This window comes from Variovorax ureilyticus, assembly GCF_037889935.1.
Lineage (GTDB): Bacteria > Pseudomonadota > Gammaproteobacteria > Burkholderiales > Burkholderiaceae_C > Variovorax > Variovorax ureilyticus.
Window position 1 is genome coordinate 167510 of sequence record NZ_JBBKZU010000006.1, and the last position, 111685, is coordinate 279194.

A 111685-nucleotide genomic window follows, 5' to 3' on the forward strand; every position below is an offset into this window, starting at 1 on the left:
GGGCAGGATTCCCAGGATCAGGATCAGCGCGCCGTTGACGGTCAGCACGGCCCGGACATCGGGCGGTGCCGCCACGGTCGTCGCGGTCAGCGGCGCATCGAAGTACATGACCTTGACCACGCGCAGGTAGTAGAACGCGCCGATCAGCGACATCACCACCGCGAAAACGGCCAACGCGATGTGCATCGCCTGACCGGACGCGATCAGGGCCTGGAGCACCGCGAACTTGGCGTAGAAACCGACCAGCGGCGGCACGCCTGCCAGCGAGAACATGGCGATCGCCATCACGCCGGCGTACAGCGGGCTGCGCTGGTTGAGGCCTGCCAGGTCGGTGATTTCCTCGCTCTCGAAGCCCTCGCGCGCCAGCAGCAGGATGATCCCGAAGCTCGCGAGCGTGGTGAGCACATAGGTCACGATGTAGAACATCGCGGCGCTGTAGGCGAACTGCGCGTTGTACGTGTTGCCGTTCACCACGCCGGCGACCAGACCGAGCAGCATGAAGCCCATCTGCGCGATGGTCGAATAGGCCAGCATCCGCTTGAGGTTCGTCTGCGCGATGGCCGCGAGATTGCCGACCAGCAGCGACGCGATCGCCAACAGGGTCAGCATCTGCTGCCAGTCGATGGCGAGCGGAAGCAGTCCTTCCACCAGCAGGCGGATGATGATCGCGAAGGCCGCGAGTTCGGGGGCTGCGCCGATCAGCAAGGTGATCGCCGTCGGGGCGCCCTGGTAGACGTCCGGCACCCACATGTGGAACGGCGCCGCACCGACCTTGAACGCGAGGCCGGCGACGATGAAGACCAGGCCGAACACCAGCACCTGATGATTGACCTGGCGGCTCGCGATGGCCTTGAAGACTTCGTTGATGTCGAGCGAGCCGGTCGCACCGTACATCATCGAGAGGCCGTAGAGCAGGAAGCCGCTGGCCATCGCGCCGAGGACGAAATACTTCATCGCCGCTTCGCTCGCCAGGGCGTTGTCGCGGCGCAGCGCGACCAGCGCGTAGCTCGACAGCGTCAGCAGCTCGAGCCCGAGGTAGAGCACCAGGAAGTTGCTGCCCGACATCATCACGAACATACCGAGCAGGGCCAGCATGCTCATGGTGAACATCTCACCGCCCCGCAGCATCCCGCGATCGGCGGCGTAAGGCCGGCCATAGACCAGCGTGACCATCAGCGCCAGCGTGGCGAAGCACTTGAGCCAGTTGCCCATCGGATCGCTCACGACCATCCCGCCGAAGCCGTAGATGGTCTTGCCGGCGGCCGCATTGAATCCGGTGAGCACCGCGATCACGGCCAGCGTCAGCAGCGTCAGCACATAGGTGGCCGTACGGCGGGGACTGGTGGTGGACAGATCCAACAGCGCGATCACGCATGCCATGATGAGCAGCGCCGCCTCTGGGTAGATCGCCATCCAGCTGAGTTTGTCAATCATCTCGTTCTCTTGTTCAGCGTGGATTTAGGGCAGCTTGGAAACCGCCACATGGCGCAGCAACTCGGCCACGGACGTGTTCATCACATCGGTGAAAGGCTTGGGATAGATGCCCATCCAGAGCACCGCGATCGCCAGCAACGCCAGCATGAGGAATTCGCGCGAGCCGATGTCGCTCAGTTCCTTCACGTGGTCGTTGCCGGGCGCGCCGAGGTAGACGCGCTTGTACATCCACAGCGTGTAGGCAGCACCGAAGATCAGCGCGGTCGCAGCGCCAAGGCCGAGCCAGAAGTTCGACTTGACCGCGCCGATGATCACCATCCACTCGCCGACGAAGCCGGCCGTTCCGGGCAGGCCGCAGTTGGCCATCGCGAACAGCAGCGCGAACGCGGCGAACTTGGGCATCGTGTTGACCACGCCGCCGTAATCGGCGATCTCGCGGGAATGCACGCGGTCGTACAGCACGCCGATGCAAAGGAACATCGCGCCCGACACGAATCCGTGGGAAATCATCTGGACGATGCCGCCCGAGACACCGAGCTCGTTGAAGATGAAGAAGCCGAGCGTCACGAAGCCCATGTGGGCCACCGAAGAATAGGCGACCAGCTTCTTCATGTCCTGCTGGACCAGCGCGACCAGACCCACGTAGATCACGGCGATCAGCGACAACGCGATCATGAGCCAGGCCCACTCGTGAGAGGCATCGGGCGCGATCGGCATCGAGAAACGCAGGAAGCCGTAAGCACCGAGCTTCAGCATGATCGCCGCCAGCACCGCGGAACCACCCGTCGGCGCCTCGACGTGCACGTCCGGCAACCACGTGTGGACCGGCCACATCGGAACCTTCACCGCGAAGGCCGCGAGGAAGGCGAAGAACAGGAAGCTCTGCGTACTCCGCTCCAGGGGCAACTTGTGCCAGGTCAGGATGTCGAAGCTGCCACCGGACTTGTTGTACAGGTAGATCAGCGCGACCAGCGTCAGCAGCGAGCCGAGCAGCGTGTAGATGAAGAACTTGAAGGCCGCATAGATCTTGTTCGGACCGCCCCAGATACCGATGATCAGGTACATCGGGATCAGCGTGGCTTCGAAGAAGGTGTAGAAGAGGATCCCGTCGAGCGCGGAGAACGTGCCGATCATGAGGCCGGACAGGATCAGGAACGCGCCCATGTACTGGTTGACGCGCTCGGTGATCACCTCCCACGCCGAGATCACCACGACGACCGTGATGAACGCCGTCAGCAGCACCAGCCAGAACGAGATGCCGTCGAGGCCGATGTGGTAGTTGATGTTGAAGCGTTCGATCCAGCTCGTCTTCTCGACGAACTGCATTGCGGCGGTGCCGGTATCGAAGCGCGCGTAGAGCGGCAGCGTGACCAGGAAGCTCGCAATCGAACCGACGAGTGCGATCCAGCGCACCATCGGCGCCTGACTGTCACGACCGAAGGCCAGTAGCACGGCACCGATGATGATCGGCATCCAGATGGCAAGGCTCAACAGACCCATTTTTGTTTTTCTCCAGCGAGAGCCGCTTACCGTTTAAACCAGACGAAGTACGACATCAGCACGAAGATGCCCAGCAGCATCGCGAATGCGTAGTGATAGATGTAGCCCGACTGGACCCAGCGCACGGCACCGGCGATGCGGCCGACGAGCTTCCACGAGCCATTGACGATGGCACCGTCGATGAGGCCCTGGTCACCACCCTTCCAGAGACCGGTGCCCAAGGCACGGGTGGCGCGGGCGATGACGTTCTCGTTGAACCAGTCCATGTAGTACTTGTTGTCGAGCAGGCGGTAGATCGGGCCGCAGGCACGCTTGATCGCCGCCGGCAGGGCCGGGTTGACGAGATACATGTACCAGGACAACACCACGCCAGCGAGCGCGAGCCAGAACGGCGCGGCTGTCAGGCCGTGGATTGCCATTGCCACCGGGCCGTGGAATCCCTCGGCCAGCTCCTTCATGGCCTCGTGCTTGGCCTCGTCGATGAAGATCGCGCCGCTGAAGAAGTCGCCATACAGCATCGGCTGGATCGTCATGAAGCCGATGACGACAGACGGAATGGCCAGCAGCACCAGCGGCAGCCACACCACCCACGGAGATTCGTGCGGCGTGGAATGATCGTCGTGATGGCCGTGATCCGGCTCTGCATCGGCGGCGTGATGATGGGCGTCCGGGTTCTGGTCGAAGCGCTCCTTGCCGTGGAACACCAGGAAGTACATGCGGAACGAGTAGAAGGCCGTGACGAACACACCGGCGAGGACCGCGAAATACGCAAAGCCGGAGCCCCACAGGTGGCTTTCGTGGACCGCCTCGATGATGGTGTCCTTGGAATAGAAGCCCGCGAACAATGGCGTGCCGATCAGGGCAAGCGAACCGACGAGCGACGTGATCCAGGTGATCGGCATGTACTTGCGCACGCCGCCCATCCAACGGATGTCCTGGTTGTGATGCATGCCGATGATCACCGAGCCCGCACCGAGGAAGAGCAGCGCCTTGAAGAAGGCGTGCGTCATCAGATGGAACACGGCGGCGGAGTAGGCCGACGCGCCGAGCGCGACCGTCATGTATCCGAGCTGCGAGAGCGTCGAATAGGCCACCACGCGCTTGATGTCGTTCTGGATGATGCCGAGGAAGCCCATGAACAGCGCCGTGATCGCGCCGATCACGAGGATGAAGCTCAAGGCCGTGTCGCTCAGTTCGAACAGCGGCGACATCCGCGCCACCATGAAGATGCCGGCGGTCACCATCGTCGCCGCGTGAATCAGCGCGGAGATCGGGGTCGGGCCTTCCATCGAATCGGGCAGCCAGACGTGCAACGGGAACTGCGCGCTCTTGCCCATGGCGCCGATGAACAGGCAGATGCAGATCACCGTGATGAGCATCCACTCGGTCCCCGGGAAGGCGAGCTTCGCCAGTTCGTCGGCTTTGGCGAAGGTTTCGCCATAGTTCAGCGTTCCGGCATACGCGGCCAGCAGGCCGATGCCGAGGATGAAGCCGAAGTCGCCCACGCGGTTGACCAGGAAGGCCTTCATGTTCGCGAAGATCGCCGTCGGCCTGTTGAACCAGAACCCGATCAGCAGGTAGGACACCAGGCCCACCGCTTCCCACCCGAAGAAGAGCTGGAGCATGTTGTTGCTCATCACGAGCATCAACATCGAAAAGGTGAAGAGCGAAATGTAGGCGAAGAAGCGGTTGTAGCCTTCGTCCTCCTCCATGTAGCCGATGGTGTAGATGTGAACCATCAGCGACACGAAGGTCACGACGCACATCATCATGGCGGTGAGTCCGTCGATCAGGAAACCGATCTCCATCTTCAGGCCGCCGACCGTCATCCACTCGTAGATCGTCTCGTTGAAGCGGGCGCCGTCGGCGACCACGCTCTTGAGGGTCATTGCGGAGATGACGAAGGCCACCAGCACGCCGAGGATGGTCAGCGAATGCGTGACGCGGCGGCCGATATGGTTGCCGCCGAACTTCGTGCCGAAAAGGCCCGCGACGACGGCGCCAACCAGAGGAGCCAGCGGGACGGCCAGCAGCGAGGATGCAGAAAGTGTTGCGCTCATGATGATCCTTAACCCTTGAGCGCGTTGAGTTCGTCGACGTTGATGTTCGACCTGTTGCGGAACAGGAGGACGAGCAGCGCCAGACCGATCGCGGATTCGGCCGCGGCGACCGTCAGGATGAAGAACACGAAGATCTGGCCGTGCATGTCGCCGAGGAAATACGAGAAGGCGACGAAGTTCATGTTGACGGCCAGGAGCATGAGCTCGATGCACATCAGCAGAACAATGAGGTTCTTCCGGTTGAGGAAGATGCCGATCACGGAAAGCGCGAACAGCATCGCGCCCAGCGAGAGGAAGTGTCCGAGCGTGAGCGTCATGCCTTGGTCTCCGCAGCTGCCGCTTGTTCTTCGGCGACGGGTTGTGCGGCACGGGTCGCCGGCATCTGGACGATACGGACCCGGTCGCGCGCCTTCACCCGGACCTGGTCGGCCGGGTTGACGTACTTGCTGTCCTTGCGGGCGCGCAGCGTCAGCGCGATGGCCGCAAACATGGCGACGAGCAGGATGACCGCCGCGATTTCCAGCGGATAGAGGTAGTCTGTGTAGAGGAGCTTGCCGAGCTCGAGGGTGTTGGAGGTGTTGGGACCGGTCGCCAGGGGATTCTTGGGCGCAGCCAACCGGAAGCCGCCCATGAGGACTGCCGCCATTTCGAGGGCGATGAGCGCACCGACGCCGGCAGCCAGCGGGAAGTGTCGCCAGAAGCCCTCTCGGAGACTGTCGACGTTGATGTCCAGCATCATCACGACGAACAGGAACAGCACCATCACGGCGCCGACATAGACGAGCACGAGCGAGATCGCAAGGAACTCGGCACGCAGCAGCAGCCAGATCGCCGAGGCCTGGAAGAAGGCCAGCACCAGATAGAGCGCGGCATACACGGGGTTGCGCGCGGTGATCACGCGGAAGCCTGCGAACAGCAGCACCGCGGAAAACAGATAGAACAGACCGGTCTTGACGTCCATGGGTCGAATTCGTTGCGAGGTTCGGGCCAGACCGCTTAGCGGTACTTGGCGTCTGCCGCCTTGTTGGCAGCGATTTCTTTTTCGTAGCGGTCGCCCACGGCCAGGAGCATGTCCTTGGTGAAGTAGAGGTCGCCGCGCTTTTCCCCGTGGTATTCGAAGATGTGCGTTTCCACGATCGAGTCGACCGGGCAGCTTTCTTCACAGAAGCCGCAGAAGATGCACTTGGTCAGGTCGATGTCGTAGCGGGTGGTGCGGCGGGAGCCGTCGTCACGCACGTCGGATTCGATCGTGATGGCCAGCGCGGGGCACACGGCCTCGCACAGCTTGCAGGCGATGCAGCGCTCTTCGCCGTTTTCGTAGCGGCGAAGTGCGTGCAGCCCGCGAAAGCGCGGCGAAAGCGGCGTCTTCTCTTCCGGGAACTGGATAGTGATCTTCCGGCTGAAAGCGTACTTTCCGGTGATCGCCAAGCCCTTGAACAATTCGAACAGCATGAAGCTGCGCAGAAAGTCCTTGAGCGAGAACGGCTGCGCCGTCGTCGATGATGAGCGCGCAAGCGCGCTGGTGGTGTGCGCAGACATGGCGGTTACTTCCAGATGTTGAACGGGGTCTGCATCCACGCGCCGACCACCACCAGCCACACGAGCGTGACCGGAATGAAGATCTTCCAGCCCAGACGCATGATCTGGTCGTAGCGGAAGCGCGGGAAAGTCGAACGAACCCACAGGAACATCGTGACCACGCAGAAGGTCTTGATGCCCAGCCAGATCCACCCCGGGATGAACGAGAGGAACTCGAACGGCGGCAGCCAGCCTCCCAGGAACAGGACCACGCAAAGGATCGAGACCAGCCACATGTTGGCGTACTCGGCCAGGAAGAACATCGCGAAGCTCATGCCCGAGTACTCGATCATGTGGCCCGCGACGATCTCGGACTCGCCTTCGACAACGTCGAAGGGATGGCGGTTCGTCTCGGCCAGACCCGAGATGAAGTAGACGACGAAGATCGGCAGCAACGGCAGCCAGTTCCACGAGAGGAAACCGACGCCCATCGACGCGAAGTGGCCCTTGCCCTGCCCCATCACGATGTCGGTCATGTTGAGGCTGGCCGACACCATCAGCACCACAACGAAGCAGAAGCCCATCGCGATTTCGTAGCTGACCATCTGGGCCGAAGCACGCAGCGCGCCGAGGAAGGCGTACTTCGAATTCGACGCCCATCCCGCGATGATCACGCCGTAGACCTCGAGCGAGGTGATCGCCATGACGAAAAGCAGACCGGCGTTGATGTCGGCCAGCGCCACTTCGGGGCCGAACGGGATCACGGCCCATGCGGCCAGCGCCGGCATGATGGTCATGATCGGGCCCAGCAGGAACAGGCCCTTGTTCGCGACCGTCGGAAGAATGATTTCCTTCGTCAGCAGCTTGAGCGCGTCGGCGATGGGTTGCAGCAGGCCCAGGGGCCCGATCCGGTTGGGGCCGATGCGGATCTGCGTGAAGCCGATGGCCTTGCGTTCCCACAGCGTCAGATAGGCGACCGCACCCATCAGCGGCGCGACGACCACGACGATCTTGATCAGCGTCCAGATGATGGGCCAGAGGAGGCCGGTCCACCATCCGGCGGACACGAGCCCGGCGCCGAAGCCGTGCAGTGCGTCGATCATGCGAGCACCTCCTCTGCAACGGCAGCCTGTGCGAGCCGAGCGTCAGCCGTGAGCTGAAGCGACGGCGCACGACGGACGATCGAATCGAGTTGGTAGATGCTTGCCACCACAGGCGCGGCCTGCGTTGCCGCACCGGCCGTTACCGACGCCGGAGCGGCATTGCTCAGCTTGCCCACAATTGCTTCGGCAGACGCGCCGATGTCGGCAAGGACATCCGCCGACGATTCGAATGCAAATCCGGGCAAACCGAGCAGGTTGCCCAGGACGCGCAGGACCTTCCAGGCCGGACGTGCCTCGCCCAACGGCTTCACCACCGCGTGGAAGCTTTGCGCGCGCCCTTCGGCATTCACGAAGGTGCCCGCCGTTTCGGTGAACGGAGCGATCGGCAGCAGCACGTCGCTGAATTCGAGATTGGCCTTGAACGGGCTCAGCGTCACGACCATCTGTGCGTGAGCAAGACCTTCGACAGCGGACTCTCCCGCTGCCGAGTCGAACACCGGCTCGTTGTTGAGCAGCAGTGCGGCCTTGAGTCCGCCGGCCAGCATCTGGCCCGCATTCAGTCCGCCCGCCTTGGGCAGCGCGCCCACGACCTGCGCACCGACCGTGTTGGCCGCCTCGGTCAGGAATCCGACCGTTGCGCCGGTTTGCGCGCCGATCCAGTTCGCCAGCGACAGCAAGGTGCTTGCCTGTGCGTGGTGGGCTGCCGCGTTGCCCAGCAGGATGGCCTTGCGTTCGCCATCGAGCAGGGAAGCAGCGATGGCCTTTGCGGCATCGCTCGGAGAACCGTTTGCAGCGACGGGTGCGCCGGCACCCTTGGTTTCGGCGATGGCGGCGGCGACCTGCGCCAGCACATCGACCCAGCGATCGGACGGCACGCGAACAGCGTTGCCAACCGCCATCGCCCAAGCTTCATCGTCAGCAAAAAGCGCCTGCGACGTGACCGCGCTCAGGACGCCGCCCTTGCGAACCGCCTGGCGGATCCGCTGGGCGAACAACGGGTGATCCTTGCGAAGGTTGGAGCCGATCACGAGTGCGCGCTGCAGTTGCGACAGCGAGGCGATCGAGGTTCCGAGCCAGCGGACGCCTTCGGCGGCCGAGAACTCGGCATTGCGCAGGCGGTAGTCGATGTTGTCGCTGCCGAGGCCGTTCGTGAGCAGCTTGGCCAGATGCAGTTCCTCGAGCGTGCTGTGCGGGCTGACCAGCGTACCGATGGCCTGCGCGCCGTGATCGGCCTTGATCTGCTTGAGGCCGTTGGCGACGTATTCCAGTGCCGTCTGCCAGTCCACCTGCTGCCATTGGCCGCCCTGCTTCAGCATCGGCTGCGTCAGACGCTCGGGGCCGTTCAGTGCCTCATAGGAGAAGCGATCGCGGTCGGCGATCCAGCACTCGTTCACGTCTTCGTTTTCGAGCGGGACGACACGCATCACGCGGTTGTTCTTGACCTGGACGATGAGGTTGGCACCCGTCGAATCGTGCGGGCTCACCGACTTGCGGCGCGACAGCTCCCAGGTGCGGGCGCTGTAGCGGAAGGGCTTGCTCGTGAGCGCGCCCACCGGGCAGATGTCGATCATGTTGCCCGACAGCTCGGAATCCACCGAATCTCCGAGGAAGGTCTCGATCTCGGAGTGCTCGCCGCGATTCGACATGCCCAGTTCCATCACGCCGGCGACTTCCTGGCCGAAGCGGACGCAGCGCGTGCAGTGGATGCAGCGGCTCATTTCTTCCATGCTGATCAGCGGGCCGACGTCCTTATGGAAGACGACGCGCTTTTCTTCCTCGTAGCGCGAAGAAGAACCGCCATAGCCGACGGCGAGATCCTGCAGCTGGCACTCGCCGCCCTGGTCGCAGATCGGGCAATCCAGCGGGTGGTTGATGAGCAGGAATTCCATCACCGACTGCTGGGCCTTGATCGCCTTGTCGCTCTTGGTGCGGACGATCATGCCCTGCGTCACCGGCGTGGCGCAGGCGGGCATCGGCTTCGGCGCCTTCTCGACGTCGACCAGGCACATCCGGCAGTTGGCGGCGATGCTGAGCTTCTTGTGGTAGCAGAAGTGCGGGATGTAGGTGCCCGCCTTTTCGGCCGCATGCATGACCATGCTGCCTTCGGTCACTTCGACCTTCTTGCCGTCAAGTTCGATTTCAACCATATGTGTTGTGTTCTTCTTGCGCTCAGGCCTTGGCGGGAGCCTTCGGGACGTAGCCCGGAACCAGGGCTTCGAACTCGTGGCGGAAGTGCTTGATCATGGCCCGCACCGGCATGGCCGCTGCGTCGCCCAGCGCGCAGATGGTGCGGCCCTGGATGTTGTCGGCGACGGAATTCAGCAGGTCCATGTCGGTCGGCTTTCCGCGACCGTTGTGGATGCGATCCACCACGCGCCAAAGCCAGCCGGTGCCTTCGCGGCACGGCGTGCACTGGCCGCAGGACTCGTGCATGTAGAAGTACGAGAGGCGCTTGAGCGACTCGACCATCGAGCGGCTGTCGTCCATCACGATGACCGCGCCGGAACCGAGCATCGAGCCCGCCTTGGCGATCGAGTCGTAGTCCATCGTGCATTCCATCATGATGGAAGCCGGCAGCACGGGCGCCGAAGATCCGCCGGGGATCACCGCCTTGAGCTGGCGGCCCTTGCGGACACCGCCCGCAAGTTCAAGCAGCTTGGAGAACGGCGTGCCCATCGGCACTTCGTAGTTGCCCGGCAGTTCGACGTCGCCGCTGACCGAGTAGATCTTGGTGCCGCCGTTGTTCGGCTTGCCGCATTCGAGGTAGGCAACACCGCCGTTGTTGATGATCCACGGCACTGCCGCGAAGGTCTCGGTGTTGTTGATCGTGGTCGGCTTGCCGTAGAGGCCGAAGCTCGCCGGGAATGGCGGCTTGAAGCGGGGTTGACCTTTCTTGCCTTCGAGCGACTCCAGCAGCGCAGTCTCTTCGCCGCAGATGTAGGCGCCGAAGCCATGCGCAGCGTGCAGCTGGAAGTTGTAGGTGCTGCCCATGATCCCGTCGCCGAGATAGCCTGCCGCGCGCGCCTCTTCCAGTGCTTCCTCGAAGCGCTCGTAGGTCTGGAAGATCTCGCCGTGGATGTAGTTGTAGCCCACGCTGATGCCCATCGCGTAAGCGGCAATGGCCATGCCCTCGATCACGATGTGCGGATTGAATTGCAGGATGTCCCGGTCCTTGCACGTCCCGGGCTCGCCCTCGTCGGAGTTGCAGACGAGGTACTTCTGGCCCGGGAACTGCCGGGGCATGAAGCTCCACTTGAGGCCGGTCGGGAAGCCGGCGCCGCCGCGTCCGCGAAGGCCGGACGCCTTGACTTCGGCGATTACCTGGTCGGGCGTCATGCCTTCGGTGAGGATCTTGCGCAGTGCCTTGTAGCCACCGCGCGCCTCGTAGTCGGCCAGGCGCCAGTTGGTGCCATCCAGGCCGGCATAGATCTGCGGCGAGATGTGACGATCGTGGAAACAGGTCTGGACGCCAGTCGCCTGGAACTGCGACAGCACTTGTTCGGGCGACATCACTTCGCTCCCTTCGCAGAATTGCGCAGCCCGTCGATCAGCTGGTCGAGCTTCTCGTTGCTCATAAAGCTGCACATCGTGCGGTCGTTGACCAACATGACGGGGGAATCGGCGCAGGCGCCGAGGCATTCGCTCTGCTGCAGCGTGAACATGCCGTCGGGCGTCGTCTCGCCCATCTGGATGCCCAGCTTCTTCTCGAGATGCGCGAGCGCGACCGCGCCGTCTCGCAATTGGCAAGGCAGATTGGTGCAGACGTTGAGCTTGAACGCGCCCACCGGCCGCTGGTTGTACATGTTGTAGAAGGTGGTGACTTCGTGGACCGCAATCGGCGCCATGCCGAGGTAGTCCGCGATCTCACGCTCGCGCAATTCGCTGATGTAGCCGTCGTCCTGCTGCACGATCGCCAGGCAGGCCATCACGGCCGACTGCTTGCCGGCGGGCGGGTACTTGGCGACCTCGCGTGCAAAGCGGGCAAGCGTCGCTTCGGACAGCGGTGCCTGTTCGCGGTGGGTGGTGTCGGAAGTCATGAGTTCGCTTACCTGTCAATCTCGCCGAACACGATGTCCATCGTGCCGATCACGGCGACGGCGTCGGCAATCATGTGACCACGAGACATTTCGTCGAGTGCCGCCAGGTGCGGGAAGCCCGGGGCACGAATCTTGAGTCGATAGGGCTTGTTCGCGCCGTCGCTCACGAGATAGATGCCGAACTCGCCCTTCGGGTGCTCGACAGCGGCATACGCCTCGCCTTCCGGCACATGGAAACCTTCCGTGAAGAGCTTGAAATGGTGGATCAGCTCCTCCATGTTCGCTTTCATCGATTCGCGCGCCGGCGCGGCCACCTTGTGGTTGTCGGTGATCACCGGGCCCGGATTCGCCCGCAGCCATGCGGAACACTGCTGGATGATCCGGTTGGCCTGTCGCATCTCCTCGACGCGCACGAGGTAGCGGTCGTAGCAGTCGCCGGTGCGGCCGACGGGCACGTCGAATTCCATGCGGTCGTACACGTCGTACGGCTGCTTCTTGCGCAGATCCCATTCGACGCCCGAGCCGCGCAGCATCGGCCCCGTGAAGCCGAGATTGAGCGCACGCTCCGGGGAGACGACCCCGATGCCGACGGTGCGCTGCTTCCAGATCCGGTTGTCGGTGAGCAGCGTCTCGTACTCGTCGACCATCTTGGGAAAGCGCTTGCAGAAGTCGTCGACGAAATCGAGCATCGAGCCCTGACGGTTCTCGTTGAGCTTCTCGATCGCCTTCGCGTTCTTGATCTTGCTGGCCTTGTACTGCGGCATCGAATCCGGCAGATCGCGATAGACGCCGCCCGGACGGAAGTACGCCGCGTGCATGCGCGCACCGGACACCGCTTCGTACAGGTCGAACAGGTCTTCGCGCTCGCGGAAGCAGTAGATGAGCATGTTCATCGCACCGCAATCCAGACCGTGCGCGCCCAGCCACAGCAGGTGGTTCAGCAGGCGCGTGATTTCCGCAAACATGACGCGGATGTATTGCGCACGGATCGGCACCTCGAGGCCGAGCATCCGCTCGATCGCAAGGCAGTACGCATGCTCGTTGCTCATCATCGACACGTAGTCGAGACGATCCATGTAGGGCAGCGACTGGATGAAGGTTCGCGTTTCGGCAAGCTTTTCGGTTGCGCGGTGCAGAAGACCGATGTGGGGATCGGCACGCTGGATGACTTCGCCGTCCAGCTCGAGCACGAGGCGCAGCACACCATGGGCCGCTGGGTGCTGAGGCCCGAAGTTGAGCGTGTAGTTCTTGATTTCGGCCATCAGTGCAGTCCGCCGTAGTTGTCTTCGCGAATGACCCGCGGCGTGATCTCACGCGGCTCGATGGTCACCGGCTGGTAGATCACGCGCTTCTGCTCCGCGTCGTAGCGCATCTCGACGTGGCCGGAGACCGGGAAGTCCTTGCGGAACGGATGGCCGATGAACCCATAGTCCGTCAGGAGGCGGCGGAGGTCGTCATGCCCCTCGAAGACAATGCCGTAGAGATCAAAGGCCTCGCGCTCGAACCAGCCCGCACTGTTCCAGATGCCGGTGAGCGAATCGACGACCGGGAGATCCTCGTTGGGCACGAATACCTTGAGGCGCACGCGCTGGTTGAGGCTCACGGACAGCAGATGCGATACGACGCAGAAGCGCTCGCCATCCCATTCGCCGTCACGGTAGCTGGAGTAGTCCATGCCGCACAGGTCGATGAGCTGCTCGAAACGGCAGCCCGGGGCATCACGCAGCAACGCGGCCGCGGCAAGGTAGTCAGACGCTCCAACAACCACCGTCACCTCGCCGAGCGAGACCGTGACGCTTTTCGCCTTGGAGCCAAGCGTTTCGGTGATCTGGGTCTGGAGCGCCTCTGGAGAAATGGCAAAGTCGGTCATCGTCTTGCTCTTCAGGCGCGCGCGATCGTATTGGTGCGCCGGATCTTCTGCTGGAGCTGGATCACCCCATACAGAAGGGCTTCGGCGGTCGGCGGGCAGCCCGGCACATAGACATCAACCGGCACGATGCGATCGCATCCGCGCACGACCGAATAGCTGTAGTGGTAGTAGCCACCACCATTGGCGCACGAGCCCATCGAGAGGACCCAGCGCGGCTCCGGCATCTGGTCGTACACCTTGCGCAGCGCCGGCGCCATCTTGTTGCACAGCGTGCCAGCCACGATCATCAGGTCGGACTGCCGTGGACTCGGCCGGAACAGCATGCCGAAGCGATCGATGTCGTAGCGGGCCGCACCCGCGTGCATCATTTCCACCGCGCAGCACGCCAGACCAAAGGTCATGGGCCACAGAGATCCGGTCTTGGCCCAATTCACCACCGAGTCGTAGGTCGTGGTGACGAAGCCTTCCTTCATGACGCCTTCAATGGCCATTTTTGGAATTCCTTGTCATTCCCAGTCGAGCGCGCCCTTTTTCCACTCGTAGACAAAGCCCACGACGAGGATGGCGAGAAAAATCATCATCGCCCAGAAGCCGACAGCACCAATCTCCTTGAGCGCGATCGCCCACGGGAAGAGAAAAGCGATTTCGAGATCGAAGAGGATGAAGAGGATGGCGACGAGGTAGTACCGGACGTCGAACTTCATCCGAGCGTCTTCGAAGGCCTCGAAGCCGCATTCGTAGGGGGAATTCTTTTGGGAATCAGGCCGATTGGGGCCGAGGATGTAACCCAGAACCTGAGGCGCGACACCGACGCCGACACCGACCAAGATGAACAACAGGACGGGGAGGTAGGAATCGAGGTTCATCAGGAGGCTCTATCACCGCTTGACACCGGCAGGAAGCGGGATTCCTGCCGGTGAGATTTGGTGCGGTCGGCGAGACTCGAACTCGCACAGCTTTCGCCACTACCCCCTCAAGATAGCGTGTCTACCAATTTCACCACGACCGCGGTTTTTTGCTGCCCGGATGGCATGAGGAACCTTCAGCAGGTTTTTGGCTTTCCGGAGCAGCTTTAGAGTTTACCCTGAAATACTGCCGTTTTCACTCGGCAAGCATAGTTTCGTCAGATTACTTGTTCGGAATCTGGTTGGCACCCCCGGCAGGCGCGGCTGGGGCCGGCGCGGGTGCGCTCGTGGCAGGAGCCGAAGGCGCGCTGCCCGCAGGAATTTCTGCAGAGCCGGCCGGAGCCGGACCCGTCGCAGGCGCAGGCACAGGCGCCCCCACCGCGGCGCGCTCCAGCAGGGTGCCGCCGCCCTGAGGACGGGCATGCCCGAAATAAGCCAATACCAGGGTGCAGGCAAAGAACACGACGGCGAGAACTGCCGTCGAGCGGGAAAGAAAATTCGCACTGCCGCTGGCGCCGAACAGGCTGCCCGCGCTGCCGCTGCCGAAGGCCGCGCCCATGTCGGCGCCCTTGCCGTGCTGGACCAGGATCAGGCCGATCATGGCAAGCGCGGCAAGCATCTGCACGCCGACCAGGATGTTGAGGACCAAGTTCATTCGTTCTAACTCCTAATTTGTCGACCGCGGCTCGTCAGCGAGCGGCGGCAATGATCTGCAGAAAGTCGGGGGCCTTCAGCGAAGCGCCGCCGATGAGCCCCCCATCGATATCGGGCTGGGCAAGCAACTCGGCCGCGTTGGACGCGTTCATGCTGCCGCCATACAGGATCCGGATGCCCGCCGCGTGCTCGTTGGCCGCGTGATGGAGCTGCGCCCTCAGCAAGGCATGCACGGCCTGCGCTTGATCCGGCGCGGCGGTCTTGCCAGTGCCGATGGCCCAGACGGGCTCGTAGGCCACGACGATCTCGCTGATGCAATGGCCGTTGACATGAATGACCGCGGCCAGCTGGCGCTTGACCACCTCCTCCGTCTGCCCGGCCTCGCGCTGCGCCAGGGTTTCGCCGATGCAGACGATCGGCGTCAGGCCGTTGGCGAGCGCCGCGGCGGTTTTCGCGGCGACCAGTTCATCGGTCTCGCCGTGGTATTGCCGGCGCTCCGAGTGCCCGACGATCACGTAGCGCACGCCGAAGTCCTTCAGCATGGCGGCCGACTGCTCGCCAGTGAAGGCACCCTGAGGTTGCGCAGAAACGTCTTGAGCGCCCACGGCGATCGACGTGCCGTCGACGAGCGACTGCACCTGCGCCAGGTAAGGCGCCGGAACGCACACCGCGACATCGCACGCGGGCGCCCCGATCCCCTGCAGCAACGCCTGGAGCAGCGCCTCGTTGGCCACGAGGCTGCCGTTCATCTTCCAGTTGCCTGCAATCAGTTTTTTCTTTTTCATTTCCGTCGTGTTCACCATGTCAGCACGATCTTCCCGATGTGCTGATTCGATTCCATCAGGGCATGCGCCTGCGCCGCGCCGCTGGGCTCCCCACCCGCAGCGAAGCTGTTGTGGATCACCGGCTTGACGGCACCGCTTTCGAGCAACGGCCAGACCTTCTCGCGAAGCGCCTTCGCGATCGCGCCCTTGAACTCGACGGGACGAGGACGCAGCGTCGAGCCGGTGATCGTCAGCCGCCGGCGCAGCACGAGACCCGCGTTGAATTCGCTCTTGACGCCGCCTTGCACCGCGATGATCACGAGGCGTCCGTCTTCGGCGAGGCATTCGATCTCTCGAGCCACATAGCCGCCGGCCACCATGTCGAGCACCGCATCCACCCCCTTGCCGCCGGTGAGGCGCTTGGCCTCTTCGACGAAATCGGCGGTCTTGTAGTTGATCGCATGGTCGGCACCGAGCTTGATGCAGGCGTTGCACTTCTCGTCGCTTCCGGCCGTCACGATCACCGTAGCGCCCAGCGCCTTGCCGAGCTGGATCGCCGTCACGCCGATGCCGCTCGAGCCGCCCTGGACTAGAAGGGTTTCACCCTTCTGCAGCCGGCCGCGTTCGAAGACATTGCTCCACACGGTGAAGAAGGTTTCGGGCAGCGTCGCAGCTTCGAGGTCGCTCCAGCCCTTGGGGACCGGCAGGCACTGTGCGACCGGCGCCACGCAGAGCTCCGCGTAGCCGCCACCGGCGATCAGCGCGCAAACGTGATCCCCGATCTTCAGGCCTGCCGCGGCGAGCGCCTTGTCGTCGCCGGCAACGATCTCGCCGGCCACCTCGAGCCCCGGCAGGTCCGAAGCGCCCGGAGGCACCGGGTAGTGGCCCATGCGCTGAAGCACGTCGGGACGATTCACGCCGCTCGCGGACACGCGGATCAGCAGTTCGCCCTCCCCCGCGACGGGCGCGGGGCGCTCCACCAAGCGCAGTACCTCGGGGGCACCGTACGATGAAATCTCAATGGCTTTCATGGACTTTCCGACTGGATTTGAAATGCGTGCCCTTCGGCAGATTCGCAATATCCGGAAGGACGGCGGCGTCGCCGCCGCCCTTCTTTCGATCAGGGCTGCTGATCGCCGCGGTTCGACTCTTGAAGCGGCAGTTGCTCCGCCACCTGCTCGGCAGGCTCGCCGCGTTCGGCGCTTTCAGCGCGCGGGGCGCGCTCGCCACGGGGCGGACGCTCGCGGCGCTCACCACGCTCTTCGCGCGGCGGGCGGTCGTTGCCTTCCATGCCGGCCGGGCGCTCGGCCAGCGCCTTCATCGACAGCTTCACGCGGCCCTTGTCGTCCGTCTCGAGCACCTTGACCTTCACGATCTGGCCTTCGCTCAGATAGTCGGTCACCTTCTCGACGCGCTCGTGCGCAATCTGGCTGATGTGCAGCAGGCCGTCCTTGCCGGGCAGCAGGTTGATGAGCGCGCCGAAGTCCAGGATCTTGGTGACCGGGCCTTCGTACACCTTGCCGATCTCGACTTCCGCCGTGATCTGCTCGATGCGCTTCTTGGCCTCTTCGGCCTTGGCCGGATCGGTCGATGCGATCGTGATGGTGCCGTCTTCGTCGATGTTGATCTGCGTGCCGGTTTCCTCGGTCAGCGCGCGGATCACCGAGCCGCCCTTGCCGATCACGTCGCGAATCTTCTCGGGGTTGATCTTCATCGTGAACAGGCGCGGCGCGAAGCTCGACACCTCGGACTTGGCCTCGCCCATCGCTTCCTGCATCTTGCCAAGGATGTGCATGCGCGCTTCCTTGGCCTGCGCCAGCGCGACCTGCATGATTTCCTTGGTGATGCCCTGGATCTTGATGTCCATCTGCAGCGCGGTGATGCCGTTCGTCGTGCCCGCGACCTTGAAGTCCATGTCGCCGAGATGGTCCTCGTCGCCCAGGATGTCGGTCAGCACCGCGAAGCGGTTGCCTTCCTTGATGAGGCCCATCGCGATACCCGCCACGTGCGCCTTCATCGGCACGCCGGCGTCCATCATCGAGAGGCAGCCGCCACAGACCGAGGCCATCGAGGAGGAACCGTTCGACTCGGTGATTTCCGAGACGACACGGATGGTGTAGGGGAATTCTTCCTTGCTCGGCAGGCAGGCAACCAGCGCGCGCTTGGCGAGGCGGCCGTGGCCGACTTCGCGGCGCTTGGTCGAGCCCATGCGGCCGACTTCGCCGGTCGCGAAGGGAGGCATGTTGTAGTGGAACAGGAAGCGGTCCTCGAACTCGCCGGCCAGCGCGTCGATGCGCTGTGCGTCGCGCTCGGTGCCCAGCGTGGTCACGACCAGCGCCTGCGTTTCGCCGCGGGTGAACAGCGCCGAGCCGTGGGTGCGCGGCAGCACGCTGTTGCGGATCTCGATCGGACGCACGGTGCGCGTGTCACGGCCGTCGATGCGGGGCTCGCCCGCGAGGATCTGGCTGCGCACGATCTGCGACTCGATCGAGAACAGCAGGTCGCCGACCTTGGCCGCGTCGAAAGGCTCGCCGCCTTCCTTGAGCGCTTCCATCACGCTCGCGTTGGCTTCGCGCAGGGCTTGCGTGCGCGCCTGCTTGCTGCGGATCTGGTAGACGGCGCGCAGCTTTTCTTCGGCCAGGCCCTTGACCTTGGCGACGAAAGCCTCGTCCTCGGCAGGCGCCTGCCAGTCCCACACCGGCTTGCCGGCGTCACGCACGAGTTCATGGATCGCGTTGATCGCGATATTGGACTGCTCGTGGCCGAACACCACGCCGCCGAGCATGATTTCCTCGCTCAGCTGCAGGGCCTCGGACTCGACCATCAGCACGGCCGCCTCGGTGCCGGCGACGACGAGATCCATTTGCGAATCCTTGCGCTCGCTCTGGCCGGGGTTCAACACGTACTGCCCGTTGATGTAGCCGACGCGCGCAGCGCCGATCGGGCCGCTGAACGGAATGCCCGAAACCGCCAGCGCGGCGCTGGTCGCGATCATGGCGGCGATGTCGGCATCGACTTCAGGGTTCAGCGACAGCGTGTGGATGACCACGTGCACTTCGTTCAGGAAGCCTTCGGGGAAGAGCGGACGGATCGGGCGGTCGATCAGGCGCGAGGTCAGCGTTTCGAGTTCGCTCGGCTTGGCTTCGCGCTTGAAGAAGCTACCGGGGATCTTGCCGGCGGCGTAGGTCTTCTCGATGTAGTCGACGGTCAGCGGGAAGAAGTCCTGGCCGGGCTTGGCCGACTTGGACGCCACCACGGTCGCGAGCACGACGGTGCCCTCGATATCGACGAGCACGGCACCGGTGGCCTGGCGCGCGATTTCGCCGGTTTCCATGACGACGGTCTTGCCGCCCCACTGGAAGGTCTTGGTGACTTTGTTGAAGAGGCTCATGTTTAGCTCCTGTTTTTGTTGACGACCCGGCTTGCGCTCATGGGTCGACGGGTAGCGGAGCGCTTGTCAGAACACGATGCCATTCCAGAGAAGCTCGATCACCGAACTTCGTTGGAATGACACAGCTTCGCTCTGTTCGGCACTCCAGAATCGATTCGCGAAGTAAAAAACGCCTGAGCTAGCGGACTAACCCAGGCGTTCTTGCATTGCGATTCGGTTTACTTGCGCAGACCCAGCTTGGCGATCAGCGCGGTGTAGCGGTCAGCGTCCTTGGACTTGAGGTAGTCCAGCAGCTTGCGACGGCGGCTCACGAGGCGCAGCAGACCGCGACGGCCGTGGTGATCCTTGGCGTGCGTCTTGAAGTGCGGGGTGAGTTCGTTGATGCGGGCGGTCAGCAGTGCGACTTGCACTTCGGGGCTGCCGGTGTCGTTGGCGGAGCGAGCGTTGTCCTTGACAACTTCGGCCTTGATGGAGGCTGCGATCATTTGATGTTTCCTGTTCCGGGATGTTTGACTTGCGATTGCGCGATGGAACTGCGCGCATCGTGTGCTTTGCGGGTGCAAAACCATGGGATTATAGCTGGAACCTGGCTCGCCCCCAGGCTGCGCGCACTTCGTGTCGCTCCGCCAACCCCCTTCCGGGGGCAACACCGGCGGACCGGCAAAGCCGGATCCGCGGTATTTCTGGCGTTTATTGCGCCGCCAGCCAGCGCTTCAGGCGATTGACGCCTTCTATCAGGCGCTGCTTGTCCTTGGAGGCGAAGCACCAGCGAAGCCAGCCCTGGGCTTCGGGGGCGAAGGCGTTGCCGGGGGCCAGGCCGAGGCCGGCTTCGGCGACCAGGCGCTTGGCGACCGCCAGCGAATCGTCGAAGCCGTCGAGCTTGAAGAAGGCGTACATGCCGCCCCGCGCCGGCGCGACCTGCACGCCGGGGATGTCGGCGAGCAAGGGCACGAGGGTGTCCCGACAGGACTTCAGGTGCGCGACGATGCGCGGCGTGATTTCCTCGGTGTGGGCCAGCGCCGCGATGCCGGCACGCTGCGTGAACACGCTCGCGCACGAAGTGTTGAACTCGATCAGCTTGCCCATGCCGTCCATCAGCGCGGGCGGAAGCACCAGCCAGCCGAGCCGCCAGCCGGTCATCAGGAAGCTCTTGGAGAAGCTGTGAGCGACCACCAACCGGTCGTCGGGGGTCGCCACGTCGAGGAAGCTGGGCGCACAGCGGTTGGGCGTGGGTTCGTAATAGAGCCGCTCGTAGACCTCGTCGGCGAGGATCCAGGTGCCCGTCCTGCGGCAATGGTCGAGGATGGCCTGCTGCTCGTCGCGCGTGAGCGTCCAGCCGGTCGGATTGTTGGGCGCGTTGACGATGAGCAGCTTGGTCTTCGAGGTCACCGCAGCGCGCAGGGCGTCGATGTCGAGCGTCCACTGCCCGCCCTGCGGCACCAGCGACACGCACCGCACGTCGGCGCCGAGGATCGCCGGCTGGGCCGTCAGGTTCGGCCAGACCGGCGTGACGGCCACGACCTCGTCGCCCGCATCCACCAGCGCCTGCACCGCGAGCATCAGCGCACTGACGCCGCCGGAGGTGATCGCGATCCGGGAGGCATCGACTTTCGGATGCAGGCCGCTCATGTAGGCCGCCACGGCTTCGCGGAGTTCGGGCAGGCCCAGGTTGTGCGCATAGAAGGTTTCGCCGCGCTGCAGCGAGTCGATGGCGGCCTCGCGAATGACGTCCGGGGTGACTTCGTCGCTTTCGCCGAACCAGAACGCGAGCACGTCGGAACGGCCGAGCCCGGCATTGGCGACCTCGCGGATCTTGGAGGCTTCGAGGTTGTGGATGGCTTCGCGCATCAAATTCTTTCTCATGGAACTCAGGGGCGCTGCATTCTGCAACTGGTCGGCATTTGTGCGCGCTCGGCGGGAATGGTCTTCACCACGCGGAAGCCGTAGCCCGAGCCCTCGACGTCGAACTTCACGCCGGGCGAGCCCTGCTTGTCCATGACGCCGACCACCAGCGTCTGCTGGAACTGGTGATCCTCTGCGCGCATGCGCCCTCGCTGGCCCGCGAGCATGACATCCGCCTGCTCGAGCGCGCGCGCGACGGCCACCGTATCGACGGCGCCCGCCTTTTCGATCGCCTGCGCGAGCGCCTCTACGAGCAACTGCATGCGCATGTGCACGTAGTCGTCGGAAGGCTTCGGAAAGCGCGCGCGGAATGATTGGTAGAAGGCCTCGGACTCCGGCGTCTGCACGTTGGGCAGCCAGTCGGCGACCGCGATGACACGGCCGATGCCCGCGTCGCCGATGGCCGCCGGCGCACCGAGCGCGTTGCCATAGAAGGTATAGAAGCTGCCATTGAACCCCGCCTCCCGCGCCGCCTTCACGAGCAGCGTGAGATCGTTGCCCCAGTTGCCGGTGACCACCGCCTGCGCGCCGCTGGCCATGATCTTGGTCGCATACGGCGAGAAGTCCTTCACGCGGCCCATCGGATGCAGTTCCTCGCCGACGATCTGGACGTCCGGGCGCAGTTCGGCCAACTGCCGCTTCGATTCGCGCAGCACCGACTGGCCGAAGCTGTAGTCCTGCCCGATGAGGTAGACGCGCTTGAGCGACTTGTCGCCCTTCATCATCTCCATGAGCGCGGCGACCCGCATGTCGGCATGCGCATCGAAGCGGAAGTGCCAGAAGCTGCAGCGCTCGTTGGTCAGGATCGGATCGACCGCCGAGTAGTTGAGGAACAGGACACGCCTTGCAGGATCGCGCTCGTTGTTCTTGTCGATCGCATCGATCAGGGCCGCAGCGGTCGCGGACGAATTGCCCTGCAGGACGATGCGTGCGCCGTCGTCCATCGCGGCGCGCAGCGCGGAGAGCGCCTCTTCGTTCTGCCCCTTGCTGTCGTAGCGGTCGAGCTGCAGGAAGCGCGCACCGCCCGGCAGCTTCACGCCGCCGCGGGCGTTGACCCGCTCGACGGCCCACAGCAGATTGCGGAAGACGGCTTCGCCGGTATTGGCGAACGGGCCGCTCATGCTTTCGATCAGCGCGAGCCGGATTGGCTTCGAGTCCTCTGCCTGCAGCGGCGCAATCGCACCCGCGCATAGCGCCAGAGCCGCGAATTTCAAGGCCCTGCGTCGCCAAATAAAGCTGGAAGCCATTCTCTTGAAACGCATTGCGCAATGCCTAGATGTGGAGGCATGCGGCACTTGTCTTGTTGAAACGCCGCGCAGTGTACGGGACACACATTCTTGTCCTTTTCATCACACCGAGGAGTTCTCACATGTTTTTCGCACCCGCCATCCGCACCGCCCGTTTCGCCCCGCGTTCGTTCGACCGCAGTCTGGAGCGCTTCTTCGACGAGGCCTTCACCGGCGCGCAACGCTCGGTCAACGTCGAGCAGGACGAGAAGACCTGGACCTTGACGCTCGACGTGCCAGGGCTCGCGCGCGACGACCTGACGATCGGCATCGAAGGCGCAGTGGTTCGCATCGAGAGCAAGGCGGAAGCCAAGCGCCAGATCAAGGCCGCGTACGAGTTGCCGCAGGAAATCGACGCTGCCGCCAGCGAAGCCAGGCTCGAAAACGGCGTTCTGACGCTGAAGCTGGGCAAGCGGGTGCCGGTCAGCAACGTCGCGCAACTTACCATCAACTGATGCGACAAAGCCCTCTTCGGCGGGCTTCAGGCGAGCAGGCTCGGGCAAATCAGGTGCCCGGACAGTTGTAAAACCCCCTCAAAACACGGGCCGGTAACTTTTGGTTGCCGGCCTTTTTCATTTCTAACTCACAATTCGTGCGACTTAAGTCACGTTCTGTGACGAGTTTTTCAAAGCTTTGTACCACCCCGTGCTCCGGGCGCGGCGAACTGCCGAAAGAGGCGACGCACCAGGAGCAATCGCACGAGCCCTCATGAAGACGCATTTGAAGCTTGCAGACGCCGGTACCCGCTCGGACACCCTGCTGGTGTTCCTCCCCGGAGCATTCCTGAAGCCTGAAGAATTCGAACGCGAGGGATTCATCGGTGCAGTGCACGAGCGCGAGTTCGCGGCCGACGCCCTGCTCGTCGATGCCGACGTTTCCTACTTCTACGACCAGACCTTCGTCGAACGGCTGCACGAAGACGTGATCGAGCCCCAGCGCGCGGCGGGTTACAGGAAACTCTGGCTCGTGGGCATTTCGATCGGCGGGTTCGGGGCGCTCATCCACGAACTGGCCAAGCCCGGCACGATCGACGGCATCGTGACGCTGGCGCCCTATCTCGGCCGCCGCCCGGTCGCTGCCGAGATCCAGAAGGCTGGCGGCCTTCGCACCTGGAAGGTGCCGGAGGGCCCGCCGCCGGACCAGGAAGTCGATCGCAAACTCTGGCCGTGGCTGCAGCAATACACCTCGCCGGAACGGGCTGCAAGCCTTCCCCCGCTCTATCTGGGCTACGGCCTCGCCGATCGCTTCGCGGCCAATCACCAATTGCTGGCGGATGCCCTGCCCGCCAGGCATGTGTTCACCACCGAAGGCGGTCATGACTGGCCGCAGTGGTCCCAGCTCTGGCGGCAGATGCTCGACGTGCTGCCGCTGCCGAAGAAGCCTGCCAAACGCCCCGTCAGGCCGGCTCCGGCTCTGCATTCAGCGAGGCCAGTGGCCATCGCGGCTTGACGTCGAAGGCATAGCGCTCGGTCGGGCGCTGGATGCCGGACTGCAGGCGCATTGCGCCGGCCATCGCGATCATGGCGCCGTTGTCGGTGCACAGGTGGAGTTCAGGATAGTGCACGCGCACCCCGCGCCTGGCGCAGGCAGCATCGAGCTGTTCGCGCAGCGACCGGTTCGCGCCGACGCCGCCGGCAACGACCAGCCGGTCCAACCCGGTCTGTTCGATCGCCCCGATCGATTTCTTCAGCAGCACTTCGACGATGGCGGCCTGGGTCGAGGCCGCCAGGTCGGACTTGCGTGATGCCAGTTCGTCGCCGAGCTTCTTCGCCTGGGTCAGCACAGCCGTCTTGAGGCCGGCGAAGGAAAAATCCAGGTCGCCGCTGTGCAGCAGCGGCCGCGGCAGCTTGAAGGCGGCGGGATCGCCCGCTTCCGCCAGCTTGGCGAGCCACGGGCCGCCCGGGTAAGGCAGGCCCAGCAGCTTGGCACTCTTGTCGAAGGCCTCGCCGGCCGCGTCGTCGATGGTTTCGCCGAGCAGTTCGTACCTGCCCACGCCATCGACCCGCATGAGCTGCGTGTGCCCCCCGGAGACCAGGAGCGCCACGAACGGGAACTCGGGCGGATCGGCACTCAGGAAGGGCGACAGCAGGTGCCCTTCGAGGTGGTGCACCCCGAGCACCGGCCTGCCCAGCGCGGCGCCCAGCGCGCAGGCCACCCCGGCACCCACGAGCAGCGCGCCCGCAAGCCCCGGCCCACGTGTGTAGGCGACCACGTCCACGTCGGAAAGCCGCTGCCCGGCCTGCGCGAAGACGGATTCGGCCAGCGGCAGGACGCGACGGATGTGGTCACGGCTCGCCAGTTCGGGCACGACGCCGCCATAGGCCTGGTGCATCGCGATCTGGCTGTGCAGCGCGTGCGCCGCCAGCCGTGGCAAGCCGCGTTCGCCGGCCTCCACCAGGGCGACGCCGGTTTCGTCGCAGGACGACTCGATTCCCAATACAAACATCCCGCGAGTGTAGGTGGCGGCCCGAATCGGGGCACGGTTGTTGCTGCAAGTCCCTCGAGATGAACGCGCACCCCCGATGAAATCAGGTCTCGGTTTTCTGATTGCCGCCCTGCGCTGCGAAATCGAAGGGCTGGAGCAGCTCGATCGCACCAGCGAGCTGGTCGGCACGATCGGGCGGCTGGTGCACGCGCTTCAGCGCGAGCGCGGGCTCTCCAACGTGCTGCTGGCTTCGCACGGCGCGCGCTTTGCCGAACAGCGCCGCGAGCAGATCGCGGAATGCCTGCGCATGGAAGCCGCCGTGCGCCAGAGCTTCGAAGAGCTGGCGGCTCAGCGCCGGATCGGCAACGGGGCGCGCCTTTTCAGCCGCATCGCCTGGGTGTTGCCGGGGCTCGACGCGCTGCCGGAACTGCGGCACAGCGTCGGCGCGCTGAAGATCGACGCGGCCGAGTCGACCGCCGCCTTCGTCAAGCTGATCGCCGGATTGCTCGCGGTCGTCTTCGAGGCGGCCGACGGCGCGACGGACCCCGAGATCTCGCGCGTGCTGGTGGCCCTGTTCAACTTCATGCAGGGCAAGGAATTCGCAGGCCAGGAACGTGCCTGCGGCGCCGCTGCCTTCGCCTCGGGCCGCAACGACGGCGCGCGCCAGCAGCAATGGCTGCACCTGATCGATTCGCAGGAGCGCTGCTTCAAGGTCTTCGTGAGCTTTTCGAGCGCCGCTCTCGCCGAGGTTTGGCGCACGAACCAGCCGCCCGGGCAGATCGCCGAACTCGAGCGCCTGCGCCGCATCGCGTGCGCCGCACCCGCCGGCGTATCGCTGGACCCCGAGCTGAGCCCGGTGTGGTTCGACTGCTGCACGCATCGCATCGACGCGATGCAAGCGGTCGAGGAGCAACTGGCCGCGCAACTGCGCAGCATCTGCAAGCAGAAGACGACCGAGGTGCGCGACGAACTCGCGGCGCACGAGGCACTGCTGCTGACGTTGGCGGACGCGTCCGAACCGCCCGGAGCAGCGTTCTTCGAGTCCCACGGCCTGGCGCAGCCGGCCGGCGACGCCGCGCCCTATGGGCGGCAACTCGAACGCTCGATTCTCGACATGGTCCAGGAACAGTCGCACCGCCTGCAGGCGATGAGCGACGAGCTCGACACCGTCCGCACCGCGCTGAACGAGCGCAAGGTGGTCGAGCGCGCCAAGGGACTCCTGATGGCCCATCGCCGCATCAGCGAACAGGAGGCGCACAAGATGCTGCGCCAGACCGCGATGAACCAGGGCCGCAGGCTGACCGAAGTCGCCGAATCGGTGCTCGCCATGGCCGAGCTTCTGCCCCGGAATGCGGCTCCTTGAGGCGCCGGCGATCCGGATTGGTGCAGCGCACAACGGCGGCGGGTCGAATGACTCGGCAAGTCGACTCCCCCTGAGTACCCAATTCCTCCGGCGCTTTGATGCTCTCTTCTCCATAGCGGCGAGCGCGCGCGAAGGGCTGGCACGCCGCTTGCAATCACCTTTCGCGTAGACCGACGAAGGTCTCAGGCGGGCGGCATCCAACGGCGGATGCGGCCCACCCACCGGACAAAGGCGTCCCCATCCGCAAGGGCTCGTTCTCGAGCAGCCCCTGCGCGGTGTGGACGCCTTTTTGTTTTTGCGTTTTGACCTTGCTGACTGGAGTTCGCCCCATGACCGATTCGCTCACCCACAAACTCAGTCGCCGCCGAGTGCTGCAGGCCGCGGCCGCCGGCGCGATCGGGCTGGACCCTGCCCTGCGCGCCGCCGTCTGGGCGCAGGGCTCGGACAAGCCCGAGAAGGAGGAAGTGAAGATCGGCTTCATCCCCCTCACCGATTGCGCCAGCGTCGTGATGGCCTCGGTGCTCGGCATCGACAAGAAGTACGGCGTGAAGATCGTGCCGAGCAAGGAAGCGAGCTGGGCCGGCGTGCGCGACAAGCTGGTCAACGGCGAACTGGACTTCGCCCATGTGCTCTACGGGCTGGTCTACGGGGTGCACCTCGGCATCGGCGGCCCGAAGAAGGACATGGCCGTGCTGATGACGCTCAACAACAACGGGCAGGCGATCACGCTGTCGAAGAAGCTTGCCGACAAGGGCGCGGTGGACGGCGCGTCGCTGGCCAAGGTCATGGCCGCTCACAAGGACGAATACACCTTCGCGCAGACCTTCCCGACCGGCACGCACGCCATGTGGCTCTACTACTGGATGGCGGCCAACGGCATCAATCCGCTCAAGGACGCGAAGGTCATCACCGTTCCGCCGCCGCAGATGGTCGCGAACATGCGCGTGGGCAACATGGACGGCTACTGCGTCGGCGAGCCCTGGGGCCAGCGAGCGATCATGGACGGCATCGGCATCACCGCCGTCACGACGCAGGACATCTGGAAGGACCACCCTGAGAAGGTGCTCGGCACCACCGGCGACTTCGTGAAGAAGTACCCCAACACCGCGCGCGCGGTGACCGCCGCGATCCTCGAAGCCGGCCAGTGGATCGACGCCGGCCTGCAGAACAAGAACAAGATGGCCGAGACCATCGCGGACAAGAGCTACGTCAACACCAGCGTCGATGCGATCAACCAGCGCATCCTGGGCCGCTACACCAATGGCCTCGGCAAGAACTGGGACGACCCCAACTACATGAAGTTCTACGGCGATGGGGCGGTGAACTTCCCCTACCTGTCGGACGGCATGTGGTTCCTCACGCAGCACAAGCGCTGGGGTCTGCTCAAGGACCATCCGGACTACCTGCAGGTGGCCACGCAGATCAACCGGATCGACATCTACAAGCAGGCCGCGGCCGCGACGAAGACCGCCGTGCCGAAGGACGCCATGCGCACCAGCAAGCTGATCGACGGCGTGGTGTGGGACGGCAAGAACCCGAAGCAGTACGCCGATTCGTTCAAGGTCCACGCCTGAGGAGCACGCCATGGTCAGTGCCGTCTTTCACTCCCCCATCGAGGCGATGCCTCCGGCGCAGAAGAGCGCGCCGCTCGCCGCGCCGAAGCCCGCACAGGAGCCCGCGCCCGTGGTTGCGAAGCCAGCGCCCCGCGCGCCGCGCGACTCCAGCGGCCTCTGGCTGCGCGTGCTTCCGCCGGTGCTCGGCATCGCGCTGCTGATCCTCGTCTGGGAACTGGTCGCGATAAGAAGCACCACCGGCTTCCCGACGCCGCTCGCCACCTGGCAGCAGGCGGTGCAGGTGTTCAGCGATCCCTTCTACAGCAAGGGGCCGAACGACCAGGGCGTGGGTTGGAACGTGCTCTCGTCGCTGCGGCGCGTGGCACTGGGCTTCGGCCTCGCGGCGCTGGTGGGCATTCCGGCGGGCTTCGCGATCGGGCGCTTCGAGTTCCTCTCGCGCATGTTCAACCCGTTGATCAGCCTGCTGCGTCCGGTCTCGCCGCTGGCGTGGCTGCCGATCGGCCTGCTGATCTTCAAGGGCGCGAACCCGGCGGCCATCTGGACCATCTTCATCTGCTCGATCTGGCCGATGATCATCAACACCGCAGTCGGCGTGCAGCGCGTGCCGAGCGACTACATGAACGTCGCCCGCGTGCTCAACCTGAGCGAATGGAAGATCTTCACCAAGATCCTCTTCCCCGCCGTGCTGCCCTACATGCTGACCGGCGTGCGCCTCGCGGTCGGCACCGCATGGCTCGTGATCGTCGCGGCCGAGATGCTGACCGGCGGCGTCGGCATCGGCTTCTGGGTGTGGGACGAGTGGAACAACCTCAACGTCGCCAACATCATCATCGCGATCTTCGTCATCGGCATCGTCGGCCTCGTGCTCGAGTTCGCGCTCGTCAAGGTGGCCACCGCATTCACGTTCGAAGAGGTGAAATCATGAATGACGACCGCAAGTACATCGACATCCACGGCGTCGAGCAACGCTTCAAGACACCGAAGGGCAGCTTCCTCGCGCTGCGCGACATCCACCTGCAGGTAGCCAAGGGCGAGTTCATCACGCTGATCGGGCATTCGGGCTGCGGCAAGTCGACGCTGTTGAACCTGATCGCCGGGCTCACCACGCCCACCCAGGGCGCGCTCCTGTGCGCCAACCGCGAGATCAAGGGTCCCGGCCCGGAACGGGCGGTGGTGTTCCAGAATCATTCGCTCTTGCCGTGGCTCACCTGCTACGAGAACGTGCATCTGGCGGTCGAGCGCGTCTTCGCGTCGACCGAAAACAGGGCGCAACTGAAGGCACGCACCGAAGCGGCGCTTGCGCTGGTCGGCCTCACCGCCGCCGCGCAGAAGCGTCCCGGCGAAATCTCCGGCGGCATGAAGCAGCGCGTGGGCATCGCACGCGCGCTGTCGATGGAACCCAAGGTGCTGCTCATGGACGAGCCTTTCGGCGCGCTCGACGCACTCACCCGCGCCAAGCTGCAGGACGAGCTGCTCGCGATCGTGCAGAAGACGCACAGCACGGTGGTGATGGTCACGCACGACGTGGACGAGGCAGTGCTGCTCTCCGACCGCATCGTGATGCTCACCAACGGGCCCGCCGCGACCATCGGCGAAGTGCTGTCGGTCGACCTTCCCCGTCCGCGCAACCGCGTGGAACTCGCGGAGGACCCGGTCTACGTGCATGCGCGCAAGGCGGTGATCGACTTCCTGTACACCCGCCAGGCGCACGTGGAGAAAGTCGCCGCCTGAGCGGACTCGCCGGAGGTCAGGACATGAGGACCTGCAGACTGTGCTCGTACGAGGCAGTGAGCTGGTCGAAGGTCTCGACCAGCGCATCGCTGGAACGCACCAGCGCGGCGCGTCCTTCGGCGCTGTCGATCTCGCGCACGCCGCGCACCAGCCGCAGCCACTCGTCGCGCGCGGAAGCGAGCGCGGCGCGGATGTCGGGCGAGCTGAGCGGCGCCTGTTCCAGTTCGAGCAGGGCGGATTCGAATTCGCCCATGGTCGGTGCAAGGCGCTCGCGCGAGGCGCTGGATGAAAGCGTCGAAGCCAGCAGCGCATCCTTCGCGAGCCGCTGTGCGCGCATGCGCTGGCGCCCGCAGATGTTGACGATGCGCAGCGCCCGACGTGCGCCCGAAATCTCCAGTGCGCCGGTCAGCGCTTCTGCGGCGAGCAGCAATGCATCCGCGCGCCCGTCGATCTCCGCCAGTGCCGGCGGCGCGATCCGCGCCCCGAGCGCCACGTCGAGCGCGTTCCATGCCGCTCGTGCCTCGGCCAGCGCGTGGGAGCCCGCCTCGTCGAGTTCGAGGGCAGCCAGATGAACGAAGTTGTCCTGCACGCGCTCGGTCGACTGGGTGCGAAGCACACGCGCGCGCTTGGCGTCGATGCCCGCCAGCGCCTGCGCCGAAAGCCGGACGAGCCGCTGCGAGAGCATGCGCAACTGCCCCGCACGGTTGATGGCATCCGCCCAACGCGAGGCCTCGACCACCGAGCGCGAGACCTCGCCGAGACGCAGGTTCGCGTGCATCGCCGCGCCGCGCAGCAGGCCGAAAGCCTCGTCTTCGCCGATGCCGCGCGCCGCCATCAGCAGGCCCTTCGCGCGATCGATCCACTTGCGTTCGTCGAAGCGGGTGCGCAGCGCGTCCAGTTCGGTGCGCAACGCCGATTCGCGCGCCCAGCGTGCGCGCGCACGGCTGAGCAGTGCCTCGAACGAAGGTGCATCCAGCGATTCGATCGGCATCCACGCATGGACGCCGAGCGCCGCCAGCTTCTCGTGGACATCGCGCTCCAGCGGGTCAGAGACGACGCTGAGCGGGCTCGACAGCACGCCGCCGCCTGCTTCCAGTGCATCGAGAAGGTCCTGCACGCCATCCTGCATAAAGGCAACGATCTCGCACGAGCCGAGCGCTGCGGCCTGCGACAGCATGGTCTCCGGCGTGGCGCGCGCAATGACCGAAAAATCAACGCCGTCGCCCAATACTCGTTGCAGGGCATCGGGCAGTCCGGCGGACTCGGAAGAAAGAACGACGAGCAAGGGGTTCACGGCAAACATCGAGATACGGATGGAAGCATAGGCCACGCCAGCACGCGTGGACTGGCATGCCTCTTGCGTGAAGGTGGGCACGGTGTAACGAAGCACCGCTTTGGTGAAGCTGCAGGGTCCTGCACGCCGAACCTCCATCACGCCGCCAGCGCCCGCTGCCGGCACTCCACGCCAACCCCGCCCGACGACACGGCCCGCCAACGGCCGCGCCGCGGCGTTTCGCATTGAAAGCCCATGTCCAGCTTCAAGTCCTTCTTGCGCGCAGGCCACGGCCCGACGTTGTTCGCGGCCTTCCTGTACTTCGCTTTCTCGTGCTGCATCTGGGTGCTCAATGGCGCGATGGCGCCGTTCATCGGCGAGACCTTCAACCTGTCGCCGGCGCAGAAGGGGCTGATGCTCTCGGTGCCGATCATTGCGGGCGCGCTGATGCGCTTTCCGCTCGGCGTGCTCGCGCAGTACATCGGCCGCAAGAAGGCCACGCTGGTCGAGATGGGCCTGATCGCGGTGGCGATGCTGTTCGGTTTCTTCATGGTGCACAGCTTCAACGACCTGCTCGCGATGGGCGTGTTGCTGGGCATCGCGGGTGCGAGCTTCGGCGTCGCGCTCTCGCTGGGCTCGGGCTGGTTCCCGCCGCAGCACAAGGGCCTCGCGATGGGACTCGTCGGCGCCGGCAACGTCGGCACCGCGGTGTCGGTGCTGGTCGCGCCGCCGCTGGCGCAATGGCTGGGCTGGCAGAGCGTCTACGGCATTGCGGCGGTCGCGATTCTGGTGCCTATGATCGTGATGATCGTCTACGCGAAGGAGCCGCCGGACGTCGACAGCCACGCAAGCTTCCGCGAGCACATCGCCTGCCTGTTCGAGAAGGACGGCTGGGTGTTCAGCCTGATCTACGGCGTGACCTTCGGCGGCTTCATCGGCCTCACGACCTTCCTGCCGTCCTACTACTACGACCAGTTCGGCGTGAGCAAGGTGCAGGCGGGCCAGCTCACGATGTTGGCGGCGTTCATGGGTGCGGCAGTGCGCGTGATCGGCGGCTGGATCTCCGATCGCTGGGGCGGCGTCAACACGCTCACGCTGGTGCTGCTGGTGGTGGCGGTGGGGCTGGTGCTGGTCGGCTTCTCGTCGGGCTCGCTCGCGATCACCACGCTGCTGCTGATCGTCTGCTTCGCGGCACTCGGCGCGGGCAACGGCGCCCTGTTCCAACTGGTGCCGCTGCGCTGGCCCGCGACCACCGCGGTGGCCGGCTCGATGATCGGCGAGATCGGCGCACTCGGCGGCGGCCTGGTGCCGAACGCGATGGGCCTGTCGAAGCAGTACCTCGGCAGCTACACCTGGGGTTTCGTCTTCTTCGCCGTGCTCTCGCTGGTGATGCTGGGCGTGATGCGCGTCATGCAGATCCGCTGGACGCGCACCTGGGCAGAGAAAGGCGGACGCGCCCGCGCTTCGGCGCATGCGGCCGCCCCCGCGCACGCCCCCAAGCGCGCTCCCAAGGCACGCAGCGCATGAACACCACGAATGTCACACCAGGGATACCGCGGAACCGGCTGCGCCGGGCCGCTGGTATCGCCCCCGGCAAGGGGGTGGAGAGCGACACGAAGTGCGCGAGCCTGGGGGTGAGCTCATTAGCGCGGCAGGAAGAGCAGCCAGAAGGCAAGCAAGGCGTTGAGCACGACCGAGATGGCGAGCGCGATCTTGTAGAGCGCAGCCGGGTCGCGGTGGATCAGCGGCGTCGCGCTGGGGGCGCTGACCGGTCTCGCGGCGCCTCGCTCCAGCGCGAGCAGCATCTCCTCGGCCGTCTCGAAGCGCTGCCGGGGATCGCGCGCGACCGCCTTGCAGACCAGATGGTCGAGCCAGATCGGCACATCGGGACGGATGCGCGACAAGGCGACCGGATCGCGCCGGTAGCGCGCGGACTGGTAGGGCTCGATTTCCCCGTACGGCAGGCGCCCGGCGAGCCACTGATAGAGCGTGACGCCGAGCGCGAACAGGTCGCTCGCTTCATCGGCGACCTGCCCCTCCCACTGCTCGGGGTTGATGTAGCTCGGCGTCCCGGCATGGAGTTCGCGCTGCGCCCCGCCTTCGCGACCGGAAAGCGCCACGCCCAGATCGAGGATGCGCCAACGCCCGTCGTCCCCCAGGTGCAGGTTGCCGGGCTTGATGTCGCGATGCACGACGCCATGACGGTGCAGGCGGCCCAACGCGCGGGCGACCTCGATGGCCGCGGCGACGACGTCGGCGACCGCGCCGCGCGGCTGCGCCTTGCGGATCTGCTCCAGCGTGCGCCCGCCGTGCCAGTCGAAGACGGTGTAGAGCGCACTCGCACCGGGCGCGCGTTCGTGCACCCGCACGAAGCCGCTGTCGGCCCGCGTGCTGACGCGCAGGCCCAGCCACGCTTCGTGCGCGAGCATCGCGCGCTCCTGCGGGTCGCCGGCGCGAGCGGGGTGCAGGGTCTTGAGCGCGACCAGCTTGCGCGTCCCCTGGTCGCGCGCCTGGTAGAGCAGATGAACACCGGTGTCGGCCACCACCGCGGTGACGACGTAGCCATCGATGACGTCGCCCACCTTCAGCACGGGCGGCGGAGCGAGCCGGCGAACGTCGCCGAGTTCGTCATCGAGCTGGCGCGCGTCCAGCCCGGTGACGCGGATCACCAGCGCGGTCGCGTTGTCGCGCGCACCGGCAGACAGCGCGGCGCGCACCAGCGCCTCGCTCGCCTCGGCCGCACTGCCCTGCAGTGCCAGCGCGGCGAGATGCCGGGGCTTGAGCGCGCCATGCACGCCGTCGGAACTCAGCACGAAGCAGTCGCCGACGCGGACATCTCCCTGCACGTAGTCGACGCGCACCTGATCGTCCAGGCCGATCGCGCGCGTCAGCCGGCTGCGCAGATCGGGATGGTCGAAGGCATGGTCCTGCGTCAGCGGCGCAGCGGGTTCGCCGTCCTGCCGTACACGCCATGCACGGGTATCGCCGACATGCGCCAGTGTGTAGCTCTGCCCGTGCAGCACCAAAGCGGTGAGCGTGGTGAGCGCGGCGCCGCCGCCGTGGCGACGGCGGTTGTGATCGGCCAGCCAGGCGTTCTGCGCACCGATCAGGCGGTCCAGCGCGGCAGTCGGTTCCCAGGTTTCGGGCGTCGCGAAGTAGTCGCCCAGAAGGCCCATCACCGTGGTCTGCGCGGCTTCCAGGCCCCGGCCACCGGTGGACACGCCGTCCGCAATGGCGGCGATCAGCCCGCGTGCCTCCTCGCCCTTCGGCGCGCGCACCGCGCCCGCGAAGTCCTCGTTGACGTCGCGCGGTCCGCGCTCGCTGCTGTAGCCGATGTCCACCTCGAAACTCATGGCGCGATTCTCCACGCGCGCCATGGGCTCCCGATTGCTTGATTTCAGGAAAGGTTGAGCCCCATGAAGAAGATGAAACTCGTGATGATCGGCAACGGCATGGCCGGCGTGCGCACGATCGAAGAGCTGCTCAAGATCGAGCCCGAGCTCTACGACATCACCGTGTTCGGCGCGGAGCCGCATCCCAACTACAACCGCATCCTGCTGTCCCCTGTGCTCGCCGGCGAGCAGACGATCGACGAGATCGTCCTCAACAGCTGGGAGTGGTACGCCGAGAACAACATCACCCTGCATGCCGGCAAGAAGGTGGTCGAGATCGATCGCGTGAAACGCATCGTGCGCGCCGATGACGGCACCGAGGCCACTTACGACCGCCTGCTGATGTGCACCGGCTCCAACCCTTTCATGCTGCCGGTACCGGGCAAGGACCTGAAGGGCGTGATCGCCTATCGCGACATCGCCGACACCGACTACATGATCGAGACCGCGCGCACGCACAAGAATGCGGTGGTCATCGGAGGCGGCCTGCTGGGCCTGGAAGCGGCCAACGGCCTGATGCTGCGCGGGATGAATGTCACGGTCGTGCACGTCATGCCCTGGCTGATGGAGCGCCAGCTCGATGACGTCGCCGGCAAGATGCTGCAGAAGTCGCTCGAAGACCGCGGCCTCAAGTTCCTGATCGGCGCGCAGACGCAGGAACTGGTCGGCGGCGACGACGGCCGCGTGAAAGCCATCCGCTTCAAGGACGGCACCGAGGTCGCAGCCGATCTCGTGGTGATGGCGGTCGGCATCCGCCCCAACACCGAGCTGGCCGAGAAGATCCACCTGCACGTCAACCGCGGCATCGTGGTCACCGACACGATGCAGACCGTGACCGACCCGCGCATCTATTCGGTCGGCGAATGCGCGGCGCATCGCGGCATCGCCTATGGGCTGGTCGCGCCGCTGTTCGAGCAGGCGAAGGTCGCGGCGAACCACCTCGCCCATTTCGGCATCGGCCGCTACCAGGGCTCGCTGACCTCCACCAAGCTCAAGGTCACCGGCATCGACCTGTTCTCGGCCGGCGAGTTCATGGGCGGCGAAGGATGCGAGGAGATCGTGATGAGCGACCCCTTCGGCGGCGTCTACAAGAAGCTGGTGATCAAGGACGACAAGCTGGTCGGTGCCTGCCTCTACGGCGACACGGTGGACGGCAGCTGGTACTTCAAGCTGCTGCGCGACGGCCGCAGCGTGCACGACCTGCGCGACAAGCTCATGTTCGGCGAATCGAACATCGGCGACACCGGCCATGAAGGCCACAACAAGGCCGCGTCGATGCCCGACGAAGCGGAGGTCTGCGGCTGCAACGGCGTGAATAAAGGCGCCATCTGCAAGGCGATCAAGGAAAAGGGCCTCTTCACGCTCGAAGAGGTGAAGAAGCACACCAAAGCCAGCGCCTCGTGCGGCTCGTGCACGGGGCTCGTCGAACAGATCCTGATGTTCACCGCCGGCGGCGACTATTCGGCCGCGCCGAAGAAGAAGGCGATCTGCGGCTGCACCGACGTGAGCCACCAGGACGTGCGCGACGCGATCCGCAAGGAGCACTACCTCACGCACGACGAGGTCTATCGCAACCTCGGCTGGCGCACGCCCAACGGCTGCTCGAGCTGCCGGCCGGCCATCAACTACTACCTGATCTCGACCTGGCCCAAGGAGGCGAAGGACGATCCACAAAGCCGTTTCATCAACGAGCGCAGCCACGCCAACATCCAGAAGGACGGCACCTATTCGGTGATCCCGCGCATGTGGGGCGGCCACACCACGCCCGACGAGCTGCGCCGCATCGCCGATGCGGCGGACAAGTACAACATCCCGACGGTCAAGGTCACGGGCGGCCAGCGCATCGACCTGCTCGGCGTGAAGAAGGAAGACCTGGAGAACGTCTGGCGCGACATCGGCATGCCCTCGGGCTTTGCCTACGCCAAGTCGCTGCGCACGGTGAAGACCTGCGTGGGCAGCGAGTGGTGCCGCTTCGGCACGCAGGATTCCACGCAGATGGGCAAGGACCTGGAGCGCGCGCTGTGGGCGATGTACTCGCCGCACAAGGTCAAGCTCGCGGTGTCGGGCTGCCCGCGCAACTGCGCCGAATCGGGGATCAAGGATGTCGGCGTGATCGGCGTCGACTCGGGCTGGGAGATCTATGTCGGAGGCAACGGCGGCATCAAGACCGAGGTGGCGCACTTCCTGGTCAAGGCGAAAAGCTCCGAGGAGGTGATGGAGTACGCCGGCGCCTTCCTGCAGCTCTACCGCGAGGAAGGCTGGTACCTGGAGCGCACGGTGCACTACATCGGACGCGTCGGCCTCGACTACGTGAAGAAGAAGATCCTCGAAGACGCGGAAGGCCGCAAGGCGCTCTGGGAGCGGCTCCAGTTCGCGCTCGATGGCGAGCCGGATCCGTGGTTCGCGTCGGCGGAGGCTTCAGTCGACGTGCGGCAGTTCAAGCCCGTGGCCGTGATCCATCCCGCCGCACAACCCGCCTGAAGCGGCCTGAAAGGAACCACGATGAGTGAATGGAAACCGATCTGCCGCGTCGACGACATCCCGGTGCTCGGGGCGCGGCGCGTGAACCGCCCAGTGGGCGCGGACGTGGCGGTATTCCGCAATTCCGAGAACGAGGTCTTCGCGCTGCTCGACCGCTGCCCGCACAAGGGCGGCCCGCTGAGCCAGGGCATCGTCTTCGGCACCAGCGTCGCGTGCCCGCTGCACAACTGGTCGATCGGCCTCGACGACGGCTGCGCGAAGGCACCCGACGAAGGGTGTACGCCGCGCTTCGCGGTGAAGGTGGAGGGCGATGTGGTGCACCTCGACGCGCACGAACTCGAATCGCACGCGATCGATCTGCCGAAGCCGGTCGCCGGCCCGAAACGCATCATCGAAGTCTGAGGGCCGACCCATGAAGCAAACACGCTCGACCTGCCCTTACTGCGGCGTGGGCTGTGGCGTGATCATCGAATCCGATGGCGCGCAGATCACCGGCGTGCGCGGAGATCCCGAGCATCCCGCCAACTTCGGCCGGCTGTGCACCAAGGGATCGACGCTGCACCTCACCGCCAGCGCCGCGGTCACGATGCAGACGCGCCTGCTGCGACCCATGCAGCGCGCCACGCGCGGCTCGATGCCGGAGCCGATCAGCTGGGACGGCGCGCTGGACCTCGCAGTCGAGAAGTTCGCACAGGTCATCCGCGACCACGGGCCGGACGCGGTCGGCTTCTATGTGTCCGGCCAGCTGCTGACCGAGGACTACTACGTCTTCAACAAGCTCGCCAAGGGCCTCGTCGGCACCAACAACATCGACACCAACTCGCGCCTGTGCATGAGCAGCGCGGTCGCGGGCTACAAGAAGACGTTGGGCGCCGATGCGCCGCCCGCCTGCTACGACGACCTGAAGCACGCGCAGTGCCTCTTCATCGTGGGGAGCAACACCGCATGGGCGCACCCGATCCTGTTCCGCCGCATCGAGGATGCGAAGGCGGCGAATCCGGCGATGAAGATCGTCGTGGCCGATCCGCGCCGCACCGACACGGTGGAGATCGCCGACCTGTTCCTGCCGATCCAGCCCGGCACCGACGTGATGCTCTTCAACGGCATGCTGCACCTGATGCTGTGGGAAGGCTGGACCGATGCGCGCTACATCGCCGAGCACACCAGCGGCTTCGATGCGCTCAAGGCCACGGTGCGGGACTGCACGCCGGACCGCGTCGCGCAGGTCTGCGGCATCTCGAAGGAGGACCTGCTCGAAGCGGCGCGCCTCTTCGCGACGTCGCCCGCGACGCTGAGCCTCTACTGCCAGGGCCTCAACCAGTCGTCGTCGGGCACGATCAAGAACGCGGCGCTGATCAACCTGCACCTGGCGACCGCGCAGATCGGCAAGCCCGGCGCGGGTCCGTTCTCGCTCACCGGTCAGCCCAACGCGATGGGCGGGCGCGAAGTGGGCGGGCTCGCGAACCTGCTGTCGGCGCATCGCGATCTCGCGGATCCGCAGCATCGCGCCGAAGTCGCGGCGCTCTGGGGCATCGCCGATGTACCGCAGAAGCCCGGCAAGACCGCCGTCGAGATGTTCCAGGCGGCGGCCGACGGCGAGATCCGCGCGCTGTGGATCGCCTGCACCAATCCGGCCCAATCGATGCCCGACCAGGCGACCGTGCGCCGCGCGCTCGAACGTTGCGAGTTCGTGGTGGTTCAGGAAGCCTTCTCGACCACCGCGACCTGCGCCTTCGCCGACCTGCTGCTCCCGGCCACCACCTGGGGCGAGAAGGACGGCACCGTCACCAACAGCGAGCGGCGCATCTCGCGCGTGCGGTCGGCCGTCTCCGCGCCCGGCGAAGCGCGCAACGACTGGGCGATCGGCGTGGACTTCGCGCGCCGGCTGGAAGATCGCCTGGGCCGCACGCAGACACTGTTCCCCTACGACACGCCCGAATCGGTGTGGAACGAGCACCGCGAATCCACCCAGGGCCGCGACCTCGACATCACCGGCATGAGCTACACGATGCTTGAAGCCGCGCCGCAGCAATGGCCGCTGCGCAAGGGCGAGGCCACGGGCCGCGCCCGGCTCTACGAAGACAGCATCTTCCCGACGCCGGACGGCCGCGCCCGCTTCGTCGACACGCCCTACAAGCCCGTGGCCGAGGCACGCGAGGCGCGCTACCCGTTCTCGCTGAACACCGGGCGCCTGCGCGACCAGTGGCACGGCATGAGCCGCACCGGCACGCTGGGCCGCCTCTTCGGCCATGCGGCGGAACCCACCCTGCAGATGCATCCGCAGGACATGGCACGCCGCCAGATCGCCGAGGGCGATCTCGTCCACGTCACCTCGCGGCGCGGCTCGATCGTGGTGCCGGTCGCCGGCAGCACCGAGGTCGGGCTGAGCCAGGCGTTCATCGCGATGCACTGGGGCGGCGAGTACCTGAGCGGGTCGTCGAGCACCGGCACACCGCTCGCGGGCGTGAACGCGCTGACCACGTCGACTTACTGCCCCGATTCGAAGCAGCCGGAGCTCAAGCACGCGGCGGTGAAGATCCTCAAGGCCGAGCTGCCATGGTCGCTGCTCGCGGCCGCGTGGCTGCCGCAGGGAACGGCGCTGGAGGTGGCGGCCGCGCTGCGCGAGCTGATGCGGTCTTTCCCCTTTGCGAGCTGCGTGCCCTTCGGCACCGGCGCGGCGCTCGGCGGCGATGGCCAGGAGCGCGCCGGCGTGCTTTTCCGGGCAGCGGCGTACGAGGCGCCGCCGGATGCGCTGCTCGCGCAGACTGAAGCGCTGTTGTCCCTGAACGGCGCGGAAACGCTCCGCTACGCCGACGCACGACGCGGCCAGCGCCGCGCGGTCCGGCTGGTGCGCAGCGGTGCCGATGCGTACCTGGAAGGATTCCTGCTCGGCGGCGACACGCGGGCCGAAGCGTGGATCAAGGCCCTCCTGCAGGACCGCCTGCCGGCACAGGCCTATGGCCGCCAGCTCCTGCGCCCCGGCGCGGCGGCACCGGGCAATGTGGCCTCCAAGGGCAAGATCATCTGCAGTTGCTTCGGCGTGACGGAGAAGGCGATTGCAGGGCAGCTCGCCGCATCGGGCGGATCGGAGGACGAGCGCTTGGCCGCGCTCCAGGGGTCGCTCAAGTGCGGCACCAACTGCGGTTCGTGCGTGCCCGAACTCAAGCGAATGGTCCGCGCCGGCGCGTCGCCGGCCGTCGCGGTGGCGCCATGAACAGTCCCGCCGCGCTCGCGGACGCAGACCTTCCTGCGCAGCGGGGCATAAGGACGCCCGCTTTGCGGCATAAGCCTTGCGGGACAATCGGCACTCCCATGGGAATCAGCCACTACATCAAGGAAATCGGCCGCGGCGCGCGCGGTGCCAAGCCGCTCGAGCGCGAGCAGGCACGCGACCTGTTCGGCCAGGTGCTGGACGGCACGGTGACCGACCTCGAGGTCGGCGCCTTCTGCCTCGCGATGCGCATCAAGGGCGAGACGCCGGAGGAACTCGCGGGCTTTCTCGATGCGACGCATGCACGGCTGAACCGCTTTCCCGCCACACATCGACCGCTGGTCGTGCTGCCCAGCTACAACGGCGCGCGACGCCTGCCCGTGCTGACGCCGCTTCTGGCCCTGCTGCTGGCGCGCGAAGGGCTGCCGGTGCTGGTGCATGGCACGGCCACCGAATCGACGCGCGTGCTGGCGTCCAACGTGCTTGCGGGGCTCGGTGTGCCGGCCCTCAAGGCGATTCGCGCGATCGACGATGGCGAAGTCGTCTTCGCGCCGACCGAACTGCTCTTGCCCGGACTCAAGCGCCTGCTCGACGTGCGGCGCGTGGTCGGCCTGCGCAACCCGGGCCACAGCGTGGTCAAGCTGATGCAGCCGAGCGCCGGCGAATCCGTGGTGATCGGCAGCTACACCCACCCCGAATACGCCAGGTCGATGGCCGCCACCTTCGAACTGATGGGCATGACCGCCCTGCTCTCGCGCGGGCTCGAAGGCGAGAGCGCCGCCGATCCGCGTCGGACTGCGCAGACCGATGGCTTCGTGCACGGACGGCACGTTCCCCTGCAGGAACAGCAGCCGGGCACGCAGAGCGACGTGCCAGGGCTTCCGAAGGACATCGACGTCGACACCACGGTGGACTACACGCGCCGCGTGCTGGCCGGCGAGACACCCGCGCCCGATGCCATCGCGCAGCAGGTCGCGCAGATCGTCCAGCTCGCCAACCTCGCCCAACAGACCCAGCCGCAAGAGACGGAGACCCGATGAACACCACCTCCCCCCAAGGCACCTGCACCCTGGTCGGCGCCGGGCCCGGCGATCCTGAACTGCTGACGATCAAGGCCGTCAAGGCGATCCAGGCGGCCACTGTGCTGCTGGTCGACGACCTGGTCAACGACGAGATCCTCGCCTACGCGCGGCCGGACGCACGCGTCATCCACGTGGGCAAGCGCGGCGGCTGCCGCAGCACGCCGCAGGCCTTCATCGAGCGGCTCATGATCACCGCGGTGCAGGAAGGCGAGACCGTGGTTCGCCTGAAGGGCGGCGACCCGTTCATCTTCGGCCGCGGCGGCGAGGAGGTCGAGCACCTGCGCGAAGCCGGCATCGAATGCACCGTGGTCAACGGCATCACCGCCGGGCTCGCCGCGGTCACCGCGCTGGGCGTGCCGCTGACGCATCGCGACCATGCGCAGGGCGTGGTGTTCGTCACCGGCCACGCCAAGACCGGGCACTCGGCCGCCGAGAACCCCACCGACTGGCAGCAGCTCGCCGCGACGGCGCGCGATGCGCGGCTGACGCTGGTGATCTACATGGGCGTATCGGGCGTCGCGCACATCCAGAACCAACTGCTGCGCGGGCTGCCCGGCGATACGCCGGTGGCCGTGATCCAGCATGCGAGTCTGCCCCACCAGCGGCATATCACGAGCACGCTCGCGTGCCTGCGCACGGACCTCACCGCTGCCGGACTCGGAAGCCCGTCGGTGATCGTCGTGGGCGACGTTCTGCAAGGGCTGGCGGCTGCGGGCGTATCGGTCACCCGTTTCGGCACCTGATGTCGGACGGTCAGAAGTCGTTCGACGCCATCGTCATCGGCGCAGGCGCCGCAGGGCTCTTCTGCGCCGCGCAGGCGGGGCAGCGCGGCGTGAAGGTGCTGCTGGTCGACCACAACGAGCGCATCGCCGAGAAGATCCGGATTTCCGGCGGCGGACGCGCCAATTTCACCAATCGCGACCTGGACGTGCGCGCGCCGCAGCGGCACTTCATCGGCGACAACCCGCACTTCTGCCGCTCGGCGCTGTCGCGCTATGCGCCGCAGCAGTTCATCGACATGGTGCAGCGGCACGGCATCGCCTACCACGAGAAGCACAAGGGGCAGCTTTTCTGCGACGGCTCGTCGCAGCAGATCATCGACATGCTGCTGGCCGAATGCCGGGCCGGCGGCGTCGAGCACTGGCAGCCTTGCAGCGTGGGCGCGATCGGCTGGTCGGACGGCGGCGGCTATCGGGTCGAGACCCCCCGCGGTGCGGTCCGCGCTCCCCAACTGGTGATTGCCACCGGTGGTCTTTCGATCCCCCAGATCGGCGCGAGCGACTTCGGCTACCGGATGGCCGAGCAGTTCGGGCTGCGCGTGGTCACGCCGCGCCCGGCGCTGGTGCCGCTGACCTTCGGCGGCGAGGGCTGGGCCCCGTATGCCGGGTTGGCGGGCCTTTCGCTGCCGGTGCAGATCGAAACCGGCAGCAAGAAGGAGCGGATGCACTTTCTCGAAGACCTGCTCTTCACGCATCGGGGGCTGTCCGGCCCGGCGGTACTGCAGATTTCGACCTACTGGCGGCCCGGCGCGCCGCTCACCATCGACTTCGCCCCCGGCACGGACGTCGCCGAAGCGCTCGGCGAGGCCAAGCGGCAGTCCCGCAAACGCATCGCCAACGAACTGGCCGCGCTGGTGCCGTCGCGGCTCGCCGATGCCTGGGCGGGCGAGGATGCGGCGCTGCAGCGGCCGATCAACGAAGCCGCCGATCGTGCACTGGCCGCCCTGGCGGAGCGGATCGCCCGGTGGCAGATCACGCCGAGCGGCACCGAGGGCTACAAGAAGGCCGAGGTGACCGCGGGTGGCGTCGATACGCGCGACCTGTCCTCGCAGACGATGGAATCGAAGCAGCCGGGCCTCTATTTCATCGGCGAGGTGGTCGACGTCACCGGCTGGCTCGGCGGTTACAACTTCCAGTGGGCGTGGGCGAGCGCACATGCTTGTGCGGAGGCGCTGTCGCTCAAGAGCAAAGCTCAGGCTATAATGCCGGGCTAACTTTGGCCTCCCCTCAACGGCCGCACCCCTTTTTTCAGTTGAGGAACCCCGGCTTGGGTGCCGATCTTGCCCGCGCCAAATTCAACCGATTCAATCAATGACCACCATCCGCGTAAAAGAAAACGAGCCCTTCGACGTCGCACTGCGCCGTTTCAAGCGCACCATCGAAAAGCTCGGCCTGCTGACCGACCTGCGTGCCCGCGAGTTCTACGAAAAGCCGACCGCCGAGCGCAAGCGCAAGAAGGCAGCTGCCGTCAAGCGTCATTACAAGCGCGTGCGCAGCATGCAGCTCCCCAAGAAGCTGTACTGATCGCCCGCTGCGCTGGCCCGGCGCCAGTGCCCGGTTCAGCTTCAGCTCCTTCCCAGAGCCGCGCCAGGACTTCCCTGCCGCGGCTTTTTGTTTTCCGCCAGACAGAAAGCCCGCCATGAGCCTCAAGGACCAGATCAACGAAGACATGAAGACCGCGATGCGCGCCAAGGACTCCGAGCGCCTGGGCACCATCCGCCTGCTGCTCGCCGCCATGAAGCAGAAGGAAGTCGACGAGCGTGTGGTGCTGGACGACGCCATGATCGTTGCGATCGTCGACAAGCTGGTGAAGCAGCGCAAGGACTCGGTCGCCGCGTTCACGCAGGGCGGCCGCATGGATCTCGCGGACAAGGAAGCCGCCGAGATCAAGGTGCTGGAGGTCTACCTGCCGCAGCGCATGAGCGCCGACGAAGTCGCTGTCGAGGTGAAAGCCATCGTGGCCGAGCTCGGCGCCAAGGGCCCCGGCGACATGGGCAAGGTCATGGGCGTCGTGAAGACGCGCCTCGCCGGCAAGGCCGACATGGGCCAGGTCAGCGCCGCGGTCAAGGCGGCGCTGTCGGGCGCCTCGGCATGACGAAGCGCCCGGTCCTCAAGGCCTGCGCCTGCCTGGTGGACGATCGGGGCCGCCTCCTGGTCTTCCATCACCCCGAGGACCGGGGCATGCAGTTGCCGAAGGGCACCATCGAGCCCGGCGAAGCCCCGGAAGATGCGGTGCGCCGCGAGCTGCTGGAGGAATCCGGCATCGACTACACCGGCGAACTCGTGCCCCTGGGCACCATGGATCGCTATTGCGAAGCCGGCGTGGAAGGCAACATGCACCGGCACCCGCAGCTCTGGCACCTGTTCCTGATGCGCTCGCCAACGACGGTGCCCGAGACCTTCGACCACGTCGCGATGGGCAGCCCCGAAGAGGACGGCCTCGTCTTCAGCTTCAGCTGGCTGACGCACGACGCGCCGCTCGACGCGTTCGCGGAGCCCTATGTGCGGGTGATCACCCGGGTGCGGCAGCTTCTGCGGGCCGAACCGCCACCCGCCTGGACGTGACAACGGGCCCTTGGCACGGCGCGCACGTCGTCTTCGACCAGCTCGAAGGTGCCTGGGACCTCGACCGGAACATCGAGAACCAGGCCACGATGACCGGCACCGCCGTGTTCGAGCGGCGGCAGCCCGATGTGATGGCCTACCGCGAAGAAGGCCGTGTCCGGCTGGCCGGCGGCAAGGAGCTCGACGCGTTCCGCGAGTACCGCTTCGAGCGCGCCCCCCGCGGCTTCACGGTGTTCTTCAACGAAGCGCCGCCCCGCGTCTTCCACCACATCGAACTCGAGCGCGACGGCGATGCGTTCGCCGGCCTGGCCACGCACCTGTGCTCGCCCGACGTCTACGACAGCAGCTACCGCTTTCTGGCCGACGGGACTTTCGTCGTCTGTCACACCGTGCGCGGCCCGCGCAAGGACTACGTTTCAGCGACGCTGTTCAAGCGCCGCAAGGCGCGCTAGCCGCGCCGATCGATTCAGTCGCGGCCGAGTCGCCAGCTGGGCAGGCCGCGCATCACGGTCTGCACGACCACGGCGCAGATGCCGCACTTGACGAGGTCGCCTGGAATGAAGATCAGCATGGCGAGCGCAGCCTGCGACAGCGACATGTGGGCCACGAGCGACAGCCCGGCGATCCCGAACGCATAGACGACCACGATCCCGCCGACCACCGAAGAAACGAAACTGGTCGCCAGCAACCCCTTGCCCGTGGTGTCGCCGAGGCGAGGCACCAGCAGCCGCATCAGCAGGCCGCAGGCGAAGGCGCCGAACATCCAGCCGAACAGGAAGCCCGAGGTCGCGCCGACGAACACACCGAGTCCGCCGCGCCCGCCGGACAGCAAAGGCAGGCCCAGCGCCACCGCGAGCAGAAAGAGCGCGATCGCGAGAAAGCCACGGCGCGGCCCCAGCAGGCAGCCCGCCAGCATCACGCCGAGCGATTGCAGCGTGATGGGCACACCGAAGGGCAGGTCGATCTTGGGAATCAGTCCAAGCACCGCCATCAACGCCGCGAACAGCGCGATGTGAGCGAGAGACTGTGAAGACGAGGCGCCGGCAGGAGGGTTTGCGGACATGGGAGCAGCATTCAAGGAAGGGGTTGAAGAAGTCATCGGCCGAGCCGTGCAGCCAGTGCGTCGGCCACACGGTCGGCGGTCTGAAGGGTACGGATCGTCATCGGCGCCAGCAGTCGCATTCCGCCGCCCCGGCCCGCGCGCGCCCGGTACGCGTCGTCGAGGCGATTCCATTGCGCATGGAAGTTCTCAGCGAAGCGCAGCATGAGGCCCAGTGCGAGCGCAACGCGCCCCGTCGGCACGCCGATGCGCTGCAAGGGACGCATGACGGCTTCGAGCACGGCCAGCAGGTCTTCGAAGCGGGTGGTCAGTGTGAGCATCAGCGCGAGCGTTGCCGCGCTCCCGAGCCGCAAGGCGCTCGCGACGCCTTGCACGGTGGTGCCCATCACCCAGTGAAAGAGGACGATCAGCCCGCCCGCGATGGCCACCCCGCCCAGCATCCGGATGCTGCGCCATGCGGGTGCGCCCAGCGACATGAAGATCGACAGCGCCAGAACGCACGCAGCGATCAGGTACGCAGGCCGCTCGACCCACAGCAGGACCGTGCCGCAGACCGACAACAACGCGAGCTTGATCCAGGCCGGAACGCCGTGCATCCATGTTGGCTGCGCCGAATAGAGACTACGCATAACCACCTCGTCCTGCCTCTGCCCGCGCGCGCTCGCGCACGTCGTCGGCATAGGCTCCGCAGACCGTGCGGCCCGGGCCGTCGGCCCGCACACGGCCCTCGTCCAGCCACAACACGCGCTCGAAGTCATGCACGTGGTCGAGCAGATGGGTCGACAGGATGATCTGCTGCCCGGACGCATCGATCTGAGCGGCGAGCCGGGCCTGGCTCGGCAGATCGAGGCTCGCGTAGGGTTCGTCGAGAAGCAGCGTCTGAGGCTCGCTGATCTGCAGCGCCATCAGGCAGACCTGCTGGCGCTGGCCCTGGCTCAATTCGCCGACGGAGCGGCCAGCCCAGGCGGACAAGCCGCGCCCGGCCAGGAAGTCGAGCGCCCGCTCCTGCGCGGCCTGGCGCGCCTCGCCACGGGCCGTGAGGCTGAAGACCAACTCCTCGGCCACGGTCGGGAAAATGATCTGGTCGTCGGGGTTCTGGAACATCAGCCCGACGCCGGAAGCGATGACACGACCCTGCTGCGGCTTGTCGAGCCCGCAGATCAGGCGGAACAGGCTGCTCTTGCCCGCGCCGTTGTCGCCGATCAGCCCGATCCTCGATTCCGAGAGGTGCAGCGTCAGTCCCTCGAAGATTCGCTGGTGGCCCCGCACCAGCGTGACGTCCTCGAGGCGGACACCGGTGCCGGCGTCATCCTCCCGCGGAATGGGTTGCCGCGCCGGCCAGGCGCCGCCGCGCGCCAAGCTCAGCTCCCCGCGACCTTCATCCGGTTCACGAGCAGGGAACCCGTCGTCTTCGCGCCATAGTTGTAGGCATCGGCGCCCACGGCCTCGATGCCCAGCAGCATGTCCTTGAGATTGCCGGCGATGGTGATCTCCTGCACCGGATAGGCGATCTTCCCGTTCTCGACCCAGAAGCCGCTCGCGCCGCGCGAATAGTCGCCAGTCACGTAGTTCACGCCCTGCCCCATCAGCTCGATCACGAACAGGCCCGTGCCGAGCTTGGCCAGCATCGCGTCCAGGTCGTCGCCCGGCTGCGTGAGGCGCGACGTGAGCGTCAGGTTGTGCGAGCCGCCGGCATTGCCGGTGGTCTTCATCCCGAGCTTGCGCGCCGAATAAGTGCTCAGGAAATACCCTTCGAGCCGGCCGCCGTCCACCAGCTTGCGCTTGCGCGTGACCACGCCCTCGTCGTCGAAGGGCGAGCTGCCCTTGCCGCGGCGCAGGTGCGGGTCCTCCGTCACGTCGACATGCGAGGGCAGCACCTGCTTGCCGAGCGAGTCGAGCAGGAAGGTGCTGCGGCGATAGAGCGCCCCGCCGCTGGTCGCCTGCACCAGCCCGCCCAGCAGGCCGGCCGCGAGCGGCGATTCGAACAGCACCGGGCATTCCGTGGTCTTGATCTTGCGGGACTTCAGCCGGCTCAGCGCGCGCTCGGCCGCATAGCGCCCGACGGCCTGCGGACTCGCGAGCTCATCGGCGGAACGCATCGAGCTGTACCACGCATCGCGCTGCATGTCGTCGCCCTTGCCGGCGATCGGCGCCACCGAGATCGAATGGCGCGAACTCGCGTAGCCACCGCGGAAGCCGCGCGTGTGGGCGCTGAAGAAGTGGCTCTGCTGGGCCGAGACGCCCGCGCCTTCGCTGTTGGTGATTCGCTTATCCGTGGACATCGCGGCGGACTCGCACGCCAGCGCGAGCTCGGCCGCCTGCTCGCTGGTGATGTCCCAGGGATGGAAGAGATCGAGATCCGGGTGGTCCTTCGCGATGTCTTCCTCGTCGGGCAGGCCGCTGACCGGATCCTCGGCCGTGAAGCGCGCGATGTCGTAGGCCGCCTGCACGGTCTGCGCGACCGCCGCTTCCGAGAAATCGGAAGTGCTCGCGTTGCCGCGCCGATGGCCGATGTAGACCGTCACGCCCAGCGACTTGTCGCGATTGCGTTCGACGTTCTCGAGCTCGCCCTTGCGCACCGACACGCTCAGGCCGCAGCCTTCGGACGCCTCGGCGCCCACGTCGGTGGCGCCGAGCTTCCTGGCATGGGCCAAGGCTGAGTCGACCAGGTTTTCGAAGAAGGAACGGCTGTAGGCGAAGCCGGATTCGGCGCGCGAGGATGGTGTGCTCATGTGGTTGACTATGATACTTGCCCCTCCTTGTGCGACACGCCCGGTGCGCCCGGAGGGGTCTACGATTGTCTCTATGTCCCGCAAACCCAAAAAAGGCTACTTCGTCCGCGGCCAATTCGTCGCCGAAGGCAGCGAACTCGACCTCGAGCTCAAGCGCGAGCTCAAGGGCACCGACGCGGCGAGCAAGACCGATCTCAAGCGCGAGAGCGCGGAGCTGCAGGCGCTCGGCGAAGCCCTGCTGACGCTCAGGCCTGGTCTCTTCGACAAACTCGACCTCGGCGACAAGTTGCGCGAAGCCATCGCCGACGCCCGGCGCATCACCAACTTCGAAGGCAAGCGCCGGCAGATGCAGTTCGTCGGCAAGCTGATGCGCGGGCTGGATGAATCGGTCGTCGAGACGGTGCGCGTCGCATTGGCCGAACAGAACCGAGGACCGGCCCAGGAAGCGGCCGCGCTGCACGAGGCGGAGCGCTGGCGCGACCGCCTCATCGCCGACGACGACGCGCTCGGCGGCTGGATCGAAACCCACCCCGGCACCGATGCCCAGCAGCTGCGCGCACTGGTGCGCCAGGCGCGCAGGGACATGAAGTCCGGGCCGCCCGGCGAAGCGCCGCGCCAGGGCAAGGCGTATCGCGAAGTGTTCCAGCTCGTGCGCGAGCAGTTGCGCGTGCATGGCACCGAAGATCACGCGGCCGAGGCCGCAGAGCAATCCCGCGAGGACGACGCATGACAGACATTGCCTTCGATGCCATCCGCATCGGCATCGTCTCCATCAGCGACCGCGCATCGAGCGGCGTCTACGAAGACAAGGGCCTGCCGGCCCTGCAGGAATGGCTGCAGCGTGCGTTGCGCAATCCGATCACCTTCGCTTCGCGGTTGATCCCCGATGACAAGGAAGGCATCAGCGCCGCGCTGATCGAACTGGTCGACGCCGGCTGTTCGCTGGTGCTGACCACCGGCGGCACGGGCCCGGCACTGCGCGACGTGACCCCTGAAGCCACGCTGGCCGTGGCCCACAAGGAAATGCCGGGTTTCGGCGAGCAGATGCGGCAGATCAGCCTGCGCTTCGTGCCGACCGCGATCCTGTCGCGTCAGGTGGCGGTGATCCGCAACAAGAGCCTCATCATCAATCTTCCCGGCCAACCCAAGTCGATCGCCGAGACGCTCGAAGGGCTGAAGAACCCGGACGGCACGCAGGTCGTGCCGGGCATCTTCGCCGCGGTGCCCTATTGCATCGACCTGATCGGCGGGCCGTACCTCGAGACCGACGATTCGGTCTGCAAGGCGTTCCGGCCCAAGTCGGCGATCCGCGCGCCGAAATAGGCCGGGGTTCGGGCCGTCAGGCCAGCGTGTAGGCGGTCTTCACCGTGGTGAAGAACTCCTGCGCATAGCGGCCCTGCTCGCGCGGCCCGTAGCTCGATCCCTTGCGGCCGCCGAAGGGCACGTGGTAATCCACGCCGGCGGTCGGCAGGTTCACCATCACCATGCCGGCCTGGCTGTGGCGCTTGAAGTGCGTGGCGTACTTCAGGCTGGTCGTGGCGATGCCGGCCGACAGGCCGAACTCGGTGTCGTTCGCGGTCGCGAGCGCTTCCTCGTAGTTCTTCACCCGGATGACGCTGGCCACCGGCCCGAAGATCTCTTCCTTGTTGATGCGCATCGCCGCCACCGATTCGCTGAAGAGCGCCGGCGACATGTAGAAGCCGTCCGTGTCGAGCTTGAGCCGCTCGCCGCCCGCGGCCAGCGTCGCGCCTTCCTTCTTGCCGATCTCCACGTATTCCAGGTCCTGCTGAAGCTGGCTGCCGCTGGAGACCGGACCGACGTCGGTGCCCTGCGCGAGCGCATCGCCGACCTTGATCTTGGCCATGCGGGCCTTCATCGCCTCGATGAACTTCGGATAGATGCCTTCAGTGACGATCAGCCGGCTCGATGCGGTGCAGCGCTGGCCGGTCGAATAGAACGCGCTCTGCACGCTCAGCTCCACGGCCTGATTGAGATCGGCATCGTCCAGCACCACCTGCGGGTTCTTGCCGCCCATCTCCAGCTGCACCTTCTTGCCGCGGGTGGCGCACTGCACCGCGATGTCGCGGCCCACGCCCACCGAGCCTGTGAAGCTCACCGCATGGATGCCCGGGTGCTGGACCATTGCATTGCCGATCACGCTGCCGCGGCCCATCACGAGGTTGAAGACGCCCGCGGGAATGCCCGAGCGGCTGATGATTTCAGCCAATGCCCAGGCGCAGCCGGGCACCAGGTCCGCGGGCTTCAGGACCACGCAGTTGCCGAAGGCCAGTGCCGGCGCGATCTTCCAGGCGGGGATCGCGATGGGGAAGTTCCACGGCGTGATCAGGCCCACGACGCCCACGGGCTCGCGCGTGATCTCGACGCCGATGCCGGGGCGAACCGAGGGGAGAACCTCGCCCGACAGGCGCAGGCATTCGCCGGCGAAGAACTTGAAGATCTGGCCGGCGCGCGTGGCTTCGCCGATGCCTTCGGCCTTCGTCTTGCCCTCTTCGCGAGCGAGCAGCGTGCCCAGCTCTTCCTTGCGCGCAAGGATCTCGTTGCCGATCTTGTCCAGCGCCTCGGAGCGCGCCTGCACGCCGCCGGTGGCCCAGGCGGGGAACGCGGCCGTGGCGGCTGCGACAGCGGCATCGACCTGCGTCGCGTCGCCCTGGGCGTATTCGCCCAGCACGTCCGCGAGGTTGCTCGGATTGGTGTTCGCGCTATAGCTGGCGCCGGCGATCCATTCGCCGTTGATGAGGTTGTCAAATTTCTGCATGGCGGTGTCCTTGGGAATCGATCAAGAAGAAAAAGGCGGCCCGGCTCAGAAGGAGCCGGCCGCCGCCCTGGCTGACAGACGGGTCTGGCAGCTTACTGCGGACCGAGCTTTGCGATCAGCGTCGCAAGCGCTTCGTATTCGTCGCCCTTGAGGTCTGTCAGCGGCGTGCGCACCGGGCCCGCGTCGTGGCCGACGATCTTGGCGCCGGCCTTCACGATGCTCACCGCGTAGCCCTGCCCCTGGTTGCGGATCGCAAGGTAGGGCATGAAGAAGTCCCTGAGCAGGCGGTGCTGCGTGGCGGTGTCGTCGGTGGCGACGGCGCGGTAAAACTCCATCGCGGTCTTCGGGATGAAGTTGAAGACGGCCGACGAATACACCGGCGTGCCGAGCGCCTTGTAGGCCGCGGCATAGACCTCCGCGGTCGGCAGGCCGCCGAGGTAGGCGAAGCGGTCGCCCATCTTCAGGTAGATGGAACTCATCAGTTCGATATCGCCGATGCCATCCTTGAAGCCGACGAGGTTCGGGCAGCGCTCGGCCAGCTTGGCGAGCGTTTCGGGATAGAGCTTGCTCTGGCCGCGGTTGTAGACGATGACGCCGAACTTCACGCTCTTGCACACCGCTTCGACGTGCGCAGCGAGGCCTTCCTGGCCCGCTTCGGTGAGGTAGTGCGGCAGCAGCAGGATGCCGTGCGCGCCGGCCTTCTCGGCCGCTTGCGCGCACTGAATCGCGAAGCGGGTCGGCCCGCCGGCGCCCGCGATGATCGGCACCTTGCCGCGGCAGGTCTCGACCGCGGTCTGGATGATCTCGGGGTACTCGTCGCCGGTCAGCGAGAAGAACTCACCCGTGCCACCTGCCGCGAACAGTGCGCTCGCGCCATAGGGTGCCAGCCATTCGAGGCGCTCGATGTAGCCCTTCTTGTTGAAGTCGCCGTTCGCGTCAAAGTCGGTCAGCGGGAACGACAGCAGGCCGGAGCCCATGATGGATTTGAGTTCTTGAGGATTCATGGTCAGCAGTGATATGTAGTGGTCAGTGGAAAAAAACGGGTGCAGCCCAACCGAGGAATCCCGCGGAGCCGGCTTTGCCGCGCCGCCGGGATGGCCCCCTCGAGGGGACGCACAGCCACACGAAGTGGGCGAGGCTGGGGGTCAGTCCAGCTTGATTTGCGCGGCGGAGACGACCTTCGCCCAGCGGGCGCGTTCCTTCTCGAAGAACTGGTCCTGCTCGGGCGGCGTCATCGTCACGACTTCGGCGCCCTGCCCGGCGAGGCGCGAACGCACATCGGCCGAGCGGATGATCGCGATCAGCTCCTTGTTCAGGCGCTGCACCAGCGCCTCGGGCGTGCCGCGCGGCACCAGCACGCCTTGCCAGGTGCCGGACTCGAAGCCAGCCACGCCCTGCTCCGCAATGGTCGGCACCTCGCCGAGCAGCGGCATGCGCGTCGGCTTGGAAACGCCGAGCACCTTGAGCTTGCCGCTCTGCACGTGGGGCCAGGTCGCGAGCATGCCGTTCATGAGCACCTGGGTCTGGCCGGCGACGGTGTCCTGCACCGCCTGCACGCCGCCCTTGTAGGGCACGTACTGCCAGCGCGCGCCGCTTGCGCGTTCGAGTGCAACGCCGGCGAGATGCGGTGCGCTGCCGGTGGCGGTCACCGCGAAATTGAGATCGGACTTCTTCGACAGCGCGATCAGTTCCTTGAGATTGCCGGCCTGCACCGACGGGTGCACCACCAGCAGGTGCGGCGAATAGGCCAGCATGGTCACGCCGCGCAGATCCTTCGACGGATCGAACGAGAGCTTGGTGTAGACCGAGGGGCTGATCGCCAGCGCGCCCACGTCGCACAGGAGCACCGTGTAGCCGTCGGCCGGCGCCTTCGCCACGTAGTCGGCCCCGAGATTGCCGTTGGCGCCCGCCTTGTTCTCGACGATTACCGACTGCTTGAGCGCTTCCGACAACTGCACGCTGATGATCCGCGCGATGATGTCTGACGACCCGCCGGGCGGGTACGGCACCACGATGCGAATCGGCTTCGCAGGCCAGGCATCGGCGGCACGGGCCGAGCCGGTGGTCATCAGGCCTGCGCCGAGCGCGCCGAACATGAGTTCACGGCGATTCAAGGTCATGGGTGTTGTCTCCAGATGCGAAGGAATGAATGGCGATCGACTTGACAGTTCGTTGTCGTCAGTCATCGTACAACTAGTTCGACCTGATGTCCAGCACTTGCGACATCGGTTTCAGGCCGCAGGGCCGGACGTCGGCGTTGCGTCCGAAGCCGGTGCAGCCGTGCCGGCGCTACGCGCGGCCTCCTGCGCGATGCGCAGGCGCTCGCGGCTGTTCGTCAGGTGGATGCGCATCGCCGCGCGCGCGGAGTCCGGATCGCGCCGCGCGATCGCCGCATAGATTTCTTCGTGCTCGCGATTCACGCGCATCAGGTACTCGACGCGCCGGTCGTAGTTGCGGATGGCGTTGATGCGCGTGCGCGGAATGATCGTCGTGCCGAGGTGGCTCATGATGTCGGCGAAATAGGGGTTGCCGGTCGCCTGCGCGATCTCCAGGTGAAAGCGGAAATCAGGCGCAACCGTGTCCCCCGCCACTTCCACATTGCGCTCGAACTCGTCAAGCGCTTCGCGCATCGCCGCGAGTTGCTCTTCGGTGCGGCGCGTGGCGGCCAATCCGGCGGATTCGGTCTCGAGGCTGATGCGCAACTCGAGCACCGCAAGCACGTCGACCGAGGCCGCGAGTTCCGAAGCGTCGAGCCGGAACATCCCCGCGACCTTGGGCTGCAGCACGAAAGTGCCGATGCCGTGGTGCGTTTCCACCAGCCCCGCGGCCTGCAGCTTGGAAAGCGCCTCGCGCACCACGGTGCGGCTGACGCCGTAGGCCTGCATGATGGCCGACTCGGTCGGCAGCTTGTCGCCCGGCCGCAGTTGCTGGCTGCGAATTTTTTCGCCGAGATCATCGACGAGCCCATGCGCCAGCCCGCGGCCTCTTCGACGCAGCGCGGCGCCGAAAGCGGGTTGATCTGCGGTTGAGGTTGACCCCGTTGACAGGTTCGACATGGCGTGATGATAATCGCCGCGCTGTTGTACGACAACCGATAACTTACGACGAGAGATCCGGAAATTCCATGAGCGAGACAACCTCTTCCCAACGCGTTCCCCGCCTGCTGCTCACCGGTGCCGCCGGCGGCCTCGGCAAAGTGCTTCGCGAACGCCTGCGCCCCTATGCAGACGTCCTGCGTCTTTCCGACATCGCCTCGCTCGCCCCGGCCGCGGGCCCCCACGAAGAATTCGTCCCCTGCGACCTCTCCGACAAGAAGGCCGTCGATGCGCTGGTGGCCGGCTGCGACGCCATCGTGCACCTGGGCGGCGTTTCGGTCGAGCGCCCTTTCGAGGAAATCCTCGAAGGCAACATCAAAGGCGTTTTCCACATCTACGAGGCAGCGCGACGCCACGGCGTGAAGCGCGTGGTGTTCGCCAGCTCCAACCATGTGATCGGCTTCTACAAGCAGACCGAGCACCTCGACGCGCACGTGCTGCGCCGGCCCGATAGCTACTACGGCCTGTCGAAGTCCTTCGGCGAAGACGTCGCGCAGTTCTATTTCGACCGCTGGGGCATCGAGACGGTGAGCATCCGCATCGGCTCCTCGTTCCCGGAGCCGGCGAACCGCCGGATGATGAGCACCTGGCTCAGCTACGACGACCTGACCTCGCTCATCGAGAAGTCGCTCTTCACGCCGAACGTCAAGCACACCGTCGTCTACGGCGCGTCCGCCAACAAGGACGTGTGGTGGGACAACAGCGCGGCCGCGCACCTGGGCTATGCCCCGAAGGACACCTCCGAGGTCTTCCGCGCGAAGGTCGAGGCCCAACCGCCGGTCGCGCCCACCGATCCGAATGCCATCTACCAGGGCGGCGGATTCACCGCGCAAGGCCCCTTCGGAGATTGAGCGCCATGCCGACGAAGGCCGAACTCGTCGTGGATGCGCGCTGCGGCACGGGCGAGAGTCCGGTCTGGTCGATCGCCGAAGAAGCGCTGTACTGGGTCGACATTCCAGGTCGCGCATTGCACCGCTGGTCCGCGGCGGGCCACGTCCTGTGGGTTACCGATGAAATGCCCGCCTGCATCGCCCCGCGCGCCGACGCGCCCGGGAGCTGGCTCGCGGGCATGGAAAGCGGTCTGTTCACCATCACCCCGCAGGGCGACGGGCTCGTCGAATCAAAGCGGCTCGCCGAAGTGAATCACGCCATGCCCGCCATGCGCTTCAACGATGGCCGCTGCGACCGGCAGGGCCGCTTCTGGGCCGGCACGATGCTGATGGACATGGCAGCCGGCGCGCGCGTCGGCCGCGTGTATCGCTTCGACAAGAACGGGGCCGCGCCTTCGGTGCAGTTGCAGGACTTCATCGTCCCGAACGGCCTCGGGTTCAGTCCCGACGGCCGCGCGATGTACCTGTCCGACTCGCATCCGAGCGTGCAGACCATCTGGGCCTTCGACTACGACACGGAGACCGGCACCGCGTCCAACCGCCGGGTGTTCGTCGACATGAACCCGCTGCCGGGCCGACCCGACGGCGCGGCGGTCGATGCCGACGGCTGCTACTGGATCTGCGGCAACGACGCCGGGCTGGTGCACCGCTTCACGCCGCAGGGCAAGCTGGACCGCTCGCTCGAAGTGCCGGTCAGGAAGCCGGCGATGTGCGCCTTCGGCGGCCCCAAGCTCGACATACTCTTCGTCACATCGATCCGCCCTGGCGGCGATCTGTCCGACCAGCCGCTCGCCGGTGGCCTCTTCGCGCTTCGCCCTGGCGTGCAGGGCATTCCAGAACCCCTGTTCGGCGGCTGACGCCGGACTCTCATCCGTTTCATGACAACCACCAATAGAGGAAGACAAATGAAGCTCCACAAGCACGCACTCATCGTTGCCATCGCGGCGGGCATGACCGCGATGGCCGCACAGGCCGTCGAATTCCGGTCGGCCGACATTCACCCCGACGACTACCCGACCGTGACCGCAGTCAAGTTCATGAGCGAACGTCTCAAGCAGCTCTCGGGTGGCAAGGACACGATCAAGGTCTTCAACAACAGCGCGCTGGGGAGCGAAAAGGACACCATCGAGCAAGCCAAGATCGGCGCGCTGCAGATGGTCCGCGTGAACATCGCCCCGATGAACAACATCTGCCCCGAGACGCAGGTCCCGACGATGCCCTTCCTGTTCCGCTCGGTCGAGCACATGCACAAGGTGCTCGACGGCCCGATCGGCGAGGAGATCCTCAAGTCGTGCGAGAAGCAGGGCTTCGTGGGCCTGGCCTACTACGACAGCGGCGCGCGCTCGATGTTCACTGCCAAAAAGCCTGTGCGCAACTTCACCGACATGAAGGGTCTGAAGGTCCGCGTGCAGCAGTCCGACCTGTGGGTGGCGATGATCGAAGCGATGGGCGCGAATGCCACCCCGATGCCGATGGGCGAGGTCTACACCGGCCTGAAGACCGGCCTGATCGACGCCGCCGAGAACAACTACCCCACCTACGAAAGCGCCCGTGCCTTCGAAGTGGCCAAGTACTACACCAAGACCGAGCACTCGATGGCTCCCGAGATGCTGCTTTTCTCCAAGCGCGCATGGGACAAGCTGTCCCCCGAGGAACAAGGCTGGATCCGCCAGGCCGCCAAGGAGTCGGTGCCCTACATGCGCAAGCAGTGGGAAGAGCGTGAAGTGAAGTCGCTCGCGACCGTGAAGGCCGGCGGCGCCGAGATCATCGAAGTCGACAAGACGCCGTTCCAGGCCGCGATGAAGCCGGTCTACGAGAAGTTCATCGCCGATCCGAAGCTCAAGGACCTCGTCAAGCGCGTGCAGGACACGAAGTAAGTCCGCCACTCTCCGACTCTTCTTCTTTCAGGAGACCGCCCTTCCCGCGCGCCGGGAGGGCTCCCCATCATGTACACCAAAATCTGCCGCACGCTGGCTCGCGCCTGCATGCGGTTGGGCATCCTCGGCCTCGTCGCGGTGATCTGCGCCGTGAGCTGGCAGGTGTTCGGCCGCTACGTCCTCAACAACACGCCCACCTGGGCGGAAAGCCTGGCGCTTCTGCTGGTGCTCTACGTGACCATGCTCGGGGTCGCGGTCGGCGTCCGCGATGCGGGCCACATCGGCCTCGAGTCCTTGCTCGTGCTCGCGCCCGACTCGCTCCGGCTGAAGATGGAGTACCTGATCCACTTCCTGATCCTGCTCTTCGGCGCCGCGATGGCCTGGAATTGCGCCTCGCTCGCCGAATCGGTGTGGACCTATCGCCTCCCCACGCTGTGGATCTCCGAAGGCTGGAAATACGTGCCGGCAGCCGTGTCCGGCTTGCTGATCGTGATGTTCTCGATCGAACACATCGTCGCGCTCGCCCAAGGCCGCGAAGTCGAACCCTCGTGGGGCTGAGCCATGACCATTCCACTGCTGATTCTCTGTATCTCGTTCACGCTGTTGCTGCTGCTTGGCGTTCCGGTGGCGTTCTCCATCGGCTTGTCGGCGCTCTCCACTCTGCTCTATGAAGGCCTGCCGCTGGAAGTCGGCTTCCAGCAGATGACCTCGGGCATGGGGATCTTCTCGTTCCTCGCGATTCCGTTCTTCATCTTCGCCGGCGAGCTGATGCTTTACGGCGGCATTGCGGACCGCATCGTCAACCTCGCACGCGACCTCGTGGGCCATGTGCGCGGCGGCCTCGGCATGTCGAACGTGGTGGCCTGCACGCTGTTCGGCGGCGTGTCGGGCTCGCCGGTGGCCGATGTCTCGGCCATGGGCGCCGTGATGATCCCGATGATGAAGAAGGAGGGCTACCACGCCGATTACGCCGTCAACGTGACGACGCACGCGGCGCTCGTCGGCGCGCTGATGCCGACGAGCCACAACCTCATCATCTATTCGCTCGCAGCGGGCGGCAAGGTGTCGATCGCGGCGCTGATCCTTGCGGCCTTGCTGCCCGCGGCGGTGCTCACGATTTCCAACCTCGCGGCGGCCTACTTCGTCGCCGTGAAGCGCGGCTATCCCGCCGGCAGCTTCCCGGGCTGGCAGATCGTGGGCCGCTCGTTCGCAGCGGCCCTGCCCGGCCTGTTCGTCGTGGTGCTGATCCTCGGTGGCATCCTGTCGGGCATCTTCACCGCGACCGAATCGGCTGCCGTGGCGGTGCTGTATGCGCTGGCGCTGACGATCTTCGTCTACCGCACCCTGAAGTGGGAGCACTTCGTCAAAGCGGCATCGAAGGCGGTGCGCACCACCGGCGTGATCCTGCTGCTGATCGGCATCTCCAGCACCTTCGGCTATCTCATCAGCCTCTACGGCGTGGCCGAACTCACCGGGCAGATGCTGTCGCAGGTCACGAGCACCCCGTGGGTCATCTTCCTGCTGATCAACATCATCCTGTTCGTGCTCGGCACCTTCCTTGACATGGCCGCGACGATCCTGCTGTGCACGCCGATCTTCCTGCCGATCGCCCAGCAGTACGGCATGACCTCGGTGCAGTTCGGCATCGTGATGCTGATCAATTGCGCGCTGGGCCTGAACACGCCGCCCGTGGGCACGACGCAGTTCGTCGGGTGCGCGATCGGTGGAGTCTCCGTCGGCACGGTGATGAAGACGATCTGGCCTTTCTACGGCGCACTCATCTTCGCGCTGGCGGTGGTGACTTTCGTGCCTGCCTTCTCGACGTGGTTGCCGAGCTTGTATATGGTCGTCAAATGACGCACTGAAACCCCTTATGACGGAATCCGCCAAGCCGCCCCTGTACATCACCATGCACGAGCGCGACAACGTCGCGATCGTGGCCAACGACGGCGGCTTGCCCGCGGGCACCGTCTTCCCCTCGGGCCTGACCCTGCGCGAGAAGGTGCCGCAGGCCCACAAGGTGTCATTGGTCGACATCCCCGAAGGCGGCGAAGTGCGCCGCTACAACGTCGCCATCGGCTACGCGCTCAAGGACATCCCCGCCGGCAGCTGGGTGCACGAGCGCCTGCTGAAGATGCCCGCCGCGCGCGAGCTCGAAGGCCTGCCGATCGCCACCGTCAAGCCGCCCGAGATGCCGCCGCTGGAGGGCTTCACCTTCGAGGGCTTCCGCAACCCGGACGGCTCGGTGGGCACGCGCAACATCCTCGCGATCACCCAGACCGTGCAGTGCGTGGCCGGCGTGACCGACTTCGCGGTGCAGCGCATCAAGAAGGAACTGCTGCCCCGGTTCCCCCACGTCGACGACGTGGTGGCGCTGGAGCACACCTACGGCTGCGGCGTGGCCATCGACGCGCCCGACGCGGTCGTGCCGATCCGCACGCTGCGCAACATCAGCCTGAACCCCAACTTCGGCGGCGAGGTGATGGTCGTCAGCCTGGGCTGCGAGAAGCTGCAGCCCGAGCGGCTGCTGCCGCCGGGGAGCATCCCGCTGGTCGACGAGCGCAACGTGGCCGATGTGGGCGACAGCGCCGACAGCAAGCTCGACGTGGTGTGCCTGCAGGACGACGCGCATGTGGGCTTCATGTCGATGATCGAGTCGATCATGCGGCAGGCCGAGGAGCACCTGGAGCGCCTGAACGCGCGGCAACGCGAGACCGTGCCTGCGAGCGAACTGGTGGTGGGCGTGCAGTGCGGCGGCAGCGATGCGTTCTCGGGGGTCACGGCCAATCCGGCGGTGGGCTTTTGCACCGACCTGCTGGTGCGCGCGGGCGCCACCGTGATGTTCTCGGAGGTCACGGAGGTGCGCGACGGCATCGACCAGCTCACCTCACGCGCGACCACGCCGGAGGTGGCAGACGCCATGATCCGCGAGATGGCCTGGTACGACGCGTACCTGGACAAGGGCCGGGTGGACCGCAGCGCCAACACGACGCCGGGCAACAAGAAGGGCGGGCTCTCGAACATCGTGGAGAAGGCGATGGGCTCGATCGTGAAGTCCGGAAGCGCCCCGATCTCGGGGGTGATCTCGCCGGGCGAGAAGGCCAGGCAGAAGGGCCTGATCTACGCGGCGACGCCGGCGAGCGATTTCATCTGCGGCACGCTGCAGGTGGCCGCGGGCATCAACCTGCATGTGTTCACGACCGGGCGCGGGACGCCCTACGGCCTTGCCGAAGTGCCGGTGATCAAGGTCGCCACGCGCAGCGATCTGGCGCGGCGCTGGCACGACCTGATGGATGTGAACGCGGGCCGCATCGCTGATGGCGAGGTGACCATCGAGGAGGTGGGCTGGGAGCTGTTCCGTCTCATGCTCGACGTGGCCAGCGGCAGGAAGAAGACCTGGGCCGAGCAGTGGAAGCTGCACAACGCGCTGGTGCTGTTCAATCCGGCGCCGGTGACCTGAAGGAGAAAGCAAGCATGGAAGATCTCAAGGGCCGCAGCGTCCTCGTCACCGGCGCGAGCACCGGCATCGGCGCCGCAGTCGCCATTGGCTTCGCAGCACGCGGCATGCGCGTCGCGGTGCACTACAACAGTTCGGCCGATGCCGCGAACCAGGTCGTCGCGACCATCAAGTCGGCCGGCGGCGAGGCCTTCGCCTTGCAGGCCGACGTGCGAGACAGCGCCGCGATCACGCGCGTGGTGGAGGAAGCCAACGAACGCCTCGGCGGCATCGACGTGCTGGTCAACAACGCGGGCGGCCTGGTCAAGCGTATGCCGATCACGGAATTCGACGATCGCATCTTCGACGAGGTGTTGCACCTCAACGCGCGTTCGGTACTGGACTTCTGCCGCGAAGTGGTGCCGCTGATGCGCGCGCAAGGGCGTGGCGGCAGCATCATCAACGTGACCTCGGTCGCGGCGCGACACGGCGGCGGACCGGGCGCGTACCTGTATGCGGGTGCAAAGGGCTTTGTCAGCACCGCAACGCGCGGGCTCGCGAAGGAACTCGCCGGCGACAACATCCGCGTCAACGCGGTGGCGCCGGGCGTGATCCAGACGCCGTTCCACGATCGCTTCTCGACACCGCAGATGCTCGAATCCTTCAAGGCATCGATCCCGATGGCACGCATCGGCGAGCCCGACGAATGCGTCGGTGCTTTCCTCTATCTCGCCTCGCCGCAGCTCTCGGGCTACGTCACGGGCCAGATCCTCGAAGTGAACGGCGGGCAGTACATGCCCTGATCGCGTCACCCAACCCAACCATGAACAACAACGGAGACAGGACTTGAAATCGACATTGCTACGCAGCCTCGCCGCGGTTTCCGCCGCCGCCACCCTCGCTCTCGGTTTTGCAGCGCCCGCAGCCGCGGACGATTTCCCGAGCCGCACGATCGAACTCGTGGTGCCCTACCAACCCGGCGGTGGTACCGACGGACTTGCGCGCACCTTCGCGGACGCGAGCCGCAAGCACATGTCGCAGAGCATGGTGATCGTCAACCGTCCTGGCGCGGGTGGCGCGATCGGGTGGACCGAAGTGATCAACGCCAAGCCGGACGGCTACAAGCTCGCTGTGCTCACTGTCGAACTGCTGACGCTGCCGCACCTCGGCCTTGCCAAGTTCAACTACGACGACTTCCAGCCGATCGCGCAGCTCAACGCCGATCCGGCGGCCATCACGGTCAAGGCCGATGCGCCCTGGAACACCATCGAGGAATTCCTGGCGGCGGCCAAGAAGAACCCCGAGAACGTCCGCGTGGGCAATTCGGGCAACGGCTCGATCTGGCACCTTGCCGCCGCGGCGCTCGAAGACAAGACCGGCGCGAAGTTCGGGCACATCCCCTTCCAGGGCGCGGCACCGGCAGTGCTGGCGCTGCTGGGCGGGCACATCGAGGCCGTGGCGGTGAGCCCGGCCGAGGTATCGACGCACGTCCAGTCGGGCAAGCTCAAGATGCTGATGGTCATGGCTGACAAGCGCGTGAAGGGCTTCGAGAACGTGCCGACAGGCAAGGAGCGGGGCATCGACGTCTCCATCGGCACCTGGCGCGGGCTCGGTGCGCCGAAGAACACGCCGCCCGAAGTGATGGCCAAGCTGCGCGAGATCACCGCCAAGACCGCCGCCGAACCGATGATGCGCGAGGCCATGGACAAGCTCAATCTGGGCTACGTCTACACAGATGGCGCGGCGTTCAAGGAAACGCTGGCCAAGGACAACACCTACTACAAGAACCTCATCACCAAACTCAACATCAAGCCCTGAGGCCCACCGGGACACGCCCGGAGCGCCCCGAGGCCGCGCAGCGAATAGAACGACAACAACGGCGCGGCCCCTTTTCATCCTGGAGACATGTTCATGCAACGCCGCACCCTCTTGCACACCGCGCTCGCCTCGCTGGCCGGCGCCCTGCCCTCATTGGCCGCCTTCGCACAGGCCCAGTGGCCGAACGGCAAGACGATCACCTACATGGTCCCCTTCCCCGCCGGCGGCACGACAGACGTTCTGGCGCGGCTGATCTCGCAGAAGCTCGGCACCGCGCTCGGCGCCACCGTGGTGGTGGACAACAAGGGCGGCGCCGGCGGCAGCGTCGGATCGGAGATCGCCTCGCGCGCCGCGCCAGACGGGTTCACGCTGCTGGGCGGCACGATCAGCTCGCACGCGATCAACGTCAGCCTCTATCCGAGGATCGGCTACGACCCGCAGAAGTCTTTTGCGCCGGTCACGCTGATCGGCACCAATCCGGTGGTGCTGGTGGTCAACCAGGCGAGCCCGTACAAGACGCTGAAGGACGTGCTCGAAGCCAGCAAGGCGAAACCCGGCGGCCTGTCGTCGGCTTCCGCCGGCACCGGCACCTCGCAGCACCTCGCGCTCGAACTGCTGGCCTACAGGTCCGGCGTGAAGTTCACGCACATCCCGTACAAGGGCAGCGGTCCCGCGATCCAGGACGTGATCGGCGGCCAGGTGGACATGATGTTCGACACCACCGTCGTCGCCGGCCCGCACATCCAGAGCGGCAAGCTGCGTGCGATCGCGGTGACCTCGTCCAGGCGGCTGCCGTCGATGCCCGACGTGCCCACGGTCGCCGAATCGGGCATTCCGGGCCTCGAGAAATTCGAAGTGCTGTCCTGGCAGGCCATCTTCGTGCCCGCGGGCACGCCGGCACCGATCGTCGACCGCCTCCACAAGGAGATCCGCACCATCCTCGCGGAGCCCGAGATGCAGGAGAAGCTCAAGAGCTTCGGCATGCAGCCGGCCGACATGACGACCACGCAGATCGCCGCCTTCCAGAAGGCCGAGGTCGAGAAGTGGGCGCAGGTCATCAAGGCCGCGAACATCAAGCCCGAGTAACGGGGCACGGGCCGCCGCACGGACGGCCCGCCGTCCGACCCGGCCGGGCCCGGACCGGTCGATAGAATCGCCCACCGCTTTACCCGAGAACGCCCTTGTCCGATCGCTTCGCCGTCCTGCCGCAGTACCTGATCCCGAAGCAGGCATTGACCTCCTTTGCCGGGTGGGTCGCAGGCAAGGAGCGCGGCGCGGTGACGACCTGGATCATCCGGCGCTTCGTCGACAAGTACGGCGTGGACATGGGAGAGGCGCTGGACAGCGACATCGCGAGCTACCGGAGCTTCAACGAGTTCTTCACGCGCGCTCTCAAGCCCGGCGCGCGGCCGATCGCCGATGCCGATCTCGTCGCACCGGTGGACGGCGCGATCAGCCAGTTCGGCCCCATCGAGGGCGACCAGATCTTCCAGGCCAAGGGGCACCGCTACATGACCACCGCGCTGGTCGGCGGCGACGCGGCGCTCGCCGCGCGCTTCGAGCACGGCAGCTTCGCGACGCTCTACCTGAGCCCGCGGGACTACCACCGCATCCACATGCCGTGCGACGGACGGCTGCTGCGCATGACCTATGTGCCCGGCGACCTGTTCTCGGTCAACCCGGCGACGGCGCGCGGCGTACCGGGCCTTTTCGCCCGCAACGAGCGCGTGGTGTGCGTCTTCGAATCGGCACGCGGGCCGTTCGTGCTGGTTCTCGTCGGCGCGACCATCGTCGGCAGCATGGCGACCGTATGGCACGGCGTGGTGAATCCGCCGCGGCCCGGCGAGATCCGCGAATGGCGCTACGACGATCAGCAGGTCGTGCTGAAAAAAGGCGATGAGATGGGCCGCTTCCTGCTGGGATCGACGGTGGTCCTGCTGTTCCCGTCCCCGCCGGTGGCCTTCAATCCGGACTGGGCGCCTGCACGCCCCATCCGCCTTGGAGAAACCATGGCCAACTACGTGTCTGCCTGAACCCGCAAGCTCACAGCCCGCGACCCGCCTGCCTTCTCAGCTATTAAAGTTGTAGCAATCGACCTTCTGGGCTATAGTCGCCGCCCGGCTCGTGGGGTCACGGGCCTGTCACAAGAAGAAAGCAGCCACGCCGGCTGCCGTGTTCCCGAGGAGTCTGATGTCGATGAGTGGCAAGGAAAACGCGGCGATCAGCCAGTTGCTCGCGCTGCTGGAAGCCCGCTACGCCCTGCGCGTTCTCTGGGCCTTGCGCGACGGACACGCCCAGACCTTCCGCCTGCTGCAGGACAGCGTCGGCGGCATCACCCCGAACACGCTCAACACCCGCATCAAGGAACTGCGCGAAGCCGGCCTCGTCAGCCACGGCCATGAGGGATACAGCCTGACGCTGAGCGGGCAGGACCTGCTCAAGCGGCTGTCGGACCTGCAGGCGTTCGCCGCGAAGTGGCAGCAGGGCCAGGCCAAGAAGGCACCTGCGCCGTCACCGTAGGACGGGCCCACGGCGCCATGACCTGCAGGGCCGCCCTTGCGGCCTCGTTAAACTGCGCGGTTTCCTCCACATTCCACAGGAGCGCACCATGCCCACCACCCCCTCCGGCCTGCAGTACGAAGACACCACGGTCGGCGACGGCGCCGAAGCCAAGCCCGGCCACCACGTCCATGTGCACTACACCGGCTGGCTCTACAACGACGGCGTGCAAGGCGCCAAGTTCGACTCCAGCCGCGACCGCAACGACCCCTTCGCCTTCTCGCTCGGCGCCGGCCAGGTCATCAAGGGCTGGGACGAGGGCGTCGCCGGCATGAAGATCGGCGGCAAGCGCACCCTGATCATTCCGGCGTCGCTCGGCTACGGCGCCCGCGGTGCCGGCGGCGTGATTCCGCCGAACGCCACCCTCAAGTTCGACGTCGAGCTCCTGGACGCCCACTGACCGGCTCTCCGGAGCCGATGAAATGCGCCGTTTCCGGCGCATTTTTTTCTTGAAAACCCCGCGGCGGACCCCAGTTAGCTGCTTGTCGTTCGTTTTTCGTTGATTCCCGGCTTGGTTGCCGGCCTTTTGAGATGTCAGACCCGCAAAACACCCAACCGAATCCCGAGACCCTGCAAGGCGCCCCGAGCCCCGAAGAGCTGGAGGCAGCGCAGGCCGCCAACGAAGCCGATGCGATTGCCGCGGCCCAGGCCGAGATCGCCGCCCTGCAGGCCAAGAACGCCGAGCTCGCCGACCAGTTCCTTCGCGCCCAGGCCGACGTGCAGAACGCGCGCCGCCGCGCCGACGAGGAAGTCAGCAAGGGTCGCAAGTTCGCCATCGAAGGCTTCGCCGAAAGCCTGCTGCCCGTGCTGGACAGCCTCGAAGCCGGCCTCGCGGTGCAGGACGCCTCGGTCGAGCACCTGCGCGAAGGCACCGAAGCCACGCTGCGCCAGCTCAAGAGCGCGCTGGAGCGCAACAAGGTCATCGAGATCGCGCCGCCGGCCGGCAGCAAGTTCGATCCGCACCTGCATCAGGCCATCTCGATGGTCCCGGCGCCCGGCCAGGAAGCCAACACCATCGTCGGCGTGCTGCAGAAGGGCTACACGATCGCCGACCGCATCCTCCGCCCCGCCCTCGTGACCGTCAGCAGCCCGAGCTGAAAGCCAACAAGAAACCCACAGGAAAACCCCAACCGATCCCTTGAATCGCACGGGGTTATCCACAAGTTCACAACAACCTCATTTCAGATCCCTCAGGAGCAACAACATGGCCAAAATCATCGGCATCGACCTCGGCACCACGAACTCGTGCGTGGCGATCATGGAAGGCAACACGACGCGCGTGATCGAGAATTCCGAAGGCGCCCGTACGACGCCCTCGATCGTCGCGTACCAGGAAGACGGTGAAGTGCTGGTCGGCGCCTCGGCCAAGCGTCAGGCGGTCACGAACCCCAAGAACACGATCTACGCGGTCAAGCGCCTGATCGGCCGCAAGTTCGAAGAAAAAGAAGTCCAGAAGGACATCGACCTGATGCCCTACAGCATCACCAAGGCCGACAACGGCGACGCCTGGGTCGAAGTGCGCGGCAAGAAGCTCGCGCCGCAGCAGATCAGCGCCGAGATCCTGCGCAAGATGAAGAAGACCGCCGAAGACTATCTCGGCGAAACCGTGACCGAAGCGGTGATCACCGTGCCGGCCTACTTCAACGACAGCCAGCGCCAGGCCACCAAGGACGCCGGCCGCATCGCGGGCCTGGACGTCAAGCGCATCATCAACGAGCCGACGGCCGCAGCGCTTGCCTTCGGCCTGGACAAGCACGACAAGGCCGACCGCAAGATCGCGGTGTATGACCTCGGCGGCGGCACCTTCGACATCTCGATCATCGAGATCGCCGACGTGGACGGCGAGAAGCAGTTCGAAGTGCTGTCGACCAACGGCGACACCTTCCTGGGCGGCGAGGACTTCGACCAGCGCGTCATCGACTACATCATTTCCGAGTTCAAGAAGGAACAGGGCGTCGACCTCTCCAAGGACGTGCTCGCGCTGCAGCGCCTGAAGGAAGCGGCCGAGAAAGCCAAGATCGAGCTGTCGAACAGCGCCGCGACGGACATCAACCTGCCCTACATCACGGCCGATGCCTCGGGTCCGAAGCACCTGAACATCAAGCTCACCCGCGCCAAGCTCGAAAGCCTGGTGGACGACCTGATCGAGCGCACCATCGCGCCGTGCCGCACCGCCATCAAGGACGCCGGCGTCAGCGTGTCGGACATCAGCGACGTGATCCTGGTCGGCGGCCAGACCCGCATGCCCAAGGTGCAGGACAAGGTCAAGGAATTCTTCGGCAAGGATCCGCGCAAGGACGTGAACCCTGACGAGGCCGTGGCCGTCGGCGCCGCCATCCAGGGCCAGGTGCTCTCGGGCGACCGCAAGGACGTGCTGCTGCTGGACGTGACCCCGCTGTCGCTCGGCATCGAGACGATGGGCGGCGTGATGACCAAGATGATCACCAAGAACACCACGATCCCGACGAAGTTCGCACAGACCTTCTCGACCGCCGAGGACAACCAGCCGGCCGTCACGATCAAGGTGTTCCAGGGCGAGCGCGAAGTCGCCGCGGGCAACAAGCTGCTGGGCGAATTCAACCTCGAAGGCATTCCGCCGGCATCGCGCGGCACGCCGCAGATCGAGGTGAGTTTCGACATCGACGCCAACGGCATCCTGCACGTCGGCGCCAAGGACAAGGGCACCGGCAAGGAAAACAAGATCACCATCAAGGCGAACTCGGGCCTGTCGGAAGACGAGATCCAGAAGATGGTGAAGGACGCCGAGCTGAACGCAGCCGAGGACAAGAAGAAGGTCGAACTCGCCCAGGCGCGCAACCAGGGCGAGGCCATGGTCCACAGCGTGAAGAAGTCGCTGGGCGAACACGGCGGCAGCCTCGATGCCGGCGAAAAGGAAAAGATCGAAGCCGCGATGAAGGACGTCGAGGAAGCCGTGAAGGGCGAAGACAAGTCCGCCATCGAGGAAAAGACCAATGCGCTGATGGCCGCCAGCCAGAAGCTCGGCGAGAAGATGTACGCCGACGCACAGGCTGCCGCAGGCGCGGCCGGTGCCGCGGCTGGCGCGGGCCCGGAAGCTGCGAGCGCTCCGGCGGACGACAACGTGGTCGACGCCGAAGTCAAGGAAGTGAAGAAGGGCTGATTCCCGCGCCCTGATCCAAGGCTGGACCACCGCTCCAAGGTGGTCCAGCCTTTTCCGCTTCAAGCACCTGCTTCCGACGACCCCGCCCCGACCCCATCATGGCCACCAAACGCGACTACTACGAGATCCTCGGCGTCCCCAAGAACGCGAGCGAGGACGAAATCAAGAAGGCTTATCGCAAGCTCGCGATGAAGCACCACCCTGACCGCAACCACGGGGACTCCAGCAAGGAAGCGGAGGCCAAGTTCAAGGAGGTCAAGGAAGCCTACGAAATGCTGTCCGACGACCAGAAGCGCGCGGCCTACGACCAGTACGGCCACGCGGGTGTCGACCCGAACATGCGCGGCCCGGGCGCGGAGGGCTTCGGCGGCTTCGCGGAAGCCTTCGGCGACATCTTCGGCGACGTGTTCGGCGGGCGCGCAGGGGCACGCGGCGGACGCCAGGTCTACCGCGGCAGCGACCTGAGCTACGCGATGGAGATCACCCTCGAAGAAGCCGCGGACGGCAAGGACGCGCAGATCCGCATCCCGAGCTGGGACGAGTGCGGCACCTGCAAGGGCTCCGGCGCCAAGCCGGGCACCAAGCCGATCACATGCACGACCTGCCACGGCCAGGGCGCGGTCCAGATGCGCCAGGGCTTCTTCAGCGTGCAGCAGACCTGCCCGACCTGCCACGGCTCGGGCAAGATCATTCCGGAACCGTGCACCACCTGCCACGGCCAGGGCAAGATCAAGAACAACAAGACGCTGGAAGTGAAGATCCCGGCCGGCATCGACGACGGGATGCGCATCCGCAGCAGCGGCAACGGCGAGCCTGGCACCAACGGCGGGCCGCCGGGGGACCTCTATATAGAGATTCGCCTCAAGAAGCACGACATCTTCGAACGCGACGGCGACGACCTGCACTGCGTGGTGCCGGTGAGCATCACGACCGCGGCGCTGGGCGGCGAGATCAGCGTGCCCACGCTCAAGGGTCCGGCGGCGATCGACATCCCGGACGGCACGCAAAGCGGCAAGCAATTCCGCCTGCGCGGCAAGGGCATCAAGGGCGTGCGTTCGAGCTACCCCGGCGACCTGTACTGCCACGTGCGCGTGGAAACCCCGGTCAAGCTCACAGAGCACCAGCGCAAGCTGCTCAAGGAACTCGACGAATCCCTCAAGAAGGGCGGCGACAAGCACAGCCCGACCGACAAGGGCTGGTTCGACAAGGCCAAGGAGTTCTTCAGCTGATCTCGAAGCCGCCCTGCGCGCGCAGGCAGCGCGAGGTCGGCCCGGCGAGCAGCGCGACGAAGCGCTGGGCGAGCGCCGGATTGCGCGCGGTGGCGCTCACCGCCGCCGTGTAGACCGTCGCGAGCTCGAAAGCCTCGGGCAACGGCCCGGCCAGCGCGATGCCGGGCGTGTACTTGATTTCGGTGATCTGCGTGCAGCCGATCGCGCCGCGGCGCGGTTCCGCCGCCAGTTCGCGCATCGCGGTCGCGCCGTTCGGAAAGGTGCGAAGCCGCGCCGCCACATCGTTGGCAACGCCGAGCTTCGCCAGCACGGACGCGAAGTGGATGCCTGCGGTGGAACGCTGCGCATCGGGAAAGTAGATTGCGCTCGCGGCGAGCAGGCTGTCCCTCAGAGCCTCGGGCGTAGAAATCGCGGGCACCGGATCGCCCGCACGCACCGCGATGCCGGTGCGCACGCGTCCGAGCGGGGCCTCCGAGTCCACGATCAGCCGCCGCTCATCCTGCAGTTCGGCCACCATGGGCGCGGTGACGACCATCACGTCGCACGGCTCGCCGGCCAGCAGCGCTTCCTTCATCGCCCCCACCGCGCCGAAGCGCCCTTCGACCCTGGCGCCGGTCAGCTCCAGGAAAACGCCCTGCAATGCCTTGACCAGGCCCTGGGCCGCGCCCGCACAAAGAATGTTCATTGGTCTGCCTTCGCGCCAGAAATCTTGACGACGCGCGCCCACTTGGCGATGTCGTCGTTCATGTAGCGGGTGAAATCGGCGACGTTCATCGTCATCGGGGTTGCACCCTGTGCCTTCCAGGCGCGGATCACGTCGGGATTCGATGCGATCTTCACCACTTCGGCGTTGAGGCGTTCGACGATCGCGGGCGGAGTGCCCTTCGGCGCCATCAGCCCCAGCCAGATGGTCGCTTCGTACTTGGGCACGCCGGCCTGATCGACCGTGGGCACGTCGGGCATCACGGCGGAGCGGGCGAGGCCCGTGGTCGCCATCGCCTTCACCTTTCCGGCGCGCACGTGCTCGGTCATGGTCGGCACCGCGTCGAACATCATGTCCACCTGCCCGCCGAGCACGTCGGTGCGCGCGCCGGCGCTGCCGCGGTAGGGGATGTGCAGGATCGACACGCCCGCCATCGCCTTGAAGAGTTCGCCGGCCATGTGGTACGGGGTGCCCGGGCCGGACGAGGCATAGCTCAGCGCGCCGGGACGGGATTTCGCCATCGCGATGAGTTGCGCGAGGTCATCGACCGGCAGGCCGCTGCGGGTGACGAGCACCAGGTCGGAATAGTTGATCGCGGCGACCGGCGTGAAGTCGCGCATGAGTTGATAGGGCTTGTTCGGAATCAGCGACTCGTTGACCGTGTGCGCGTTGGACATCAGCAGCAGCGTGTAGCCGTCCGCAGGGCTCTTGGCGGCGGCATCGGTGCCGATCACCGAACCGGCGCCGGGACGGTTGTCCACCACGAAGCCCTGGCCGAGCACTTCCTGCAGCCGGTTGGCGACGAAGCGCGCATACACGTCCGCCGGGCCACCGGCCGCAAAGGGCACGATGACGCGGACCGGACGGGTGGGGTAGTCCTGCGCATCGGCCCATGGAGGCGCCACGACCAGTGCGGCGGCAAGCCAAACACGCGAAATCCCATGCCTCATTGCTTTGTCTCCGGATTTCAGGCGGGTGGCCCGCCCTGATTGGTATCGATTGGTATTTCAAGCCGCCAATCGAAAACCAATATAGCGAGCCCCCGGAAAGGGGTCAATGCAGGTCCGGGTTAGTCCGCAAGCCGATGTGGGGCGGGCGCCAATCAGAAGCCGAGCAGATTCCGGCGCACGTGGACCAGATGCCCGAGGCAGAGCTCCGCAGCCCGCGCGCTGTCGCGATCCTTCAGCGCCGCCACGAGGTCGCGATGCTCGCGCTGGTATTCGAGTCGGCGCTCGGGCGTGGCGCTGCGGCGCTTGAGCATGCCCCACTCGCTTTGCGCCCGGACCTCGTTCATGCGCTGGAACACGGCGGAAATGAAACTGTTGTGCGCGGCATTGGCGATCGCCTCGTGCAGCTTGCCGTCCCACCGCTCGAACTCCTCGATGGTCGCTGCCGCCTCGCCCTTGTCGCAGCACTGGTCCATCCTCTCGAAATCCGCGGCAGTGGCGTTGCCGATCACCATCGCGATGATCGCAGGCTCCAGCACGAGGCGGGCACTCATGAGTTCCGCCGGACTGGTGGCGAGCGGCGATTCGCCGCTGCTGATAGCCGCCAGCGCACGTCCGACTTCATGGCTGACATAGGTGCCGCTGCCGACCGTCTGCGTGATGAGGCCGCGGGTCTTCAGGTCGCCGAGCACCCGCCGCACCGTCGTCCGGCTCAGTCCGAATTGCCCGCAGAGTTCGCGCTCGGTGGGCAGCCGGTGGCCTGCACGCCAGGCGCGCGACTTCAGGTTCTCGAGGATCGCTTCCCGCAGGGTGAGGGCACTGTGCACGATGGCAGAACAGGATGAGTGGGGTGGGAGGCACCGATCGTATCAACGTCGTTGCAGGAGCCGGACGCTATTGTGCATTTGGTATCTGATTGGTAGCATTTGGTCGTCAAGAGGAGATCATTTTGCGCATAGCCACCTATCAATATCAAGGCCGCCGCCAGGTCGGCCTCGTCTCAGCCGACGGCCAGACGGTGTCACCATTCCAGATCGAAGCCCCACGCGCCCGCCGCGGCGCACTTTCGCTCATCGAGGCGCAGGCCGCCGGCGAATCCCGGCTGCCGGCCACCGGCGAGGCCGTGCCGCTCAGCGCCATCCGGCTCGAAGCACCGCTGCCCATGCAGCGCCGCAACATCTTCTGCGTGGGGCGCAACTACCACGCGCATGCGAAGGAATTGTCGGGATCCGTGTTCAAAAACAGCGCTGCCAAGGTCGATTCATGGCCGATCGTGTTCACCAAGGTGCCGGAATGCGTGATCGGCCCCAACGACGAGGTGCACCTCCCGGGCGAGGCGATCTCGGCTCAGATCGACTACGAGGCCGAACTGGCGGTGGTGATCGGCAAACCCGGCCGCAACATCACGCGCGCATCCGCGATGTCGCACGTGTACGGCTACACCATCGTCAACGACGTCACCGCCCGCGACGTGCAGATGCGCCACCAGCAGTGGGATCTGGGCAAGTCCTTCGACACCTTCTGTCCGATGGGCCCGTGGATCGTCACCGCCGACGAACTCGACGGGACCGATACCCGGGTGCGCTGCTGGGTCAACGGGGAAGCGCGGCAGGACGGCCAGACCACCGACCTGATCTTCGACATCCCGACGCTGATCGAAACCTGCTCGCGCGGCATCACGCTGAATGCGGGCGACGTGATCGCGACCGGAACGCCCGCTGGCGTCGGCATGGGCCTCACACCGCCGCAGTACCTCAAGTCAGGTGACGTGGTCCGTATCGAGATCGACGGCCTGGGCGTGCTGGAAAGCCGGTTCGTCTGAGCGCCGATCCAACACAACAAGACGGAGACAACATATATGAACGCATCACGACGCACGCTGCTGCAGACGGCGCTGCTCGCGGCCGCAGGAATCGGCGCCACGCCAGCCGGCCTGGCGCAGGGCGATTGGCCCCAGAAGCCGATCACCATGATCGTCCCCTTCCCGCCCGGCGGCGTGGCCGACACGGTAGCCAGGCCGGTGGCCGAGGCCCTGTCACGCGAACTCAGGCAGCCGGTGGTCGTCGACAACCGAGCGGGAGCCGGTGGCGCGGTGGGCATCGGTTTCGCCGCCCGGGCGCCGGCAGACGGTTACACAGTGCTGCTCAGCCTGTCGTCGATCTCGATCCTTCCGGAAGCCGACGCGATCCTGGAGCGCAAGCCCGCCTACCAGATGAACCAGTTCAGGCCGATCGCGCGCTTCACGGCCGATCCGACCGTGCTGGTGGTGCGCGCCGATGCACCATGGAAGAGCCTGGCGGAGTTCATCGCCGACGCACGCACCAAACCGGGCACTTACAACTACGGCAGTTCCGGCAATTACGGCACCATGCACGTGCCGATGGAGATGCTGAAGAACGCCGCCGGATTTCGCATGACGCACATTCCGTACACCGGCGCGGGGCCCGCGGTGATGGCCCTGCTCGCCGGCCAGGTGGATGCAGTGGCGAGCGGACCGGCTACCGTGGTGCAGCAAATCAACGCCGGCAAGCTGCGCGCGCTGGCGCATTGGGGCGATCAGCCGCTCGCGGCGTTGCCGGGCGTGCCCAGTCTGCAGCAGGCAGGATACGACGTGAAGTTCGCGCAGTGGTCGGGACTCTTCGTTCCGGCCGGGACGCCGGACGAAGTGGTTCGCAAGCTCCGGGCGGCTTCGGCCAAGGTTGCGGCAGATCCGGCGGTGGCACAGGTGATCGAAAAGGCGGGCAGCCCGCTCGCGTACCTCGACGCGCCCGCGTTCCAGACCTACTGGAATGCAGATGCAAGCACCATGACGGAAGCGGTCCGGAAGATCGGCAGGGTCGAGTGAGCGCGATCTTGGGCAGCGCCTTGAACCGCAAGAAAAAAAAGCCGGCCATCGGCCGCCTTTTTTGTTGCGCGCCGCCGTCTATGAATATGCAGAGCGATTGTCGCGCTATCCACGTTTATTCGTATGCCGCTGACTCACGACGCGCGTTCATTGAAATAGAGCGTCAGGAATATGGAAAGAACCGACAGGTGCACACGACGAATCCCGACACGGCCGGCCCCTCTGTGCGCACGACGATCACGACAACAAGCCCATCGTGCACAACTCAGTGAGTTCGCGATGCCCGCAACTTTTGCGCTGAACTTTCAAACTTCGTGTGGTTCTTATCCCAAAAGCAATTTGCTCGAAGCGCTCTTTGTTCTATGCTTTGGACAAGTACCTGCTTGAGGAGTTGATCCAGAGCGTGCACACATCACCTGGCACCATTCCTGCGAACGATGCAACGTGTGCAGCACGGAGACTCCGGGCAGCGCCCCGCTGACTCGATGGAGGTGTCTATGGATGTCATCAGTAACTTCGCGGCTCGTTACGAACGTACGCGCGAAGAGGTCCTGCCCTTGCAGGAGTACTTGGAGATCTGCAAGCGGGATCCGCTGGCGTACGCGACCGCGGCCGAGCGCATGCTCAAGGCCATCGGTGAGCCGGAGTTGGTAGATACGCGCAACGACCCCCGCCTGTCGCGGATCTTCGCCAACAAGGTCATCAAGATCTATCCCGCGTTCCGCGAGTTCTACGGCATGGAAGATGCCATCGAACAAGTGGTCTCGTACTTCCGCCACGGCGCGCAGGGACTCGAAGAGAAGAAGCAGATCCTCTATCTGCTGGGCCCCGTGGGCGGCGGCAAGAGTTCGATCGCCGAGCGACTCAAGCAACTCATGGAGCACGTGCCCTTCTACTCGATCAAGGGCTCTCCGGTGAACGAATCGCCGCTCGGCCTTTTCGACGCGGCCGAAGATGGCGAGATCCTCGAAAAAGAGTACGGCATCCCCCGGCGCTACCTGCAGCGCATCCTCTCGCCATGGGCGGTGAAGCGGCTCGAAGAGTACGGCGGCGACATCCGGCAGTTCCAGGTCGTCAAGCGCTATCCGTCGGTGCTGCGGCAGATCGCGGTTGCAAAGACCGAGCCCGGCGACGAGAACAACCAGGACATCTCCTCGTTGGTCGGCAAGATCGACATCCGCAAGCTCGAAGACTACGCACAGGACGACCCCGATGCCTACGCCTACTCCGGCGGCCTGTGTCTCGCGAATCAGGGCCTGCTCGAGTTCGTCGAAATGTTCAAGGCGCCGATCAAGGTGCTGCATCCGCTGCTGACCGCGACGCAGGAAGGCAACTTCAAGGGCACCGAGGGCTTCGGCGCGATTCCGTTCGACGGCATCGTGCTCGCGCACAGCAACGAGAGTGAGTGGAAAGCCTTCCGCAACAACAAGAACAACGAGGCGTTCCTCGACCGGATCTACATCGTCAAAGTGCCCTACTGCCTGCGGGTCTCGGAAGAAATCAAGATCTACGACAAGCTGGTGCGCAACTCGTCGCTCGCGCAGGCGCCCTGCGCGCCCGGCACCTTGCGCATGATGGCGCAGTTCTCGGTCCTCACGCGGCTCAAGGAGCCGGAGAACTCGAGCATCTTCAGCAAGATGCAGGTCTACGATGGCGACAACCTGAAGGACACCGACCCCAAGGCGAAGTCCATCCAGGAATATCGCGACTACGCGGGCGTCGACGAAGGCATGAGCGGCGTTTCGACGCGTTTCGCGTTCAAGATCATCTCGAAGGTCTTCAACTTCGACAGCAGCGAGATCGCGGCCAATCCGGTGCACCTGATGTACGTGCTCGAACAGCAGATCGAGCGCGAGCAGTTCGCGCCCGAATCCGAGCAGAAGTACCTGTCCTACATCAAGGAGCTGATGGCCCCGCGCTACGCGGAGTTCATCGGCAAGGAGATCCAGACCGCCTACCTCGAAAGCTACTCGGAGTATGGCCAGAACATCTTCGACCGCTACGTCACCTACGCCGACTACTGGATCCAGGACCAGGAATACCGCGACCAGGACACCGGCGAAGTCTTCGACCGCAGCTCGCTCAACGCCGAGCTCGAAAAGATCGAGAAGCCCGCGGGCATCAGCAACCCCAAGGACTTCCGGAACGAAATCGTCAACTTCGTGCTGCGCGCACGCGCCGGCAATGCAGGCAAGAACCCGCTGTGGACGAGCTACGAGAAGCTGCGCACCGTGATCGAGAAGAAGATGTTCTCGAACACCGAGGAGCTGCTGCCCGTCATCAGCTTCAACGCCAAGAGCAGCGCCGACGAGCTCAAGAAGCACGAGGATTTCGTCAACCGCATGGTGCAGAAGGGCTACACCGCCAAACAGGTGCGTCTGCTGTGCGAGTGGTATCTGCGCGTACGCAAGAGCTCATGATGAGCGAGTGAAGGAGGTCCGGCCGTGGCCATGCTGCAGCAGATCATCGACCGCCGGTTGTCAGGAAAGAACAAGTCCATCGGCAACCGCGAGCGTTTCCTGCGGCGCTATCGCGAGCAGATCGGGGAGGCCGTTCGCCGCGCGGTCAGTGGCCGGGGCATCCGCGATCTCGAGCAGGGCGAGGACATCACGCTGCCCAAGCGCGATGTCTCCGAGCCGGTCTTCGGACACGGACAGGGCGGCGACCGCGAATACGTGCATCCGGGCAACCGCGAGTACGTCAAGGGCGACCGCATCGAAAGACCGCAGGGCGGCGGCGCGGGTTCCGGCAGCGGATCGCAGGCCGGCGACGGCGAAGGCGGCGAGGACGATTTCGTCTTCCGCCTGACCAAGGAGGAGTTCATGCGGGTCTTCTTCGAGGACCTCGCCCTGCCCCACCTGATCCGCACGCAGCTGGCAGAAGTGCCTGAATGGAAGAGCCACCGTGCGGGCTTCGTCAGCGACGGCAACCCGAGCAATCTGCATGTGGTGCGCTCGATGCGCGGCGCACTGGCTCGGCGCATTGCGCTCGGCGGCGACTCCCGCAAGGAAATCCGCGAACTCGAGGCGCACCTCGTGCACCTGCGGCGCAGTCCGCGAGTGGCGGACGCGCTGGTGCAGCGGGAGATCCGAGAGACCGAGGAGAAGCTGGAGGAATTGCGCAGCAAGGGCAAGCACGTCCCCTTCCTAGATCCGATCGACCTGCGCTACCGCAACCGCGTGAAGGTGCCGGTGCCTTCGGCCAAGGCGGTCATGTTCTGCCTCATGGACGTCTCGGGCTCGATGGACGAAGCGCGCAAGGACATGTCCAAGCGCTTCTTCATGCTGCTGTATCTCTTCCTGACGAAGCACTACGAGAAGATCGACCTCGTCTTCATCCGCCACCACACGCAGGCGGCCGAAGTGTCTGAGGAGGAGTTCTTCCACGCCACCGAGACCGGCGGCACCGTGGTGTCGAGCGCGCTCACGCTGATGCTGGACATCATCCGGGCGCGCTACCCCAGCACCGACTGGAACATCTACGGCGCGCAGGCCAGCGACGGCGACAACTGGCACCAGGACAGCGGTCGCTGTCGCGAGCTGCTGGCCGATCACCTGCTGCCGCTGGTGCGCTACTACGCCTATGTGCAGGTCGCCGAGGCCGAGCAGAACATGTGGGAGGAATACACGGCGCTACTCGAATCGCACAAGAACTTCGCGATGCGCAAGGTCTCCGATGCGCAGGACATCTATCCGGTGTTCCGCGATCTGTTCAAGAAAGAGAAGGGAACGGTGTGACAGAAAAGACCCGGACGCCCCTGCCCAGCCCGTCCGACTGGACTTTCGAACTCATCGAGCAGTACCACGCCGAGATCGCGCGCGTGGCCAAGGGCTACAAGCTCGACACCTACGCCAACCAACTCGAGATCATCACGGCCGAGCAGATGATGGATGCGTACGCCTCCGTCGGAATGCCGGTGATCTATCGGCACTGGTCGTACGGGAAGCAGTTCATCCAGACAGAGAAGAACTATCGGCGCGGCCACATGGGCCTGGCCTACGAAATCGTCATCAATTCGGACCCCTGCATCGCCTACCTCATGGAAGAAAACACCATGGCGATGCAGGCGCTGGTGATCGCGCATGCCGCGTATGGGCACAACAGCTTCTTCAAGGGCAACTACCTTTTCAAGATGTGGACGGATGCGTCGTCCATCATCGACTACCTCGTCTACGCGCGGAACTACATCAGCGAATGCGAGGAGCGTCACGGCGTCTCGGCGGTCGAGGACCTGCTCGATTCCTGTCATGCGCTGATGAACCACGGCGTCGACCGCTATCGCCGGCCGCAGAGGTTGTCGCTCAGCCAGGAGCAGGCGCGCCGCGAGGAACGCGAGCATCATCTGCAGCAGCAGGTCAACGACCTGTGGCGCACCTTGCCGAAGCGCACCCGCAGCGCAGAGGAGGAGGAAGCCGCCAAGCGCTTCCCGGCCGAGCCGCAGGAAAACCTGCTCTACTTCATCGAGAAGAACGCACCATTGCTGGAACCCTGGCAGCGCGAAGTGGTGCGTATCGTGCGCAAAGTCGGGCAGTACTTCTATCCGCAGCGGCAGACGCAGGTGATGAACGAAGGCTGGGCCACGTTCTGGCACTACACGCTGCTCAACACGCTGTACGACGAAGGCCTGCTGGCCGACGGCTTCATGATGGAATGGCTGCAGTCGCACACCAACGTCGTGTTCCAGCCGCCGATCGGCCACCGCGCCTACAGCGGCATCAATCCCTACGCGCTGGGGTTCGCGATGTACACCGACCTGCGCCGCATCTGCGAAGAGCCGACGGAAGAAGACAAGCGTTGGTTCCCCGACCTCGCCGGCTCCGACTGGCTGACGTCGCTCGACTACGCCATGCGCAATTTCAAGGACGAGAGCTTCATCGGCCAGTTCCTGTCACCGAAGCTGATGCGCGATTTCCGATTTTTCGCGATCAGCGACAAGGAAAGCGAATCCGAACTCGAGGTCTCGGCCATTCACGACGACAGCGGCTACAGGCAATTGCGCGAGGCGCTGTCCCGGCAATACGACCTCAACCACCGCGAGCCCAACATCCAGGTCTGGAGCGTGAACCTGCGCGGCGACCGTTCGCTAACCCTGCGCCACACCCAGCACAACAACAGGCCGCTGCACGACGATTCGCAGGAAGTGCTCAAGCATGTGGCGCGGCTGTGGGGGTTCGACGTGCACCTCGAGAGCGTCGACAGCCAGGGCCGCATCAGCCACCGCAAGGTGTCCGGGTCGCAGACGACCTAGCGCGATTGAAAAGTCTCAGCGCGGCACTTTGAGCTTTGCGCGAGCAGCCAGCGCCATCTCGCGCGCGTGGCAACCTTCGACGTGGTCGTTGACCAGCCCCATTGCCTGCATGAAGGCGTAGACCGTGGTCGGCCCGACGAAGCTCCAACCCCGCTTTTTCAGGTCTTTCGACATCGCCAATGATTCGGGCGATGTGGTCATTGCCCGCAATGCCTCGTGCGTGAGCGCCTCGGGCCGCGAGGCCGGATCCGGTTCGTACCGCCATGCGTACGCGGCGAGCGAACCGAATTCGTCGCGCAGTTCGAGCACGCGCTTCGCGTTGTTGATGGTCGATTCGATCTTGCCCCGATGCCGCACGATGCCGGCATCGGCCAGCAACCGTTCGATGTCCTTCGCGCCGAAGCGCGCCACCTTTTCGGCCTCGAACTGCGCGAATCCCTTCCGGAAGGCCTCGCGCTTGTTGAGGATGGTGAGCCAGCTCAGCCCGGCCTGGAAGCCTTCGAGGCACAGCTTCTCGAAAAGCCGCCGGTCGTCGGTGACCGGGAAGCCCCATTCGCTGTCGTGATAGTGCTGGTAGGCCTGCGTCGACTCGCACCAGCGACAGCGCAAGGTGCCGTCAGCGGCCTCGAAAAGCCCCGCTTGTGCGCCCATCAGGCGGCTTCGCTCACACGGATCAGCGCTTCGATCGCGAGCGGATAGCCCTTCACACCGAAGCCGACGATGATCCCGCGCGCCGCCGGCGAGATGTAGGAGTGATGCCGGAACTCCTCGCGCGCATGCACGTTGGAGATGTGGAGCTCGATCAGCGGAACGCTCGCGCCCTTGATCGCGTCGTGCAGCGCGATCGAGGTGTGCGTGTAGGCGCCCGGGTTCATCACCACGCCGAGCATGCGGCCCGCGGCGACCTCGCGGCCGGCCTCGTGGATCCAGTCGATCAGCATGCCTTCGTGGTTGGACTGGCGGCATTCGATGTCCACGCCGAGCTTTGCGCCGGCTTCCGCGCACATGCGCTCGACGTCGGCGATGGTCTCGTAGCCATACTGCGCCGGTTCGCGCGTGCCGAGAAGGTTGAGATTGGGGCCGTTGAGGACGAGGATCTTTTTCATGGCCCGCTTTTTATCAGGTGTGGCCCCGCACCACCACGGAAGACACCGATCCGGAGTACAACAAGGCATGCCACAGACAAACGTCGTCCTCGACCGTTTCCAGGGCCCCCTGCGCCTCGGGCTGGGTGGAGCGCCGCTGGGCAACCTGTACGCCCCGCTGGGCGACGACGAGGCTCTGCAGACCATCGATACGGCCTGGCGACTCGGCGTACGCTATTTCGACACCGCGCCGCTCTATGGCCATGGGCTCAGCGAGGTGCGCCTCGGCCGGTTCCTGCAGGTCCAGCCTCGCGACAGCTTCATCCTCTCGACCAAGGTCGGACGGCTGCTCGTCCCCGACCCCGATCCGCCCGCCGAGCGCGACGGCTACGTGCGCGGCCTGCCCTTCGAGCCGCGCTTCGACTACAGCTTCGACGGTGCGCTGCGATCGATCGACGACAGCCTCCGACGACTGGGGGTCGACCGCATCGACATCGCCTTCATCCACGACATCGACCGGCATACGCACGGCGACGCGCAACCGGCGCGTTTCCGCGAAGCGATGGGCGGCGCCTACCGCGCGCTGCACCGGCTGCGGGGCGAAGGCGTGCTCGGCGCGATCGGCATCGGCGTCAACGAATGGCAGGCCTGCCGCGACGCGATCGTCGAGGGCGATTTCGACTGCCTGATGCTCGCCGGGCGCTACACGCTGCTCGACAACTCCGCCGCGGCCGAACTGGTGCCTCTGTGCATTGCAAGGGACGTCCGGCTCATCCTCGCCGGCGTGTTCAATTCGGGCATCCTGGCGATCGCCTCCGGCGTCGCGGCCGATGCGCGCTTCGACTACCGGCCCGCGGATCAGCAGGTTCGCGACAAGGCTGCGCACATCGCGCGCATCTGCAACGAGTTCGACGTCGCGCTGCCAGCCGCCGCCCTGCAGTTCGCGATGGCCTGCCGCTGCGCTGCAGCCGTGGTGGTCGGCGCCCGCAGCGCCGCCGAGATCGCGCAGAGCATCGCGCACCGCGACGCGCCGATCCCCGCGGCGTTGTGGGAAGCGCTCGTGGTCGAAGGGCTGCTGCCGGCCGGCCTGCCACCGGGGAGCTGGCCATGAGCATTGGCCGCATCGATGCCCATCAGCACTATTGGTCGCTGGCGCACCACGACTACGGCTGGCTGCAGGACACGCCCGAGCTGCACGCCATCCATCGCGACTTCGCGCCGGAAGACCTGGCGCCGCTCCTGGACGACGCCGACATCGACGCCACCGTGCTGGTCCAGGCCGCGCCGTCCGAAGCCGAGACCGCGCGGCTGCTCGGCATCGCGGCGGATCCCGCCAGCCGCGTCCGGGCAGTGGTCGGCTGGACGGACCTTGCCGCCGACGATGCGCCCCGACGCATCAGCCGCCTCGCGCAGGAGCCGCTGATCAAGGGCCTGCGCCCGATGCTGCAGGACCTGCCGGACCCGGAATGGATCCTCGATGCACGTCTCGAACCGGCCATCCGGACGATGACCGAACTGGGCCTTTGCCTCGACCTGCTGATCAAGCCGCACCAGATCGACGCCGCGACGAAATTCGCCTTGCGCCATCCCCTGTTGCCGATGGTGATCGACCACGGGGCCAAGCCCGACATCGCGCACGGCCGGTTCGAGCCGTGGGCGAGCCAGATCGCGATCCTTGCACAATGCACCCGCGTGAGCTGCAAGCTCTCGGGGCTTGCAACCGAGGCCGGCGCCGACTGGGATGCAGCCGCGCTGCGACCCTACGTCGACCATCTCATCGACCGCTTCGGGCCCTTGCGTCTCATGTGGGGCAGCGACTGGCCGGTGCTCAACCTTGCCGGCACCTATGGCCGATGGCAGGCGGCGTCACTTGAATTGCTGGCCGGACTTTCTCCGCTCGAGCAGGAGCAGATCCTGGGCACGAATGCGGCCACCTTCTATGGCATAAAGTGACGGCCGGCGGCGTTCGCCCCGCATCCAAGACTTCGATTCCAGATGAACACGCGCATGAGCCCGCTCCACACGATCCGCGCCGGCGTGCTCGACGTGTCGTACTTCGAGGTCGGCCCGCCCGCAGGCCCGCCCGTGCTGCTGATGCACGGCTTTCCGTACGACATCCACAGCTACGTCGATGTCGCGCCGATGCTCGCGGCCGCGGGCTGCCGCGTGATCGTTCCTTACCTGCGCGGCTACGGCGGCACGCGCTTCCTCCGCGACGCGACGCCGCGCTCGGGCGAACAGGCGGCGCTCGGCGCAGACCTGCTCGCGCTGCTCGACGCGCTCGCGATCCCGAAGGCAGTGCTCGCCGGCTACGACTGGGGCGGCCGCGCCGCGTGCGTCGTGGCGGCGCTCTGGCCCGAGCGGTGCGCGGGGCTGGTCTCGTACAACAGCTACAACGTCCAGGACATCGCCAAGGCGATGCAGCCGGACAGCGCCGAGAACGAACACCGGCTCTGGTACCAGTACTACTTCCACAGCGAGCGCGGACGTGCAGGACTCGCTGCCGACCGGCGCGGCATCACGCGACTCCTCTGGCAGCTCTGGTCGCCGACCTGGCGCTTCGAGGATGCGACTTTCGAGCGCAGCGCCCAGGCCTTCGATCACCCGGACTTCGTCGACGTGGTGATCCATTCGTACCGCCACCGCTTCGGCCTCGTGCCGGGCGATCCGGCCTATGCGGACATCGAAGCGAAGCTCGCCGGCCAGCCGGCGATCGCGGTGCCGACCATCACCTTCGACGGCGCCGACGACGGTGTCCGTTCGCCGGCCGATGCGTCGGCGCATGCGCACCGCTTTGCCGGACCGCGCTCGCACCGCGTGGTGCCCGGCGTCGGCCACAACATGCCGCAGGAAGTCCCGCGCGTGTTCGCCGACGCAGTGCTCGAACTCACCCCCCACCTCAAGACATGACAGACAGCCTGAAGACGCTTTCCGAACACCGTTGCTTTGGCGGCATCCAACGCTTCCACGAACACGCTTCGCGCGAGATCGGCCTGCCGATGCGCTTTTCGGTGTTCCTTCCCCCGCAGGCCGAGAGGGGCCCGGTGCCGGCCCTGTTGTACCTCGCAGGCCTCACCTGCAACGAAGAGACCTTCATGATCAAGGCCGGCGCGCAACGGCTCGCTGCCGAACTCGGACTGGCGCTCATCACGCCGGACACCAGTCCGCGCGGCGCCGGCCCGGAAGGCATCGAGGGCGCCACGGCGAGCTGGGATTTCGGCATCGGCGCAGGCTTCTATCTCGACGCCACCGTCGAACCCTGGGACCAGTTCTGGCGCATGGAAAGCTGGATCGTCAACGAGTTGCTGCCGCTGGTGACGCACGGCATGCCGATCGACGCCAGGCGCATCGGGATCTTCGGCCATTCGATGGGCGGCCACGGTGCGCTCACGCTGGCGCTGCGGCATCCGGGGCGGTTCCGGTCGCTGTCGGCGCTCGCGCCGATCTGTGCGCCGACGCAGTGCCCATGGGGCCAGAAGGCCTTCCGCGGCTACCTCGGCAAGGACGACGAAACCTGGCTGGCGCACGACGCCTGCGCGCTCATGCAGTCGCAGACCGCGCCGCCCTATCCGGCGGGCATCCTCGTCGACCAGGGGCTGGCCGACAAATTCCTCGCCGAGCAGCTGCACCCGCACCTGTTCGAAGCCGCCTGCCGCGCTGCCGGCCAGCCGCTCACGCTGCGCCGGCACGAGGGCTATGACCACGGCTATTACTTCATCCAGAGCTTCATCGGCGATCACCTCGCGCATCACGCCAAAGCGCTGAAGGCCTGAAATGAGCCGCCAACCCGCGCCCCTGCCCGAGCGCGAGCAGATCGCGGAACTGGAGCCCTTCGTGGGTCTCGGGCTGCCGGAGATCCACGTGGTCGAGACGCCGGAGGATGCCGAGGCCGCAACCGAAGCCCTGCACTCCGCCCGGGTGGTCGGCTTCGATACCGAATCGAAGCCCACTTTCGCGAAGTTCGAGGTGTCGACCGGCCCGCACGTGCTCCAGTTCGCGACGCCGGGCGCGGCATGGCTCTTCCAGTCGCACCGGGCCGCGTTCCACGACGCGCTGACGAACCTGCTCACCTCACCGGCACTGCTGAAGGTGGGCTTCGGCCTCTCCGGCGACCTGAACCTGATCCGCCAGCGCTTCGGCATCGAGCCGCAGGCGGTCTTTGATCTCGACGTCGAATTCCGCCGCCGCGGCTATCGCAAGTCCGTTGGCGTGAAGACCGCCGTGGCGCTGATGTTCGACCGCCGCTTCATCAAGTCGCGCAAGGCGACCACGTCGAACTGGGCCAGCCAACAGCTGACGCCGGCGCAACTGCGGTACGCAGGCAACGATGCCTATGCGGCGATCCGGGTGTTCGACGCGCTCGGGCTCAGGCCGCCCGGTTGACCGCCAGCCTTCAGGCCCAGTCCCGCACCTGCGCCGCGAGTCGTTCCAGCGGTGCCGTGGCATCCACCTCCAGCACGCCGGGCTCGCCGACCGGCGACTCCAGCGTCGCGAACTGGTTGGCGACGAGGCTGGCCGGAAACATGTGAACCGCGGCCCGCTCGGCGACGCGGCGCTGCGCCTCCTCGCGGGACAGCGCCATGAAGACGAAGCGCAGCCCCGGCCGCGCGGCGCGCAGCCGGTCGCGGTAGTCGCGCTTGAGCGCCGAGCAGGTCAGCACCGCACCCTTGTCGTGAGCGGCGAGTTCCTGGCCGAGCCGGGACAGCCAGCCCGCGCGATCCGCATCGGTCAGCGCGACCCCGGCGCGCATCTTGCGAATGCTTTCGGGCGCGTGGAAGTCGTCGCCTTCGATCAGCGGCAGGCCGAATTCCCGCGCGAGCGCCGCGCCGAGGCTCGATTTGCCGCATCCCGACACGCCCATGACCACCAGCCAGCGGGCTCCTGTTTCAGCCATGTAAAGCTCTTGCATCGCCGGCATTGTCTTTCGATCTCTGCCTATCATGGCGCCCTTCTACAACGAAAGTAACAGATCGTGTCGCTGGTACCACTGTCGTTGCGTCGCCCGTACACCTTCATCGTCATGGCGATGCTGATCGTGCTGGCGACCCCGTTCGTGCTGATGCGGATGGCCACCGACATCTTCCCGGAGATCAACATTCCGGTGATCAGCATCATCTGGAACTACGGCGGCCTGCCGGCGCAGGAGATGGGCCAGCGTATCGCCGGGCAGACCGAGCGCAGCCTCACCACGACGGTGAGCGACATCGAGCACATCGAATCGCAGTCGCTCTCGGGCGTGACGGTGATCAAGGTGTTCTTCCAGCCGACCGCCAGCATCGAAACCGCGATCGCGCAGGTGGTCGCCTCGATGCAGACGCAGGTGCGGCAACTGCCGCCTGGCATCACGCCGCCGCTGGTCATCAAGTATTCGGCATCGAGCATCCCGGTGATCCAGCTCGCGCTCTCGAGCCCGACACGGCCTGAAAACGCGCTGTTCGACGCCGCGATCAACCAACTGCGGCCGCAGCTCATCACGGTGCCCGGCACCGCGGTGCCCTTTCCCTATGGCGGCAAGAACCGGCTGATCTCGGTCGACCTCGACACGCAGGCGATGCAGGCGCGCGGGCTGTCGCCGGCGGACGTGGTCAACGCGATCAACGTGCAGAACCTGATCCTGCCCTCGGGCACCGCCAAGTTCGGCGCCACCGAGTACAGCGTGCGCATGAATGGCTCGCCCGAGGCCATCGCCGGGCTCAACGACCTGCCGGTGCGCACCGCCGGAGGCGCCACCACCTACCTGCGCGACGTGGCGTACGTGCGCGACGGCTTCTCCCCGCAGACCAACGTGGTGCGCCAGGACGGCGTGCGCGGCGTGCTGCTGTCGGTGCTCAAGAACGGCGGTGCCTCCACGCTGGACATCGTCTCGGACCTGCACAAGCTGCTGCCGGTGGCCGCGCAGAGCATGCCGCAGGACATCAAGATCACGCCGCTCTTCGACCAGTCGGTGTTCGTCAAGGCCGCGGTGCAGGGCGTGGTGTTCGAGGCGGTGATCGCCGCTGCGCTCACTGCGGCGATGGTCCTGCTCTTCCTGGGCAACTGGCGCAGCACGCTGATCATCGCGCTGACGATTCCGCTGTCGATCCTCGCGTCGATCCTGGCGCTCTACGCGCTCGGGCAGACGCTCAACCTCATGACGCTGGGCGGGCTCGCGCTGTCGGTCGGCATCCTGGTGGACCAGGCGATCGTGACCATCGAGAACATCGAGCGCCACCTGCACATGGGCACCGAGCTGAACGAGGCGATCCTGATCGGCGCCGGCGAGATCGGCAACGCCGCCTTCGTCTCCACGCTGTGCATCTGCATCGTGTTCGTGCCGATGTTCTTCCTCTCGGGCGTGGCGAAGTTCCTGTTCGTGCCGCTCGCGATGGCGGTGGTGTTCGCGATGGCCGCGTCGTACCTGCTGTCGCGCACGCTGGTGCCGACGCTGGTCATGCTGCTGATGGGCGGCGCGCATGCGAAGGCCGCCGCGGGTGCCAGGCCGAGCCTGCTGCAGCGCGCCTACCGCAACTTCGACCGCCGCTTCGAGCGCGTGCGGCGCGGCTACACGCTCGTGCTATCGGCGGTGCTGTCGCGGCGTGGACGCTTCATCGCGCTGTTCCTGGGCTTCTGCGTGCTGTCCTGCGCGCTCTTCCCGGTGCTGGGCCGCGACTTCTTCCCGAACGTGGATGCCGGCCAGATCCGCCTGCACATGCGCGCGCCGACCGGCACCCGCATCGAGGAAACGGCCCGGCTCGCGGACCAGGTCGAAGCCGCCATCCGCGAGCTCGTGCCGAAGGACCAGCTCGAAACCATCCTCGACAACCTCGGCGTGCCCAACAGCGGGATCAACCTCTCGTACAGCAACGCGGGCACCATCGGGACGCTGGACGGCGAAATCCTGCTGTCGCTGCGCGAAGGCCACCGGCCGACCGAGGAGTTCGTCTCGCTGCTGCGGGCGGAGTTGCCCAGGCGCTTCCCCGGCACCGAGTTCTTCTTCCAGCCGGCGGACATCGTCACGCAGATCCTCAACTTCGGCCTGCCCGCGGCGATCGACGTGCAGTTCAGCGGCAACGACGTCTACGCCAACGCGGCCCGCGCGGCCGAGCTGACCAAGAAGATCCGGCAGATTCCCGGCGCGGTCGATGCCCACGTGCACCAGCGGCTCGACGGCCCCGGCCTCAACCTGCAGATGGACCGCACGAGGCTGCAGCAGTTCGGCCTCACCGCATCGAACGTCGGGCAGAACGTGCTGATCGCGCTCTCGGGCAGCTCGCAGACCGCGCCGGCGTTCTGGCTGAATCCGCAAAACGGCGTGGTCTACAACATCGCGGTGCAGTCGCCGCAGTACGCCGTGGATTCACTCGACTCGCTGCTCAACATTCCGGTAGGCACCGGCGCGAACGCTGCGGTCGGCGGCGCGCCGCAGCTGCTCGGCAACCTGGTGGACGCGCAGGCGGGGCGGCAACAGGCCATCGTCTCGCGCTACAACATCCAGCCGGTGGTCGACGTCTATGTGAGCGTGCAGGGCACCGACCTTGCCAGCGTGGCTTCGAAAGTGCAGGCGCTGGTCGACGAGATGCGCCCGACGCTCCCGCGCGGCAGCCAGGTCGCGATCCGCGGGCAGGTGCAGACGATGCAGTCGTCCTTCATCGGCCTCGGCGTCGGGCTTGCCATGGCGATCGTGCTCGTCTATCTGTTGATCGTGGTCACCTTCCAGTCGTGGCTCGATGCCGCCATCATCATCACCGCGCTGCCCGCGGCGCTGGCCGGCATCGCGTGGATGCTGTTCATCACCGGCACCACGCTGAGCGTGCCGGCGCTGACCGGCGCGATCATGACGATGGGCGTCGCCACCGCGAACTCCATCCTGCTGGTGGCCTTCGCGCGCGAGCGGCTCGCGGCCGGCGCGCCGCCGCTGTCGGCCGCGCTCGAAGCGGGCGCAACGCGGATCCGCCCGGTGCTGATGACCGCGCTGGCGATGATCATCGGCATGATCCCGATGGCGCTGGGCCTCGGCGAAGGTGCCGAGCAGAACGCACCGCTGGGCCGCGCGGTCATCGGCGGGCTGCTGTTCGCGACGGTCTCGACCCTCTTCTTCGTACCGGCGGTCTTCGCCGACATCCACAGCCGCCGGGCCCACCGCCATGCAGGCAAGTCGGCCAGCGCCACCACGACATCTTCCTCGCTCGGGGCGCAGCCCCTGGAGACCTGACCCCATGACGGAGCAACGCCACGCGGCATTGGCCATCCATCCGATCGCCGTCGACAACGACGGTGAGCATCACGAACTGCTCAAGCGGCGGCAGATCGTGCGCCGCACGCGCATCGCCGTCTGGATCGTCCTTGCGGTGCTCGTCGCCGGCGGGGCGCGCACGGTGTTCGTGCGCATGACGAATGCGCGCGCGCTCGAAACCGGCACCGCCGAACGCGCCGTGCAGTACGTGAAGACCGCCCTGCCCCAGACGCCCGCCGCCGGCCAGACGCTCGCGCTGCCGGGCACGCTGCAGGGCTATGTGCAGTCACCGATCTCGGCGCGCGCGAGTGGCTACCTCAAGCGCTGGACCAAGGACATCGGCAGCCACGTCGAGAAGGGCGAACTGCTTGCCGAACTCGACACGCCGGAGATCGACCAGCAGCTCTCGCAGGCCATCGCGGCCCGGCAGCAGACCGCATCGAGCCTCGAACTCGCCAAGAGCACGGTCGCGCGCTGGGAAAACCTGCGCCAGAAGGACGTGGTCTCGCAGCAGGACCTCGACGAACGCCGCAGCGCGCTCGCGCAGGCCACCGCCAACCTCGCGGCCGCCGATGCCAACGTACAGCGGCTCAGGCAGACCGAAGGATTCAAGCGCGTGGTCGCGCCGTTCTCGGGCGTGATCACGCGCCGCAATGTCGATGTGGGCGACCTCATCGATGCCGGCAGCGGGCGTGCGCTGTTCCTGCTCGCACAGACCGATCCGCTGCGCGTGTATATCAACGTCCCGCAGGCCTATGCGCAGCTCGTGAAACCTGGGCAGCCGGTCGTGGTCACGCAATCCGAACTCCGCGGCCAGACCTTCAAGGGCGAGGTCGCGCGGACCTCCGGTGCGATCGACACCGCCACGCGAATGATGCAGGTCGAAGTCTCGCTGCCGAACAAGGAGGGCACGCTGCTGCCCGGCGCCTACGTGCAGGTGTCGCTGCCGATGGCCGCGAGCCAGTCGCTGACGATCCCGGCGAACGCGCTGCTGTTCCGCGCCGAAGGCACGCGCGTCGCAGTGGTGGATGCGCAAGGGAAAGTGAAGCTGCGCGGCGTCACGCTGGGCCGCAACTACGGCGAGACGGTCGAGGTGATCGACGGTCTCGGCCCGGCCGACCGGCTGGTACTCAATCCTTCCGATTCGCTCGCCGACGGCGACGTCGTGGTGATCGCGAAGGAGTCTGCTTGAAATGAGCCCACCCCCCGCCTCGCCCACTTCGTGTGGCTCTGACACCCCTCCGAGGGGGCACACCCAGCGGCCCGGCAAAGCCGGTTCCGCGGGTGCCTTGGCTTCGTGGGCCATGGCCGCGCTGCTGGCCGGCTGCGCCGCAGGGCCGGACTACAAGGCACCGCCCGTCGACATCCCGGTGAGCTGGCAGCTCGAGGCGCCCTGGCAGCAGGCCGCGCCGGGCGACGCCGACGACAAGGGCCCGTGGTGGCTGCGCTTCGGCGATCCGCAACTGGATGCGCTGCAGCAGAAGGCGCTCGCCAACAGCCCCACGCTGGACCTCGCGGGCGCCCGGCTCGCGCAGGCGCGCGCGACGCTCGCGGGCGCCAATGCCGGCCGCTATCCGCAAGTGGGCGTTGGCGCACGCGCGCAGCGTTTCGAGATCTCGGCGAACCGCCCGCTCACCAACTACGCGGCACCCAACTATTCGACGGTGCAGAACGACTTCGCGTTGAACCTCACCGCCGCGTATGAGCTCGACCTCGCCGGCCGCGTGCGGCGCTCCGTCGAAGCTGCAACCGCCTCTGCTGCGCAGTCGGCCGCCGACCTGGAAAACACGCGGCTGCTGCTGACGACCGACGTCGCCTCGGCGTACTTCAGCCTGCGCTCGAGCGACATCGAGCTCGACGTGCTCGCACGCTCCATCGAACTGCAGCGGCGCGCGCTCCAGTTCGTGACCGATCGACATGATCTCGGCGCGGTCTCCGGGCTCGACGTGGCGCAGCAGCAGGCGCTGCTCGACAACACGCTGGCGCAGGTCGACCTCCTCAGGAAGCAGCGCTCGCAGTACGAGCACGCGCTCGCGACGCTGACCGGCACGCCCGCGCCGTCGTTCACGGTCGCGGCCGACGTCAAGCCGCTCGTGCCGCCGGCAATTCCGATCGGCATTCCGTCTGAAGCGCTGGAGCGGCGGCCCGATGTGGCCTCCGCAGAGCGCGCGATGGCCGCCGCCAACGCACAGATCGGCGTGGCGAGCGCCGCTTTCTATCCGAGCGTCATGCTGCTCCCGTCGATCGGCGTGGACAGCCGCATGCTGTCCAGCCTGTTCGATTCGCAGAGCCTGCTGTGGTCGCTCGGCGTGACCGCCACGCAGACGATCTTCGATGGCGGCCGCATCCGCGCGAACGTGGACTTCACCAAGGCGGGCTACGACGCCACCGTGGCCAGCTACAAGCGCGTCGTCCTCACGGCCTTCCAGGAAGCGGAGGACGGCATCACGGGCCTCGCCTCGCTCGATCGCGCATCGGCGCAGGCGCAGACGGCGGTCGAGAGCTCGCGCCGCGTGCTCGAAATGGCGGCCGGCCGCTACCAGGGCGGCGCCTCGACCTTTCTCGACGTGATCACCGCGCAGCAGGCGCTGCTCACCACCGAGCGGCAGGCGGCGCAGATCAACGGCCAGCGCATGCAGACCTCGGTGTTCCTCGTCAAGGCGCTCGGCGGCGACTGGTGCGGCGCCCTGCCCCGCAGCACCGCCGCAGACGCTAGAACAGGCTGCCCTGCCCCACTGCGCCAGGTGGCCGGAACGCGCTGAGGTCCAGCGGCGTGCGGTCGTTCGAAAAGCCGATGCGCTTCGTCGCTTTCTCGAAGCGCTGGCGGATCAGGTCGGCCCAGACGCCGCTGCCCTTCATGCGCGTGGCGAAATCCGCGTCGTAGTCCTTGCCGCCCCGCATCTCTCGGATGCGCTCCATGATGCGGCCCGCGCGCTGCGGATAGTGCAGTTCGAGCCATTGCTTGAAGAGGGGCGCGACTTCCCACGGCAGGCGGATCACCGTGTAGAAGGCGCTGCGCGCGCCGGCGTCCCAGGCGGCTTCGAGCACCTGCTCCATGTCTTCGTTGACGAAGGGGATCTGCGGCCCGACGCTGACGCCGACCGGCACGCCCGCCTCGGCCAGCGTGCGCAATGTGCGCAGCCGGCGATGCGGTGCGGCGGCGCGCGGTTCGAGCTTGCGCGCGAGTTCGCCGTCCAGCGTGGTGATGGTCACGTACACCGCCGCGAGATGCTCGGCCGCCATCGGCGCGATCAGGTCGAGGTCGTGCTCGACCGCGCTGGACTTGGTGATGATGCCGAAGGGATGGCGTGCTTCCTTCAAGACTTCGATCACCGATCGTGTGAGTCGCAACTCGCGCTCGATCGGCTGGTAGCAGTCGGTCGCGGTGCCGATGATGATCGGGCTGGGCTTGTAGCTCTTGCGGCCCAGTTCGGCCCGCAACAGTTCCGCGACGTTGCGCTTGGCGATCAGCTTGGTCTCGAAATCGAGGCCGGGCGAGAGGTTGAGGTAGCTGTGCGTGGGTCGGGCAAAGCAGTAGATGCAGCCGTGTTCACAGCCCCTGTACGGGTTCAACGAGGTATCGAACGAGACGTCCGGCGAGTCGTTGTGGCTGAGCACCGATTTCGCGTCCTCGAAGCGGACCTCGGTGGGGAGCGGCGGCAGCCCGTCGGCTTCGGCCTCGCCTTCTTCGAGCGTGCCCCAGCCGTCATCGAAGGCGCTGCGGCTGTCGCGCTCGAATCGGTGCGCGAGACGCGTGGCGGCGCCCCGGCCTTTGAGCGCGTGGATGGGGATGAAGGCATCGGGCATGGCGGCGGGTCGATTACTGGATGAATACACAGTATTTCATCATTCCGCCCCGGCTGCAGCAACCGCTTGTTTCAGCCTCGCGGGCGTCTTCGCTGGAGGAACTCCGGCATGCGGGTCCTTGGCTCGGGGTCCGGTCGGCCCCGAAGAGGTCGACCTTGAGCTGCTTGAGCGTGCCGTTCATCCGCGGGATGATCGCCACGCCGCCCTTCTTTCCTGGACCCCCAGATGCCACGCCGCCCCGAAAACCTCTACCCGCAGTACCACGCCCACATCTACTTCGGCCCCGACACCGTCGCGCAGGCACGGCAGCTCGCGCAGGATGCGGGCCACAGCCTGCTCGTGGTGGTCGGCCGGGTGCATGAAAAGCTCGTCGGCCCGCATCCGCACTGGAGCTGCCAGATCGCCTTCGACGCGGCGGAGTTCGACGAGGTCATCGAATGGCTCGATGCGCGTCGCAACGGCCTCGACGTCTTCGTGCACGGCGTGACGGGCGACGACTACCTCGACCACACCGCGCACGCGATGTGGCTGGGCAACGAATCCACGCTCGACCTGAGCATGTTCCGCAAGCCGGCCTGAGCGGTTCAGAACTCGGCGTCGAGCTCGTCGATCTCGTCCGGCTCGGCCTTGGCGGACCTGATCCATTCCTGCATCGCGGGCAGTTCGAGGATGCGCTTGCAGTACGCGGTGCAGGCCTTGTCCAGCGACACGTCGTAGGTAACGAAGCGCGTGACGACCGGCGCGTACATGGCGTCCGCCAGGCAGGGCGTCTCGCCGAAAAGGAACGGCCCGCCGTAGGTCGACAGGCATTCGCGCCAGATCGCGACGATGCGGTCGATGTCCGCCTGCGCACGCGACCAGATCTTGAAGCCCGGGAAGCGCGCCTTGACGTTCATCGGCAGCGAGCCTCGCATCGACGAGAAGCCCGAATGCATCTCGCCGCAGATCGCCCGGCAGTGCGCGCGCGCCTTGGCGTCGGCGGGCAGCAGGCCGGCCTTGGGCTTGATCTCGCTCAGGTATTCGCCGATCGCGAGCGTGTCCCAGACCTTGATGCCGCCGTGTTGCAGCGACGGCACCAGCATGGATGCCGACAGCAGCAGCATCTCGGCCTTCATCGCCGGGTCGTCGGGCGGGATGATCTTCTCGCTGAATTCCAGGCCCGCGAGCTTGCACATCAGCCAGCCGCGCAGCGACCACGCGCCATAGTTCTTGCTGCTGATGGTGAGTACGGGTTTGGCCATGCATCGCTCCTGGTCCGCCGGATCGGCGCTGCGGTCGTGCAAGCCCTGTGCCAGAAAGGTGCGCCGGTGCGTCGCGGCCGCAGGCTTGGCCCGCAACTTGCCTGCGGCTCATCCATGCTGTACCGGGCTTATCAATCCCAAGCCGACCTCCTCTCGCCCTCGCGTCTCGCGGCGCAATACCTCGGCAAGGCGCTGTGGCGCGACAAGGCTGACCGCAGCCTGGCCCGCCGCTTCGCCTCGGCCATGGAGGTCTACTCGCGCATCCGGCTCACGCACACCCGGCCCCCCTACGGGATCGAAAGCGTGGGGGTCGACGGCGAGGAAGTCCCGGTGCATGAAGAAGCCGCCCTGGTGACCCCCTTCGGCACGCTGCTGCACTTCCGCAAAGAGTCCAATGCGGTGCATCCGCCGGTGCTGCTGGCTGCACCACTGTCGGGCCATTTCGCGACGCTGCTGCGCGAAACCGTGCGCACGCTCCTGCGCGACCACGACGTGTACGTGACCGACTGGCACAACGCGCGCGATGTGCCGATCTGGCACGGCGGCTTCGGCCTGGACGACTACACGCTGCGGATCATCGATTTCCTCGAGGCGATCGGCCCGGGCGTGCACATGGTGGCGGTCTGCCAGCCTTGCGTCGCGGCGCTGGCCGCCACCGCGCTGATGGCCGAGGACGACAACCCGGCCGCACCGAGAAGCCTCACGCTGATGGCGGGCCCGGTCGACTGCCGGGTCAATCCGACCACCGTGAACAAGCTGGCGACCGACCGTTCCATCGCCTGGTTCGAGCGCAACCTGATCAGCCATGTGCCGTGGCCGCATGCCGGCATGATGCGGCGCGTGTACCCGGGCTTCCTGCAGCTCGGCGCCTTCATGAGCATGAACCCCGACCGCCACAAGCAGCAGTTCGCCAAGCTCTACCGGCATCTGGTGGATGGCGAGATCGAACAGGCCGACACGATTCGCACCTTCTACGACGAGTACCTCGCGGTCAACGACCTCCCGGCCGAGTTCTATCTGGAGACCGTCGAGCGCGTGTTCCAGACCTACGACCTGCCGCGCGGCAAGCTCACCGTCGGCGCGCGGACGATCAACCCCGCTGCCATCCGACGCACCGCGTTGCTGACGGTCGAAGGCGAGCGCGACGACATCTGCTCGGTGGGACAGACGGTCGCCGCGCAGGATCTCTGCACCGGCGTGCGCCCCTATCTCAAGACTCATCACCTGCAGGCCGGCGTCGGTCACTACGGCGTGTTCAGCGGCAGCAAATGGAACGCGCAGATCTACCCGCGCGTGCGCGAAACCATCCACACCGCGGCCGAACTGCACTGAGTTCATTGGGTAACACCCGCGCAGCAGCGCTGCGGTATTCGCCTTCGGGCGGCCCGGCTGCTCATGCACCGCGCTTGCGCGGCGGACGGAAGCGCCGGGGCGCCAGGCTGTCGGCGGGCGACGGCAGGCTTTGCCGCAGGTGCGCGATCAGCGCTTCTGCCATCACATTGCGCATCGGCCCCGGAAGATGCACCAGTACCACCCGCCGCTCGATATGGGGCTTGCGAAGCGGCAGCACCACCAGTGCGTCGTCGCGCAGCGAAGAGGTGTAGAGCTTCGGCATCAGGCCCAGCGCGAGGCCGCCGCGCACCAGCGCGTAGAGCGTCTCCGAGTAGCTCACGCGATACGGTTCCGCGCCCTGCGCGAACTGGGCACGCGCCGGATCGCCGAGCGCGGGCATGCTGCCGCTTTCGAACAGCACGAGCCGCTCGCCGCCGATGGCCTCCCAGTCCGCCTCGCCCGCCTGCGCGAGCGCGTGGTCGCGCCGCACCACCAGCACCAGTGGATCGCGGAACAGGTCCACGCAGACGAGGCCGCCCGGCGGCTCGGTGATGGCGGCCACCGCCATGTCGAGCTGCCCGCTGCGCACCTCGGCCAGCAAGGTGTTCGACGGCGCGTCGCGCCAGGCGAATTCCACCTGGCGCGACGCGTCGCCCTGCAGGAAGTCGCCGACCGCCGCCGCGACCCGGCCGCTCGCGGACGGGATGACGCCGATGCGCACGAATGCCCGCCCTCGCTGCACCGTCTGCTCGATGTCGCGCAGCGCCACGTCGAAGGTATTGACCAGGAAATCCGTGCGCGCGAGCACCTCGGCGCCCAGCGGCGTGAGTTCGAGACGGTGCGTGGAACGCGTCAGCAGCTCGGCGCCGAGCAGCTTCTCCATCTGCTTGATCGCATTGCTGAGCGCGGGCTGCGTGATGGACAGCCGCTTCGCGGCGCGCCCGAACTGACCCTCTTCCACCAGCACCGAAAAGAACCGCAACTGGCGCAAGGTGAGCGCACGCAGGGAGGAGGAAAGCTGCGGATTAGCCATCATTTGGTTGAATCAAATTATAGAAATTCAAAATTTTCCTTATCGCGGCGTCATCCCTAGACTGCGCCCCATGACACAACCCGCAGCCAATTCGGCATCGCCCCTGGAATCGTTCCTCCACGCGATTCCGAAGGTCGAACTGCACTGCCACCTGTTCGGCACGGTGCGGAAGAACACCTTCATCGACCTCAACCGGCACGCCGGCCACCCGCTGCCGGACGACGAGATCGAAGCCTTCTACACGCGTGGCGAGAAGCCCGTCGGCGTGCTTCGCGTGCTGCGCGCGCTCGATGCGCAACTGGTGCGCAGCGCCGACGACCTCCATCGGCTCACCTTCGAATACCTGGAAGACGCGGCGGCCCACAACGTGCGCTACGCCGAGTTCTTCTGGAACCCGACCGGCACGGTGCACGAATCCGGCATCGACTATCGCCAGGCGCAGGATGCGATCGCGTGCGCGATCCACGACGCCGAACGGGCGCATGGCATCGCCGGCCGCCTGATCGCCGCGATCGACCGCGAAGCCAGTCCCGAGGCCGCCGTCGAGATGGTCCGTTGGGTGATCGACCACCGGCGCGATGAAGTCATCGGCATCGGCATCGACTACCGCGAGAACGACCGCCCGCCCGAACTCTTCCAGCAGGCCTACGCCGAAGCGCGCCGCGCCGGCCTCAAGACGACTGCGCATGCCGGCGAATTCGGCATGCCGTGGACCAACGTGCGCACCGCACTCGACCTGCTCCAGGTCGACCGCATCGACCATGGCTACACGGTGGTCGACCAGCCCGACTTCGCACGCGAATGCGCGGAGCGCGGCGTGATCTTCACCGTGGTGCCGACCAACTCCTACTACCTGCGCACGCTGCCGCCGGAGCGCTGGGCGCTCGACCACCCGATCCGCCGCATGCCCGGCCTCGGCCTGCGCATCCATCCGAACACCGACGACCCGACCCTGCACAAGGTCACGCCCACGCAGGCGTGGCACATGATGATCCGGGACTTCGGCTTCAGCCTAGACGACCTGCGCGGCTTCATGCACAACGGCCTCGACGGCGCCTGGATCGACGATTCGCTTCGCCGCCAGTGGCGCGCGCAATGGACGGGCGAATTCGAAGCACTGCGCGCGCGGCTCCCGCAAGACCTGACCTCTCCCACCCCATGAACAAGCTCATCCGCAAGCCCCTTCTCCTCGCCTCGATGCTGGTCGCTGCACTGCCCGGCGCAGCGCTCGCGCAGGCCGCCTGGCCGTCCGCGAAGCCGATCACGCTGATCGTTCCCTACTCGGCCGGCGGCAGCGTGGACTTCAATGCGCGTCTGGTGGCGACCAAGCTCGGCGAGCGGCTGAAGCAGACGATCGTCATCGAGAACGTCTCCGGCGCGGGCGGCGCGATCGGCGTGGCCAAGGCGGTCAACGCCGCGCCGGACGGCTACACGCTGGTCGCCGGCCCCGACAGCGCCATCGCGATCGGCCGGCTCATCAACCCCGGCGCCTTCAAGTTCGACCCGCTCAAGGACCTCGCCCCGGTGGGCATGCTGAACACCGCGCCGATGGTCCTGGTTGCGCGCCCCGGACTGCCGGTGAAGAATTTCGCCGACTTCGTCAAGCTCGCGAAGGCCTCGCCCGGCAAATACAACTACGCGACCTCCGGCGTGGGCACCGTCCTCCATCTCGCGATGGAACTGCTGAAGGAGCGTACCGGCATCTACGTGACCCACGTGCCCTACCGCGGCGGCGCACAGATCGCCACCGACGTGATCGGCAACCAGGTCGACCTCGCGATGCTGGTCAGCACCAGCGCCATTCCACACGTGGGCGCCAACCGTCTCAGGCCGCTCGGCGTCACGAGCGAAAAGCGCCTCGACGCCCTGCCGGACACCCCGACCTTCAACGAGATGCCCGGCCTCAAGGGCTATTCGATGGTGAGTTGGACCGGCATCTTCGCCCCGGCCGCGACGCCGCCGGCAATCGTCAGCCGGCTCAACCAGGATCTCAACGCCGTCCTCAAGGACCCCGAGATCCGCGCCAAGCTCCAGGAACAGGGCGCCGTCCCCGGCAGCGGCTCCGCCGAAGAACTGGGCCAGTTCGTGCGCACCGAATACGCCCGCAACCAGAAGATCGTCCAGTCCGCCAACATCAAGGAGTAGCCCCCGAAAAAACAAGGGCCCCGCAAAGCGAGGCCCGTTCGCGAAACACCGTGGAACCGGCTCCGCCGGGCCACTGGTGTTGCCCCCGGTAGGGGGTTGGCGGCTACACGAAGTGAGCAAGCCTGGGGGCGAGTCAAGTCTCTTCGGGCCAGTCGCGGATATAGGCCTTGAGCATCTTGTTCTCGAAGTTCTGGCTGTCGACCACCGCCTTCGCGACGTCGTAGAAGCTGATCACACCCATGAGCATGCGCTTGTCCATCACGGGCATGTAGCGCGCATGGCGCTCCAGCATGATGCGCCGGATCTCGTCGAGATCGGTCTCGAGCGTGCAGGTCACCGGATGGTCGTCCATGGCCTTGCGCACCAGCGTCCCGCCGACCTGACCGCCGTTGCCCACGATGGCAAGGATCACTTCGCGGAAGGTCAGCATGCCGACCAGGTCACCGTGCTCCATCACGACGAGCGAGCCGATGTCGTTGTCGGCCATGGTGCCGACCGCTTCGGCCAGGGGTTGATCGGGGGTGATCGTAAACAGCGTGTTTCCCTTGACTCGCAGGATGTCGCTGACCTTCATCGTGTTGCTCCTCTCTTGGTTGGCGGCGTGCCGATTTGAATATAGCCCACAATGGCCACCCATCCACAGGCCACGTCGGCATCGCAGGGATTGCGCGCGTAACGGGCCTTTGCAGACACGCTCATCCGAAAGGTCCTCATGCCCGGCTATTCCGACCCCGGCTTCGACACGCTGGCCCTGCACGCGGGCGCGGCGCCCGACCCCGCCACCGGCGCGCGCGCGGTGCCGATCCACCTGACCACCTCGTTCGTCTTCGAGTCGAGCGACCACGCGGCGGCGCTCTTCAACCTGGAACGCGCGGGGCACGTGTATTCGCGCATCAGCAATCCGACCAACGCGGTGCTGGAACAACGCGTGTCGGCGCTCGAAGGCGGCATCGGCGCGATCGCCACCGCAAGCGGGCAGGCCGCGCTGCACCTGTCGATCGCGACGCTGATGGGCGCGGGCTCGCACATCGTCGCCAGCACCGCGCTCTACGGCGGCTCGCAGAACCTGCTGCACTACACGATGCGGCGCTTCGGCATCGAGACCACCTTCGTCAAGCCGGGCGACCTCGACGGGTGGCGCGCCGCGATCCGGCCCGACACCAAGCTGCTGTTCGGCGAAACGGTGGGCAACCCGGGCCTCGACGTGCTCGACATCCCGGCGGTGAGCGAAATCGCGCATGCGGCCAGGGTGCCGCTGCTGGTCGATTCGACACTGACTTCGCCCTATCTCATCAAGCCCTTCGACTGGGGCGCCGACCTCGTCTATCACTCGGCCACCAAGTTCCTGTCGGGCCACGGCACCGTGATCGGCGGCATCGTGGTCGATTCGGGCAACTTCGACTGGGAGCGCTCCGGCAAGTTCGCGGAGCTGACCGAGGCCTACGACGGCTTCCACAACATGGTCTTCAGCGAGGAAAGCACCGTGGGCGCCTTCCTGCTGCGTGCACGGCGCGAGGGGCTGCGGGACTTCGGCGCATCGATGAGTCCGCACACCGCGTGGCTGATCCTGCAAGGCATCGAGACGCTGCCGCTGCGCATGGAGCGGCACATCGACAACACGCAGAAGGTGGTCGAGTTCCTCGCCAGCCATCCGTTCGTGGCGCACGTCGGCCATCCGCTGCTCGAATCGCATCCGAGCCATGCGCTCGCGAACCGGCTGCTCAGGCACGGCGCGAAGGGCGCGGGGTCGGTCTTCAGTTTCGATCTCAAGGGCAATCGCGAGCAGGGCAAGAAGTTCATCGAGGCGCTGCGGCTGTTCAGCCACCTCGCGAACGTCGGCGACTGCCGCAGCCTCGTGATTCACCCGGCGAGCACGACGCACTTCCGCATGAGCGACGAAGCGTTGGCGGGCGCAGGCATTTCGCAGGGCACGATCCGGCTGTCGATCGGGCTGGAAGACCCGGCCGACCTCATCGACGATCTCAAGCGAGCTCTCAAGGCCGCGGAAAAGGCAGGTGCGTGATGCTGCTCGACGTCAACGGCCACGCCACTTATTGCTACACCGGCGGCAAGACGCTCGACAGCGCCAAGCCGACCGTCGTCTTCATCCACGGCGTGCTGAACGACCACAGCGTATGGATCCTTCAAAGCCGATGGTTCGCCAACCATGGCTGGAACGTGCTCGCGGTGGACCTGCCCGGCCACTGCAAGAGCGAAGGCCCGCCGCCCGCGACGGTCGAAGAAGCAGCGGCATTCGTCGTTGCGCTGCTCGACGCAGCCGGCGTGCAGAAGGCGGCGCTGGTCGGGCATAGCTTCGGCTCGCTGATTGCGCTGGAGACCGCCGCGCGATCGCCGGAGCGCGTGACGCACCTCGCGCTGGTAGGCACCGCCTATCCGATGACGGTGTCGCCGGCGCTGCTCGACGGCGCGCTCAATGACCCGCAGCGCGCGATCTCGATGGTCAACACCTTCTCGCATTCGCTGCTGGCGCCGCCGCCCTCCTCCCTCGGGCCGGGCACCTGGCTCTATGGCGGCTCGCGCGCGCTCATGCGCCGCGTGCTCGCGAGCAATCTGAACGCGAACGTCTTCCACATCGGCTTCAAGGCGTGCAACGACTATGCGAACGGCGAGGCCGCGATGGCGAAGGTGCAGTGTCCGACGCTGTTCCTTCTCGGTGCGGCCGACCAGATGACGCCGCCCCGCGCAACCCGCACGCTGACCTCGAAGGCCGCGCACGCGAAGGTCGTGACGGTCGACGCCGGACACGCGCTGATGACCGAAGCGCCGGACGAGGTGCTCTTCGCACTCGGCGCATTCCTGAAGAGCTGATCAGCCGCCCAGCCTGTTGATGTCGGGCACCTCGACCAGCGGCATCGGTGCGCCGCGCTTGGCCGCCATGAGCATCGCGCGGCCGACCTTCACGCTGGTCGTGACCCGATCGGGCGCCCAGCGCTGAAGCAGACCGAAGACCGGCCTGGCGATCACGTAGGCCGCCTGATAGAGCGCCGTCTTGGACCGCACACCGTGCATCGGCTCGATGAAGCCGGGCCGGAACATGTACGCCGCCCTGAAGGGAAGTCGCATCAGCGCGTTCTCGGTCGCGCCCTTGACGCGCGCCCACATCACCGAGCCGCGCTCGGTGCTGTCGGTCCCGGAGCCCGAGACATAGATGAAGGTCATCTGCGGATTGACTCGCGCCAGTGCGCGTCCCGCCGCGAGCGTGAGGTCGTAGGTGACGCGGCGATAGTCGTCCTCCTTCATGCCGACCGACGACACGCCGAGGCAGAAGAAGCAGGCGTCGTAGTCCCTGAGCTGGTCCAGGGCCGCCGAGTAGTCGTAGAGATCGGACATCACCAGCTCGTGCAGCTTGGGATGCTGTTCGCCGCTGGGCCTTCGGCCCACGCAGAGCACCCGGGTCACATCGCCATCGACGAGGCACTCGCGCAGGACGCCCTGGCCCACCATGCCGGTTGCGCCGAAGAGAATGATCCTCATCGGCGCCTCACCTCAAGCGACCGCAAAGGTATCAGGCTCGCGCTCGAGCGCGGCGAGCAGGGTCCGCACCTCCGGCGCCGAAGCCTGCGCGGGCTGCAGCGCCGTCAGCATGCGCGACAGCGTCTCGGCGTGCGGCAGCAGCGGTCCGAGGAAACGCGTGCCGTCGCCGTTGGCGATCAGCATCGTCGGGAAGGTCTCGACATCGAAGTCGTCGGCCAGTTCGGCGTGGTCCTCGATGTCCACCCAGGCAAACCGGAACTGGGGATGCGACCGCGCCACCTGCTCGAAGAGCGGCCGATACTCGCGGCACGAGCCGCACCATTCGGCGCACAGGCAGACGACCCACAGCGGATCGTCGGCCGGAACAGGAGCTGCAGAGGTGGAGAAGTCGGTCAAGGCCAGGCCCGGTCGATGAAGAGGTTGGGATGGAAATCCGCCGCCATTATCGATAGACCAGCAGGTCCTGCAGCAGCAGCGTATCCAAAGGGCCTTTGCGCCAGAGGTTCTCCAGCGGCGGCGCCTGCGGCATGAGCAGTTCCTTCAGGAGCGGCTCGAGCGTGGTGGTCACCGGATCGGCGAGCAGCACGTAACGCGGATCCTCGTTGTCGGGCTCCTCGGCGATCGGCGCGATCCAGTCGATCGCGACCAGGGTTTCGAGCACCGGTGCGAGCTGGAGGGCATCCACCCGCATGTGCGCCACCAGCGCGCCGGCACCGAGCCCCTTGGCCGTCGTCGTCTTCGCAGCCGAAAGATGCTGCAACACTTCGACCGCCAGTTGCAGGGGCCAGCCTGCCGCGCCGCCCCGTCGCGCGACGCCGGTCAGCAGGCTGGGCAGATAGGCCGCGATCACCGCGCCGAACAGCACGATCAGCCACGCCACGTAGGTCCAGATCAGCAGGATCGGCACCGTCGCGAACGCGCCATACATCACCGAATAGGTCGGCACGAGGCTCAGGTAGTAGCCGAGCACCCGCTTCGAAATCTCGATCGCCGCGGCGACGAAGAACCCGCCGGTCCAGGCATGCGACCACTTGACGTGCGTATTCGGCACATAGTGATAGAGGCACGCCATGCCGCCGGCCAGCAGCACGAACTCGAAGCTGTCGAGCAGCAGCTTGACGATGGCGCCGCCGAACACTTCGCGCGAGGCGGCGAGGAAGGAGGCGGTGGTGCTCAGGCTCAGGGCCAGCACCAGCGGCCCGAGCGTGATTGCGGCCCAGTAGACCAGCACCCGCTGCGGGAACGGCCTGGGCGTGCGCACGCGCCAGATGTTGTTCAGCGTCTTGTCCATGGTCAGGATCAGCGCCACCGCCGTGACCAGCAGCACGACCAGGCCGGCCACGCCCAGCCCGCTGGCCTTGTTCGCGAACTGGTTCAGGTAGCCGAGCACCTGGCGCGCGATGTTGTCGGGGATCAGGCTTTCGATCAGCCAGCGCTGCAGCCGGCCCTGCATCTTGGAGAAGATCGGGAACACGGTGAACAGGGCCAGCGCCACCGTGAAGAACGGCACCATCGCGATGGTGGTCGTGAAGGTCAGGCTGCTTGCCGTCAGGCCGAGGCGGTCCTCGCGGAAGCGCTCGCGGAGCACCACGGCCGTGTTCCGCCAGGGAAAGTGCGAAAGGTCCCTCCAGAGCTGCCGGCGATTCATGGCCGGTATCATGCCATCGGGTATTTCGCCGCCGCGGCGTTCCCCCAGCCGGATTTTTCTGCATTCGTGACCGCCCCCGCCAACCCTTCCGCCTCCGTTTCCGCCAGTCGCTGGCTGGCCGTCGGCAGCCTCGCCGGGCTGATCGCGCTCGGGCTGGCCTGGGAACTCTGGCTGGCACCCTTGCGGCCGGGCGGCTCGTGGCTCGCGCTCAAGGTGCTTCCGCTGGTGGTGCCGCTCGCGGGCCTGCTGAAGAACCGGATGTACACCTATCGCTGGGTCAGCCTGCTGGTCTGGCTCTATTTCACCGAGGGCGTGGTGCGCGCCTGGAGCGACATCAACGGCGTGAGCCAGGTGCTGGCGCTGATCCAGGTCGTGCTGTGCCTGGCGCTTTTCATTGCCTGCGCCTGGCATGTGCGGCTGCGGCTGCGCAATGCGGCGCAGGCGCGAAGACTGGAAGGAGCGACGCAATGAGCGTCCTGATCGAGAAGCTGCGCGGCATCGTGGGCGCGGCGAACGTCCTCACCGACGGCGACCTCACCGCCTGGGAGCAGGACTGGCGCAAGCGCTCGCGCGGCAAGGCGCTCGCGGTCGTGCGGCCCGGCAATACGCAGCAGGTGGCCGAGGTGGTGAAGGCCTGCGCGGAAGCAGGCACCGCCATCGTTCCCCAGGGCGGCAACACGGGCCTTGCGGTCGGCTCGATTCCCGACGACAGCGGCACGCAGGTTCTCCTGAGCCTGCAGCGAATGAACACGATCCGCGGCATCGATGCGGCGAATCTCACCGTCACCGTCGAGGCGGGCTGCGTGCTCCAGACGCTGCAGGAAGCGGCTCGCAATGCGGGCTTCCTCTTTCCTCTGAGCCTCGCGGCCGAAGGCAGCTGCACCATCGGCGGCAACCTTGCGACCAACGCGGGTGGCACGCAGGTCGTGCGCTACGGCAATGCGCGCGACCTGTGCCTCGGGCTCGAAGTGGTCACGCCGCAGGGCGACATCTGGGAAGGCACCAGCGGCCTGCGCAAGGACAACACCGGCTATGACCTGCGCGACCTGATCGTCGGCAGCGAAGGCACGCTCGGCATCATCACGGCCGCGACGATGAAGCTCTATCCGCTGCCGGCCGCGCAGCTCACGGCTTGGGCGGCCGTGCCGTCGCTCGATCACGCGGTGACGCTGCTCGGCCTCGCGCACAAGCGCCTGGGCGCGGGGCTCACCGGCTTCGAGGTCATGGGAAAGTTTGCGCTCGGCCTCGTCGCCAAGCACTTCCCCACGCTGCGCGTGCCCTTCATCGATGAAGAAGAGGTGCCTTACTGCGTGCTGCTGGAGAACTCCGACAACGAATCGGAAGACCACGCCCGAGCGCGCTTCGAGGCCTTGCTTGAAACCGCCTTCGAGGCCGGTTGCGTGACCGATGCGGTCGTCGCCGAGAACCTCACGCAGGCGCACCAGCTGTGGCATGTGCGCGAAAGCATTCCGCTCGCGCAGGCCGAGGAAGGGCTCAACATCAAGCACGACATCTCCATCGCGGTGTCGCGCATTCCGTCCTTCGTGGCCGAGACCGATGCGCTGCTGCAGCGCGAGATCCCCGGCGTGCGCCTGGTCAACTTCGGACACCTCGGCGACGGAAATCTGCACTACAACGTGCAGGCGCCGGCGGGCGGCGACAACCGAGCCTTCCTGCGCGAGCATGAAGACCGCATCAACACGCTGGTCTACGACGAGGTCGAGAAATTCGAAGGCTCGTTCTCCGCCGAACACGGCGTGGGTTCGCTCAAGGTCGAGAAGCTCGAGAAGCACAAGTCGCCCGTCGCGCTCGCGATGATGCGCGCCATCAAACGCGGACTCGATCCGCAGAACATCCTGAATCCGGGGCGGGTGATCCGCCCGGAGACCGCTCAATGAACCATCCCATCCGCTCGCAATACGAAGACTTCATGCGCCACGTCGATACGACCGGCGTGCAGAAAGGCGACCGCACCGGCACCGGCACCAAGAGCGTGTTCGGCTACCAGATGCGCTTCGACCTGAGCGAAGGCTTCCCGCTCGTGACCACCAAGAAGGTGCACCTGCGCTCCATCATCCAGGAACTGCTGTGGTTCCTCACCGGTTCGAGCAACAACAACTGGCTGCGCGAGCGCGGCGTCACGATCTGGGACGAATGGGCCCGTGCGGACGGCGATCTCGGCCCGGTCTACGGCGTGCAGTGGCGAAGCTGGCCGACGCCGGACGGCGGCCATATCGACCAGATCCAGCAGGTGATCGACACGCTGCGCAGCAACCCTGACTCGCGGCGCATCATCGTGAGCGCATGGAACGTGGCGGAACTCTCGAAGATGGCGCTGATGCCCTGCCATGCGTTCTTCCAGTTCTACGTCGCGCCGCCGCAGGCGCCGGGCGAGCGCGGCAAGCTGAGTTGCCAGCTCTACCAGCGCAGCGCGGACATCTTCCTCGGCGTTCCCTTCAACATCGCCAGCTATGCGCTGCTCACGCACATGATTGCGCAGCAGTGCGATCTCGACGTGGGCGATTTCATCTGGACGGGCGGTGATTGCCACATCTACAGCAATCACGCCGAACAGGTGGCTCTGCAGCTCAGCCGCACGCCCTACCCTTATCCCACGCTGGTGATCAAGCGCAAGCCGAAATCGATCTTCGACTACGCGTACGAGGACTTCGAAGTGGTCGACTACCAGCATCACGACGCCATCAAGGCGCCGGTCGCCGTGTGACGCCGTGACGACGCGCATCAATCTCATCCTCGCGCACGCCGCCAACGGCGTGATCGGCCTGAAGGGCGTGATGCCCTGGCACCTGCCCGAGGACATGGCGCACTTCAAGCGGCAGACCGCCGGCGCCCCGGTCATCATGGGCCGCAAGACCTGGGACTCGCTGCCGCCGCGCTTTCGTCCGCTGCCCGGCCGGCGCAACCTCGTCATCACCCGTCAGCCGGACTGGCAGGCCGATGGCGCCGAGCGGGTGTCGAGCCTGCAAGAAGCCCTCTCGATCTGCGAGCGCGACGCATCGCCCGAAGCCTGGGTGATCGGCGGAGCCCAGATCTACGCGGAAGCAGAGCCGATCGCGCAGCGCGCCTTCATCACGGAGATTGCGCGCGACTACGAGGGCGACGCTTTCGCCCCAAGATTTGGCGGCGCTTGGCACGAAGTCGCGCGCGAATCGCATGTGGCCGCCAACGGCATTCCCTTCAGCTTCGTGATCCTCGAGCGCCGCTGAGAACCTGCGCGCAAGTCGCGCCGACCGTTCGGCAGTCGGTGCTGGACGGGCAACTGCACAACGACCCGGGCCGCTTCGGCCGACTCTATCGACTGCTGTGGCGACTCACCCACGAGCCCGCACTGCGGCACGATCCGCTCGATGTCGACCGGGTGCAGGCACAGCAGATGGCGCAGGCGGTGCGACGCGACATGCACAAGATGACCGCATTCGTTCGCTTCCGCACCGTGGCCGATGATGGCGAAGGCCTACTGCACGTGGCCTGGTTCGAGCCGGAGCACCACATCGTCGAGGCCGTGGCGCCATTCTTCGTGCGCCGCTTCACGCAGATGCGCTGGGCGATCCTCACGCCCGAACGCAGCGTCGGTTGGGAGAAGAAGAGATTGCAGTTCGGCCCGGGCGCCGACAAACAGGCCGCACCCCCATCCGATGCGGGCGAAGCACTATGGCTCACTTATTACCGGCACATCTTCAATCCTGCACGGCTCAAGCTGGCGATGATGCAGAAGGAGATGCCACGCCGCTATTGGCCCCATCTGCCTGAAGCGCAACTCATCGGCTCGCTCTGCGCCGACGCATTGGAACGCAGTGGTCGCATGATCGATGCGCCGGCCACCACGCCACATCGGCGAGTCGTGCCGTTGGCCGTTCGCACTGCCATGCCGCTTCAGCTTTCATCGGACCCGAGGGAAGCTCTGTCGCAACTCAAGGAGGGTGCGGACCGGTGCCGCGAATGCCCCATCGGCGAGCACGCAACGCAGGCGGTGTTCGGCGAAGGTCCCGTCAACGCCGCACTGATGATCGTGGGCGAACAGCCGGGTGACCAGGAAGACCTCCGCGGCCGGCCTTTCGTCGGTCCGGCCGGGCAATTGTTCGACCGCGCCATGGCGGAACTCGGCTGGCCGCGCGAGCGCCTCTGGATCACCAATGCGGTCAAGCATTTCAAGTACGAACTTCTCGGCAAGCGACGCATCCACAAGACTCCCGGGCAGCGCGAAGCTGCGGTCTGCCTGCACTGGCTTGAAAGCGAAATTGCGCAGGTCAAGCCCAGCGCGTTCATCGCGCTCGGGGCCACGGCGGCCCGTGCACTGCTGGGGCGGCCGGTCGAAGTCGTGCGCGAGCGGGGCCAGTGGCATCGCGGCCCGCGTGGCGAGCGCGTGCTCGTGACGCTGCATCCGTCGGCGCTGCTTCGTGCCGACCCGGCGCAGCAAGTCCGCGCCTATGCGGACTGGCTCGACGACCTGGCGCACGCGAGCGAGTTCGCCCGGCGCCGGTCAAGTTGAACGAAGGGGAACGTCGCGATGCTCACTGATGCCGGTCGGCGGGTGACCGGTGACGGCGGAAGTGGCCATCTTGATGAGCTGCACCATCTTGCTGTCCTTCGCTTTCCAGTATTCGGCATGCAGGATGCGAACGGCAAGGAGTGCCAGATTGGGGTCGGACGCGCCGCCCGGGAACCAGGCCTTGGCGGCCGTGTTGAAGAGTTCCTCCTTCTTCGCCATGTCTTCGCTGACTGCCGCGCTTCCGGAGACGGAGACGTAGTCGTCGTCATCGACGTTGGCGTAGGCAACGTTCACGTGGGGGTCCGACGAGAGATGGCGCACGATCTCGCCGTCCTTCGCAACGAAGAAGTACAGCGTCGAGGTTTCGTCGAGCGCGTCGTTCTGCGTCGTCAGCGGCTGACTGTGCAGTTGGCCGTCGGCGTGACGATGGGTCAGCATGCCGAATCGGGTGTTCTCGATCAGCTTCCACAGCTTTGTTCTTACATCATCCATTTGCAGGCTCCATTGATGCAGGGCTGGCCACGATGTGACGGCGTCCGGTCCACTCATGTGCAAGGTCGCGCATTCATGTTGTAGGCAGGTGCAGACAGGGCTGTGACTGCGGGCGCCGAGTGGGTACGATTGACGGCTGACTCGAATCCTTTCAAACAGCTACTCACGCGACCTATGCGCATTGCCACCTGGAACGTCAACTCCCTCACCGCCCGCCTGCAGCATGTGCTCGACTGGCTGACGGCCAATCCGGTCGATGTGCTGTGCCTGCAGGAACTCAAGCTGAGCGACGACAAGTTCCCACTGGAAGTGCTGAGGTCCGCGGGCTACGAGGCTGCTGTATTCGGGCAGAAGACCTACAACGGCGTCGCGATCCTCAGCCTCGAGCCGGCCCGCAACGTGGTGAAGAACATCGATGGCTTCACCGATGAACATTCGCGCGTGATCAGCACGACGCTCGATACACCCTCGGGTGAACTGCGGGTCGTCAACGGCTACTTCGTGAACGGACAGGCGCCGGGCACCGAGAAGTTCACCTACAAGATGAGGTGGCTCGAGGCGCTGCGCGACTGGCTCCGGCAGGAACTCGTGGTCCACCCGAATCTCGTGCTGCTCGGCGATTTCAACATCGCGCCCGAAGACCGCGACAGCTTCGACCCGGTCGGGCTCGCAGAAACCATTCATCACACCACCGAGGAACGCAACCATTTCAAGGATCTGCTCAAGCTCGGGCTGACCGACAGCTTCCGCCTCTTCGAACAGCCTGAGAAGAGCTACTCGTGGTGGGACTACCGCATGCTCGGCTACCAGAAGAACCGCGGCCTGCGCATCGACCACATCCTCGTGAGCGAACCGCTGGTGCCCCGCGTGAAAGGCTGCGTGATCGACCGCGTGCCACGCAAGTGGGAAAAGCCAAGCGACCATGCGCCGGTGATTCTCGAGCTCGCACCATGAAGCACACCCTCGCCCTTGCGCTTATTTCGGCTGCAATCGGTCTTGCCGGATGTTCGGCGATCCAGGAACGCAAGAGCGAAGCCGCCAAGGAAGCCGCGGCTACACCCGGCGCGCCGGTCGAGGAGACCACGGGCCGGACCATTACCGCCCAGACGCCCGCGGTGCGCGCCTACCGCAAGCTCGGGGCGCAGCACATCTACAAGACGTATCCGAAGCGCATCTACAAGGGCAAGATCCCGCCGCTCGTGTATGCGGTGGTCGTGACCGAGACCGACATCGACGCGAGCGGCAAGGTAACCGGTGTGCACTTCAGCCGCACGCCGAGCCACGCGCCCGAGGTGCCGCCGATGATTGCGGACCTGATCCAGCAGGCTTCGCCGCTCCCCAACCCGGGCAAGATCGGCGCCCACACCTATGTCGACACCTGGCTGTGGGACAGAGGCGGCCAGTTCCAGCTCGACACGCTGACGCAGGGCCAGCGCAGCCGCTGAAGCCGGCTACTCCAGCCCCAGTTCCTGGATCTTTCGCGTGATGGTGTTGCGGCCGATGCCGAGCTTCTGAGCCGCTTCGATGCGGCGGCCGCGCGTGTTCGCGAGCGCCGTGAGGATCAGCCGCGACTCGAAGCGCCGCGAGAGCGCGTCCCACACATCGGTCCGGCCGGCAGCCAGCATGCTTTGCGCTTCCAGTTCCAGGCCGCTCTCCCACGACGCCGTGGAAACCGGAGCGGTGGCCGCGCTCGCCGGCGCGGCGGATGGAACCGCGGGTGCCCCGGTGGATGTGGCGCCTCCGAGCGGCATCGGCGTCGCGGAATCGTGCTCGGCAACCGCAGGCGCCGACGTGGCGGTCGGTGCCAGAGCCAGTTCGACAGGCAGATTCGCCATCACTTCGGGCGGCAGGTCCTTGGCCTCGATCAACTGAGCCGGCGCCATGACGGTGAGCCAGTGACAGATGTTCTCGAGCTGGCGCACGTTGCCCGGGAAGTTGAACGAGGCCAACTGTGCCAGCGCCGCATCGGAGATGCGCTTGGGCTCGACGCCCAACTGCTTCGCGCTCTGCTGCAGGAAGTGGCGCGTGAGCGCGGGCACGTCCTCGCTGCGTTCGCGAAGCGCAGGCAGGCGCAGGCGAATCACGTTGAGCCGGTGGAAAAGGTCCTCGCGGAATCCGCCCTGCTTGACGCGCAGTTCCAGATCCTGGTGGGTCGCCGCGATCACGCGCACGTTGGCCTTGACCGAGTTGTGGCCGCCGACGCGGTAGAAGTGTCCGTCGCTCAGCACGCGCAGCAGCCGCGTCTGCAGGTCGAACGGCATGTCGCCGATTTCATCCAGGAACAGCGTGCCGCCTTCGGCCTGCTCGAAGCGGCCGCGGCGCATGGTCTGCGCGCCGGTGAACGCGCCGCGTTCGTGGCCGAAGAGTTCGCTCTCGAGCAGGTCCTTCGGAATCGCGGCGGTGTTGATCGCGACGAAAGGTCCGTTGGCGCGAGGCGAATGCTTGTGAAGTGCGCGCGCCACCAGTTCCTTGCCGGAGCCCGACTCGCCGGTGATCAGCACCGTGACATTGCTTTGCGACAGCCGGCCGATGGCGCGGAAGACGTCCTGCATCGCAGGCGCCTGGCCGAGCATCTCGGGCGTGGCGGCCATGCGCTCCTCGGCCACTTCCTCGCGCTGGCTTTCGTCGACGGCGCGGCGGATCAGTTCCACTGCGCGCGGCAGGTCGAAGGGCTTCGGAAGGTATTCGAAGGCACCGCCCTGAAACGCCGAGACGGCGCTGTCGAGGTCGGAAAAGGCGGTCATGATGATGACCGGCAGTCCCGGGTGCTTGGCCTTGATCTTGTCGAGCAGATCGAGGCCGGAACCACCCGGCATGCGGATGTCGCTCACCAGGACCTGGGGGCCCTGCAGTTCGTCGTCGGCTGCCGCTTCGAGTGCGGCAAGAACCTCGCGCGTGTTGGTGAAGCTACGGGTCGGCAGGTCTTCGCGCAGCAGCGCTTTTTCCAGCACGAAGCGGATTGATTGATCGTCATCCACTATCCAGATCGGCTTCATGCAGCTCCTTGTTGCGTGGCTGCTAGGGCAGCGGTATCAGTATCTTGAAATCGGTCCGGCCCGGGACGCTGTCGCACTCGATCACGCCGTGATGCTGCTGCACAAAGGTTTGCGCCAGCGTCAATCCCAGTCCCGTCCCGCCTTCCCTGCCCGAGACGAGCGGATAGAAGATGCGGTCCTTGATCGTGTCCGGCACGCCCGGTCCATTGTCGATGACATGCAATTCCAGTGCCAGTCGATACCACTGCTTGTTGAATATGACCTGACGAGCGACGCGCGTCTTGAGCGTGATCTGCGCGTCGCCCGCAGCGCGTCGTTCGGCGAGTGCCTGCGCGGCGTTGTGAACGATGTTGAGCGTCGCCTGGATGAGCTGCTCGCGATCGCCGCGAAACTCGGGGATCGACACATCGAAGTCGCGCTCGATGTGAAGGTCGCGCGGGAACTCCGCGAGGATCACCGAACGCACGCGCTCGCACACTTCGTGGATGTTCACGTCGCCCACCACATGCGGCCGGCGATGCGGCGCGAGCAGGCGATCGACCAGCGTCTGCAGCCGGTCGGCCTCATGAATGATGACCTGCGTGTATTCGACGAGGTCTCGCGACTCGACTTCCATCTGCAGCAGCTGCGCCGCGCCGCGGATGCCGCCGAGCGGGTTCTTGATCTCGTGCGCGAGATTGCGGATGAGTTCCTTGTTGGCCTGCGCCTGATCGAGCAGGCGCTCCTCGCGATCCTGGCGCACCTGCTGTTCGAGCGGCGACATCTCGATGATGAGTTCACCGGCCTTGTCGGTCTGCGCGATCGTGACCTGCACCGGCATCAGGTCGTGGTTGACCCTGCGCAGCATCGCCTCGTAGCGAAGCGTCGCGAAGTCGTTGCTGCTTGCGCCCTCGATGGCGGTGCGCAGCACCTGGGGTTCATTGAAGCAGGCCCCGAACTGCGAGCCTTCGAGCGTGCGGCGCGACGTGCCGAGCGCGTCCTCGAGGCCCGAGTTGGCAAACAGGACCGATCCATCGGTGCGAACCACCGCAATCA

Annotated in this window: 108 protein-coding genes and 1 tRNA gene (2 of these 109 cut by a window edge); 60 read left to right on the forward strand and 49 right to left on the reverse strand. The window is 66.1% G+C overall.

Annotated elements, in window-relative coordinates:
* From nuoN to WKW77_RS15515, 22 genes are all read right to left on the reverse strand, one after another.
* Window positions 1–1434: the 5' portion of an NADH-quinone oxidoreductase subunit NuoN gene (gene nuoN, locus WKW77_RS15410; protein WP_340357733.1), read on the reverse strand. 54 nt of this gene lie to the left of the window's left edge; 1434 of the gene's 1488 nt are visible here — the first part of the coding sequence; its start codon is at window positions 1432–1434; its stop codon lies beyond the left edge, outside the window.
* A 24-nt stretch (window positions 1435–1458) separates the two neighbouring features.
* Entirely contained in the window at window positions 1459–2934 is a 1476-nt protein-coding gene (locus WKW77_RS15415; RefSeq protein WP_340357734.1) for an NADH-quinone oxidoreductase subunit M, read from the reverse strand.
* Window positions 2935–2960: 26 nt separating this feature from the next.
* Window positions 2961–4994 (reverse strand): NADH-quinone oxidoreductase subunit L, encoded by a 2034-nt coding sequence (gene nuoL, locus WKW77_RS15420; RefSeq protein WP_340357735.1) that lies wholly within the window; start codon window positions 4992–4994, stop codon window positions 2961–2963.
* A gap of 8 nt (window positions 4995–5002) precedes the next feature.
* A complete protein-coding gene (gene nuoK / locus WKW77_RS15425) occupies window positions 5003–5311 on the reverse strand; it encodes an NADH-quinone oxidoreductase subunit NuoK (RefSeq protein ID WP_088956248.1) in 309 nt (102 codons plus the stop codon).
* Window positions 5308–5955, reverse strand: coding sequence for an NADH-quinone oxidoreductase subunit J (locus WKW77_RS15430; RefSeq protein ID WP_340357736.1), 648 nt, complete (start codon window positions 5953–5955; stop codon window positions 5308–5310). Before WKW77_RS15430 ends, nuoK begins: the two co-directional genes overlap by 4 nt.
* Window positions 5956–5990: 35 nt before the next feature.
* Window positions 5991–6533, reverse strand: coding sequence for an NADH-quinone oxidoreductase subunit NuoI (nuoI, locus tag WKW77_RS15435; RefSeq protein WP_340357737.1), 543 nt, complete (start codon window positions 6531–6533; stop codon window positions 5991–5993).
* Window positions 6534–6538: 5 nt separating this feature from the next.
* Window positions 6539–7615 (reverse strand): NADH-quinone oxidoreductase subunit NuoH, encoded by a 1077-nt coding sequence (gene nuoH / locus WKW77_RS15440; RefSeq protein ID WP_340357738.1) that lies wholly within the window; start codon window positions 7613–7615, stop codon window positions 6539–6541.
* A complete protein-coding gene (gene nuoG / locus WKW77_RS15445) occupies window positions 7612–9762 on the reverse strand; it encodes an NADH-quinone oxidoreductase subunit NuoG (protein WP_340357739.1) in 2151 nt (716 codons plus the stop codon). The genes nuoH and nuoG overlap by 4 nt, the downstream gene beginning before the upstream one ends.
* 22 nt (window positions 9763–9784) lie before the next feature.
* Window positions 9785–11125, reverse strand: coding sequence for an NADH-quinone oxidoreductase subunit NuoF (gene nuoF, locus WKW77_RS15450; RefSeq protein ID WP_340357740.1), 1341 nt, complete (start codon window positions 11123–11125; stop codon window positions 9785–9787).
* Complete coding sequence (locus tag WKW77_RS15455) at window positions 11125–11652, reverse strand: NADH-quinone oxidoreductase subunit NuoE family protein (protein ID WP_340357741.1); 528 nt, start codon at window positions 11650–11652, stop codon at window positions 11125–11127. Before WKW77_RS15455 ends, nuoF begins: the two co-directional genes overlap by 1 nt.
* A gap of 8 nt (window positions 11653–11660) precedes the next feature.
* Window positions 11661–12914, reverse strand: a complete 1254-nt coding sequence (locus WKW77_RS15460) for an NADH-quinone oxidoreductase subunit D (protein WP_340357742.1) — start codon at window positions 12912–12914, stop codon at window positions 11661–11663.
* Window positions 12914–13522, reverse strand: a complete 609-nt coding sequence (locus WKW77_RS15465) for an NADH-quinone oxidoreductase subunit C (protein WP_340357743.1) — start codon at window positions 13520–13522, stop codon at window positions 12914–12916. The genes WKW77_RS15460 and WKW77_RS15465 overlap by 1 nt, the downstream gene beginning before the upstream one ends.
* Before the next feature lie 11 nt (window positions 13523–13533).
* Window positions 13534–14013 (reverse strand): NuoB/complex I 20 kDa subunit family protein, encoded by a 480-nt coding sequence (locus tag WKW77_RS15470; protein ID WP_012748606.1) that lies wholly within the window; start codon window positions 14011–14013, stop codon window positions 13534–13536.
* Between the two features lie 15 nt (window positions 14014–14028).
* Window positions 14029–14388, reverse strand: a complete 360-nt coding sequence (locus WKW77_RS15475) for an NADH-quinone oxidoreductase subunit A (protein ID WP_340357744.1) — start codon at window positions 14386–14388, stop codon at window positions 14029–14031.
* A gap of 58 nt (window positions 14389–14446) precedes the next feature.
* A tRNA-Leu gene (locus WKW77_RS15480) sits at window positions 14447–14531 on the reverse strand.
* 119 nt (window positions 14532–14650) lie between these two features.
* The gene (gene secG / locus WKW77_RS15485) at window positions 14651–15082 is read right to left on the reverse strand and encodes a preprotein translocase subunit SecG (RefSeq protein ID WP_340357745.1); all 432 of its coding nucleotides are present in this window, start codon (window positions 15080–15082) and stop codon (window positions 14651–14653) included.
* A gap of 34 nt (window positions 15083–15116) precedes the next feature.
* Complete coding sequence (gene tpiA, locus WKW77_RS15490) at window positions 15117–15866, reverse strand: triose-phosphate isomerase (protein WP_422823196.1); 750 nt, start codon at window positions 15864–15866, stop codon at window positions 15117–15119.
* Window positions 15867–15877: 11 nt separating this feature from the next.
* Window positions 15878–16876: an NAD(P)H-quinone oxidoreductase gene (locus tag WKW77_RS15495; RefSeq protein ID WP_340357747.1), complete on the reverse strand. Its 999-nt coding sequence runs from the start codon at window positions 16874–16876 to the stop codon at window positions 15878–15880.
* A gap of 89 nt (window positions 16877–16965) precedes the next feature.
* The gene (gene pnp, locus WKW77_RS15500; protein ID WP_340357748.1) at window positions 16966–19236 is read right to left on the reverse strand and encodes a polyribonucleotide nucleotidyltransferase; all 2271 of its coding nucleotides are present in this window, start codon (window positions 19234–19236) and stop codon (window positions 16966–16968) included.
* A 218-nt stretch (window positions 19237–19454) separates the two neighbouring features.
* Entirely contained in the window at window positions 19455–19721 is a 267-nt protein-coding gene (gene rpsO / locus WKW77_RS15505; protein ID WP_088956237.1) for a 30S ribosomal protein S15, read from the reverse strand.
* A gap of 205 nt (window positions 19722–19926) precedes the next feature.
* Window positions 19927–21084, reverse strand: a complete 1158-nt coding sequence (locus WKW77_RS15510) for a pyridoxal phosphate-dependent aminotransferase (protein WP_340357997.1) — start codon at window positions 21082–21084, stop codon at window positions 19927–19929.
* 20 nt (window positions 21085–21104) lie between these two features.
* Window positions 21105–22385, reverse strand: a complete 1281-nt coding sequence (locus WKW77_RS15515) for a branched-chain amino acid ABC transporter substrate-binding protein (protein ID WP_340357998.1) — start codon at window positions 22383–22385, stop codon at window positions 21105–21107.
* Between the two features lie 122 nt (window positions 22386–22507).
* On the opposite strand from WKW77_RS15515, the gene WKW77_RS15520 reads away from it, so the two are divergent.
* Window positions 22508–22879, forward strand: a complete 372-nt coding sequence (locus WKW77_RS15520; RefSeq protein ID WP_340357749.1) for an Hsp20/alpha crystallin family protein — start codon at window positions 22508–22510, stop codon at window positions 22877–22879.
* Between the two features lie 253 nt (window positions 22880–23132).
* Window positions 23133–23873, forward strand: a complete 741-nt coding sequence (locus WKW77_RS15525) for an alpha/beta hydrolase (protein WP_340357750.1) — start codon at window positions 23133–23135, stop codon at window positions 23871–23873.
* Here WKW77_RS15525 and tsaD read toward each other — a convergent pair.
* A complete protein-coding gene (gene tsaD, locus WKW77_RS15530; RefSeq protein WP_340357751.1) occupies window positions 23821–24870 on the reverse strand; it encodes a tRNA (adenosine(37)-N6)-threonylcarbamoyltransferase complex transferase subunit TsaD in 1050 nt (349 codons plus the stop codon). The genes WKW77_RS15525 and tsaD overlap by 53 nt on opposite strands.
* A gap of 76 nt (window positions 24871–24946) precedes the next feature.
* Between tsaD and WKW77_RS15535 the strand changes: the two genes are divergently transcribed.
* From WKW77_RS15535 to WKW77_RS15550, 4 genes are all read left to right on the forward strand, one after another.
* Window positions 24947–26212: a nitrate- and nitrite sensing domain-containing protein gene (locus tag WKW77_RS15535; protein ID WP_340357752.1), complete on the forward strand. Its 1266-nt coding sequence runs from the start codon at window positions 24947–24949 to the stop codon at window positions 26210–26212.
* Window positions 26213–26541: 329 nt separating this feature from the next.
* The gene (locus WKW77_RS15540; protein ID WP_340357753.1) at window positions 26542–27786 is read left to right on the forward strand and encodes a CmpA/NrtA family ABC transporter substrate-binding protein; all 1245 of its coding nucleotides are present in this window, start codon (window positions 26542–26544) and stop codon (window positions 27784–27786) included.
* Window positions 27787–27796: 10 nt separating this feature from the next.
* Complete coding sequence (gene ntrB, locus WKW77_RS15545; RefSeq protein WP_340357754.1) at window positions 27797–28711, forward strand: nitrate ABC transporter permease; 915 nt, start codon at window positions 27797–27799, stop codon at window positions 28709–28711.
* Window positions 28708–29517: an ABC transporter ATP-binding protein gene (locus WKW77_RS15550; RefSeq protein WP_340357755.1), complete on the forward strand. Its 810-nt coding sequence runs from the start codon at window positions 28708–28710 to the stop codon at window positions 29515–29517. Before ntrB ends, WKW77_RS15550 begins: the two co-directional genes overlap by 4 nt.
* Window positions 29518–29533: 16 nt before the next feature.
* Here the strand turns inward: WKW77_RS15550 and WKW77_RS15555 are convergent, their stop codons facing one another.
* A complete protein-coding gene (locus WKW77_RS15555; RefSeq protein ID WP_340357999.1) occupies window positions 29534–30820 on the reverse strand; it encodes an ANTAR domain-containing protein in 1287 nt (428 codons plus the stop codon).
* A gap of 225 nt (window positions 30821–31045) precedes the next feature.
* Between WKW77_RS15555 and WKW77_RS15560 the strand changes: the two genes are divergently transcribed.
* On the forward strand, window positions 31046–32317 hold the full coding sequence (locus WKW77_RS15560; protein ID WP_340357756.1) for an MFS transporter: 1272 nt from the start codon (window positions 31046–31048) through the stop codon (window positions 32315–32317).
* A 116-nt stretch (window positions 32318–32433) separates the two neighbouring features.
* On the opposite strand, the gene WKW77_RS15565 is transcribed toward WKW77_RS15560, so the two are convergent.
* Window positions 32434–34143, reverse strand: coding sequence for a bifunctional protein-serine/threonine kinase/phosphatase (locus WKW77_RS15565; RefSeq protein WP_340357757.1), 1710 nt, complete (start codon window positions 34141–34143; stop codon window positions 32434–32436).
* Window positions 34144–34206: 63 nt separating this feature from the next.
* Here WKW77_RS15565 and nirB point away from each other — a divergent pair, with 63 nt between their 5' ends.
* The 10 genes from nirB (at window position 34207) to WKW77_RS15615 (ending at window position 44752) form a co-directional block, all read left to right on the forward strand.
* Window positions 34207–36663 (forward strand): nitrite reductase large subunit NirB, encoded by a 2457-nt coding sequence (nirB, locus tag WKW77_RS15570; protein WP_340357758.1) that lies wholly within the window; start codon window positions 34207–34209, stop codon window positions 36661–36663.
* A gap of 21 nt (window positions 36664–36684) precedes the next feature.
* Complete coding sequence (gene nirD, locus WKW77_RS15575) at window positions 36685–37065, forward strand: nitrite reductase small subunit NirD (protein ID WP_340357759.1); 381 nt, start codon at window positions 36685–36687, stop codon at window positions 37063–37065.
* Between the two features lie 10 nt (window positions 37066–37075).
* Complete coding sequence (locus WKW77_RS15580; protein ID WP_340357760.1) at window positions 37076–39877, forward strand: nitrate reductase; 2802 nt, start codon at window positions 37076–37078, stop codon at window positions 39875–39877.
* A 98-nt stretch (window positions 39878–39975) separates the two neighbouring features.
* Window positions 39976–40914 carry a DNA-binding protein YbiB gene (gene ybiB / locus WKW77_RS15585; RefSeq protein ID WP_340357761.1) on the forward strand — a complete coding sequence of 313 codons (939 nt, stop codon included), beginning with the start codon at window positions 39976–39978 and terminating at the stop codon, window positions 40912–40914.
* On the forward strand, window positions 40911–41699 hold the full coding sequence (gene cobA / locus WKW77_RS15590) for a uroporphyrinogen-III C-methyltransferase (protein ID WP_340357762.1): 789 nt from the start codon (window positions 40911–40913) through the stop codon (window positions 41697–41699). The genes ybiB and cobA overlap by 4 nt, the downstream gene beginning before the upstream one ends.
* Window positions 41699–42949: a BaiN/RdsA family NAD(P)/FAD-dependent oxidoreductase gene (locus WKW77_RS15595; RefSeq protein WP_340357763.1), complete on the forward strand. Its 1251-nt coding sequence runs from the start codon at window positions 41699–41701 to the stop codon at window positions 42947–42949. Before cobA ends, WKW77_RS15595 begins: the two co-directional genes overlap by 1 nt.
* Window positions 42950–43046: 97 nt before the next feature.
* Window positions 43047–43259, forward strand: a complete 213-nt coding sequence (gene rpsU / locus WKW77_RS15600; protein ID WP_007833691.1) for a 30S ribosomal protein S21 — start codon at window positions 43047–43049, stop codon at window positions 43257–43259.
* A gap of 115 nt (window positions 43260–43374) precedes the next feature.
* Complete coding sequence (locus WKW77_RS15605) at window positions 43375–43830, forward strand: GatB/YqeY domain-containing protein (protein WP_340357764.1); 456 nt, start codon at window positions 43375–43377, stop codon at window positions 43828–43830.
* Complete coding sequence (locus WKW77_RS15610; protein WP_340357765.1) at window positions 43827–44300, forward strand: NUDIX domain-containing protein; 474 nt, start codon at window positions 43827–43829, stop codon at window positions 44298–44300. Before WKW77_RS15605 ends, WKW77_RS15610 begins: the two co-directional genes overlap by 4 nt.
* Window positions 44297–44752, forward strand: a complete 456-nt coding sequence (locus tag WKW77_RS15615; RefSeq protein WP_340357766.1) for a DUF6314 family protein — start codon at window positions 44297–44299, stop codon at window positions 44750–44752. The genes WKW77_RS15610 and WKW77_RS15615 overlap by 4 nt, the downstream gene beginning before the upstream one ends.
* Window positions 44753–44766: 14 nt before the next feature.
* Here WKW77_RS15615 and WKW77_RS15620 read toward each other — a convergent pair whose 3' ends face one another.
* The 4 genes from WKW77_RS15620 to pmbA are packed head-to-tail and all read right to left on the reverse strand — an operon-like array spanning window position 44767 to window position 48092.
* On the reverse strand, window positions 44767–45363 hold the full coding sequence (locus WKW77_RS15620; protein WP_340357767.1) for a biotin transporter BioY: 597 nt from the start codon (window positions 45361–45363) through the stop codon (window positions 44767–44769).
* 32 nt (window positions 45364–45395) lie between these two features.
* Window positions 45396–45989: an energy-coupling factor transporter transmembrane component T family protein gene (locus tag WKW77_RS15625; RefSeq protein ID WP_340357768.1), complete on the reverse strand. Its 594-nt coding sequence runs from the start codon at window positions 45987–45989 to the stop codon at window positions 45396–45398.
* The gene (locus WKW77_RS15630; RefSeq protein WP_422823198.1) at window positions 45982–46719 is read right to left on the reverse strand and encodes an energy-coupling factor ABC transporter ATP-binding protein; all 738 of its coding nucleotides are present in this window, start codon (window positions 46717–46719) and stop codon (window positions 45982–45984) included. The genes WKW77_RS15625 and WKW77_RS15630 overlap by 8 nt, the downstream gene beginning before the upstream one ends.
* 2 nt (window positions 46720–46721) lie before the next feature.
* Window positions 46722–48092 carry a metalloprotease PmbA gene (gene pmbA, locus WKW77_RS15635; protein WP_340357769.1) on the reverse strand — a complete coding sequence of 457 codons (1371 nt, stop codon included), beginning with the start codon at window positions 48090–48092 and terminating at the stop codon, window positions 46722–46724.
* 73 nt (window positions 48093–48165) lie between these two features.
* On the opposite strand from pmbA, the gene yjgA reads away from it, so the two are divergent.
* Together yjgA and mog are read left to right on the forward strand one after the other, a co-directional pair.
* Entirely contained in the window at window positions 48166–48822 is a 657-nt protein-coding gene (gene yjgA, locus WKW77_RS15640) for a ribosome biogenesis factor YjgA (RefSeq protein WP_340357770.1), read from the forward strand.
* A complete protein-coding gene (gene mog, locus WKW77_RS15645; RefSeq protein WP_340357771.1) occupies window positions 48819–49415 on the forward strand; it encodes a molybdopterin adenylyltransferase in 597 nt (198 codons plus the stop codon). Before yjgA ends, mog begins: the two co-directional genes overlap by 4 nt.
* Window positions 49416–49431: 16 nt before the next feature.
* Here mog and WKW77_RS15650 read toward each other — a convergent pair whose 3' ends face one another.
* The 4 genes from WKW77_RS15650 to WKW77_RS15665 form a co-directional block, all read right to left on the reverse strand.
* Window positions 49432–50868 carry an aldehyde dehydrogenase family protein gene (locus tag WKW77_RS15650; protein ID WP_340357772.1) on the reverse strand — a complete coding sequence of 479 codons (1437 nt, stop codon included), beginning with the start codon at window positions 50866–50868 and terminating at the stop codon, window positions 49432–49434.
* Window positions 50869–50960: 92 nt separating this feature from the next.
* A complete protein-coding gene (gene kdgD, locus WKW77_RS15655) occupies window positions 50961–51872 on the reverse strand; it encodes a 5-dehydro-4-deoxyglucarate dehydratase (RefSeq protein ID WP_340357773.1) in 912 nt (303 codons plus the stop codon).
* A 141-nt stretch (window positions 51873–52013) separates the two neighbouring features.
* The gene (locus WKW77_RS15660) at window positions 52014–52988 is read right to left on the reverse strand and encodes a Bug family tripartite tricarboxylate transporter substrate binding protein (RefSeq protein WP_340357774.1); all 975 of its coding nucleotides are present in this window, start codon (window positions 52986–52988) and stop codon (window positions 52014–52016) included.
* Window positions 52989–53099: 111 nt separating this feature from the next.
* Window positions 53100–53924 (reverse strand): FadR/GntR family transcriptional regulator, encoded by an 825-nt coding sequence (locus WKW77_RS15665; RefSeq protein WP_340357775.1) that lies wholly within the window; start codon window positions 53922–53924, stop codon window positions 53100–53102.
* Window positions 53925–53992: 68 nt separating this feature from the next.
* Here WKW77_RS15665 and WKW77_RS15670 point away from each other — a divergent pair, with 68 nt between their 5' ends.
* From WKW77_RS15670 to dnaJ, 15 genes are all read left to right on the forward strand, one after another.
* Window positions 53993–54814: an NAD-dependent epimerase/dehydratase family protein gene (locus tag WKW77_RS15670; protein ID WP_340357776.1), complete on the forward strand. Its 822-nt coding sequence runs from the start codon at window positions 53993–53995 to the stop codon at window positions 54812–54814.
* 5 nt (window positions 54815–54819) lie between these two features.
* Entirely contained in the window at window positions 54820–55710 is an 891-nt protein-coding gene (locus WKW77_RS15675; protein WP_340357777.1) for an SMP-30/gluconolactonase/LRE family protein, read from the forward strand.
* Between the two features lie 48 nt (window positions 55711–55758).
* Window positions 55759–56730, forward strand: coding sequence for a TRAP transporter substrate-binding protein (locus WKW77_RS15680; RefSeq protein WP_340357778.1), 972 nt, complete (start codon window positions 55759–55761; stop codon window positions 56728–56730).
* A gap of 69 nt (window positions 56731–56799) precedes the next feature.
* The gene (locus WKW77_RS15685; protein ID WP_340357779.1) at window positions 56800–57288 is read left to right on the forward strand and encodes a TRAP transporter small permease; all 489 of its coding nucleotides are present in this window, start codon (window positions 56800–56802) and stop codon (window positions 57286–57288) included.
* 3 nt (window positions 57289–57291) lie between these two features.
* Window positions 57292–58587 (forward strand): TRAP transporter large permease, encoded by a 1296-nt coding sequence (locus tag WKW77_RS15690; RefSeq protein ID WP_340357780.1) that lies wholly within the window; start codon window positions 57292–57294, stop codon window positions 58585–58587.
* Window positions 58588–58603: 16 nt separating this feature from the next.
* On the forward strand, window positions 58604–60190 hold the full coding sequence (gene garD / locus WKW77_RS15695; protein WP_340357781.1) for a galactarate dehydratase: 1587 nt from the start codon (window positions 58604–58606) through the stop codon (window positions 60188–60190).
* 14 nt (window positions 60191–60204) lie between these two features.
* Window positions 60205–60969: an SDR family NAD(P)-dependent oxidoreductase gene (locus WKW77_RS15700; RefSeq protein ID WP_340357782.1), complete on the forward strand. Its 765-nt coding sequence runs from the start codon at window positions 60205–60207 to the stop codon at window positions 60967–60969.
* 43 nt (window positions 60970–61012) lie between these two features.
* Window positions 61013–61984, forward strand: coding sequence for a tripartite tricarboxylate transporter substrate binding protein (locus tag WKW77_RS15705; RefSeq protein ID WP_340357783.1), 972 nt, complete (start codon window positions 61013–61015; stop codon window positions 61982–61984).
* A gap of 93 nt (window positions 61985–62077) precedes the next feature.
* The gene (locus WKW77_RS15710; RefSeq protein ID WP_340357784.1) at window positions 62078–63070 is read left to right on the forward strand and encodes a Bug family tripartite tricarboxylate transporter substrate binding protein; all 993 of its coding nucleotides are present in this window, start codon (window positions 62078–62080) and stop codon (window positions 63068–63070) included.
* A gap of 95 nt (window positions 63071–63165) precedes the next feature.
* A complete protein-coding gene (asd, locus tag WKW77_RS15715; protein ID WP_340357785.1) occupies window positions 63166–64017 on the forward strand; it encodes an archaetidylserine decarboxylase in 852 nt (283 codons plus the stop codon).
* A 163-nt stretch (window positions 64018–64180) separates the two neighbouring features.
* On the forward strand, window positions 64181–64504 hold the full coding sequence (locus WKW77_RS15720; RefSeq protein WP_093169486.1) for a winged helix-turn-helix transcriptional regulator: 324 nt from the start codon (window positions 64181–64183) through the stop codon (window positions 64502–64504).
* Between the two features lie 88 nt (window positions 64505–64592).
* A complete protein-coding gene (locus WKW77_RS15725) occupies window positions 64593–64943 on the forward strand; it encodes an FKBP-type peptidyl-prolyl cis-trans isomerase (RefSeq protein ID WP_184525760.1) in 351 nt (116 codons plus the stop codon).
* A gap of 131 nt (window positions 64944–65074) precedes the next feature.
* The gene (gene grpE / locus WKW77_RS15730; RefSeq protein WP_340357786.1) at window positions 65075–65641 is read left to right on the forward strand and encodes a nucleotide exchange factor GrpE; all 567 of its coding nucleotides are present in this window, start codon (window positions 65075–65077) and stop codon (window positions 65639–65641) included.
* A gap of 106 nt (window positions 65642–65747) precedes the next feature.
* Window positions 65748–67682 carry a molecular chaperone DnaK gene (gene dnaK, locus WKW77_RS15735; RefSeq protein ID WP_340357787.1) on the forward strand — a complete coding sequence of 645 codons (1935 nt, stop codon included), beginning with the start codon at window positions 65748–65750 and terminating at the stop codon, window positions 67680–67682.
* Between the two features lie 98 nt (window positions 67683–67780).
* On the forward strand, window positions 67781–68911 hold the full coding sequence (gene dnaJ, locus WKW77_RS15740; RefSeq protein ID WP_340357788.1) for a molecular chaperone DnaJ: 1131 nt from the start codon (window positions 67781–67783) through the stop codon (window positions 68909–68911).
* Here the strand turns inward: dnaJ and WKW77_RS15745 are convergent.
* The 3 genes from WKW77_RS15745 to WKW77_RS15755 all read right to left on the reverse strand — a co-directional run bounded on the left by WKW77_RS15745 (window position 68904) and on the right by WKW77_RS15755 (window position 71388).
* On the reverse strand, window positions 68904–69596 hold the full coding sequence (locus WKW77_RS15745; protein WP_340357789.1) for a molybdate ABC transporter substrate-binding protein: 693 nt from the start codon (window positions 69594–69596) through the stop codon (window positions 68904–68906). The genes dnaJ and WKW77_RS15745 overlap by 8 nt on opposite strands.
* Window positions 69593–70564, reverse strand: coding sequence for a tripartite tricarboxylate transporter substrate binding protein (locus WKW77_RS15750; RefSeq protein ID WP_340357790.1), 972 nt, complete (start codon window positions 70562–70564; stop codon window positions 69593–69595). The genes WKW77_RS15745 and WKW77_RS15750 overlap by 4 nt, the downstream gene beginning before the upstream one ends.
* Window positions 70565–70716: 152 nt before the next feature.
* Window positions 70717–71388 carry a FadR/GntR family transcriptional regulator gene (locus WKW77_RS15755; RefSeq protein ID WP_340357791.1) on the reverse strand — a complete coding sequence of 224 codons (672 nt, stop codon included), beginning with the start codon at window positions 71386–71388 and terminating at the stop codon, window positions 70717–70719.
* A gap of 122 nt (window positions 71389–71510) precedes the next feature.
* On the opposite strand from WKW77_RS15755, the gene WKW77_RS15760 reads away from it, so the two are divergent.
* The 5 genes from WKW77_RS15760 (at window position 71511) to WKW77_RS15780 (ending at window position 78654) form a co-directional block, all read left to right on the forward strand.
* Entirely contained in the window at window positions 71511–72383 is an 873-nt protein-coding gene (locus tag WKW77_RS15760) for a fumarylacetoacetate hydrolase family protein (RefSeq protein ID WP_340357792.1), read from the forward strand.
* 36 nt (window positions 72384–72419) lie between these two features.
* On the forward strand, window positions 72420–73406 hold the full coding sequence (locus tag WKW77_RS15765) for a tripartite tricarboxylate transporter substrate binding protein (RefSeq protein ID WP_340357793.1): 987 nt from the start codon (window positions 72420–72422) through the stop codon (window positions 73404–73406).
* Between the two features lie 497 nt (window positions 73407–73903).
* Window positions 73904–75826, forward strand: a complete 1923-nt coding sequence (locus tag WKW77_RS15770) for a PrkA family serine protein kinase (protein WP_340357794.1) — start codon at window positions 73904–73906, stop codon at window positions 75824–75826.
* 30 nt (window positions 75827–75856) lie between these two features.
* Complete coding sequence (locus tag WKW77_RS15775) at window positions 75857–77143, forward strand: YeaH/YhbH family protein (protein ID WP_422823208.1); 1287 nt, start codon at window positions 75857–75859, stop codon at window positions 77141–77143.
* A complete protein-coding gene (locus tag WKW77_RS15780; protein ID WP_422823209.1) occupies window positions 77029–78654 on the forward strand; it encodes a SpoVR family protein in 1626 nt (541 codons plus the stop codon). Before WKW77_RS15775 ends, WKW77_RS15780 begins: the two co-directional genes overlap by 115 nt.
* Window positions 78655–78669: 15 nt before the next feature.
* Here the strand turns inward: WKW77_RS15780 and WKW77_RS15785 are convergent, their stop codons facing one another.
* Window positions 78670–79305, reverse strand: a complete 636-nt coding sequence (locus WKW77_RS15785) for a DNA-3-methyladenine glycosylase I (RefSeq protein WP_340357797.1) — start codon at window positions 79303–79305, stop codon at window positions 78670–78672.
* Window positions 79305–79760, reverse strand: a complete 456-nt coding sequence (aroQ, locus tag WKW77_RS15790) for a type II 3-dehydroquinate dehydratase (protein WP_340357798.1) — start codon at window positions 79758–79760, stop codon at window positions 79305–79307. Before aroQ ends, WKW77_RS15785 begins: the two co-directional genes overlap by 1 nt.
* A gap of 67 nt (window positions 79761–79827) precedes the next feature.
* Here aroQ and WKW77_RS15795 point away from each other — a divergent pair, with 67 nt between their 5' ends.
* From WKW77_RS15795 to WKW77_RS15815, 5 genes are read left to right on the forward strand one after another with little or no spacing between them, the layout of a single operon-like run.
* The gene (locus WKW77_RS15795) at window positions 79828–80850 is read left to right on the forward strand and encodes an aldo/keto reductase (protein WP_340357799.1); all 1023 of its coding nucleotides are present in this window, start codon (window positions 79828–79830) and stop codon (window positions 80848–80850) included.
* Window positions 80847–81692 (forward strand): amidohydrolase family protein, encoded by an 846-nt coding sequence (locus WKW77_RS15800; RefSeq protein ID WP_340357800.1) that lies wholly within the window; start codon window positions 80847–80849, stop codon window positions 81690–81692. The genes WKW77_RS15795 and WKW77_RS15800 overlap by 4 nt, the downstream gene beginning before the upstream one ends.
* A 54-nt stretch (window positions 81693–81746) precedes the next feature.
* A complete protein-coding gene (locus WKW77_RS15805) occupies window positions 81747–82649 on the forward strand; it encodes an alpha/beta fold hydrolase (protein WP_422823199.1) in 903 nt (300 codons plus the stop codon).
* The gene (gene fghA, locus WKW77_RS15810) at window positions 82646–83512 is read left to right on the forward strand and encodes an S-formylglutathione hydrolase (protein WP_340357802.1); all 867 of its coding nucleotides are present in this window, start codon (window positions 82646–82648) and stop codon (window positions 83510–83512) included. The genes WKW77_RS15805 and fghA overlap by 4 nt, the downstream gene beginning before the upstream one ends.
* A gap of 1 nt (window position 83513) precedes the next feature.
* The gene (locus tag WKW77_RS15815; RefSeq protein ID WP_340357803.1) at window positions 83514–84122 is read left to right on the forward strand and encodes a 3'-5' exonuclease; all 609 of its coding nucleotides are present in this window, start codon (window positions 83514–83516) and stop codon (window positions 84120–84122) included.
* Window positions 84123–84132: 10 nt separating this feature from the next.
* Here WKW77_RS15815 and WKW77_RS15820 read toward each other — a convergent pair whose 3' ends face one another.
* Entirely contained in the window at window positions 84133–84633 is a 501-nt protein-coding gene (locus WKW77_RS15820; RefSeq protein WP_340357804.1) for a gluconokinase, read from the reverse strand.
* Window positions 84634–84711: 78 nt separating this feature from the next.
* Between WKW77_RS15820 and WKW77_RS15825 the strand changes: the two genes are divergently transcribed.
* The 3 genes from WKW77_RS15825 (at window position 84712) to WKW77_RS15835 (ending at window position 90713) form a co-directional block, all read left to right on the forward strand.
* On the forward strand, window positions 84712–87930 hold the full coding sequence (locus tag WKW77_RS15825; protein WP_340357805.1) for an efflux RND transporter permease subunit: 3219 nt from the start codon (window positions 84712–84714) through the stop codon (window positions 87928–87930).
* A 4-nt stretch (window positions 87931–87934) separates the two neighbouring features.
* Window positions 87935–89143: an efflux RND transporter periplasmic adaptor subunit gene (locus WKW77_RS15830; protein ID WP_340357806.1), complete on the forward strand. Its 1209-nt coding sequence runs from the start codon at window positions 87935–87937 to the stop codon at window positions 89141–89143.
* Between the two features lie 112 nt (window positions 89144–89255).
* Window positions 89256–90713, forward strand: a complete 1458-nt coding sequence (locus WKW77_RS15835; protein WP_340357807.1) for an efflux transporter outer membrane subunit — start codon at window positions 89256–89258, stop codon at window positions 90711–90713.
* On the opposite strand, the gene WKW77_RS15840 is transcribed toward WKW77_RS15835, so the two are convergent.
* Window positions 90664–91758: a PA0069 family radical SAM protein gene (locus WKW77_RS15840; protein WP_340357808.1), complete on the reverse strand. Its 1095-nt coding sequence runs from the start codon at window positions 91756–91758 to the stop codon at window positions 90664–90666. The two genes, WKW77_RS15835 and WKW77_RS15840, sit on opposite strands and share 50 nt — an antisense overlap.
* A gap of 225 nt (window positions 91759–91983) precedes the next feature.
* Between WKW77_RS15840 and WKW77_RS15845 the strand changes: the two genes are divergently transcribed.
* Window positions 91984–92337 (forward strand): DOPA 4,5-dioxygenase family protein, encoded by a 354-nt coding sequence (locus tag WKW77_RS15845; protein WP_340357809.1) that lies wholly within the window; start codon window positions 91984–91986, stop codon window positions 92335–92337.
* 5 nt (window positions 92338–92342) lie between these two features.
* On the opposite strand, the gene WKW77_RS15850 is transcribed toward WKW77_RS15845, so the two are convergent.
* Window positions 92343–92999 (reverse strand): glutathione S-transferase, encoded by a 657-nt coding sequence (locus WKW77_RS15850; protein WP_340357810.1) that lies wholly within the window; start codon window positions 92997–92999, stop codon window positions 92343–92345.
* Between the two features lie 114 nt (window positions 93000–93113).
* Here WKW77_RS15850 and WKW77_RS15855 point away from each other — a divergent pair, with 114 nt between their 5' ends.
* Complete coding sequence (locus WKW77_RS15855) at window positions 93114–94331, forward strand: polyhydroxyalkanoate depolymerase (RefSeq protein ID WP_340357811.1); 1218 nt, start codon at window positions 93114–93116, stop codon at window positions 94329–94331.
* 61 nt (window positions 94332–94392) lie between these two features.
* Here the strand turns inward: WKW77_RS15855 and WKW77_RS15860 are convergent, their stop codons facing one another.
* Window positions 94393–95367, reverse strand: a complete 975-nt coding sequence (locus WKW77_RS15860) for a LysR family transcriptional regulator (RefSeq protein WP_340357812.1) — start codon at window positions 95365–95367, stop codon at window positions 94393–94395.
* 67 nt (window positions 95368–95434) lie between these two features.
* On the opposite strand from WKW77_RS15860, the gene add reads away from it, so the two are divergent.
* Together add and WKW77_RS15870 are read left to right on the forward strand one after the other, a co-directional pair.
* Entirely contained in the window at window positions 95435–96526 is a 1092-nt protein-coding gene (gene add, locus WKW77_RS15865) for an adenosine deaminase (RefSeq protein ID WP_340357813.1), read from the forward strand.
* Entirely contained in the window at window positions 96523–97509 is a 987-nt protein-coding gene (locus tag WKW77_RS15870) for a Bug family tripartite tricarboxylate transporter substrate binding protein (RefSeq protein WP_340357814.1), read from the forward strand. The genes add and WKW77_RS15870 overlap by 4 nt, the downstream gene beginning before the upstream one ends.
* 133 nt (window positions 97510–97642) lie before the next feature.
* Here WKW77_RS15870 and WKW77_RS15875 read toward each other — a convergent pair whose 3' ends face one another.
* Window positions 97643–98083: a CBS domain-containing protein gene (locus tag WKW77_RS15875; RefSeq protein ID WP_340357815.1), complete on the reverse strand. Its 441-nt coding sequence runs from the start codon at window positions 98081–98083 to the stop codon at window positions 97643–97645.
* Between the two features lie 138 nt (window positions 98084–98221).
* Between WKW77_RS15875 and WKW77_RS15880 the strand changes: the two genes are divergently transcribed.
* A complete protein-coding gene (locus WKW77_RS15880) occupies window positions 98222–99532 on the forward strand; it encodes an O-acetylhomoserine aminocarboxypropyltransferase (protein ID WP_340357816.1) in 1311 nt (436 codons plus the stop codon).
* Window positions 99532–100338 (forward strand): alpha/beta fold hydrolase, encoded by an 807-nt coding sequence (locus tag WKW77_RS15885; protein ID WP_340357817.1) that lies wholly within the window; start codon window positions 99532–99534, stop codon window positions 100336–100338. Before WKW77_RS15880 ends, WKW77_RS15885 begins: the two co-directional genes overlap by 1 nt.
* Here WKW77_RS15885 and WKW77_RS15890 read toward each other — a convergent pair whose 3' ends face one another.
* From WKW77_RS15890 to WKW77_RS15900, 3 genes are read right to left on the reverse strand one after another with little or no spacing between them, the layout of a single operon-like run.
* Window positions 100339–101004, reverse strand: a complete 666-nt coding sequence (locus tag WKW77_RS15890; RefSeq protein ID WP_340357818.1) for an NAD-dependent epimerase/dehydratase family protein — start codon at window positions 101002–101004, stop codon at window positions 100339–100341.
* Between the two features lie 12 nt (window positions 101005–101016).
* Complete coding sequence (locus tag WKW77_RS15895) at window positions 101017–101400, reverse strand: thioredoxin family protein (protein WP_340357819.1); 384 nt, start codon at window positions 101398–101400, stop codon at window positions 101017–101019.
* Between the two features lie 46 nt (window positions 101401–101446).
* A complete protein-coding gene (locus WKW77_RS15900; protein ID WP_340357820.1) occupies window positions 101447–102664 on the reverse strand; it encodes a YihY family inner membrane protein in 1218 nt (405 codons plus the stop codon).
* A 54-nt stretch (window positions 102665–102718) separates the two neighbouring features.
* Here WKW77_RS15900 and WKW77_RS15905 point away from each other — a divergent pair, with 54 nt between their 5' ends.
* The 5 genes from WKW77_RS15905 to WKW77_RS15925 all read left to right on the forward strand — a co-directional run bounded on the left by WKW77_RS15905 (window position 102719) and on the right by WKW77_RS15925 (window position 107162).
* Entirely contained in the window at window positions 102719–103123 is a 405-nt protein-coding gene (locus WKW77_RS15905) for a DUF2069 domain-containing protein (RefSeq protein WP_340357821.1), read from the forward strand.
* Window positions 103120–104550, forward strand: a complete 1431-nt coding sequence (locus WKW77_RS15910; RefSeq protein WP_340357822.1) for an FAD-binding oxidoreductase — start codon at window positions 103120–103122, stop codon at window positions 104548–104550. Before WKW77_RS15905 ends, WKW77_RS15910 begins: the two co-directional genes overlap by 4 nt.
* Window positions 104547–105377: a thymidylate synthase gene (locus tag WKW77_RS15915; protein ID WP_340357823.1), complete on the forward strand. Its 831-nt coding sequence runs from the start codon at window positions 104547–104549 to the stop codon at window positions 105375–105377. Before WKW77_RS15910 ends, WKW77_RS15915 begins: the two co-directional genes overlap by 4 nt.
* 70 nt (window positions 105378–105447) lie before the next feature.
* Entirely contained in the window at window positions 105448–105879 is a 432-nt protein-coding gene (locus WKW77_RS15920; RefSeq protein WP_422823210.1) for a dihydrofolate reductase, read from the forward strand.
* A 38-nt stretch (window positions 105880–105917) separates the two neighbouring features.
* Window positions 105918–107162: a UdgX family uracil-DNA binding protein gene (locus tag WKW77_RS15925; protein ID WP_422823200.1), complete on the forward strand. Its 1245-nt coding sequence runs from the start codon at window positions 105918–105920 to the stop codon at window positions 107160–107162.
* On the opposite strand, the gene WKW77_RS15930 is transcribed toward WKW77_RS15925, so the two are convergent.
* Window positions 107154–107654, reverse strand: coding sequence for a pyridoxamine 5'-phosphate oxidase family protein (locus WKW77_RS15930; RefSeq protein WP_340357826.1), 501 nt, complete (start codon window positions 107652–107654; stop codon window positions 107154–107156). The genes WKW77_RS15925 and WKW77_RS15930 overlap by 9 nt on opposite strands.
* Window positions 107655–107828: 174 nt before the next feature.
* Here WKW77_RS15930 and xth point away from each other — a divergent pair, with 174 nt between their 5' ends.
* Both xth and WKW77_RS15940 read left to right on the forward strand, forming a co-directional pair.
* Window positions 107829–108608, forward strand: a complete 780-nt coding sequence (gene xth / locus WKW77_RS15935) for an exodeoxyribonuclease III (protein ID WP_340357827.1) — start codon at window positions 107829–107831, stop codon at window positions 108606–108608.
* Window positions 108605–109099 (forward strand): hypothetical protein, encoded by a 495-nt coding sequence (locus WKW77_RS15940; protein ID WP_340357828.1) that lies wholly within the window; start codon window positions 108605–108607, stop codon window positions 109097–109099. Before xth ends, WKW77_RS15940 begins: the two co-directional genes overlap by 4 nt.
* A gap of 6 nt (window positions 109100–109105) precedes the next feature.
* Here WKW77_RS15940 and ntrC read toward each other — a convergent pair whose 3' ends face one another.
* The gene (gene ntrC, locus WKW77_RS15945; protein WP_340357829.1) at window positions 109106–110650 is read right to left on the reverse strand and encodes a nitrogen regulation protein NR(I); all 1545 of its coding nucleotides are present in this window, start codon (window positions 110648–110650) and stop codon (window positions 109106–109108) included.
* Between the two features lie 22 nt (window positions 110651–110672).
* Window positions 110673–111685, reverse strand: the 3' portion of a protein-coding gene (glnL, locus tag WKW77_RS15950; RefSeq protein ID WP_340357830.1) for a nitrogen regulation protein NR(II). The gene runs 64 nt beyond the window's last position; only the last 1013 of its 1077 coding nucleotides appear in the window; its start codon lies beyond the right edge, outside the window; it ends in the stop codon at window positions 110673–110675.

What these genes read in the sequence shown, in the direction of transcription:
- WKW77_RS15415 (WP_340357734.1), bottom strand. Translation starts at nt 2,934, where the DNA reads ATGGGTCTGTTGAGCCTTGCCATCTGGATGCCGATCATCATCGGTGCC.
- nuoL (WP_340357735.1), bottom strand. Translation starts at nt 4,994, where the DNA reads ATGAGCGCAACACTTTCTGCATCCTCGCTGCTGGCCGTCCCGCTGGCT.
- nuoK (WP_088956248.1), bottom strand. Translation starts at nt 5,311, where the DNA reads ATGACGCTCACGCTCGGACACTTCCTCTCGCTGGGCGCGATGCTGTTC.
- WKW77_RS15430 (WP_340357736.1), bottom strand. Translation starts at nt 5,955, where the DNA reads ATGGACGTCAAGACCGGTCTGTTCTATCTGTTTTCCGCGGTGCTGCTG.
- nuoI (WP_340357737.1), bottom strand. Translation starts at nt 6,533, where the DNA reads ATGTCTGCGCACACCACCAGCGCGCTTGCGCGCTCATCATCGACGACG.
- nuoH (WP_340357738.1), bottom strand. Translation starts at nt 7,615, where the DNA reads ATGATCGACGCACTGCACGGCTTCGGCGCCGGGCTCGTGTCCGCCGGA.
- nuoG (WP_340357739.1), bottom strand. Translation starts at nt 9,762, where the DNA reads ATGGTTGAAATCGAACTTGACGGCAAGAAGGTCGAAGTGACCGAAGGC.
- nuoF (WP_340357740.1), bottom strand. Translation starts at nt 11,125, where the DNA reads ATGTCGCCCGAACAAGTGCTGTCGCAGTTCCAGGCGACTGGCGTCCAG.
- WKW77_RS15455 (WP_340357741.1), bottom strand. Translation starts at nt 11,652, where the DNA reads ATGACTTCCGACACCACCCACCGCGAACAGGCACCGCTGTCCGAAGCG.
- WKW77_RS15460 (WP_340357742.1), bottom strand. Translation starts at nt 12,914, where the DNA reads ATGGCCGAAATCAAGAACTACACGCTCAACTTCGGGCCTCAGCACCCA.
- WKW77_RS15465 (WP_340357743.1), bottom strand. Translation starts at nt 13,522, where the DNA reads ATGACCGACTTTGCCATTTCTCCAGAGGCGCTCCAGACCCAGATCACC.
- WKW77_RS15470 (WP_012748606.1), bottom strand. Translation starts at nt 14,013, where the DNA reads ATGGCCATTGAAGGCGTCATGAAGGAAGGCTTCGTCACCACGACCTAC.
- WKW77_RS15475 (WP_340357744.1), bottom strand. Translation starts at nt 14,388, where the DNA reads ATGAACCTCGATTCCTACCTCCCCGTCCTGTTGTTCATCTTGGTCGGT.
- secG (WP_340357745.1), bottom strand. Translation starts at nt 15,082, where the DNA reads ATGAACTTGGTCCTCAACATCCTGGTCGGCGTGCAGATGCTTGCCGCG.
- tpiA (WP_422823196.1), bottom strand. Translation starts at nt 15,866, where the DNA reads ATGAAAAAGAAAAAACTGATTGCAGGCAACTGGAAGATGAACGGCAGC.
- WKW77_RS15495 (WP_340357747.1), bottom strand. Translation starts at nt 16,876, where the DNA reads ATGAAAGCCATTGAGATTTCATCGTACGGTGCCCCCGAGGTACTGCGC.
- pnp (WP_340357748.1), bottom strand. Translation starts at nt 19,236, where the DNA reads ATGAGCCTCTTCAACAAAGTCACCAAGACCTTCCAGTGGGGCGGCAAG.
- rpsO (WP_088956237.1), bottom strand. Translation starts at nt 19,721, where the DNA reads ATGATCGCAGCCTCCATCAAGGCCGAAGTTGTCAAGGACAACGCTCGC.
- WKW77_RS15510 (WP_340357997.1), bottom strand. Translation starts at nt 21,084, where the DNA reads ATGCGCGAAGCCATCCACAACCTCGAAGCCTCCAAGATCCGCGAGGTC.
- WKW77_RS15515 (WP_340357998.1), bottom strand. Translation starts at nt 22,385, where the DNA reads ATGGCTTCCAGCTTTATTTGGCGACGCAGGGCCTTGAAATTCGCGGCT.
- WKW77_RS15520 (WP_340357749.1), top strand. Translation starts at nt 22,508, where the DNA reads ATGTTTTTCGCACCCGCCATCCGCACCGCCCGTTTCGCCCCGCGTTCG.
- WKW77_RS15525 (WP_340357750.1), top strand. Translation starts at nt 23,133, where the DNA reads ATGAAGACGCATTTGAAGCTTGCAGACGCCGGTACCCGCTCGGACACC.
- tsaD (WP_340357751.1), bottom strand. Translation starts at nt 24,870, where the DNA reads ATGTTTGTATTGGGAATCGAGTCGTCCTGCGACGAAACCGGCGTCGCC.
- WKW77_RS15535 (WP_340357752.1), top strand. Translation starts at nt 24,947, where the DNA reads ATGAAATCAGGTCTCGGTTTTCTGATTGCCGCCCTGCGCTGCGAAATC.
- WKW77_RS15540 (WP_340357753.1), top strand. Translation starts at nt 26,542, where the DNA reads ATGACCGATTCGCTCACCCACAAACTCAGTCGCCGCCGAGTGCTGCAG.
- ntrB (WP_340357754.1), top strand. Translation starts at nt 27,797, where the DNA reads ATGGTCAGTGCCGTCTTTCACTCCCCCATCGAGGCGATGCCTCCGGCG.
- WKW77_RS15550 (WP_340357755.1), top strand. Translation starts at nt 28,708, where the DNA reads ATGAATGACGACCGCAAGTACATCGACATCCACGGCGTCGAGCAACGC.
- WKW77_RS15555 (WP_340357999.1), bottom strand. Translation starts at nt 30,820, where the DNA reads ATGTTTGCCGTGAACCCCTTGCTCGTCGTTCTTTCTTCCGAGTCCGCC.
- WKW77_RS15560 (WP_340357756.1), top strand. Translation starts at nt 31,046, where the DNA reads ATGTCCAGCTTCAAGTCCTTCTTGCGCGCAGGCCACGGCCCGACGTTG.
- WKW77_RS15565 (WP_340357757.1), bottom strand. Translation starts at nt 34,143, where the DNA reads ATGAGTTTCGAGGTGGACATCGGCTACAGCAGCGAGCGCGGACCGCGC.
- nirB (WP_340357758.1), top strand. Translation starts at nt 34,207, where the DNA reads ATGAAGAAGATGAAACTCGTGATGATCGGCAACGGCATGGCCGGCGTG.
- nirD (WP_340357759.1), top strand. Translation starts at nt 36,685, where the DNA reads ATGAGTGAATGGAAACCGATCTGCCGCGTCGACGACATCCCGGTGCTC.
- WKW77_RS15580 (WP_340357760.1), top strand. Translation starts at nt 37,076, where the DNA reads ATGAAGCAAACACGCTCGACCTGCCCTTACTGCGGCGTGGGCTGTGGC.
- ybiB (WP_340357761.1), top strand. Translation starts at nt 39,976, where the DNA reads ATGGGAATCAGCCACTACATCAAGGAAATCGGCCGCGGCGCGCGCGGT.
- cobA (WP_340357762.1), top strand. Translation starts at nt 40,911, where the DNA reads ATGAACACCACCTCCCCCCAAGGCACCTGCACCCTGGTCGGCGCCGGG.
- WKW77_RS15595 (WP_340357763.1), top strand. Translation starts at nt 41,699, where the DNA reads ATGTCGGACGGTCAGAAGTCGTTCGACGCCATCGTCATCGGCGCAGGC.
- rpsU (WP_007833691.1), top strand. Translation starts at nt 43,047, where the DNA reads ATGACCACCATCCGCGTAAAAGAAAACGAGCCCTTCGACGTCGCACTG.
- WKW77_RS15605 (WP_340357764.1), top strand. Translation starts at nt 43,375, where the DNA reads ATGAGCCTCAAGGACCAGATCAACGAAGACATGAAGACCGCGATGCGC.
- WKW77_RS15610 (WP_340357765.1), top strand. Translation starts at nt 43,827, where the DNA reads ATGACGAAGCGCCCGGTCCTCAAGGCCTGCGCCTGCCTGGTGGACGAT.
- WKW77_RS15620 (WP_340357767.1), bottom strand. Translation starts at nt 45,363, where the DNA reads ATGTCCGCAAACCCTCCTGCCGGCGCCTCGTCTTCACAGTCTCTCGCT.
- WKW77_RS15625 (WP_340357768.1), bottom strand. Translation starts at nt 45,989, where the DNA reads ATGCGTAGTCTCTATTCGGCGCAGCCAACATGGATGCACGGCGTTCCG.
- pmbA (WP_340357769.1), bottom strand. Translation starts at nt 48,092, where the DNA reads ATGAGCACACCATCCTCGCGCGCCGAATCCGGCTTCGCCTACAGCCGT.
- yjgA (WP_340357770.1), top strand. Translation starts at nt 48,166, where the DNA reads ATGTCCCGCAAACCCAAAAAAGGCTACTTCGTCCGCGGCCAATTCGTC.
- mog (WP_340357771.1), top strand. Translation starts at nt 48,819, where the DNA reads ATGACAGACATTGCCTTCGATGCCATCCGCATCGGCATCGTCTCCATC.
- WKW77_RS15650 (WP_340357772.1), bottom strand. Translation starts at nt 50,868, where the DNA reads ATGCAGAAATTTGACAACCTCATCAACGGCGAATGGATCGCCGGCGCC.
- kdgD (WP_340357773.1), bottom strand. Translation starts at nt 51,872, where the DNA reads ATGAATCCTCAAGAACTCAAATCCATCATGGGCTCCGGCCTGCTGTCG.
- WKW77_RS15660 (WP_340357774.1), bottom strand. Translation starts at nt 52,988, where the DNA reads ATGACCTTGAATCGCCGTGAACTCATGTTCGGCGCGCTCGGCGCAGGC.
- WKW77_RS15665 (WP_340357775.1), bottom strand. Translation starts at nt 53,924, where the DNA reads ATGTCGAACCTGTCAACGGGGTCAACCTCAACCGCAGATCAACCCGCT.
- WKW77_RS15670 (WP_340357776.1), top strand. Translation starts at nt 53,993, where the DNA reads ATGAGCGAGACAACCTCTTCCCAACGCGTTCCCCGCCTGCTGCTCACC.
- WKW77_RS15675 (WP_340357777.1), top strand. Translation starts at nt 54,820, where the DNA reads ATGCCGACGAAGGCCGAACTCGTCGTGGATGCGCGCTGCGGCACGGGC.
- WKW77_RS15680 (WP_340357778.1), top strand. Translation starts at nt 55,759, where the DNA reads ATGAAGCTCCACAAGCACGCACTCATCGTTGCCATCGCGGCGGGCATG.
- WKW77_RS15685 (WP_340357779.1), top strand. Translation starts at nt 56,800, where the DNA reads ATGTACACCAAAATCTGCCGCACGCTGGCTCGCGCCTGCATGCGGTTG.
- WKW77_RS15690 (WP_340357780.1), top strand. Translation starts at nt 57,292, where the DNA reads ATGACCATTCCACTGCTGATTCTCTGTATCTCGTTCACGCTGTTGCTG.
- garD (WP_340357781.1), top strand. Translation starts at nt 58,604, where the DNA reads ATGACGGAATCCGCCAAGCCGCCCCTGTACATCACCATGCACGAGCGC.
- WKW77_RS15700 (WP_340357782.1), top strand. Translation starts at nt 60,205, where the DNA reads ATGGAAGATCTCAAGGGCCGCAGCGTCCTCGTCACCGGCGCGAGCACC.
- WKW77_RS15710 (WP_340357784.1), top strand. Translation starts at nt 62,078, where the DNA reads ATGCAACGCCGCACCCTCTTGCACACCGCGCTCGCCTCGCTGGCCGGC.
- WKW77_RS15720 (WP_093169486.1), top strand. Translation starts at nt 64,181, where the DNA reads ATGAGTGGCAAGGAAAACGCGGCGATCAGCCAGTTGCTCGCGCTGCTG.
- WKW77_RS15725 (WP_184525760.1), top strand. Translation starts at nt 64,593, where the DNA reads ATGCCCACCACCCCCTCCGGCCTGCAGTACGAAGACACCACGGTCGGC.
- grpE (WP_340357786.1), top strand. Translation starts at nt 65,075, where the DNA reads ATGTCAGACCCGCAAAACACCCAACCGAATCCCGAGACCCTGCAAGGC.
- dnaK (WP_340357787.1), top strand. Translation starts at nt 65,748, where the DNA reads ATGGCCAAAATCATCGGCATCGACCTCGGCACCACGAACTCGTGCGTG.
- dnaJ (WP_340357788.1), top strand. Translation starts at nt 67,781, where the DNA reads ATGGCCACCAAACGCGACTACTACGAGATCCTCGGCGTCCCCAAGAAC.
- WKW77_RS15745 (WP_340357789.1), bottom strand. Translation starts at nt 69,596, where the DNA reads ATGAACATTCTTTGTGCGGGCGCGGCCCAGGGCCTGGTCAAGGCATTG.
- WKW77_RS15750 (WP_340357790.1), bottom strand. Translation starts at nt 70,564, where the DNA reads ATGAGGCATGGGATTTCGCGTGTTTGGCTTGCCGCCGCACTGGTCGTG.
- WKW77_RS15765 (WP_340357793.1), top strand. Translation starts at nt 72,420, where the DNA reads ATGAACGCATCACGACGCACGCTGCTGCAGACGGCGCTGCTCGCGGCC.
- WKW77_RS15770 (WP_340357794.1), top strand. Translation starts at nt 73,904, where the DNA reads ATGGATGTCATCAGTAACTTCGCGGCTCGTTACGAACGTACGCGCGAA.
- WKW77_RS15775 (WP_422823208.1), top strand. Translation starts at nt 75,857, where the DNA reads ATGCTGCAGCAGATCATCGACCGCCGGTTGTCAGGAAAGAACAAGTCC.
- WKW77_RS15785 (WP_340357797.1), bottom strand. Translation starts at nt 79,305, where the DNA reads ATGGGCGCACAAGCGGGGCTTTTCGAGGCCGCTGACGGCACCTTGCGC.
- aroQ (WP_340357798.1), bottom strand. Translation starts at nt 79,760, where the DNA reads ATGAAAAAGATCCTCGTCCTCAACGGCCCCAATCTCAACCTTCTCGGC.
- WKW77_RS15795 (WP_340357799.1), top strand. Translation starts at nt 79,828, where the DNA reads ATGCCACAGACAAACGTCGTCCTCGACCGTTTCCAGGGCCCCCTGCGC.
- WKW77_RS15800 (WP_340357800.1), top strand. Translation starts at nt 80,847, where the DNA reads ATGAGCATTGGCCGCATCGATGCCCATCAGCACTATTGGTCGCTGGCG.
- WKW77_RS15805 (WP_422823199.1), top strand. Translation starts at nt 81,747, where the DNA reads ATGAGCCCGCTCCACACGATCCGCGCCGGCGTGCTCGACGTGTCGTAC.
- fghA (WP_340357802.1), top strand. Translation starts at nt 82,646, where the DNA reads ATGACAGACAGCCTGAAGACGCTTTCCGAACACCGTTGCTTTGGCGGC.
- WKW77_RS15815 (WP_340357803.1), top strand. Translation starts at nt 83,514, where the DNA reads ATGAGCCGCCAACCCGCGCCCCTGCCCGAGCGCGAGCAGATCGCGGAA.
- WKW77_RS15820 (WP_340357804.1), bottom strand. Translation starts at nt 84,633, where the DNA reads ATGGCTGAAACAGGAGCCCGCTGGCTGGTGGTCATGGGCGTGTCGGGA.
- WKW77_RS15830 (WP_340357806.1), top strand. Translation starts at nt 87,935, where the DNA reads ATGACGGAGCAACGCCACGCGGCATTGGCCATCCATCCGATCGCCGTC.
- WKW77_RS15835 (WP_340357807.1), top strand. Translation starts at nt 89,256, where the DNA reads ATGGCCGCGCTGCTGGCCGGCTGCGCCGCAGGGCCGGACTACAAGGCA.
- WKW77_RS15840 (WP_340357808.1), bottom strand. Translation starts at nt 91,758, where the DNA reads ATGCCCGATGCCTTCATCCCCATCCACGCGCTCAAAGGCCGGGGCGCC.
- WKW77_RS15845 (WP_340357809.1), top strand. Translation starts at nt 91,984, where the DNA reads ATGCCACGCCGCCCCGAAAACCTCTACCCGCAGTACCACGCCCACATC.
- WKW77_RS15850 (WP_340357810.1), bottom strand. Translation starts at nt 92,999, where the DNA reads ATGGCCAAACCCGTACTCACCATCAGCAGCAAGAACTATGGCGCGTGG.
- WKW77_RS15855 (WP_340357811.1), top strand. Translation starts at nt 93,114, where the DNA reads ATGCTGTACCGGGCTTATCAATCCCAAGCCGACCTCCTCTCGCCCTCG.
- WKW77_RS15860 (WP_340357812.1), bottom strand. Translation starts at nt 95,367, where the DNA reads ATGATGGCTAATCCGCAGCTTTCCTCCTCCCTGCGTGCGCTCACCTTG.
- add (WP_340357813.1), top strand. Translation starts at nt 95,435, where the DNA reads ATGACACAACCCGCAGCCAATTCGGCATCGCCCCTGGAATCGTTCCTC.
- WKW77_RS15870 (WP_340357814.1), top strand. Translation starts at nt 96,523, where the DNA reads ATGAACAAGCTCATCCGCAAGCCCCTTCTCCTCGCCTCGATGCTGGTC.
- WKW77_RS15875 (WP_340357815.1), bottom strand. Translation starts at nt 98,083, where the DNA reads ATGAAGGTCAGCGACATCCTGCGAGTCAAGGGAAACACGCTGTTTACG.
- WKW77_RS15880 (WP_340357816.1), top strand. Translation starts at nt 98,222, where the DNA reads ATGCCCGGCTATTCCGACCCCGGCTTCGACACGCTGGCCCTGCACGCG.
- WKW77_RS15885 (WP_340357817.1), top strand. Translation starts at nt 99,532, where the DNA reads ATGCTGCTCGACGTCAACGGCCACGCCACTTATTGCTACACCGGCGGC.
- WKW77_RS15890 (WP_340357818.1), bottom strand. Translation starts at nt 101,004, where the DNA reads ATGAGGATCATTCTCTTCGGCGCAACCGGCATGGTGGGCCAGGGCGTC.
- WKW77_RS15900 (WP_340357820.1), bottom strand. Translation starts at nt 102,664, where the DNA reads ATGATACCGGCCATGAATCGCCGGCAGCTCTGGAGGGACCTTTCGCAC.
- WKW77_RS15910 (WP_340357822.1), top strand. Translation starts at nt 103,120, where the DNA reads ATGAGCGTCCTGATCGAGAAGCTGCGCGGCATCGTGGGCGCGGCGAAC.
- WKW77_RS15915 (WP_340357823.1), top strand. Translation starts at nt 104,547, where the DNA reads ATGAACCATCCCATCCGCTCGCAATACGAAGACTTCATGCGCCACGTC.
- WKW77_RS15920 (WP_422823210.1), top strand. Translation starts at nt 105,448, where the DNA reads ATGCCCTGGCACCTGCCCGAGGACATGGCGCACTTCAAGCGGCAGACC.
- WKW77_RS15930 (WP_340357826.1), bottom strand. Translation starts at nt 107,654, where the DNA reads ATGGATGATGTAAGAACAAAGCTGTGGAAGCTGATCGAGAACACCCGA.
- xth (WP_340357827.1), top strand. Translation starts at nt 107,829, where the DNA reads ATGCGCATTGCCACCTGGAACGTCAACTCCCTCACCGCCCGCCTGCAG.
- WKW77_RS15940 (WP_340357828.1), top strand. Translation starts at nt 108,605, where the DNA reads ATGAAGCACACCCTCGCCCTTGCGCTTATTTCGGCTGCAATCGGTCTT.
- ntrC (WP_340357829.1), bottom strand. Translation starts at nt 110,650, where the DNA reads ATGAAGCCGATCTGGATAGTGGATGACGATCAATCAATCCGCTTCGTG.